The sequence below is a fragment of the Tenacibaculum sp. TC6 genome (genome assembly GCF_050606265.1).
GTDB lineage: Bacteria > Bacteroidota > Bacteroidia > Flavobacteriales > Flavobacteriaceae > Polaribacter.
On the sequence record NZ_JBOCUK010000007.1, the window covers coordinates 57672 to 146747 of the forward strand.

99 protein-coding genes and 2 tRNA genes (1 of these 101 cut by a window edge) are annotated in these 89076 nt (G+C 30.8%); 75 read left to right on the top strand and 26 right to left on the bottom strand.

All coding sequences use genetic code 11. The features are described 5' to 3' along the window. Positions 1-252: the final stretch of a recombinase RecA gene (gene recA / locus ACQY1Q_RS05750; protein ID WP_431004337.1), read on the top strand. It extends 756 nt beyond the left edge of the window; only the last 252 of its 1008 coding nucleotides appear in the window; its start codon lies off the left edge, out of view; it ends in the stop codon at positions 250-252. A gap of 86 nt (positions 253-338) precedes the next feature. Then, entirely contained in the window at positions 339-878 is a 540-nt protein-coding gene (locus ACQY1Q_RS05755; RefSeq protein ID WP_431004338.1) for a GNAT family N-acetyltransferase, read from the top strand. Here the strand turns inward: ACQY1Q_RS05755 and dut are convergent. Next, on the bottom strand, positions 875-1306 hold the full coding sequence (gene dut, locus ACQY1Q_RS05760) for a dUTP diphosphatase (protein ID WP_431004339.1): 432 nt from the start codon (positions 1304-1306) through the stop codon (positions 875-877). The genes ACQY1Q_RS05755 and dut overlap by 4 nt on opposite strands. A gap of 227 nt (positions 1307-1533) precedes the next feature. Between dut and ACQY1Q_RS05765 the strand changes: the two genes are divergently transcribed. The 10 genes from ACQY1Q_RS05765 (at position 1534) to ACQY1Q_RS05810 (ending at position 10093) form a co-directional block, all read left to right on the top strand. After that, on the top strand, positions 1534-2529 hold the full coding sequence (locus ACQY1Q_RS05765) for an NAD(P)H-dependent glycerol-3-phosphate dehydrogenase (RefSeq protein WP_431004340.1): 996 nt from the start codon (positions 1534-1536) through the stop codon (positions 2527-2529). Positions 2530-2759: 230 nt separating this feature from the next. Further along, positions 2760-3419: a hypothetical protein gene (locus ACQY1Q_RS05770; protein ID WP_431004341.1), complete on the top strand. Its 660-nt coding sequence runs from the start codon at positions 2760-2762 to the stop codon at positions 3417-3419. Between the two features lie 10 nt (positions 3420-3429). Next, positions 3430-4698 (top strand): MFS transporter, encoded by a 1269-nt coding sequence (locus tag ACQY1Q_RS05775; RefSeq protein WP_431004342.1) that lies wholly within the window; start codon positions 3430-3432, stop codon positions 4696-4698. A 772-nt stretch (positions 4699-5470) separates the two neighbouring features. Beyond that, positions 5471-5821, top strand: a complete 351-nt coding sequence (locus ACQY1Q_RS05780) for a hypothetical protein (RefSeq protein ID WP_431004343.1) — start codon at positions 5471-5473, stop codon at positions 5819-5821. Positions 5822-5848: 27 nt separating this feature from the next. Beyond that, positions 5849-6295 (top strand): HlyD family secretion protein, encoded by a 447-nt coding sequence (locus tag ACQY1Q_RS05785; RefSeq protein WP_431004433.1) that lies wholly within the window; start codon positions 5849-5851, stop codon positions 6293-6295. A gap of 37 nt (positions 6296-6332) precedes the next feature. Next, positions 6333-6641, top strand: coding sequence for an HTH domain-containing protein (locus ACQY1Q_RS05790; RefSeq protein WP_431004344.1), 309 nt, complete (start codon positions 6333-6335; stop codon positions 6639-6641). A 150-nt stretch (positions 6642-6791) separates the two neighbouring features. Next, complete coding sequence (locus ACQY1Q_RS05795) at positions 6792-6944, top strand: hypothetical protein (protein ID WP_431004345.1); 153 nt, start codon at positions 6792-6794, stop codon at positions 6942-6944. 13 nt (positions 6945-6957) lie between these two features. Then, positions 6958-7116, top strand: a complete 159-nt coding sequence (locus ACQY1Q_RS05800) for a hypothetical protein (RefSeq protein ID WP_431004346.1) — start codon at positions 6958-6960, stop codon at positions 7114-7116. Positions 7117-7933: 817 nt separating this feature from the next. Continuing rightward, on the top strand, positions 7934-8389 hold the full coding sequence (locus tag ACQY1Q_RS05805; protein ID WP_431004347.1) for a cysteine peptidase family C39 domain-containing protein: 456 nt from the start codon (positions 7934-7936) through the stop codon (positions 8387-8389). Positions 8390-8431: 42 nt separating this feature from the next. Next, positions 8432-10093, top strand: coding sequence for a peptidase domain-containing ABC transporter (locus ACQY1Q_RS05810; protein WP_431004434.1), 1662 nt, complete (start codon positions 8432-8434; stop codon positions 10091-10093). On the opposite strand, the gene ACQY1Q_RS05815 is transcribed toward ACQY1Q_RS05810, so the two are convergent. Then, positions 10058-10606, bottom strand: coding sequence for an RNA methyltransferase (locus ACQY1Q_RS05815; protein ID WP_431004348.1), 549 nt, complete (start codon positions 10604-10606; stop codon positions 10058-10060). The two genes, ACQY1Q_RS05810 and ACQY1Q_RS05815, sit on opposite strands and share 36 nt — an antisense overlap. Positions 10607-10720: 114 nt before the next feature. On the opposite strand from ACQY1Q_RS05815, the gene mutS reads away from it, so the two are divergent. Beyond that, on the top strand, positions 10721-13330 hold the full coding sequence (gene mutS, locus ACQY1Q_RS05820) for a DNA mismatch repair protein MutS (protein WP_431004349.1): 2610 nt from the start codon (positions 10721-10723) through the stop codon (positions 13328-13330). A gap of 141 nt (positions 13331-13471) precedes the next feature. Here the strand turns inward: mutS and ACQY1Q_RS05825 are convergent, their stop codons facing one another. Continuing rightward, positions 13472-13924 (bottom strand): hypothetical protein, encoded by a 453-nt coding sequence (locus tag ACQY1Q_RS05825; protein WP_431004350.1) that lies wholly within the window; start codon positions 13922-13924, stop codon positions 13472-13474. Positions 13925-14004: 80 nt separating this feature from the next. Between ACQY1Q_RS05825 and ACQY1Q_RS05830 the strand changes: the two genes are divergently transcribed. The 3 genes from ACQY1Q_RS05830 to ACQY1Q_RS05840 all read left to right on the top strand — a co-directional run bounded on the left by ACQY1Q_RS05830 (position 14005) and on the right by ACQY1Q_RS05840 (position 16815). After that, positions 14005-15339 carry an MATE family efflux transporter gene (locus ACQY1Q_RS05830; RefSeq protein ID WP_431004351.1) on the top strand — a complete coding sequence of 445 codons (1335 nt, stop codon included), beginning with the start codon at positions 14005-14007 and terminating at the stop codon, positions 15337-15339. Positions 15340-15381: 42 nt separating this feature from the next. Then, positions 15382-16149, top strand: a complete 768-nt coding sequence (locus ACQY1Q_RS05835) for an enoyl-CoA hydratase/isomerase family protein (protein WP_431004352.1) — start codon at positions 15382-15384, stop codon at positions 16147-16149. A 216-nt stretch (positions 16150-16365) separates the two neighbouring features. Further along, a complete protein-coding gene (locus tag ACQY1Q_RS05840; RefSeq protein ID WP_431004353.1) occupies positions 16366-16815 on the top strand; it encodes a 6-pyruvoyl trahydropterin synthase family protein in 450 nt (149 codons plus the stop codon). A gap of 60 nt (positions 16816-16875) precedes the next feature. Here the strand turns inward: ACQY1Q_RS05840 and pth are convergent, their stop codons facing one another. The 3 genes from pth to ACQY1Q_RS05855 form a co-directional block, all read right to left on the bottom strand. Beyond that, positions 16876-17442 (bottom strand): aminoacyl-tRNA hydrolase, encoded by a 567-nt coding sequence (gene pth, locus ACQY1Q_RS05845; RefSeq protein WP_431004354.1) that lies wholly within the window; start codon positions 17440-17442, stop codon positions 16876-16878. 122 nt (positions 17443-17564) lie between these two features. Next, positions 17565-18155 carry a 50S ribosomal protein L25/general stress protein Ctc gene (locus ACQY1Q_RS05850; protein ID WP_431004355.1) on the bottom strand — a complete coding sequence of 197 codons (591 nt, stop codon included), beginning with the start codon at positions 18153-18155 and terminating at the stop codon, positions 17565-17567. A gap of 20 nt (positions 18156-18175) precedes the next feature. Further along, complete coding sequence (locus ACQY1Q_RS05855; RefSeq protein WP_431004356.1) at positions 18176-19117, bottom strand: ribose-phosphate pyrophosphokinase; 942 nt, start codon at positions 19115-19117, stop codon at positions 18176-18178. Between the two features lie 124 nt (positions 19118-19241). Here ACQY1Q_RS05855 and ACQY1Q_RS05860 point away from each other — a divergent pair. From ACQY1Q_RS05860 to ACQY1Q_RS05900, 9 genes are all read left to right on the top strand, one after another. Beyond that, a tRNA-Leu gene (locus tag ACQY1Q_RS05860) sits at positions 19242-19325 on the top strand. Positions 19326-19430: 105 nt separating this feature from the next. After that, entirely contained in the window at positions 19431-19820 is a 390-nt protein-coding gene (locus ACQY1Q_RS05865; RefSeq protein WP_431004357.1) for a hypothetical protein, read from the top strand. A 137-nt stretch (positions 19821-19957) separates the two neighbouring features. Next, complete coding sequence (locus ACQY1Q_RS05870) at positions 19958-21034, top strand: efflux RND transporter periplasmic adaptor subunit (protein ID WP_431004358.1); 1077 nt, start codon at positions 19958-19960, stop codon at positions 21032-21034. Positions 21035-21058: 24 nt separating this feature from the next. Next, the gene (locus tag ACQY1Q_RS05875; protein WP_431004359.1) at positions 21059-24301 is read left to right on the top strand and encodes an efflux RND transporter permease subunit; all 3243 of its coding nucleotides are present in this window, start codon (positions 21059-21061) and stop codon (positions 24299-24301) included. 9 nt (positions 24302-24310) lie between these two features. After that, positions 24311-25741, top strand: a complete 1431-nt coding sequence (locus ACQY1Q_RS05880; protein WP_431004360.1) for a TolC family protein — start codon at positions 24311-24313, stop codon at positions 25739-25741. 34 nt (positions 25742-25775) lie between these two features. After that, on the top strand, positions 25776-26213 hold the full coding sequence (locus ACQY1Q_RS05885) for a TerB family tellurite resistance protein (protein WP_431004361.1): 438 nt from the start codon (positions 25776-25778) through the stop codon (positions 26211-26213). 265 nt (positions 26214-26478) lie between these two features. Further along, positions 26479-28761, top strand: coding sequence for a catalase/peroxidase HPI (gene katG / locus ACQY1Q_RS05890; protein ID WP_431004362.1), 2283 nt, complete (start codon positions 26479-26481; stop codon positions 28759-28761). A 142-nt stretch (positions 28762-28903) separates the two neighbouring features. Next, positions 28904-28977 (top strand) — tRNA-Ala (locus tag ACQY1Q_RS05895). A 116-nt stretch (positions 28978-29093) separates the two neighbouring features. Then, a complete protein-coding gene (locus ACQY1Q_RS05900; protein WP_431004363.1) occupies positions 29094-30308 on the top strand; it encodes a phage integrase SAM-like domain-containing protein in 1215 nt (404 codons plus the stop codon). Between the two features lie 46 nt (positions 30309-30354). Here the strand turns inward: ACQY1Q_RS05900 and ACQY1Q_RS05905 are convergent, their stop codons facing one another. Beyond that, positions 30355-30645: a hypothetical protein gene (locus tag ACQY1Q_RS05905; protein ID WP_431004364.1), complete on the bottom strand. Its 291-nt coding sequence runs from the start codon at positions 30643-30645 to the stop codon at positions 30355-30357. Between the two features lie 72 nt (positions 30646-30717). Further along, complete coding sequence (locus ACQY1Q_RS05910) at positions 30718-31605, bottom strand: hypothetical protein (RefSeq protein WP_431004365.1); 888 nt, start codon at positions 31603-31605, stop codon at positions 30718-30720. A gap of 341 nt (positions 31606-31946) precedes the next feature. Between ACQY1Q_RS05910 and ACQY1Q_RS05915 the strand changes: the two genes are divergently transcribed. The 4 genes from ACQY1Q_RS05915 (at position 31947) to ACQY1Q_RS05930 (ending at position 33921) form a co-directional block, all read left to right on the top strand. Next, the gene (locus tag ACQY1Q_RS05915; protein ID WP_431004366.1) at positions 31947-32699 is read left to right on the top strand and encodes a hypothetical protein; all 753 of its coding nucleotides are present in this window, start codon (positions 31947-31949) and stop codon (positions 32697-32699) included. A gap of 140 nt (positions 32700-32839) precedes the next feature. Beyond that, complete coding sequence (locus ACQY1Q_RS05920; RefSeq protein ID WP_431004367.1) at positions 32840-33019, top strand: hypothetical protein; 180 nt, start codon at positions 32840-32842, stop codon at positions 33017-33019. Then, positions 32934-33737 (top strand): hypothetical protein, encoded by an 804-nt coding sequence (locus ACQY1Q_RS05925; RefSeq protein ID WP_431004368.1) that lies wholly within the window; start codon positions 32934-32936, stop codon positions 33735-33737. The genes ACQY1Q_RS05920 and ACQY1Q_RS05925 overlap by 86 nt, the downstream gene beginning before the upstream one ends. Positions 33738-33762: 25 nt before the next feature. Then, the gene (locus tag ACQY1Q_RS05930; protein ID WP_431004369.1) at positions 33763-33921 is read left to right on the top strand and encodes a hypothetical protein; all 159 of its coding nucleotides are present in this window, start codon (positions 33763-33765) and stop codon (positions 33919-33921) included. A gap of 18 nt (positions 33922-33939) precedes the next feature. Here ACQY1Q_RS05930 and ACQY1Q_RS05935 read toward each other — a convergent pair whose 3' ends face one another. Continuing rightward, entirely contained in the window at positions 33940-34344 is a 405-nt protein-coding gene (locus ACQY1Q_RS05935; RefSeq protein WP_431004370.1) for a hypothetical protein, read from the bottom strand. 361 nt (positions 34345-34705) lie between these two features. Here ACQY1Q_RS05935 and ACQY1Q_RS05940 point away from each other — a divergent pair, with 361 nt between their 5' ends. After that, positions 34706-35023: a hypothetical protein gene (locus ACQY1Q_RS05940; RefSeq protein ID WP_431004371.1), complete on the top strand. Its 318-nt coding sequence runs from the start codon at positions 34706-34708 to the stop codon at positions 35021-35023. A 160-nt stretch (positions 35024-35183) separates the two neighbouring features. Here the strand turns inward: ACQY1Q_RS05940 and ACQY1Q_RS05945 are convergent, their stop codons facing one another. Then, positions 35184-35315 carry a hypothetical protein gene (locus ACQY1Q_RS05945; protein WP_431004372.1) on the bottom strand — a complete coding sequence of 44 codons (132 nt, stop codon included), beginning with the start codon at positions 35313-35315 and terminating at the stop codon, positions 35184-35186. A 726-nt stretch (positions 35316-36041) separates the two neighbouring features. Here ACQY1Q_RS05945 and ACQY1Q_RS05950 point away from each other — a divergent pair. The 32 genes from ACQY1Q_RS05950 to ACQY1Q_RS06105 all read left to right on the top strand — a co-directional run bounded on the left by ACQY1Q_RS05950 (position 36042) and on the right by ACQY1Q_RS06105 (position 56775). Beyond that, the gene (locus tag ACQY1Q_RS05950; protein WP_431004373.1) at positions 36042-36167 is read left to right on the top strand and encodes a hypothetical protein; all 126 of its coding nucleotides are present in this window, start codon (positions 36042-36044) and stop codon (positions 36165-36167) included. A gap of 348 nt (positions 36168-36515) precedes the next feature. Next, positions 36516-38108, top strand: coding sequence for a hypothetical protein (locus tag ACQY1Q_RS05955; protein ID WP_431004374.1), 1593 nt, complete (start codon positions 36516-36518; stop codon positions 38106-38108). Further along, complete coding sequence (locus tag ACQY1Q_RS05960) at positions 38108-38425, top strand: hypothetical protein (RefSeq protein ID WP_431004375.1); 318 nt, start codon at positions 38108-38110, stop codon at positions 38423-38425. The genes ACQY1Q_RS05955 and ACQY1Q_RS05960 overlap by 1 nt, the downstream gene beginning before the upstream one ends. A 2-nt stretch (positions 38426-38427) precedes the next feature. Beyond that, positions 38428-38766, top strand: coding sequence for a hypothetical protein (locus ACQY1Q_RS05965; protein WP_431004376.1), 339 nt, complete (start codon positions 38428-38430; stop codon positions 38764-38766). After that, the gene (locus ACQY1Q_RS05970; RefSeq protein WP_431004377.1) at positions 38763-39422 is read left to right on the top strand and encodes a hypothetical protein; all 660 of its coding nucleotides are present in this window, start codon (positions 38763-38765) and stop codon (positions 39420-39422) included. The genes ACQY1Q_RS05965 and ACQY1Q_RS05970 overlap by 4 nt, the downstream gene beginning before the upstream one ends. Positions 39423-39496: 74 nt before the next feature. After that, positions 39497-39847, top strand: a complete 351-nt coding sequence (locus ACQY1Q_RS05975) for a hypothetical protein (protein ID WP_431004378.1) — start codon at positions 39497-39499, stop codon at positions 39845-39847. Positions 39848-39858: 11 nt separating this feature from the next. After that, positions 39859-40629, top strand: coding sequence for a DNA adenine methylase (locus ACQY1Q_RS05980; RefSeq protein WP_431004379.1), 771 nt, complete (start codon positions 39859-39861; stop codon positions 40627-40629). A gap of 16 nt (positions 40630-40645) precedes the next feature. Continuing rightward, positions 40646-40906, top strand: coding sequence for a hypothetical protein (locus tag ACQY1Q_RS05985; RefSeq protein ID WP_431004380.1), 261 nt, complete (start codon positions 40646-40648; stop codon positions 40904-40906). A gap of 230 nt (positions 40907-41136) precedes the next feature. Then, complete coding sequence (locus ACQY1Q_RS05990; RefSeq protein WP_431004381.1) at positions 41137-41286, top strand: hypothetical protein; 150 nt, start codon at positions 41137-41139, stop codon at positions 41284-41286. A 132-nt stretch (positions 41287-41418) separates the two neighbouring features. Then, positions 41419-41718: a hypothetical protein gene (locus ACQY1Q_RS05995; protein WP_431004382.1), complete on the top strand. Its 300-nt coding sequence runs from the start codon at positions 41419-41421 to the stop codon at positions 41716-41718. 782 nt (positions 41719-42500) lie between these two features. Further along, complete coding sequence (locus ACQY1Q_RS06000) at positions 42501-42782, top strand: GIY-YIG nuclease family protein (RefSeq protein WP_431004383.1); 282 nt, start codon at positions 42501-42503, stop codon at positions 42780-42782. Between the two features lie 623 nt (positions 42783-43405). Beyond that, positions 43406-43828 (top strand): hypothetical protein, encoded by a 423-nt coding sequence (locus ACQY1Q_RS06005; RefSeq protein WP_431004384.1) that lies wholly within the window; start codon positions 43406-43408, stop codon positions 43826-43828. Next, positions 43825-44442 carry a hypothetical protein gene (locus ACQY1Q_RS06010; protein WP_431004385.1) on the top strand — a complete coding sequence of 206 codons (618 nt, stop codon included), beginning with the start codon at positions 43825-43827 and terminating at the stop codon, positions 44440-44442. The genes ACQY1Q_RS06005 and ACQY1Q_RS06010 overlap by 4 nt, the downstream gene beginning before the upstream one ends. Before the next feature lie 39 nt (positions 44443-44481). Next, on the top strand, positions 44482-44682 hold the full coding sequence (locus tag ACQY1Q_RS06015) for a hypothetical protein (protein ID WP_431004386.1): 201 nt from the start codon (positions 44482-44484) through the stop codon (positions 44680-44682). Between the two features lie 107 nt (positions 44683-44789). Further along, positions 44790-46343: a hypothetical protein gene (locus tag ACQY1Q_RS06020; protein ID WP_431004387.1), complete on the top strand. Its 1554-nt coding sequence runs from the start codon at positions 44790-44792 to the stop codon at positions 46341-46343. A 2-nt stretch (positions 46344-46345) separates the two neighbouring features. Next, complete coding sequence (locus ACQY1Q_RS06025; protein ID WP_431004388.1) at positions 46346-47023, top strand: LPXTG cell wall anchor domain-containing protein; 678 nt, start codon at positions 46346-46348, stop codon at positions 47021-47023. Positions 47024-47033: 10 nt separating this feature from the next. After that, positions 47034-47447 carry a hypothetical protein gene (locus tag ACQY1Q_RS06030; RefSeq protein ID WP_431004389.1) on the top strand — a complete coding sequence of 138 codons (414 nt, stop codon included), beginning with the start codon at positions 47034-47036 and terminating at the stop codon, positions 47445-47447. A 7-nt stretch (positions 47448-47454) separates the two neighbouring features. Beyond that, on the top strand, positions 47455-47820 hold the full coding sequence (locus tag ACQY1Q_RS06035; protein WP_431004390.1) for a hypothetical protein: 366 nt from the start codon (positions 47455-47457) through the stop codon (positions 47818-47820). An 18-nt stretch (positions 47821-47838) separates the two neighbouring features. Further along, complete coding sequence (locus tag ACQY1Q_RS06040; RefSeq protein ID WP_431004391.1) at positions 47839-48420, top strand: hypothetical protein; 582 nt, start codon at positions 47839-47841, stop codon at positions 48418-48420. A gap of 66 nt (positions 48421-48486) precedes the next feature. Beyond that, on the top strand, positions 48487-48927 hold the full coding sequence (locus ACQY1Q_RS06045) for a hypothetical protein (protein WP_431004392.1): 441 nt from the start codon (positions 48487-48489) through the stop codon (positions 48925-48927). Positions 48928-48941: 14 nt separating this feature from the next. Beyond that, positions 48942-49232, top strand: coding sequence for a hypothetical protein (locus ACQY1Q_RS06050; RefSeq protein ID WP_431004393.1), 291 nt, complete (start codon positions 48942-48944; stop codon positions 49230-49232). After that, complete coding sequence (locus ACQY1Q_RS06055) at positions 49225-50055, top strand: hypothetical protein (protein WP_431004394.1); 831 nt, start codon at positions 49225-49227, stop codon at positions 50053-50055. The genes ACQY1Q_RS06050 and ACQY1Q_RS06055 overlap by 8 nt, the downstream gene beginning before the upstream one ends. 2 nt (positions 50056-50057) lie before the next feature. Continuing rightward, entirely contained in the window at positions 50058-50213 is a 156-nt protein-coding gene (locus ACQY1Q_RS06060; protein WP_431004395.1) for a hypothetical protein, read from the top strand. 8 nt (positions 50214-50221) lie between these two features. Next, positions 50222-50818, top strand: a complete 597-nt coding sequence (locus ACQY1Q_RS06065) for a hypothetical protein (RefSeq protein ID WP_431004396.1) — start codon at positions 50222-50224, stop codon at positions 50816-50818. Positions 50819-50838: 20 nt separating this feature from the next. Further along, positions 50839-51318, top strand: coding sequence for a carboxypeptidase-like regulatory domain-containing protein (locus ACQY1Q_RS06070; RefSeq protein ID WP_431004397.1), 480 nt, complete (start codon positions 50839-50841; stop codon positions 51316-51318). Further along, the gene (locus ACQY1Q_RS06075; RefSeq protein ID WP_431004398.1) at positions 51318-51653 is read left to right on the top strand and encodes a hypothetical protein; all 336 of its coding nucleotides are present in this window, start codon (positions 51318-51320) and stop codon (positions 51651-51653) included. The genes ACQY1Q_RS06070 and ACQY1Q_RS06075 overlap by 1 nt, the downstream gene beginning before the upstream one ends. Positions 51654-51717: 64 nt before the next feature. Beyond that, on the top strand, positions 51718-52137 hold the full coding sequence (locus tag ACQY1Q_RS06080; RefSeq protein ID WP_431004399.1) for a hypothetical protein: 420 nt from the start codon (positions 51718-51720) through the stop codon (positions 52135-52137). A gap of 2 nt (positions 52138-52139) precedes the next feature. Beyond that, positions 52140-52628, top strand: coding sequence for a hypothetical protein (locus tag ACQY1Q_RS06085; RefSeq protein ID WP_431004400.1), 489 nt, complete (start codon positions 52140-52142; stop codon positions 52626-52628). An 11-nt stretch (positions 52629-52639) separates the two neighbouring features. Next, positions 52640-53206: a glycoside hydrolase family 108 protein gene (locus ACQY1Q_RS06090; protein WP_431004401.1), complete on the top strand. Its 567-nt coding sequence runs from the start codon at positions 52640-52642 to the stop codon at positions 53204-53206. Between the two features lie 83 nt (positions 53207-53289). Beyond that, on the top strand, positions 53290-55770 hold the full coding sequence (locus tag ACQY1Q_RS06095) for a zincin-like metallopeptidase domain-containing protein (protein ID WP_431004402.1): 2481 nt from the start codon (positions 53290-53292) through the stop codon (positions 55768-55770). Further along, positions 55770-56246, top strand: a complete 477-nt coding sequence (locus ACQY1Q_RS06100; protein WP_431004403.1) for a zincin-like metallopeptidase domain-containing protein — start codon at positions 55770-55772, stop codon at positions 56244-56246. The genes ACQY1Q_RS06095 and ACQY1Q_RS06100 overlap by 1 nt, the downstream gene beginning before the upstream one ends. Positions 56247-56262: 16 nt before the next feature. Next, positions 56263-56775, top strand: coding sequence for a hypothetical protein (locus ACQY1Q_RS06105; protein ID WP_431004404.1), 513 nt, complete (start codon positions 56263-56265; stop codon positions 56773-56775). Positions 56776-56959: 184 nt separating this feature from the next. On the opposite strand, the gene ACQY1Q_RS06110 is transcribed toward ACQY1Q_RS06105, so the two are convergent. Next, a complete protein-coding gene (locus ACQY1Q_RS06110; RefSeq protein WP_431004405.1) occupies positions 56960-57850 on the bottom strand; it encodes a TlpA family protein disulfide reductase in 891 nt (296 codons plus the stop codon). Between the two features lie 81 nt (positions 57851-57931). Beyond that, positions 57932-58138, bottom strand: coding sequence for a hypothetical protein (locus ACQY1Q_RS06115; protein WP_431004406.1), 207 nt, complete (start codon positions 58136-58138; stop codon positions 57932-57934). Positions 58139-58506: 368 nt separating this feature from the next. On the opposite strand from ACQY1Q_RS06115, the gene ACQY1Q_RS06120 reads away from it, so the two are divergent. After that, positions 58507-59616, top strand: a complete 1110-nt coding sequence (locus tag ACQY1Q_RS06120) for a helix-turn-helix domain-containing protein (protein WP_431004407.1) — start codon at positions 58507-58509, stop codon at positions 59614-59616. On the opposite strand, the gene ACQY1Q_RS06125 is transcribed toward ACQY1Q_RS06120, so the two are convergent. The 6 genes from ACQY1Q_RS06125 to ACQY1Q_RS06150 all read right to left on the bottom strand — a co-directional run bounded on the left by ACQY1Q_RS06125 (position 59602) and on the right by ACQY1Q_RS06150 (position 65935). Continuing rightward, positions 59602-60714 carry an NTP transferase domain-containing protein gene (locus ACQY1Q_RS06125; protein WP_431004408.1) on the bottom strand — a complete coding sequence of 371 codons (1113 nt, stop codon included), beginning with the start codon at positions 60712-60714 and terminating at the stop codon, positions 59602-59604. The genes ACQY1Q_RS06120 and ACQY1Q_RS06125 overlap by 15 nt on opposite strands. After that, a complete protein-coding gene (moaC, locus tag ACQY1Q_RS06130; protein WP_431004409.1) occupies positions 60707-61180 on the bottom strand; it encodes a cyclic pyranopterin monophosphate synthase MoaC in 474 nt (157 codons plus the stop codon). Before moaC ends, ACQY1Q_RS06125 begins: the two co-directional genes overlap by 8 nt. 169 nt (positions 61181-61349) lie before the next feature. Then, positions 61350-61493 (bottom strand): hypothetical protein, encoded by a 144-nt coding sequence (locus ACQY1Q_RS06135; protein WP_431004410.1) that lies wholly within the window; start codon positions 61491-61493, stop codon positions 61350-61352. A 300-nt stretch (positions 61494-61793) separates the two neighbouring features. Then, entirely contained in the window at positions 61794-63050 is a 1257-nt protein-coding gene (locus tag ACQY1Q_RS06140; protein WP_431004411.1) for a molybdopterin molybdotransferase MoeA, read from the bottom strand. Positions 63051-63093: 43 nt separating this feature from the next. Further along, positions 63094-64083, bottom strand: coding sequence for a GTP 3',8-cyclase MoaA (moaA, locus tag ACQY1Q_RS06145; protein WP_431004412.1), 990 nt, complete (start codon positions 64081-64083; stop codon positions 63094-63096). Between the two features lie 79 nt (positions 64084-64162). Next, the gene (locus ACQY1Q_RS06150; RefSeq protein ID WP_431004413.1) at positions 64163-65935 is read right to left on the bottom strand and encodes a MutS-related protein; all 1773 of its coding nucleotides are present in this window, start codon (positions 65933-65935) and stop codon (positions 64163-64165) included. A gap of 70 nt (positions 65936-66005) precedes the next feature. Here ACQY1Q_RS06150 and uvrC point away from each other — a divergent pair, with 70 nt between their 5' ends. Then, positions 66006-67796 carry an excinuclease ABC subunit UvrC gene (gene uvrC / locus ACQY1Q_RS06155; protein WP_431004414.1) on the top strand — a complete coding sequence of 597 codons (1791 nt, stop codon included), beginning with the start codon at positions 66006-66008 and terminating at the stop codon, positions 67794-67796. Positions 67797-67799: 3 nt separating this feature from the next. Continuing rightward, entirely contained in the window at positions 67800-69998 is a 2199-nt protein-coding gene (locus ACQY1Q_RS06160) for a patatin-like phospholipase family protein (RefSeq protein ID WP_431004415.1), read from the top strand. Between the two features lie 3 nt (positions 69999-70001). On the opposite strand, the gene ACQY1Q_RS06165 is transcribed toward ACQY1Q_RS06160, so the two are convergent. Together ACQY1Q_RS06165 and ACQY1Q_RS06170 are read right to left on the bottom strand one after the other, a co-directional pair. Beyond that, complete coding sequence (locus ACQY1Q_RS06165; RefSeq protein WP_431004416.1) at positions 70002-71042, bottom strand: sensor histidine kinase; 1041 nt, start codon at positions 71040-71042, stop codon at positions 70002-70004. Between the two features lie 147 nt (positions 71043-71189). Continuing rightward, positions 71190-71888 (bottom strand): response regulator transcription factor, encoded by a 699-nt coding sequence (locus ACQY1Q_RS06170; RefSeq protein ID WP_431004417.1) that lies wholly within the window; start codon positions 71886-71888, stop codon positions 71190-71192. A 203-nt stretch (positions 71889-72091) separates the two neighbouring features. Here ACQY1Q_RS06170 and ACQY1Q_RS06175 point away from each other — a divergent pair, with 203 nt between their 5' ends. The 3 genes from ACQY1Q_RS06175 (at position 72092) to ACQY1Q_RS06185 (ending at position 76316) form a co-directional block, all read left to right on the top strand. Next, positions 72092-73774, top strand: coding sequence for a T9SS type A sorting domain-containing protein (locus ACQY1Q_RS06175; protein ID WP_431004418.1), 1683 nt, complete (start codon positions 72092-72094; stop codon positions 73772-73774). An 87-nt stretch (positions 73775-73861) separates the two neighbouring features. Further along, positions 73862-75610, top strand: a complete 1749-nt coding sequence (locus ACQY1Q_RS06180) for a DUF4153 domain-containing protein (RefSeq protein WP_431004419.1) — start codon at positions 73862-73864, stop codon at positions 75608-75610. Then, positions 75600-76316 carry a 3'-5' exonuclease gene (locus tag ACQY1Q_RS06185; protein ID WP_431004420.1) on the top strand — a complete coding sequence of 239 codons (717 nt, stop codon included), beginning with the start codon at positions 75600-75602 and terminating at the stop codon, positions 76314-76316. Before ACQY1Q_RS06180 ends, ACQY1Q_RS06185 begins: the two co-directional genes overlap by 11 nt. Before the next feature lie 24 nt (positions 76317-76340). Here ACQY1Q_RS06185 and ACQY1Q_RS06190 read toward each other — a convergent pair whose 3' ends face one another. The 6 genes from ACQY1Q_RS06190 to ACQY1Q_RS06215 are packed head-to-tail and all read right to left on the bottom strand — an operon-like array spanning position 76341 to position 80040. Continuing rightward, positions 76341-76736 (bottom strand): hypothetical protein, encoded by a 396-nt coding sequence (locus tag ACQY1Q_RS06190; RefSeq protein WP_431004421.1) that lies wholly within the window; start codon positions 76734-76736, stop codon positions 76341-76343. Between the two features lie 13 nt (positions 76737-76749). Beyond that, complete coding sequence (locus ACQY1Q_RS06195) at positions 76750-78093, bottom strand: hypothetical protein (RefSeq protein ID WP_431004422.1); 1344 nt, start codon at positions 78091-78093, stop codon at positions 76750-76752. Beyond that, entirely contained in the window at positions 78094-78633 is a 540-nt protein-coding gene (locus ACQY1Q_RS06200; protein WP_431004435.1) for an RNA polymerase sigma factor, read from the bottom strand. It abuts the gene before it with no gap. Positions 78634-78654: 21 nt separating this feature from the next. Next, a complete protein-coding gene (locus ACQY1Q_RS06205) occupies positions 78655-79356 on the bottom strand; it encodes a hypothetical protein (protein ID WP_431004423.1) in 702 nt (233 codons plus the stop codon). After that, on the bottom strand, positions 79344-79712 hold the full coding sequence (locus ACQY1Q_RS06210) for a DUF6970 domain-containing protein (protein ID WP_431004424.1): 369 nt from the start codon (positions 79710-79712) through the stop codon (positions 79344-79346). Before ACQY1Q_RS06210 ends, ACQY1Q_RS06205 begins: the two co-directional genes overlap by 13 nt. A gap of 7 nt (positions 79713-79719) precedes the next feature. Continuing rightward, entirely contained in the window at positions 79720-80040 is a 321-nt protein-coding gene (locus tag ACQY1Q_RS06215; RefSeq protein ID WP_431004425.1) for a DUF4377 domain-containing protein, read from the bottom strand. Between the two features lie 94 nt (positions 80041-80134). On the opposite strand from ACQY1Q_RS06215, the gene ACQY1Q_RS06220 reads away from it, so the two are divergent. From ACQY1Q_RS06220 to ACQY1Q_RS06250, 7 genes are all read left to right on the top strand, one after another. Next, positions 80135-81109 carry an acyl transferase gene (locus ACQY1Q_RS06220; RefSeq protein ID WP_431004426.1) on the top strand — a complete coding sequence of 325 codons (975 nt, stop codon included), beginning with the start codon at positions 80135-80137 and terminating at the stop codon, positions 81107-81109. 56 nt (positions 81110-81165) lie between these two features. Further along, positions 81166-81621 (top strand): YHS domain-containing (seleno)protein, encoded by a 456-nt coding sequence (locus ACQY1Q_RS06225; protein ID WP_431004427.1) that lies wholly within the window; start codon positions 81166-81168, stop codon positions 81619-81621. A gap of 2 nt (positions 81622-81623) precedes the next feature. Then, positions 81624-82061, top strand: a complete 438-nt coding sequence (locus tag ACQY1Q_RS06230; RefSeq protein WP_431004428.1) for a YHS domain-containing (seleno)protein — start codon at positions 81624-81626, stop codon at positions 82059-82061. Positions 82062-82175: 114 nt separating this feature from the next. After that, the gene (locus ACQY1Q_RS06235) at positions 82176-83825 is read left to right on the top strand and encodes a glycerol-3-phosphate dehydrogenase/oxidase (protein WP_431004429.1); all 1650 of its coding nucleotides are present in this window, start codon (positions 82176-82178) and stop codon (positions 83823-83825) included. Between the two features lie 9 nt (positions 83826-83834). Next, on the top strand, positions 83835-85199 hold the full coding sequence (locus ACQY1Q_RS06240) for a sensor histidine kinase (RefSeq protein ID WP_431004430.1): 1365 nt from the start codon (positions 83835-83837) through the stop codon (positions 85197-85199). 528 nt (positions 85200-85727) lie between these two features. Next, the gene (locus ACQY1Q_RS06245) at positions 85728-87554 is read left to right on the top strand and encodes a tetratricopeptide repeat-containing sensor histidine kinase (protein ID WP_431004431.1); all 1827 of its coding nucleotides are present in this window, start codon (positions 85728-85730) and stop codon (positions 87552-87554) included. Then, positions 87547-88224 (top strand): hypothetical protein, encoded by a 678-nt coding sequence (locus ACQY1Q_RS06250; protein ID WP_431004432.1) that lies wholly within the window; start codon positions 87547-87549, stop codon positions 88222-88224. Before ACQY1Q_RS06245 ends, ACQY1Q_RS06250 begins: the two co-directional genes overlap by 8 nt. Positions 88225-89076 lie beyond the last annotated feature (852 nt).

Here is an 89076-nt window from a genome sequence, read left to right on the forward strand (position 1 = left end):
AATAAAGTAGCTCCTCCGTTTCAACAAGCAGAATTTGATATTATGTATGGTGAAGGAATATCTAAAGTAGGTGAAATTATTGATATAGGTGTTGAGTACGGAATTGTAAAGAAAAGTGGTTCTTGGTTTAGTTATGGTGATACTAAACTAGGACAAGGTAGAGATGCCGTTAAAGGAGTTATTAAAGATAACCCTGAATTAATGGAAGAGCTTGAGAATAAAATTAAAGAAGCTATAGAAAATCAAGAATAAGATTATTATTTAAATTAGAAGTTTCAACTATTACTATGAAAAGCTGTTCCTAATAAGAACAGCTTTTTTTTATCAAACCAATAAGTATGATACAAATTTCAGAGTATTTACAACTACAGCAAATCACTATAAATCACGAAAAAGAATTATTCAAGTTAATGAGTGAGGTATATCCTGCGGCGTATAAACATTTTTGGAAAGATGAAGGACAATGGTATCTTCGAGCCCAATATTCAAAAACGAATATTGAAAAAGAACTTGCTCAGGAACAAGCTGACTACTATTTTATAGTATGGAAAGGAGAAAAAGTAGGAAATTTCAGAATTCTTTGGGATACTGAACTAGAAGGATTTTCAGGTTGTAAACAAGTAAAATTACACCGTATTTATTTACATTCAAAAACACAAGGTAAAGGAATAGGAAAGCAATTATTAACCTGGTTAGAAAATGAAGCAATAAAAAAACAATATGAATTGATTTGGTTAGATGCTATGGATGAACAACCACAAGCTTTTACATTTTATAAAAAAATGGGCTACCAATACCATTCACATTGTTTCTTAGATTTTGAATTATTGCATACCAAAGTACGTAAAATGAGTCAGGTATATAAAAAACTAGTTTAAACACCGGTGCTACCAAAACCGCCGGCACCTCTTTCAGTTTCATTTAAAACTTCAACCTCTTGCCATTGTACACGTTCGTGTTTAGCAATTACCAGTTGGGCTATACGCTCACCGTCATTAATAACAAAATCTTCATTAGATAAGTTTATTAAAATAACACCTATTTCACCTCTGTAATCAGCGTCTACAGTACCCGGAGCATTTAATACGGTAATTCCTTTTTTTGCAGCCAATCCGCTTCTTGGACGTACTTGAGCTTCATACCCTACAGGAAGTGCTATAAACAATCCTGTTTTTACTATCGTTCTTTCTAAAGGTTTTAAAGTAATAGGATTTTCAATATTGGCACGTATATCCATTCCTGCAGAACCTTCAGTTTCATAAGCAGGTATTGCGTGTTTAGATGTATTAATAATTTGTACGTTCATAGAATAAATATGTTTTCGGCATCAAAAATACATGAATTTTTTCATTTGAAAATCTACATAAACTAAACGAAAAATTATACATAGTAACAAAGTGATTACTAATGAGAACGTAAATTTTACCGAAAGAAAATATAAACTTTAGCTTTTACCAAAAAAATATAATAACCTTAAGTTTTAGATTGTAGTTTATAGATTTATTAATTTCGCAACATAAAACAAACTACTGAATGAAAGACACTAAAAAAATAGCCGTACTAGGAGGCGGAAGTTGGGCAACTGCTATTGTTAAAATGCTTTCTGAAAATCTTGAAACGATAGGGTGGTATATGCGCAGTGTGTATTCAATTGAGCATATAAAAAGAAACAAACACAACCCTAGTTATTTAAGTTCAGCAGAGTTACATCCGGAGCAATTAGATTTGTCTAATGACATGAATTATATAGTTGAAAATTATGAAATTTTAATTTTTGCTATTCCTTCAGCTTTTTTAAAAACAGAACTTAATAAACTAACGGTTTCACTAGAAGATAAAATAATTTTTTCTGCAATTAAAGGAATTATTCCGGAGTCAGGATTAATTGTAGGCGAGCATTTTCATAAAATTCATAACGTACCTATTGAAAATATAGGAGTAATTTCCGGGCCATGTCATGCAGAAGAAGTTGCTATGGAACGTTTATCATATTTAACATTAGCATGTCAAGATCAAAAAAAGGCAAAAGAACTAAGTAAATATATAGCCGGGCGTTATATAAAAACAAAAATTTCTGATGATATAATTGGTACCGAATATGCTGCCATGTTAAAAAATATTTACGCAATTGCTGCGGGAATTGCACATGGATTAGGATATGGTGATAACTTTCAATCGGTTTTAATGAGTAATGCCATTAGAGAAATGAAACGTTTTATTAAAAAAGTACATAGAATGAAACGTAATATTAATAACTCAGCTTACTTAGGTGATTTGTTAGTAACCGGATATTCTGTTTTTAGTAGAAACAGAATGTTTGGAAATATGATTGGTAAAGGGTACACAGTAAAATCGGCCATGTTAGAAATGAGTATGGTTGCTGAAGGATATTATGCTACTAAAAGCGCTTATAAAATAAAACAGGAAAATGGTGCTAAAACGCCTATTATTGATGCAGTTTTTAATGTTTTATATGATAAAAAAGAAGCGAAAGATGAGTTTAAAAAGTTAACAAATAGATTAGATTAGTTGTTTGCATTTGTACAAATAACTCTTCTTAAAAAATAAGAAGTCCCCATCAATCGCTTCTAATAGAATATGTTGTGTGTTGGTTTTGTATACAAGATACAATATTCTGGCAAATTTAGGCTAAAAATCTGATTTACAAATTTTTTTGTAAAATATCTTATTTTAAAAATAAAAGTATATTTTTACATTAGTACAAGTATTTATTACTTTTAGTTTAAAATTTAACAAAAATGAAAACAATTCAAGAAGCTGTTGAGATAACTATCAGAAAAACACCGTTTATAGAAGAGGCTTTGAATGAGAAGCTTATTAATGTGTCATCTTTAGCCAGAGAAATATTACCTGACGTTTCTAAGTTATTAAAAAAAGAAGTAAAAGTTGGAGCAGTTATGATGGCTATTAACAGATTATCTCCGGTAAATGAATTGAGAATCAGAAAAAATATTAAAAAACTGGCGCTAGATTTAGGTGATGTAATTGTACGCTCTGATTTATGTGATTTTACTTTTAAAAACACACCTTCATTACTTAAAGAAATTGCTAGAATTTTAAGTAAATCTGCCGATAGTAATGATTACTTTCTAACCGTTTCACAAGGAATTTTTGAAACCAATATAGTAACCAGTAAAAATTTACAGCCCTATGTAGAAGACATTTTTAAAAGTGAAATACTTATTAACAATGTAAATGATTTGGCATCTATTACTATTAAGTTACCAAAAGAAAACCTGGAGCAATCCGGTGTTTATTATTTTATTTTAAAGCAATTTGCCTGGGCAAATATTGCTGTACAGGAAGTTATTTCAACAACTCATGAAATGACCATTGTTGTAAAAGAAAAAGATGTAAACGAAACCTTTGCTATTTTAATGGATTTAAAATTGAATTAGACACTACATAATGGAAAAAAAAGACCCCTATGCCTCCTTACGAATAAGAGAATTTAATATTTTTCTTTTAGTTAGATTTTTATTAGTTTTTGCATGGTCTATGCAATTCATAATTATTGAATGGCAAGTATATTCAATAACTAAAGATCCGTGGAGTTTAGGATTAATAGGTGCTTTTGAGTTTATTCCGGCATTTTCTATGGCCTTATTTGCCGGACATATTGTTGATCAAAGAGAAAAACGAAATTTACTGGCTCTATGTATCGCCTTATTTTCATTAATTAGCTTTGGTCTTTTCTTTTTAACACAACCGGATTTTGTAAAAGAAGGGCATTCAAAAACTGTGTTATATGCAATGTATGCTCTGGTATTTTTCGGAGGCCTTTTACGTTCATTTTTTGGCCCAACCATTTTTTCGTTGGTAGCGTTAATAGTTCCCAAAAAATTATATCCAAATGCTGCAACATGGAGTAGTACTACTTGGCAAATTGCCGGAGTATTAGGTCCTGCTTTTGCCGGATATTCTATTTCACTTATTGGAGTTAGCAGTTCGTTATCTATAGTATTCGGTTTGGTAGTGTTTTCATTTTTAATGATGTTTTTTATCAAGAAAAAACCTATACTAAACACCAAAAAAGGAGAACCTATATCAAAAAGTTTGGTAGAGGGTATTTCATTTGTATTTAAAACAAAATCAATACTAGGTGCTATTACCTTAGATATGATTTCGGTACTTTTTGGAGGTGCTATAGCGTTACTACCTGTTTTTGCACAAGATATTTTAAAAGTAGGAGCAGAAGGTTTTGGCGCTTTACGAGCTGCACCGGCCATAGGAGCCTTTTTAACCATGCTAATAACTGCTTATATACCCATAAGTAAAAATGCAGGAATGAAATTGCTAATGGCAATTTTTGGCTTTGGTATTTGTATTATAGTTTTCGGACTATCAACTTCATTCATCATATCTTTAATAGCTTTATTTTTCAGCGGAGTAACCGATGGTGTTTCCATGGTTATCAGGCAAACCATTTTACAACTTAAAACTCCGGATCATATGAGAGGTAGAGTAGCAGCAGTAAATTCTATGTTTGTGGGTTCTTCTAACGAATTAGGAGCCTTAGAAAGTGGTTTAACCGCCAAATTAATGGGAACTGTAACTGCCGTTGTTTTTGGAGGTACTATGACATTAATAACAGTTATGACTACCGGAATTTTAAATCCTACATTACGAAAGTTAGATTTAACTAAGGATTTAGAAGAACATGAAAAAGCTGAGTAAAAACTTTAATTCATTTGTACACCGCACGTAAAACTTTTTAAAAACAGTGTACAGTAGGTGTACACCCAAAAAAAATAAATTTTAAAACGGTGTACAGTATCTGTACACCAAAAATATTTTTTCTATTCTTCGGTGTACAAGAATGCTTTTTATGAAGTGATAATTTAAACTTTTTTCAGTATTAAAAAGTCTTAAAAGATGGTTTGATTCTGGAATGAATCAGATGTGATATTGAAAAGTAAAGATAAATTACATTCTATATATGTTTTAGGAGGAATAGCTCATAATCTTAAACGTACTCCGATAATTAGTGTGTCAAATAGCTAAAAATTAAGTAAAATAGAGAGGAAAACGTTCAAGAAAGGAAAATAGCTCCAATAAAAATTATCAAATCCTTCAAAATTTAAAAACAGAGAATTAAAAATAAAATTTAAAAGCCTATTCTCAAAGGCCTATGAAGTTTAAAAGACATGCTATAGTATTTTTGGCTGTGTTTTCATTACACTTAAAGCTTAGTGTTATACTATTTTTCATGATGAGACATTTTTATCAAAAAACCTAGATCTTCTAAAAGGCATAGGTTTTTTGATAGTTTTGTTGTATGTTTACACCGAAAAAGATTACTAGAAAATATACCTCTTTATACTAAAAAATAACAAACACTCATAGTCAGATTTACTATGTTTGTTTATAAGTTATTCTCATTAAAATACAAAAAAATTAAGGTAAAGGGGTGTTTCTCTAAAAAAGAAAATTCCAAAACTAAAAAAATATGCTAAAACAACTATTTCCAAAAGAAATTATCGAAAACACAGTAGAAGTACACCAATTTAAACACAGCAGAAAAACGAGTATTATTTATACTATCATCTTAATGAGTCTGTTAATAGGACTTATTTCTCTTACTTTCATTAAAATCACGGTTTCTGAAACATCGCAAGGAATGCTTCGGTCTGAAAGTGATCGAATATGGGTTCAAAACTTAACGAGTAGAGAAATTATATATAAAAATTTGAATAATAACGCTCTTGTTAAAAAAGGAGATACATTGTTGGTGTTAAGTAATAAAACAAACATTCAGGAAAAGGCGAATATTGAAACACAGATTATTGAGCAAAAATAATTTATTCTAGACTTAAAACAATTAAGCATCTTAAATAGAGTACCCAAGCTTGTTAGCTTAAAATACGAACAAGAGGCTTTTGTTCCAGCGGGTACAAAACTAACGGAAATTTCTCCAAACACGGAAATTATAGCCGAATGCTACGTTTCTCCTGAAACTATTGGTTTATTAAAAAAAGAAAATAAGGTTAGTTTTCAAGTTTCTTCATTTAATTATAATCAGTGGGGATTAGCTACTGGAACTATTAAAGAAATTGGGAACGATATACAATGGATTGACAAACAACCTGTATTCCGTGTACTTTGCTCATTAGATAAGGATTACCTTAGTTTAAAAAATGGATTCAGGGGATATTTTAAAAAAGGAATGACCGTTCAGGCTCGATTTGATATAGCCAAACGCTCATTATTTGATTTATTATACGACAAAGTGGATGATTGGCTAAACCCCAATATCGCTCAAACGCCACAATAGAAAATAGGCTTATCAAAAGATAAAACATAAAATTACCATGAAAAATTTAAAAAACCTAGAACGCTTACAGCAAGTACATAACCTAATTCAACAGGAAAAAACTGGAACACCGAAAGAACTCGCTTCTCTATTAAATATCAGTGAACGTTCAGTGCATTTACTTCTGGAACAACTGAAAGATTACAATGCAAATATTTGTTATAGTCGAAGTAGAAAAACTTATCATTATTGTAACGATTTTGACTTTAAAGTATCTATTTCGGTTAGTGTGTTAACAGGAAATGAAGTTACTCAAATTTTTGGAGGAAGCTACTTTTTACCAACAAATATGAACCTTGCAAGTTAATTGCAGTGAACACGATTATGTTTGCATTATCAAATCATAAATAGGTGCACATAATTTGGACTTGATGTCGATACTGATTTTTTACAATTCTTGCATGGAATAAATAAAATCGTATCAAAAAGAAAAAGTTTAATTAAAAAATTTTTAAAAATGAAAAATTTAGAAAATTTTGGGGTTCAGGAATTAGAATCTAAAGAAATTATGAATATTGAAGGAGGTAATGGCGATGATAACTACAATCAAGTTTTGGGTGTCCTATTATGGCCTTTTTATCAGATAGGTTATGTATTAGGTAGAATTTAAAAAACAAAAAAAGATGAATTTAAAATCGTTTGGTGTAGAAGAATTATCAGAGAAAAAATCGAAAAACATAAATGGAGGTTTATTTCCTGTAATAATCGGTAGAATTACATTATCAGTCTCTTTAGACTATTCAGACGGACGAAGAGATAAAAACTCTGAATGCACTTGCTAATATAGTTAATTAAAGTTGTTAAGTTGATATTTAAATAATAACAAAAAATTTAATAATATTTTTTTCGAATTTCAGCTTAACAACTTTAAATAAATTATTAGGTTTGTAACCTAATAAAAAAACAAAAATGAAGAAAGATATATTACAAGTGTTCGCTATATTGATACTTATTTCAATTTATGTAGGTTATTCAGATGGTAGAACAGATAAGAACGATAAAAATAAAGTTAACAAAAAGTGTAATCGACACTATTGCGAAAAGGATAAAAACTCACTACATCAAAATTTAGATATAAAAGAGAGTGTAAATTGATAACACCCTTGTCCTAAATTTTTGAAATATGAAAAAAAATAATAAGTATTACTTTTTAGTAATTGGTTTGGCTATTCTACTTTTACTAATAATTATTGCCTTTGAAAAGGGAGAGGAAATTGGGAAAATTCTAGCAAGTTAAAAAAGAGTTTACTGTTTTTTTTTTAATTGTTAAAATTCTTATAATAAGCCATTACGTTTAAAGGCTTGATTAAAACTTTAAGTTGATTTCAAATCAGTTATTGTTTCTCTACGATTTATCATAATAACATTTTAACTATACTGAATCTATTTTCAGCATTACTTTCCACAATGGATTTTATATCAGATTTTAAAATAAATTCAAGGTAATACCATCAAAATATAATTTGTAATAATCAAATAGCACAAGTTTTAAAAAAACGAGGTCTCAATACACTCCTAACATTTAGTTTATTTTTCTGTTCGTTGCAAAAGAATTGCAGTCTACATCAATTAATTTGCAAAAAACATTTAGAAAAAGGAATGGCTAAAATTACCATAAAACAACACGATATTACTGACTGTGGCGCTGCATGTTTGGCTTCTATAGCTGCTCATTATAAATTACAATTACCCATTGCTCGTATTCGACAATATGCAAGCACAGACAAAAAAGGAACTAACGTACTTGGTCTTATCGAAGCTGCCGAAAAATTAGGATTTCAAGCGAAGGGAGTTCGAGGGGAACAAGATAGTTTATTTAAAATTCCAAAACCTGCTATAGCTCATATAATTGTCAAAGAAAAACTACAACACTATGTTGTTATTTATGAAGTTACCAAGGAATATATAAAAATTATGGATCCAGGTGATGGTAAATTTCACAAGAAAACACATGACGAGTTTTTAAAGGAGTGGACTGGTGTTTTGGTTTTATTATTGCCACAAGAAGATTTTGCTCCGCGAAACGAAAAAGTATCCGTTCTAAAGCGTTTTTAGTTCTTATTAAAGCCACATAAATCGGTTATTCTTCAAGCTTTTATTGGAGCTATTATTTACACACTTTTAGGTTTTTCCACTTCCATTTATATTCAAAAAATTACGGATTACGTACTAGTTGGAGCTAATACTAAACTATTAAATTTACTAAGTGTTATTATGCTAGTGCTAATAGCCTTACAGATTATCATTGGTGTCTTTAAAGATATTTTTTTAATCAAAACAGGACAACAAATTGATGCTCGCCTAATTTTAGGTTATTATAAGCATTTATTAAAACTCCCACAACAATTTTTTGACACTATGCGTGTTGGAGAAATTATTTCCAGAATTAATGATGCTGTTAAAATCAGAACTTTTATAAATGAAGTTTCGTTGACATTAACCGTAAACGTTTTAATTCTATTTTTCTCTTTTGGATTAATGTTTATGTATTATTGGAAGCTAGCTTTTATTATGCTTACTGTAGTTCCTTTTTACTTTTTAGTATACTTTGCTATCAATAAACTAAACAAAAAAACAGAGCGAAAAATCATGGAATCTTCTGCTGACCTTGAAAGTCAGTTAGTCGAATCTCTAAATTCCGTAGGAACCATAAAACGTTTCGGCTTAGAAGACTTTGCCAACATTAAAACAGAAACTCGTTTTATTAATCTATTACAAATAGGATATAAATCGGCTTTGAATTCCATTTTCTCCGGAACTTCAACTAAGTTAATTGCCCAAGTTTTTACGGTGGTTTTACTATGGAGTGGTTCTTATTTCGTAATCGACAGACAAATTACAGCAGGTGAATTAATGTCTTTTTATGCAATTATCGGGTATTTTACTAATCCGGTGGCAAGTTTAATTGGTGCTAATAAACAGATTCAAAATGCTCTAATAGCCGCAGACAGACTGTTCGAAATCATGGATTTGGAAAGAGAAGAGAATGAGCGAAAAATGAAGTTGACCAAAGATAAAATTGGAGATATTAAGTTAGAAAATGTTGCATTTCGTTATGGAAGTCGAGTACAAGTTTTTAACGATTTTAATTTAACCTTGAAAAAAGGACAAATAACAGCCATTGTAGGTGAAAGCGGCTCTGGAAAATCTACTTTAATATCATTACTACAAAATTTATATCCAATCCAAAAAGGACAAATAAAAATTGGAAAGATTGATGTTAAATATATTCAAAACGAAAGCTTAAGAAGTATGGTAAGTGTGGTACCACAGCAAATTGATTTATTTTCAGGAAATGTTATCGACAACATTGCAGTGGGTGATTTTAATCCCGATATGGATTTAATCATTGAAATATGCAACTCCATTGGAATCTTACAATTCATAGAAGAACTCCCTAATGGCTTCAATACCTATTTAGGAGAAAACGGAGCTTCTCTTTCAGGTGGGCAAAAACAGCGGATTGCAATTGCCAGAGCCTTGTATAAAAAACCGGAGGTTTTGGTTCTAGATGAAGCTACTTCTTCTTTAGACTCTGCTTCAGAAAATTATATTCAAAAAGCTGTTGAAAGATTGCGTAAAGAGAATAAGACTATTGTTATTATTGCCCACCGATTAAGTACAGTTATAAATGCTGATGAAATAGTAGTTTTACAAAGAGGAAAGGTTTTAGAGAAAGGAAACCACAAGGAATTATATAATTCTAAAGGAAATTACTATGATTTATGGCAACAACAAATGCCTAAAATTGATTTTTGAAAACAAATCCCATAAAACCACACCACAACTTACAGAAATATTTAACGAATGTTTGGTTCCTAATTGAGGAATTTCAATACACAAATCTGAAGCTGAAACCACAGCTTGCTGAACACCTTTTACTTCATTCCCAAAAATTATGGCATATTTTTGTCCGTTTTTAGGCGTAAAATCATTCAACATGGTACTATTTTCAGCCTGTTCAATGCTAGCTACAATAGTTCCTTCATTTTTTAATTGTTCAACCAGTTGAAGAGTATTTTCAGCATACTCCCAGTCAACCGATTCAGTTGAACCCAAAGCAGTTTTATGAATTTCTTTGTTAGGAGGCGTTGCCGTAATACCGCACAAATAAATTTTTTCAATCAAAAAAGCATCAGAAGTTCTAAAAACAGAACCAATATTATTTAAACTTCTAATATTATCTAGAATAACAATTATTGGAGTTTTTGAAGTTTGCTTAAATTCTTCTACACTTAACCTACCTAACTCACTATTTTTAAGTTTCCTCATTTACTTCTTTTTTTGATTAAAAAGAGTTGGTTTTAACATAAAAGCAGTTCCTAAAAACCAACAACTAGTCACTTTTTTCTATCTTCGCAAAACTAACTGAAAAAATCCATAAACTTGGCAAAAACAAAGGCAAAAAAGGTAACACCATTAATGCAACAGTATAACGGTATTAAAGCTAAATACCCGGATGCCATGTTATTATTCAGGGTAGGTGATTTTTATGAAACTTTTGGTAATGATGCTATAAAAGCTTCAGAAATATTAGGAATTATTTTAACCAAAAGAGGTAACGGAAGTGAGAGTGAAACCGCTTTGGCAGGTTTTCCGCATCACTCATTAAACACCTATTTACCTAAATTGGTAAAAGCCGGATTACGAGTGGCTATTTGTGATCAGTTAGAAGATCCGAAAATGACTAAAACAATAGTGAAACGTGGAGTAACTGAGCTGGTTACACCGGGAGTAGCTTTGAATGATGATATTTTACAATCTAAATCCAATAACTTTTTAGCGGCAGTTCATTTTGGAAAAAAACAAGTAGGAATTTCATTTTTAGACGTTTCTACCGGAGAGTTTTTAATAGCTCAAGGAAATGAAGAGTATATAGATAAACTGCTACAAAATTTTTCACCTAGTGAAGTATTGGTTCAAAAACAATTTAAGCAACGTTTTTTAGAATTATTCACAAACCAATTTCATACTTTTTACCTAGAAGATTGGGTATTTCAGAAAGATTATGGTTTTGAAACACTTATTAATCATTTTAAGGTAGCTAACTTAAAAGGCTTTGGGGTTGAAGAATTAGAACAAGGTATTGTTGCCGGTGGTGCGGCTATGTATTACCTGTCCGAAACTCAACATAATAAAATAGAGCACATACAATCTATTAGCAGAATAGCTGAAGATAACTATGTTTGGATGGATCGATTTACCATTCGTAACTTGGAATTGTACGGAGGAAATTCTGTCAATTCAGTTTCTCTATTAAATGTTATCGATAAAACAATTTCTCCTATGGGAGGTAGATTGTTAAAACGTTGGTTAGCATTACCACTTAAAGATTTAGACGCCATAAAACAACGTCATGAGTTAGTAAAATTTTTAATAGATAATGATGATTTTTTAGCTACAGTAACCTATCAGCTAAAACAAATTTCAGATATTGAACGCTTAATATCAAAAGTAGCTACCGGAAAAGTATCGCCTCGTGAAGTAGTATTACTTAAAAACTCATTAAAAGCTATTTTACCAATTAAAGAAGCCTCTTTAACTAGTAAAAATGCCTCTGTAAAATTAATAGGAAATCGATTAAACGATTGTAAAGAACTTATTGAAAAGATTACAACAACGGTTTATGAAGATGCCCCGGTAAATATTAACAAAGGAAATGCAATTGCTAACGGAGTTTCTGAAGAACTGGATGAGTTACGAAACATTGCAAACTCAGGAAAAGAATACTTAGATAATATAGTAGCCAGGGAAAGTGAACGAACCGGAATACCTAGTTTAAAAATTGCTTTTAACAATGTTTTTGGTTATTACATTGAAGTTAGAAATACTCATAAAAATAAAGTACCTGAAAATTGGATTAGAAAACAAACGCTGGTTAATGCTGAACGTTATATTACGGAAGAGCTTAAAGAGTATGAAACCAAAATTTTAGGAGCTGAAGATAAAATACAGCAAATAGAAACAGAAATTTTTGCTGAGTTAGTCAACTATATTATACAGTATGTACAACCAGTACAACAAAATGCACAGCTAATTGCACAGCTCGATTGTTTACTTTCATTTGCCACGTTAGCTGTTGAAAATAATTATGTACGACCAGTTGTTGATAAATCAACAGATATAGAAATAAAAAACGGTCGACACCCGGTGATTGAAAAACAACTGCCAATTAGTGAAGAATACATTGCTAATGACGTAGTTTTAAACAGAGAACAACAACAAATTATTATGATTACCGGTCCTAATATGTCCGGTAAATCAGCCATATTACGTCAAACAGCTTTAATTGTGCTGTTAGCTCAAATAGGAAGTTACGTACCAGCACAAAATGCCAGAATTGGTATGGTAGATAAAATATTTACCAGAGTAGGTGCCAGTGATAATATTTCTATGGGAGAATCTACCTTTATGGTAGAAATGAATGAAACGGCTTCTATTTTAAATAATATATCAGAAAGAAGCTTAGTATTATTAGATGAAATAGGAAGAGGAACCTCTACTTATGATGGTATTTCAATAGCATGGGCCATAGCAGAATATTTGCATGAACACCCAACCAAAGCAAAAACATTATTTGCTACACATTACCATGAATTGAATGAAATGACTACTACTTTTGAACGTATTAAAAACTTTAATGTATCTATTAAAGAATTAGAAGATAGTATTATATTTTTAAGAAAATTAGTCTCAGGAGGAAGTAATCACAGTTTTGGAATACATGTAGCCAAGCTTGCCGGAATGCCCGGTATGGTTATTAACAGGGCAAACAAAATTCTAAAACAGTTAGAAGAAAATCATTCACACAAAGAAGTAAAAGATACACTTAAAAATGTACAAAATGAAGAAATGCAATTAAGCTTTTTTCAATTAGATGACCCGTTATTAGAAGATTTAAGAGAAGAAATATTAGATACCAATATAGATACCCTAACACCTATTGAAGCCTTAATGAAATTGAATGAAATTAAGCGAATGCTAATGAAAAAATAATTCTATTTTAGGATTAAATATAAATATGTAAACTTTTTTAGGACGAGACATCCTGATCACGTCAGCACGGTTTCGGGTCTCGACTGCGCTCGACGTGACACCATTAGTAATACTAAGAAAATTTTTGTCATGTGCTAAATTCTATTTTACATCATCTTTAGTGTGTAAAACACCATCTTTACCCAAAGAAATCAATAAAAAACGATCATTATTAATCTTTTTGTAATAAAAAGGAGCACCCCAATTATTGGTGGTTAAGTTTTTATATAAAGGATTATTTCTGATAATTCCCTCCAATTTTTCCGGATATTGACCGGAAACAGATTTTTCTTTTTCCAGTAAAGTTGAAATTAACTTTATTTTTTCTGAATCCTTATTTTTTGAGGTTGATTTGTGTATAAAATGAAAAGCAAAACTCATAAATAAAACACTACTTACAGCTAGTATAATTACCCTTGTATAAGGAGAAATCATTCTTTTTTTAGGCAGGTTATGCTCTTTTTCATAAGCACGTATTTTTCTTTTTTTATTAAGAAATGAACGTTGCTGAACTTCTAAAATAAGCTCAGAAATACACCCAATTAAATCTATCATATCCTATTATTTAGGTATCAAAAATCATTATCATCAAAACTACAAAAACAACAGTGATAATTACTACTTTTGATTATAGTATGAATCAAGATATCAGCTTTAAACGAATCAATAAATTAGCCATTCCGGCGTTAATAGCAGGAGTAGCAGAGCCGTTACTATCTACTACAGATTTAGCCATAGTAGGTAATATAAATACCAATGCTACAGAAAGTATTGCAGCCATAGGAGTAGTAGGTGCTTTTTTATCCATGCTTATTTGGGTATTTGGGCAAACACGAAGTGCTATTTCTTCCATAGTATCTCAATATTTAGGAGCTGATAAATTAGATGAAATTAAAGAATTACCGGCACAGGCTATAGCCTTGGTGTTAGCACTTAGTTTTTTAATCTTAGGAATTAGCTATCCGTTTGCTAAAGAAATTTTTCAATTTTACAATGCCTCAGGAACCATTTTAGATTTTTCCATTGAATATTATAAAATCAGAGTATTTGGTTTTCCTTTAACCTTATTGGTAATTGCTGTTTTTGGTGTTTTTAGAGGGTTACAAAACACATTTTATCCAATGGTGATAGCCATAGCCGGTACTCTTATCAATATTGTTTTAGATATTATTTTAGTATATGGGGTAGAAGGATTTATTGCTCCTATGAATATTCAGGGTGCAGCTTATGCCAGTGTTATCGCTCAATTAGTAATGGCTATTATGGCCGTATATTTACTATTAACAAAAACACCGGTTAAACTACAATTTACGTTACCCTTTCATAAAGAAATAGCCAAATTTATGGCTATGGTTGTAAACCTTTTTATTAGAACTATTGCACTTAATATAGCTCTGTATTTTGGTACCTCGTATGCTACAGCCTACGGAAAAGAATACATAGCCGCTTATACCATTGGTTTAAACCTATGGTTAATGGGAGCTTTTATGATTGATGGCTACTCAAGTGCAGGAAATATTTTATCCGGTAAACTTTTAGGAGCCAAAGCCTACAAAACACTATTAGAATTAGGAAGAAAGCTAATTATTTACGGGCTAATTTTTGGTGCTGCTTTATCTTTAATAGGTTTTGTATTTTATGACTTTATAGGACGAATATTTACACAAGAAAGAGAGGTTTTAGAGCCATTTTATCAAAGTTTTTGGATTATTTTATTGATGCAACCCATTTGCTCCGTTGCATTTATTTATGACGGCATGTTTAAAGGTTTGGGAGCAACCCATTACTTGCGAAACATTCTACTCTTAGCAACCACTTTTGTATTTATTCCTATCCTGTTGATTTTTGACTATTTTGATTATAAACTGTATGCTATATGGATAGCATTTTATGGTTGGATAATAGCACGTAGTATTCCTCTTATTTTTATTTTCAGAAATAAATTTATACCCCTTTCTAAGGAAAACTAAAACCGTTTAAAATCCGTATTTTTGATAAAAATTTTATAAGAAATGGGAACAACACGACCTAACGGAAGCCTATATACTAAGATTGAAAATAAAATAGCAACTATTGAATTCGGACATCCGGCAAGTAATTCTTTTCCAAGTGAATTATTAGAAAGATTAGCTAACGAATTTCATATCTTGTCAACTAATGATGAGGTAGCAATTATTGTGTTAAAATCTGAAAAAGAAAAAGCATTTTGTGCAGGAGCATCTTTTGATGAGTTAATAGCTATTGATGCTTTTGAAGAAGGAAAAAAATTCTTTTCAGGTTTTGCCAATGTAATTAATGCAATGCGTAAATGTTCTAAATTAATTATAGGACGAGTACAAGGTAAAACCGTAGGCGGTGGAGTAGGTTTAGCAGCAGCATGTGATTATGTATTAGCAACAGAACAAGCAGCTATAAAATTGTCGGAATTTACAATTGGTATTGGTCCGTTTGTAATTGCTCCGGCTGTTAAACGTAAGGTTGGAGTTAGTGGTTTGGCAGAACTAACATTAGATGCCACCAGTTGGAAAAGTGCTTACTGGGCTAAAGAAAAGGGCTTATATGCCAGAGTTTTTGAAAACATAGAAGAACTAGATAAAGAAATAGAAATATTTACTGAAAAATTGGCATCGTATAACCCGGAAGCTTTATATGAAATGAAAAAAGCATTGTGGTTAGGTACCGAGCATTGGGACGCCCTTTTAATTGAAAGAGCTGAAACTTCCGGAAAACTGGTACTTTCTGATTTTACAAAAAAAGCACTGGCTAAATTTAAAAAGTAAAATAAAAGAAAGGCAAAACAAATTCGTACATTCGTTGTATAAAAAACACGTATAATACCATGGGAGGAAATCATTTCTTTTTAATACTTGCCTTAGCAGTAGCAGCTGTATATTTTTTTAATAAATACAGAGCAAACAAGAAATTTAGAAGAAAATAAGGCCGTAAGTAAAGTAATCTTTTAAAAGATGGCTTTTTCTTTAAACAGATAAGATTTTATGAGCAAGATTAGAATTACTAAGCAGTTTAGTTTTGAAACAGGTCATGCACTGTATGGCTATGACGGAAAATGTAAAAATGTACACGGGCATAGTTACAAGCTTTCGGTTACCGTAATAGGAAAACCAATTACAGATACATCGAATGTTAAGTACGGAATGGTTATTGACTTTGGGGATCTTAAAAAAATTGTAAAACAAGAAATTGTTGATGTATTTGATCATGCCACTGTATTTAACAAAAATACACCTCATATAGAGTTAGCAAAAGAACTGAAAGATAGAGGGCATCATGTTATTTTGGTTGAGTATCAACCAACCAGTGAAATGATGATTATCGATTTTGCCCATAAAATTATGAAACATTTACCCGATAATATAAAGCTACATTCGTTAAGACTTCAGGAAACAGAAACAAGTTTTGCTGAATGGTATGCTTCGGATAATTAATTTACATGAAGTATGATATTAAAAACCATTAATGAACCGATAGGCTTTATTAATGGTTTTTTATTTTCCATTAAACTCATTCATAGTATTGGCTAATCCGGCAGTGATGAAGGAAGTAACAGCGTTAACACTAAACGGAATACGTTCAATCATAGCGCTTTCTTCTTCTTGGGTCCATTCACCTAATACATAATCTACTTGACGCCCTTTTGAAAACTCAGCACCTACACCGAAACGAAAACGAGGATAAGCTCCTGAATTAAATTTATCTTGAATATCTTTTAATCCGTTATGACCTCCGGAACTTCCTTTACCTTTAATACGAACCTTTCCAAAATCAATGTTTAAATCGTCTGTAATAACCAGTAAGTTCTCTACGGTTATATTTTCTTTTTTCATCCAGTAAACAACAGCTTTTCCACTTAAATTCATATACGTATTAGGTTTTAGAACAAAAACTGATTTACCTTTTATTTTTAAGGAAGCAACATCACCTAACTTTTCAGTTTCAAAGCTGCCATTATGTTCTTTTACAAAGGCATCAACAATTCTGAAACCGATATTATGACGTGTATTGTGATATTTTTCACCGATGTTTCCAAGTCCAACAATTAAAAATTTTTTCATGGAAGTTGTTTCTATTGTATTATTAGTACTAAAAAGTTTTTTAAAAAATGTAAAAACACACATGGTTTAAAACTAAAAAAGCGCTACCAAAAGTAGCGCTTCTTGTGAAAAATAAAAATTTATTATTTTTTCTTTTTACCGTCTTCTTTAGCTGCTGCTGCTTTAGCTGCGTTACGAGACATACGAACTTGTGCAATTACTGTGTTGTCTGGGTGTAAGAAAGTATAACTATCATTAGTTAATTTGGTAATGTATAATTTGTTACCAATTTCTAACTCAGTAATATCAGCTTCAATAAAATCAGGTAAGTCAGCTGGTAAAGCTTTTACTTTTAATTTACGTACGTTGTGACGTAAAGCACCACCAATCATTACCCCTTTAGAATTACCCACTAATTTTACAGGAATTTCCATAGTTACTGGTTTATCTTCAAATAACTGATAGAAATCGATGTGTAAAATTTTATCACTTACCGGGTGAAACTGAATGTCTTGTAATACAGCATTGTAAGTTTGACCGTCAAGTTCAATCATTGCAGTATATACATTAGGAGTGTACACTAACGATTTAAACGCTTTTTCATCTGCTGAAAAATGTACAGGCTTGTCTCCTCCGTATAATACGCAAGGCACCTTTCCAGCATTACGTAAGGCTTTCGTTGCCGATTTACCCACGCTTTCTCTTTGAGATCCTTTGATTGTAATTGATTTCATTACTTTATATTAATTAAAATTTACATTAAAAATTCATCGCTAATAGACGTGTTGTCTTGCACTTTGTGCATTACGTCTGCGAATAAAGTGGCGCAAGATACAACTTTTATTTTAGATATCTGCTTTTTTAAAGGAATTGTGTCTGAAACAATTAACTCAGTTAATTTTGAGTTTTCAATTCGCTCATAAGCATCGCCGGAAAGTATAGGATGTGTACAAATAGCTCTAACACTTAAAGCCCCTCTTTCCATCATTAAATCAGCAGCTTTAGTTAATGTACCTCCGGTATCAATCATATCGTCAACCAAAATTACATTTTTACCACTAACATCGCCAATTAATTCCATGTGTGATATCACATTGGCTTTTTTACGTTGCTTATAACATATTACTACATCACTTTCTAAGTACTTAGAATACGCATATGCTCTTTTAGATCCTCCCATGTCTGGAGAAGCCATTGTTAGGTTGTCTAATTTTAAAGCTTCTATGTAAGGTAAAAAGATAGATGAAGCAAATAAATGATCAACAGGTTTTTCAAAGAATCCTTGAATTTGATCAGCATGTAAATCCATGGTCATAATTCTGGTAGCTCCTGCTTCTTCTAATAATTTAGCAACTAATTTTGCTCCAATAGCTACTCTTGGTTTATCTTTTCTATCTTGTCTGGCCCACCCAAAGTATGGCATTACAGCTGTAATGTGTCTTGCAGATGCACGTTTAGCTGCATCTAACATTAATAACATTTCCATTAAATTATCAGCATTAGGAAATGTTGAACCGACGATAAAAATACGTCTTCCTCTTACTGATTCTTCAAAAGCGGGTTGAAATTCTCCGTCACTAAAACGTAATATTTTTACGTTACCTAGCTCAGTTCCAAATTTTTTAGCAATTTCTTCTGCTAATTCTGTACTTTGTGAACAAGCAAAAACCTTAGGACTTAATTGATTTGCAAGCATTTACTGAAGTATATTTTTTAGTTAGTGTTGTTATATAAGGGCAAAAATAAAACTATTTTGAGAGATTAAAACTATTTTAGCGAATTAACTAAAATATTTTATAGATTTGCAGTCTCAATTAAAAGCCAAAGTGGTGGAATTGGTAGACACGTCGGATTCAAAATCCGATGCTAGCAATAGTGTGTGGGTTCGAGTCCCACCTTTGGTACGAATAAAAACATAGCTTTTAAGTTTAGATAACTGTTGTATTTTTAACAAAAATTTATACTTCAATCTTTGTTTTTAAAAATGAGGTAAAGCTAACTTTGCATGTATGTTTAGAAGAGGCAGAAATACTGTATTACTAACAATATCCCTATTATTTTTCGGATTTCTTTTTTTAGGAAATACGCCTGCCGTACATACAACTTCAACAGCAAGCATTCAAGCCAATGTAGAAAGTACATTAACGGCTTTATCAAAACAAATACATTATAAACATATAACAACTCAGATTAGTGATGATCAGGAGTTGTCTTTTGAAGTTAATGAAGAAGAAGTTTTAGAATCTGATAAGCACAGAAAACTTCTAATATCTACATTACAAGAATACTACTTTTTTTTACTACCACTTGAGTATACAAATAATTACGCTTCAGTAGACGTAAATATTTATGTGTCTCCCGTTCCTATCTACCTTAAAAACGAGGTTTTTAGATTATGATTGTTTTAAAAGCAGCCATCATTTTATAAGCTGCTTTATCTTACTTTAAAAAATATCAAGTACTCAGTTACTTTGATACGTTATTTCCTGTGTTTTTATTACACATAATTTTAATAATAATATTAAAAACAATCATAATGAAACAATGTATGTTGTTCATGGTTGCTTGCTTAATTTTAACTAGCTGTAACCACCATAAAAAAGAAACTAAAGAAACTATAAAACACCTTGTAACCAGCCCGGTAAAAAAAGATACAATTATTACTAAAGATTACGTATGTCAAATTCATTCAATACGACATATTGAACTTAGAGCTTTAGAAAAAGGGTATTTACAACAAGTATCCGTAGATGAAGGTCAACATGTACAAAAAGGTCAACCTATGTTTAAAATAATGCCTAATGTATATGAAGCAGAAGTAAATAAAGCTAAAGCAGAAGCTGAAATAGCATCTATAGAATACAAAAACACCAAATTATTAGCGGATAGTGAGGTTGTCTCTCCTAACGAGTTGGCTATGTCAAAAGCAAAATATGATAAAGCTGAGGCTGAAGTATCTATAGCAAATACTCATTTAAGATTTACCAAAATTAATGCACCGTTTTCAGGAGTAATGAACCGCTTACTTGTTAGAGAAGGAAGTTTGTTAGATGAAGGAGAATTATTAACAACACTATCTGATAACAGTAAAATGTGGGTGTATTTTAATGTACCGGAAGCTGAATATTTAGACTACATATCTAACATCAACAAAAAAGAAAAACAAGAAGTACAGCTTTTAATGGCCAATAACAGAGCATTCAAGCATAACGGTATAGTTGAAACCATTGAAGGTGAATTTAACAATGAAACAGGAAATATAGCTTTTAGAGCAACATTTCCAAACCCGGAAGGTGTTTTAAGACATGGTGAAACAGGTAGTATTTTAATGAAAATACCTTTAAAAGATGCCCTTATTATACCACAAAAAGCCACATTTGAAGTACTTGATAAAAGATACGTATTTGTGGTTGATGATAATAATGTTGTACATCAAAAAGAAATTAGTGTAGGAGCAGAGTTACCTCACTTATTTGTAGTTGATAAAGGACTATCAAAAACCGATAAAATTTTACTGGAAGGAATTAGGAAAGTAAAGGACGGAGAAGAAATAGCCTACGATTTTTTAGAATCTGAAAAAGCTATTTCAAACTTAGAATTATACGCTGAATAGTGTTAACCTTTTAATCCTTGAATTATGTTTAGTAAATTTATAAAACGTCCGGTTTTAGCTATAGTTATATCGGTTGTTATTGTGTTTATTGGGTTACTTTCTATTAACAAATTATCCATTTCACAATTTCCGCAAATAGCGCCAACTACAGTTAATATTTTTATAGCTTATCCCGGAGCCAGTGCAGATGTACTGGTAAAATCAACTCTAATTCCTTTAGAAACCTCAATTAACGGTGTACAAGGAATGCGTTATATAGCATCAGATGCAACAAGTGCCGGTGAAGGAACTTTACGTATTGTATTTGAACCCGGAACAGATCCTAACCAGGCCGTAGTACGTGTTAAAACACGTGTAGATCAGGTAATGCCTTTACTACCTCCTTTAGTGCAAAGAGAAGGGGTTATTATAACACCTGTGCAGCCAAGTATGTTAATGTATGTAAACTTATACAGTAACACGAAAGACAACGATGAAAAATTCTTGTATAATTATGCATATACCAAAGTAATTCCTGAATTACAAAGAATAAAAGGTATTGCAAGAGCCCAAATATTAGGAAGTAGAAAATATGCAATGAGAGTTTGGTTAAAACCAGACAGAATGCGAGCTTACAATGTTTCTGCAGAAGAAGTGTTAGAAGCAATGCAAGATCAGAGTATTATTGCCAGACCGGGTAGATTAGGTAGAAGTTCAGGAAAAGAAGCCCAATCGTTAGAATATGTATTAACCTATGAAGGTAGGTACAATGAAGCAGATCAGTATAAAAATATCATTATTAAAGCAAATCAAGAAGGAGAAATTTTAAAGCTTCAAGATATTGCTGATGTAGAGTTAGGAAGTGAATTTTTTGATATTTATTCTAATCTTGATGGTAAGCCATCTGCCTCTATTGTTTTAAAACAAACTTTTGGAAGTAATGCAAGTGAAGTAATTGATCTGGTAAAAGATAAATTAAAAGAACTAGAAGAAGATCTTCCTCCGGGAATTGACTATAAAATAAGTTATGATGTTTCTAACTTTTTAGATGCTTCTATAGAACAAGTAATTCATACATTACGTGATGCATTTGTTTTAGTAGCTATTGTAGTATTCTTGTTTTTAGGAGATTTAAGATCTACTTTAATTCCAATTATTGCGGTTCCTGTATCTTTAATCGGAGCCTTTTTTATCATGCAGTTGTTTGGATTGTCTATCAACTTAATAACGCTGTTTGCCTTAGTATTGGCTATTGGTATTGTGGTTGATGATGCCATTGTGGTGGTAGAAGCAGTTCATGCTAAAATGGAAGAAGAACACCTCAATCCGTACCAAGCAGTTAAAAAAGTAATTGGCGAAATTGGAGGAGCTATTATAGCCATTACGTTAGTTATGGTATCAGTATTTATCCCTATTTCTTTTATGACAGGACCAGTTGGGGTATTTTACAGACAGTTCTCTATTACCATGGCAGGTTCTATTATGATTTCTGCAGTAGTAGCTTTAACGCTTACACCAGTATTATGTGCCATGATATTAAAAAATAATCATGGTGAAAAAAGAAAGAAGTCTCCCGTTAATCGTTTTATTGATTGGTTTAATAGTAAGTTTGAAAAGCTTACAGGAAGGTATATCAATCTCTTAAAATTGATAGTACACAGAAGAGTGGTTACTTTTGGAATTTTAATAGCATTCTGTGTAGGAATCTTTTTTACAAACCAATCACTACCGGCAGGATTTATTCCTAGTGAAGATCAAGGAACTATCTATGCCATTATTCAAACACCTCCCGGTGCTACCTTAGAGCGTACCAATGAAGTTGCAAGAAACCTGCAAAAAATTTGTGAGGAAATGGAGGGTGTAGAATCTGTATCATCTTTAGCTGGTTATGAAATCATGACTGAAGGACGTGGTTCTAACGCAGGTACTTGCTTAATAAACCTTAAACCATGGTCACAAAGAGAAATGTCGGTTCACGAAATCATGGAAAAACTGGAAGAAGAAACCAAAGATTTAGGAGCCGTTATCGAGTATTTTGAGCCCCCCGCAGTTCCTGGTTTTGGATCATCGGGAGGATTTTCAATGCGTTTGTTAGATAAAACAAATGGTACTGATTATCATGATTTTGAAAAAATTAATAACAAGTTTATGGATGCATTGCGTGAAAGAAAAGAACTTACAGGTTTATTTACTTTCTATGCAGCTAATTATCCGCAATATGAGCTGGTTATTAATAACAAAGCAGCCATGCAAAAAGGAGTTTCTATAGGAAAAGCTATGGAAAACCTAAACATATTAATAGGTAGTACATATGAACAAGGATTTATCAGATTTGGAAGATTTTTTAAAGTATATACACAGGCTGCTCCGGAATATAGAAGATTACCTTCAGATTTAGAAAAGCTTTTTGTAAAGAATGATCGTGATGAAATGGTTCCGTATTCAGCTTTTATGAAATTGGAAAAACGATTAGGACCTAACGAGATTACACGTTATAACTTATATAACTCAGCTGCAATCAGAGGGCTTCCTGCACCCGGATACACCAGTGGTGATGCTATCAAAGCTATTCAAGAAGTAGCTAAACAAACACTACCTCGTGGTTATGATGTTGCTTGGGAGGGTCTTTCATACGATGAAGCCAGTAGAGGAAATGAATCGCTTTACATTTTTGCTGTAGTATTAATATTTGTGTATTTAGTTTTAGCTGCACAATACGAAAGTTTCTGGTTACCTATGGCTGTAATATTATCATTACCTGTAGGAATTTTCGGTTCTTTCTTATTACTTAAAATGATGGGACTGGCAAACGATGTATATGCTCAAATCGGATTAATTATGCTGGTAGGACTCTTGGGTAAAAACGCGGTATTAATCGTAGAGTTTGCTGTGCAAAGACGAAGGGAAGGTGTTTCAATTTTAGAAGCTGCCATTGAAGGAGCTAAAATGAGATTCCGCCCTATTTTAATGACGTCATTTGCTTTTATTGCCGGGTTAATACCTTTAGTAATAGCTACAGGAGCCGGAGCAGTTGGAAACAAAACTATTGGTGGATCTGCATTAGGAGGAATGCTAATAGGTACATTTATGGGAGTTCTAATAATTCCGGGCTTATATTTCATTTTTGGAAAAATGGCAGATGGTAAAGGATTGATTAAAGACCAAACCAGAGAACCGGTTTCAGAAGAATTCATGAGATCTTCAGAAGAAATGAGCAAGACAAAAATGCAATTAAAAATGCTAAAAGAAGCCCTTGCCAAATTTATATCTAGAAATAAGAAAGATTAATACAAAGACATGTTTACAATTAAAAAAATACGCATATCAATCTCCTTATTACTATTAGTTACCTATTACTCTTGTGTACCCACTTTAAAAGTAAGAGAGGCTGATAAAAACGTTCCGGAGAGTTATAATAGTGCAGTTACAGATACAATTAACAGCGCAAAAGTAAAATGGAAACAGTTTTTTTCTGATGAAAAATTAAATAGTTTAATTCAAGAAGCATTAGCAAATAACCAAGAGTTAAATATTACACTTCAACAAATAGCTATAGCTAAAAATGAAATAAAAGCAAGGAAAGGAGAATACCTTCCGTTTGTTAATTTTCAAGCTGGTGCAGATGTTGAAAAAGTAGGTAAATACACTCGAAATGGTTCTGTTGAAGAGCAATTATCTATTGATGAAAATAAGTTTCCTGATCCTTTGTCAAATTACTCAGTAGGTGTTTCAGCTTCATGGGAGTTAGACGTTTGGAAAAAGTTGCGAAATTCTAAAAAAGCAGCGGTAATGGAGTATTTAGCTTCTGTAGAAGGTAGAAATTTTATGGTTACCAATTTAGTTACAGAAATAGCAGATACGTATTATGAGCTGATTGCTTTAGATAATAAGTTAACTATTATTAAGCAGAACTTGAAAATTCAAAATTCAGCTTTAGAAATTGTTAAACTTCAAAAGCAAGCGGCAAGAGCAACTAATTTAGCGGTTAAAAGATTTGAAGCAGAGGTGTTAAAAAACCGAAGCGAAAAATATGAAATAAAACAGCAAATTGTTGAAGCTGAAAATAAATTGAATTTTTTATTGGGTAGACAACCTAAACAAATCGTTAGAAATTCAGAGGACTTTTTAGATAAAAAAGTAGATACAGTGATGACTGGAATTCCTTCTCAATTATTATCAAATCGTCCAGACATTAGACAGGTAGAGTTTGAGTTAGAAGCTTCAAAATTAAATGTAAAAGTAGCCAGAGCTAATTTTTATCCGTCATTTGGTATTAAAGCAGGTGCCGGTTTTGAATCATTTAAACCTCAATTTTTAACGTCGGCTCCCGAGTCTGTTTTTTACAGATTAGCAGGAGATGTTGTTGGTCCGTTAATCAATAGAAATGCTATTAAAGCAGCTTATAGCAGTGCTAATGCAAAACAGCTTCAAACAGTTTTTGAATATGAAAAAACTATCTTGAAAGCTTATATTGAAGTGGTAAACGGATTATCAAAACTTCAAAATCTTAAAAATAACTACGAACTTAAAAATAAGCAAGTAGAGGCCTTAACACAATCAATAGAAATTTCTAATAAACTTTTTCAATCAGCCAGAGCAGATTATATGGAAGTGTTGCTAACACAACGTGATGCATTGGAATCTAAAATTAAGTTAATAGAAATTAAAAAAGAACAAATGATTGCCAGAGTTGAGTTATACCGTGCTTTAGGTGGCGGTTGGAACTAAGATAAGATGTATAAATAATGAACATATAATAAAAATGTCATTTTCAGATTTATTTAAATCAGGTGGTCAAACACGAAATATGCTCCACTTTGCAGTTTTAGCTAAAATAGCTCATGTAGATGGAGAAATTAATGAAACTGAACAAGAAATATTAAACAAGTTTGCTAAAAAGTTAAGCATAGGAAAAGAGCAAGCAGAAGAGGTATTAGCGCATTTAGATCAGTACCCGCTTCCTAGTGTAGCTTTTAAGCAAGAAAGACTTGAATATTTATTTGAATTGTTTCAAGTAATATACGCAGACCACGAAATAGATGAGTTAGAAGAACAATCTATTTATAAATACGCAATCGCTTTGGGTTTTAATGAGGAAGAAGCTAAAAGGGTAATAGAAATCTCTATTAAAATTTTCGGGGGAAAAATTTCTTTAGAAGATTACCTGCTTTTTCATGAATTTTTAGCTCAAAAGAAATAGTAAATTTTTTCATTTTTGGTAATTAGCTGTGCGAGAGGATTACAAGTATTTTTACTTTGTAATCCTCTCCTTTTTTATACCTGAAACTGTGTATTTAATTGATAGTTAAATACTTGTTTACGTTCTTGCTTTAGATGTAATTTTAAATATAAATGTTTGTAGAATAGATTTGCATGAGTTTAATATAAATTATATCTATCATTTTAAAATATAACATAATTGTTTTGTATATAGTTTTGCTCAAAATCAATTAATAGTTTAAAAAATGAAAAAAATAATTCTAGGTATCGTAACAGCCTCTTTATTTTTCTCTTGCAGTGGTAAACAAAATCACGGAGAAGAAAAAGAAAAAGGAGGATGTCCTTTTGGCTTTGATAAAGGGCATAAAAAAGAACAAATAACAGAAACTAAATCAAACAAAGATTGGTGGCCTAATAAGCTGAATTTAGACGTGCTTGCACAAAATTCAGAATTAACCAATCCAATGGGAGAAAAATTTAATTACGCTGAAGAGTTTAATAAGTTAGATTATAAAGCATTAAAAGCTGATCTTACAAAATTAATGACAGATTCTCAAGATTGGTGGCCTGCAGATTATGGACATTACGGTCCTTTATTTATTCGTATGGCATGGCATAGTGCCGGAACCTACCGTACAGGTGATGGTAGAGGAGGTACACGTATGGGAATTCAACGTTTTGCTCCACAAAACAGTTGGCCGGACAATGCGAATTTAGATAAAGCAAGAAGATTATTATGGCCAATTAAACAGAAATACGGAAAACAAATTTCTTGGGCAGATTTAATGATTTTAACAGGTACAGTAGCTATTGAATCTATGGGGTTACAAACTATTGGTTTTGCCGGAGGTAGAGAAGATGTTTGGGTACCACAAGAAGATGTGTATTGGGGGTCAGAATCTGGTTGGTTAGAAAGCAGAAGGTTAAACGAGAAAGGAGAACTGGATTTAGAAGTTGAAAACCCTCTAGCAGCAGTACAAATGGGATTAATTTATGTAAACCCGGAAGGACCTAATGGAAATCCTGATCCGTTAGCATCAGCTAAAAACATACGTATCTCATTTGGTAGAATGGGAATGAACGATGAAGAAACGGTTGCATTAATTGCAGGCGGACATACTTTTGGAAAAACTCACGGAGCAGGTCCGGCAGATAAAGTAGGTCCTTCACCGGAAGCAGCAGGTATTGAAGAGCAAGGATTAGGATGGAAAAGCAGCTATAAATCGGGTAAAGGTAAAGATGCTATTACTTCTGGTTTAGAAGTTATTTGGACACCTACCCCTACGCGTTGGAGTCACGCTTTTTTAAATACCTTGTTTGACAATGAATGGGAATTAACTAAAAGTCCTGCAGGAGCTCATCAATGGGTAGCAAAAGATGTTGGAGAAGTTTTTCCGGATGCTTTTGATAAAAATAAAAGACACAGACCAACTATGTTAACTTCAGATTTAGCCTTAAAATTTGACCCAAATTACAAGAAAGTTTGCGAGAAGTTTTTAGAAGAACCATTAGCGTTTGATAAAGCTTTTGCTAAAGCTTGGTTTAAGTTAACGCATAGAGATATGGGACCAAAAACTACGTATTTAGGATCAGATATTCCACAAGAAGATTTTATTTGGCAAGACCCGATTCCTGTACGTACTGATAAGTTAATTACGCAAGCAGATATCAATTCACTTAAAAAAGAAATCTTAACTTCTGGGGTTCCGCATAACCAGTTAATTGAAACAGCTTGGGCATCAGCGTCGTCTTACAGAGGCTCGGATAGAAGAGGAGGAGCCAACGGGGCACGTATTCGTTTAGAGCCACAGATTAACTGGGAAAGTAACAATCCGGAGCAATTGAAAAAAGTATTAGCTGTTTATGAAACTATTCAATCTAAATTTAACAATGCTTCTAATGATAGAAAGGTTTCTATGGCAGATTTAATTGTTTTAGGAGGTTCAGCGGCTGTTGAAGAAGCAGCTAAAAAAGCAGGATATACAATGGCTGTTCCGTTTAATCCGGGAAGAATGGACGCTTTACAAGAACAAACGGATGCAAGTTCTTTTGCCGTATTAGAACCGATGGCTGATGGTTTTAGAAATTATCAACAAAAGAAATATACGCTTAAGCCTGAGGAATTATTAGTTGATAAAGCACAACTGTTAACCTTAACTGCTCCTGAAATGACCGTATTAGTAGGAGGTATGCGTGCTTTAAATGCAAACTACGATAACTCAAAAAACGGCGTATTAACAAGTAATCCGGGAGTATTAACAAATGATTTCTTTGTACACCTTTTAGACATGAATACGTATTGGACTGCTACTTCTGAGAATCAGTTAGAGTTTGAAGGTAAAGACAGAGCTACTAATGAGGTAAAATGGACTGCAACCAGAGCTGATTTAATTTTTGGTTCTAATTCAGAACTAAGAGCTTTAGCTGAGGTATATGCTAGTAATGATGCTAAAGAAAAGTTTGTAAAAGATTTTATTGCTGCTTGGGTTAAAGTAATGAATTTAGACAGATTTGATTTAAAATCGTAACCCTTTTACAGCTAAAAGAATTTTTATAAAAATCTATCTATCCTAACGGAATAAACTTTTATTCCGTTAGGATAAAATAAACAGTATTTGTTTCAAATATTATTGTATTTTTACCCGAGCCAAAAATGGTGTTCTTTAAAATGGGGATGTAGCTCAGTTGGCTAGAGTGTTTGACTGGCAGTCAAAAGGTCGCGGGTTCGAGCCCCGCCTTCTCCACGCTTAAAGCCCCTAGTTTTCTAGGGGTTTTTTATTTAGTTTCTTTTTTTATCTTTGTTGAAATATGTTGAAATATGTTGTTTTTTGCTGAAAAATAGAGAAAAAAAGGAGAAATTATGAAGGGTAAAATAGTGCTTGATGTAAGAAAAAATCAACTAAGAAAATCCGGGTTCCCAGTAGTTGTAAAACTAGCAAATAAAGGTAGTAAAAAATTATTTTCTTTAGGTATTTGTTTTTTAGAGAAGGAATGGGATTCTGAAAAACAAGAACCAAAAAACGATAAACGCAAAATTCTTTTTATACGTAAAAAAAAGCTAGCTCTTGAAGAGCTATTATTTGATGCGTTAGATAATCCGAGAATAGATTTTGAACATATCAAATCTAAATTACTAGGAAGTGAACAAAATATAACAAGTGGTTGCTTTTATGAATTTGCAGAGTTTTATGTGGGTGAGCTTAAGAAAAAAGTTGATGATAAAGGATTTGCAAAAATAGGAAATGCCCTTACCTATGAAGCAGCTCTGGCCCAAATGAAAGTTTTTAGAAGTCAATTATTGTTAAGTGATATTGATTATACGTTACTTTCTAATTTTAAAAACTGGCAATATAGTAAAGGCAATAAAAAAAACACGATAGCTGCTTATATGAAGTCATATCGTGCATTGTATAAAGAAGCTGTAAGAAGAGGGTTAGTTGATGATAAGAAACCATTTGACGGGATTTTTAAAGGAATAACAGTAAAAAAGAATCGAACACAAAAAAAGCATATAAATAAAGAAACTATTAAACTCCTGGAAGGAATAAATAATTTACCTGAAGGAAGGCAAACAGTTTTAGACTTATGGTTGTTGCAGTTTTATTTTGGAGGCTTAGATTTTAAAGATTTATATTATCTTGAAAATTACCAAATATCTAAAGGGAGGGTTTTTTTTACAAGAGGAAAGCTTGATGATAATGGTTATCAGTTCGATTTAAAAATTTTTCCAAAAGCACAAAAAATATTAGATAAGTATAGGGTAAAAGATGGTCGTTTTGTTTTTCCTTGGCGTAAGGATTATACAGGGTATAAAACCTTTTATAGTAGAGTGTTGAAAAACTTAAAACGCATTCAGGATGATTTTAACATCAATATTGAACCTTTAGGAGGAAACTTTGCTACTAAAGTATCAAGACACACATTTGCAACTATTGGTTCTCGATTATTTATTGAACCGGATTTACTTAGAACATTGATGGGCCATGAACGTGATGATATAGATACAGTATATAAAGATGTTTACCCACAAGAGGTTAGGGATGAATATCATTTTAAAATAATTGATACTAATTAGCAAAATAATAAAAAAAGAGTTTCTTAAAAAGAAACTCTTTTACCATTTATACTAAATACAGTTCTTTATATTTTTGAATATAATCTGTTAGTTTTAAAAATTGGCTTTTTGAACCTTTAAATTTCACTATTTCTTTAAATCTTATTATTCCATATGTATCTAAAAATTTCCCAATAGATGTATTAAGGAACGAAGATGACATTGGTAAATCAGAATCAATATGTAAAATTACTGGCTCATCATTGTTTTGTGCTTGTTGGAGAGCATCAAACAGTATGAAACCTTGCTCATTTGTACTTGAGTTCGTAACAAGCAACCTAAGTACTATTGTATTCATGATTAATTACTTTTTTTAAAAAAAATTAAACAAAAAGTGTGCAAATATATATATAAAAATAAGAAAAAAATGTTAAAAATCAAAAAGATACTCTTCTGTTTCTTTCTCTTCAAATGTTGATAAATCAACTCTTAATTTTATTAATGTTCCTTCAAAATTTACTGGAAGATTAACCAGAGATTCCCTTCCTCCTATAAACTTTCTATAAAGTCCTTTATTAGATGCTATGGTTAAAAAACCATTAGATGTATTTGCTAGGTCTGAAATATAGTGAAGTCCCATCCCTTTATTTTTTGGATTAGATTTAACTGAAAATCCTGCTTTTAAAGATTTTAAAATTAAATCGCTATCTCTTTCTGATTCTTCTATTTTAAATAGTTTAGACTCTCTTATACAGTTTGCAATACCAATCCCAAAATCACATATTGAAAATTCTAGTTTATTAATGTTAGGTAAGTACTGAGTCATTATATAACCATTATTCCAATCAGGTGATCTTGAATGATCAAAGATATTATTAAAAACTTCATCCATATTACTGGCTATACTTAATAAGTCTTTATTGTTAGTAAAACTTTCATAGAACTTTTGAGCATAAATGGAATAATAAAATGACATTTGCGGATGAATTTTCCATAGACATAAAGTAGAAGAGTTTTTCGATTCAGTATAATCACTTCTATTAAAACCATCGGTCCAGTATTCTTTTAATCTAATATTGTTTAAATGTGAAATTAATTTATAACTTCCTCCTTCAAAATTAATTTCACAGTCATTATGATAAAATACTTCTATAAATGAAGCTAAAAGAACTAATTCATCTGTTCCTAAAAACTCTGTAATTCCAAAATCGATAGTTAAGCTATTATATTCTTTATATAGGTGTATATTTTTTGATACAAATTTTAACCACATAATTAAATTATCATGAGGAGGTATTTTCAAATTAAGTTTTCTCATTTTGTTCTAAAACACTTTTAATTAATTAAAGATTTTAATTAAATAAGTATATGTTTTTATTAATATCTAAACTGTTCAAAACTACATTTTTATTAATTGCTTTACAATAAGGGAAAACCCTTAAACACATCCTCAAAAACCCTATATAAAAAATAGTAGTTTTACTTATTTCAACCCGTTTTATAAAATTATAAGTTTGGCTTTCATTTAATTAGGGGTGTTCATACAAGCATAAAAAGCAAAATTACAAACAGTTAATAACCTATCGTTACGGATATCCGTAAATAAAAATGATTAATTTTTGCTTTATTAGCTCACTAAATTTTAAGAAACAAATTTATATGAAAAACAACTACTTTATTCTAAATTGCTTTATTCTATTAATAACTATTAATAGTTTTTGCCAAGAAAAAATTGAAATTGCTGAAAAAGGTGGTTTGAAAATTTCTTACCAACTTATTAAGGAAGAAGAAGGTAAAAAAAAGGATTCATATATAATAATATTAAGCGCTGAAAACACTAATGATAATAATCTATTTTACGCTGTACAATTAATGAAAGATGCAGCTAATAAATGGAATATACCAAATGGTGATGAAAAATTTTATTCTAAATTAAAAGTTAGAAATTCTACTGGGTGGTTTGGTAATGGTATTGGGATATCAGGAGAAAAAACACAATTAATAACCACGGATAACAAGTTGATTTTTGAAATTAAAAAGAATGAAGTATATACAAAGGAAACCTCATTTAAAGTTAAAAAAGGAGTTAAACCATTAATAACAAACACTTTTCTTAAGACTTTTTCAAAGTTAGATGATTTTGATTTAAAAATTAGCTCTAACATGATTGATGGAAAATATCTTTCGAGTTGTGGTAATCTGACGATAGACATTAGTTCTCAGACATCTAATGAACGAGGTGATTTCTTGATTCAAACTACAAATGGAAAACAATTTATTTGGCTTAGAAAGTCTGAAACAACTTTTATAAGAGAAGAGAACCAGGGTTTTACTTTAATATTTGACAAGGTAAAGCAATCTTTTATTTATTCAACTTCAGATGGGGTTGTTTGTAACTGGGTTAGACCGTAATTATTATGAATAAACCATTTTAAATAAAGAGGAAATAAAATAATTTAATTATGTTTGTTTGTCCTCAAAAAAACTAGCTAAAAACATAATTATTAATTAATAACGTACTTTTACTCTTATTAATTTTAAAAAAGAGTAGAATGAAAAAATTAGTTTTAATTTTAGGTTTAGTAATAGGTGCTTTTGCTTTAAACAGCTGTACAGACAACTCATTAGAAGAAATTGAAAAAAGAAATGACAAACAAGAAATCAAATTTGTTGACCCAAAAGACGACGGAACCATTAAAGACACCGACCCTGACGATGATGGGGAAGGGTAAAAAAATTTTTTTTAATATTTTAGCTGTTATTGCGGTGACCTCTGCAGTAACAGCTTCTTTTATACATAGGTTTTTCCCTGGTTCATATGAAAACGAAAAAATAATTAAATTAAATGAAGAAAGAAATGATCTGAAAAAAAGCTGGAATGAAAAAGAACTTAATTTAGATGAGCAGTTTTTGGGAGATAAATATACTAAGGAAGAGTATATTAAAATTAAAAGAAATAATGAGAAAAAAAGAATTGCTGATTTTAAAGTAATTGCTGATAAGAGAAAGGTTTATGCTCATGATTTTTCTTTTAATGGTCGTGCTTCTTTAAGTTATTGGTTGTTTTTATTTGGTTTAGTTTTTACATTTTTTATTGTTTGCTGTTATCTGGCAATAAAAGATCATAAATTAAAGAAAAACAATCTATTAAAATGGTATGAACCACATGTGTCAGTTGCTTTTATGTTTGTTGCGCTTTTTTGGATGTATCATTTGATTTTTGCTGAAACATATGATTTTTCTATTGGATTTTATACTTTATTTTTAGTTATAGTATTAATTCCTACTTCATATTTTATTTATCATGTTTTAAGAAGAGCTTTTACAATTGAAGAAAAATTATTAGAAAATATAAGAATTATGGTTTCCCATATTTTAAAAAATACAAAAGAAGAAAAAGAGGATGAAAAATGGGAAGTATTAGATAAGGTTAGTAAAAATGGACTCTAAATAATATCCCCCAAAATGTATAATTATGAAAATTATAAAAGAAGATATAATTGAAAGACTTAAAAACTCTGGTCAAATACCGTTAGAGGATTCTGATAGAGAAGAAAAGATCATTAAGGAACAAAATAAAGTTATACAAAACTATAAATCAATTTCATATAAATTATATATAGAGAATAGCTAGAAGAAAGCCGAATAAGATTTATTCAGGCTTTAAATATTCAAGGAGGGTTTCTTTTGAAGCAGTTATTTCTGATATTCTTTTTGCTACTCTTACTTCAATTATATTCTTAAAGATTTGATGTTTCATACATTCATGTTCATTTTCAGCTACCATTAAAACTAATTCTCTGATTGTTATTTCTTTCTTTCCTTCTAAATCAATAGAATATTCTGTTGTTTCATTGATCGGGTAATTATCGTCATTAAATAAATAATAATATATTTCATCTACAGTTAAGTCTCTAGGATTTTTACTGGATTTGTTTAGTATTTTACCTACTCCTGCTTCAGTTAGTTTAGTATTTTTTGCTATTTCATAAGCAGAAATGTTATTTTTTTGAGTAAAATCTAGTATTTTATTTATTTTTTCCTCTTTGCTAATCATTTGATAATTAATTGTTTATGTTGTTTTTAACATATTTTATATTAATTAATACTAAAAAAGTATTGTAATACTAAACAAGTTGTGTATATTTGGACCTATACAAAACAAATATAGTTAAAAAAGAATACAAAAGGGTGTTAAATAAGGTCAACATAAGCACAATATATATTAGTAGACAGATGACTAGTAGAAAAGCAATTTCATGGCGCACCCGACCTTTAGCCATGGATTGCTTTTTGTTTTTATAAAAAGAACATAGGTAGTTTTTAAATAGTTGAACAGTTAAAAGGTTTCCTTAAGATGTTAGAAGGGGACTTGTCAAGAGGAGGCCTTTTCAACTGTAAAAAATTAAGTAAATAAAATGGGAGCAGTTATTACCATAGAAGAATCACAAAAATTTGTTGCAGCACTAAACAATTTAGGTTTAGTTGTTATTGACAAACAGGTTCTTGATAATTTACTAATTGAGGTTAATTTAAAAACACGTGTAGATAAAAGAAATAGTTATTTAACCAAAAAAGAAGTGTTACAAAAGTATAACGTAACCCGGTATTGGTTAGAGGAACGATTGAAGGACCCCGAAACCTTAATTAAATATGATCCTGGAAAAGGAAAAACCTCTACAGGGCGCTATAATGAGCAATCTATTATTAAGGAACTAGACAGATTAGCAATGTAAACGCAAATCACAATTGCGTTTTTATAAAATACCATAAGGGATAAGTTAATTCTTATTCACAAAGCATCCCGGAGACATAAACAAAGGGATGCTTTTAAAAAGTTCATAAACATATTGGCAGGAAAGAAAAAACCACCTGAAGATACAGGCGGTTAAAATTTTAGGTTAATGATTTAGCTATCACTAAACCTACTGCAACCCCAAACAATACAGGTAAAACAATATTGTTTCCTTGAATTGAAATTGAGTTGCACCCTTTTTCCGTACAGCTATTATACATAATAGTGTTCATAAGCATTTTTGGTACGGATTTTATTCAAATGGAATAGGCTCCATTTGAAGCCCATACCTAAAACAAAAATAGCATTTCTTTCCTGCTTTAAAGTCTAAAAAAGCAAAACGCAATTGCGTTTTTATAAAATACCATAAGGGATAAGTTATTCTTATTCACAAAGCATCCCGGAGACATAAACAAAGGGATGCTTTTAAAAAGTTCATAAACATATTGGCAGGGAAGAAAGTTATTTTAAGAGTTAAAATCCATCCGCATAGCGCAGATGGATTTAGGATCATTAGTTAAACGATTTTGAAATCGCTAAACCTACTGCGACACCAAACAATACAGGTAATAGTAAGTTATTACCTTGAATTGTAAAAGTTTGACAGCTTGAACCTTTACAGTTACGATATGTAACTGTACTTTGATTAACGTTCTTAATCATCATGCAATTTACTTTCAGGATTTTAAGCGTAATAAATTTGAGTTCTTCGCCTGTCTGAAAGTAACACAAAAATAGCATTTCTTTCCTGCTTTACAGTATAAAAACGCAAAACGCAATTGCGTAAAAATACCATAAGGGATAAGTTAGTTCTTATTCATAAAGCATCCCGGAGACATAAACAAAGGGATGCTTTTAAAAGTTCATTAATTTAAAATTAAAGTTTGGTTAGTTTTTATTTGAAAGGGGCTACGATGTATTAAGTAGTCTCTTTCTTTTTAAACATAAAAAGTATAAAAATGAAAAAAAATCTCAAACCAAAAGATATCAATGAAATTGAAGTAATTGATGCGGAAGAAATTAGTCCTAAAAACAAAAAAGTGGCAAGAATTGAGCCTCAAACCACTTTTTACCATAAGGAATAAATGATTTTGTAAAACCACCTATCTATGAACAAAAATAATCAAAAAAACGCAAATATTGCGCAAAAAAACGCAATTATTTTCTCTGAAATTGGAGTTTACAACCAAAAAGTAAAAGAGAATCTGAAAAAGGTTACATTAACCCCCATCTTACAGCATACTATCAAAAACTTTCAAGATAGCGCACAGCGAAGAAAACTAACACCTAAACAGTATAACAAAGAGGTTGAAATATTTAACAATTCTCATGGTTTTTATCTTTTAAAAAAAGGTGTAGAAAATGAAAACTCTCAAAAATACTACAGCTATATAAATTATCCGTATTTAGACCGCTCAGCAGTTAAAAATACGATGGATAATTACCGTCAGTATGTGGTAAAATACAATAGTAAAGTAGAAAAAGAGAATGAAGAAATAAGAAAATACAACAATGTTGTTGTATTAAAAAATTTCGAACTTTCTGAAGCGCAAAAAAAGCGCAAAGCTAATTTTCAAAAAGCAAACAACTATCTATTTTCTAGGGAATATAATATTCTGGTAGAAAAAGAGAATGAGAATATACCGTTATACCCAAAGAAAACTATACAAAAAATTAAATTTCAAACCGAAATTATTTTTAATGTATTAGTAGGTTTTTACGTTTCTCAGCTCAAGAGCCGTAATGCCTATTTAATGAACATAAATAGACCAACTAGTGTATTAAAAAATTCTCTTCCAAAATTAAAAATAGATCATCGCAAACTAGCAAATCATAAGATTTCAGAGATACCAAGACTTGATATTTGTAAAAAAACTGCGCAAAACCATGTTAAAAGACTTCGTGAGGCAGGCATACTTGTTAAGTATGTTCAAATCAACCAAAATAAGCCAATTCAGGTAAATTTTAACTCTTCTATTCTTGAGGTTTTAGACGGAAATGTACCAAAATCTCAAACCCTTGAAAATCATAACTTTTTTAATGGTTTAGAGAAAGTTTTGCATAATAATAATGATACTACTAGAACCTTTTTATTAAAAGAAAAAGAAATAAAAGACTGTGCTAATAGCACAGATCTAAATAAATGTTGCTCGATACCGGAAGAAAACGCAAGCAACACTCAATCTCCTGCGGAGGGCTACAAGAACACCAAAGGGATAGCTAAAAAAAATAAACAGGCGGGCGGCGAAATTTTTAAAATTTTGCCAGATTTTTTGAAAGCCGAAAAACATCCTGAAACGTCCAATACTCAAAAAATACAAGCGCATAATTTTTTAGCTCGTTTAGAAGATGATCAAGAAATGGCTGAAAAACTGGCTACCGGGTATTACGATGATTACAAGGGGTTAAGAAAGGAGTATTTGTTAAAAATAGAAGCTAACCCTTTGATTGATAGAGAAGAGTTTAGAGCAGTTTTAATTCAGGATTTTATTAAATCAGCTGCTAAAATTTGGAAATGCTCTAAGGTCCATACAGGAAACTGGAAAAAAGCAATTAATCAGCTGAATGAAAGTAGCCTGTTTAATCAAAAATCCTCAAATAATACTGTTGTTACTTTCCATAAATCAACACAAATAGAGTATTTAAAAAAATATAGATGGCTTTTAAATTTTGCTCGTAAATGGTTTTTTAAAACAAAAGTTACTCCCCTTTTTCCTTTCGCTTATTTTGATACTACTAGAACAAAATCTAATGAAATAGGATTCTTTGGCCTTAGTTCAGTTTGGAAAAGCCACCAAAAGTATCAAGCTAAAAGAATTGCGGAACAAAAAGTGCAGCAAGCAGAGGCATCAAAAAGAAAAAATAGATTAAGCAACAATGAAAAGCTAACCAAAGCTATACAGAGGTATGAATTGGGAAGAATAAACCACCAACAACTTTACAATTACGTACAAGATAATTTACCTCATGAATATTTGGTTCAATTATCAAATCTAATTAATAAAAACAATCAAAACTTTGCCTAATGGAAGAAAACGCAAGCAACATTTCAAAAAAATGCAATTGTGGAGCAAACAATAAAATAACATGCCCCAATTGTTCAGAAATTAAAATGGTAATCCTTTTAAAAAACGGATATAGTCATTTAAAATTAACTGGAAATAAAGGAAGAAAAGTTAATCCGGTGTGGTATAATCATTTAAGCAAAAACAGAAAAAACGCAAATACATTGGTTAATGCAATGTATAGACGTTTTAAAGATTCAGCTTATTCTGGAAAGGCTAATAAGGTAAACTTTTATAGCAATACCACCGGAGAATTAATAACCTCTATAAGTTTATAGTTATGCAAGTAAAATTAAAATTTACCATTGAGCAGGTTTTTTCTATAAACAAGCTACTCAATGAGGTTTACAAAACCTCATTCAATATGTTTTCTCCAGAAGAAAAAGTACAGATATCTATTGGGGCAACACTTTCTGATATGTTTGAAAAACGTAAAAGGAAGCTCTACAAAGAGTTGGATTTATTAAATAGCACAAAAAAAATTTCTTTAACATTTAAGTACCATGAGGCATGGGCTTTAAAAGAAATTTTACTAAACAAAATAAGCCTGTTAGATACAGATTTTCACAGGTTGAATGCTCAGACATCTATTAACCTTTTAGATCAAAAAGTAAGATGAAAAAGAAACCGATACACGAACGTTTAACGTCAATGGATTCATTGTCGTATTCTATTATTAGTTACGGTGTGTTTTACGGGATAAAACAAGCTGCATTTTTTTATGTGCTTTTTACCTATCTGATTCCCATAAATTATTTACGAGTTATTCCGGCTATGTTCTTTGGTTATTTTATATCAAGGGCTATGCTTAATACTTCAGTAAATATATCCGAAAAAAAGGAATGGGTAATTACCTCTATTGCGTTTTTTGATTTTCTTGTTTTGTGCGTTATCACAGATGTGTTAAAACAAACTAATTGGATAGATGTTACAAACCTTTTAATATTTAATGCGTTTGTAACCTATTTAGGATTTTGGTTAAATCAAGTGTTTGTGAAAAAAGTAAAAACAAAGCAACAAGAAGCACAAACCAACCAAGCAAAAGCAACTTTAGAGCATACTCTAGCAATACTAGAGCAAAACATTGCAGCAAGTAAGGAAAACTTAGCAATACTAGAGCAAAATACAGCATCTAAGTTACAAGAAATTCAAAAGCTAAAGCAGGAAATTGAGGACAAATCTTGTCCGTATTGCTCAACTCCTTTTTCAAGTAAAAAAGCAAGAGATGCACACAAAGGAAGATGCCCGGAGAATCCTAAAAACATAGAATTTTAAAACAAAGTACATAAAAAGATATCAAATTATAAAAAAGTAAAACAGGGTTATTTTGGTATAAAAAAACGCAAAGAATGAAATTAAAAGGAAATACTTATAAAAAAAGAGTTAAGCACCAATTAATAGAGTGGGTAAAAGGTAATTCAATACACAATGAAAAGGATAATGAATGTTGTCCTGATTTTAGTTGTTGTAAACCGAATTTATTACAACCGGAAGAGATTAGAAAGACGTTCTATACATTATCAGAACTGGGAGATAAAGAAATGAAAGAATGGGAAAAGGATAATAGTATTGAAACTCCCAATTATGACAAAGCACATAGTATGTTAGGAGGTTTTCTTTGCTCTGGTCTTGATGAAATTGATCCTAATAAGTCTATTCATGTTGTGGGTTCATCTTTTAATAAATCAAAACTAAATTAACAGTAGATAACGTGGTATTAACGAGATTAGGAAATAAAAGAAAAATAAGTGATTTACTATATAATCACTTCCCATCACATAAAATGCGCATTGAATTGTTTTTTGGTGCCGGAGGAAGCTTCTTTTATTTACCGATACCTAAGTATTCAATTCTTAATGATTTTGATTCTGATGTAAGTAATTTATACAGGGTTATACTTGATCAAAAAGAAGAATTAAAAGAAGCTATTAAGTTAATGCCGGTTTCTGAAGGAATGATTAACCACTGGAAGGAAAATCAAGAAACTGATCCTTTGCGTAAATCGTTGCGTTTTTTGCTTCTTTCAAACTTTACCTATTTAGGAAAAGGAGATACACTGAGGTTAGGAATTGATAATACAAAAAGAAATTTACTTAAGAGAATAGATCCAGTATTTGAAATGCTGTCTAACTCTAAAATTACTAATTCTGATTTTAGAGAAGTATTACCTAAAATTTCTTTTAATAAAGACGTAACACCTAAAGAAGATTGTTTTGTTTATCTCGATCCGGTTTACCTTGATTCTACACATTATTATAAAGTTCCTAAATGGTCTGTATCTGATACAGAAGATTGTTTTAAAATAATGGACGAATGCGGAATCAAATGCGCTATGTCAGAATTTGATCATGAAGCAGTTTTAGACTTTGCTGCTGATTATAAAATGAATGTGATTTACTTGAAAGAAAGGCAAAACATTAAGAATAAGAAAAACGAAATATTAATCACGAACTACGATAACAACCAGTTATCAATGTTCTAAAATAATTGTAGAAATCATGACAACAGATGCGGCAAAAGCATATTTAATAGAGAATACGAATTTGAGTGATTCTGATTTTGAAAAAGCTTCAAAAGAAGATGTCGCTTGTGGATTAGCTAAGGAAGGAGAGTGGGTACACAATTTTTATTCTCCATATCCAACCAATGAATGGGAAATAAGAACGGCAATTGAAATGGCTGAGGAGCATCAATTTCATAACGATCAAGATCAGATAGATTCCTATGTGGATTTTATGATGGGTACAATAAATTTTTAAACAGTAGGAAATATGATAAAAGCCTGTTTAGATCCACATTGCGAAGCTGTATACCATAATTGCGATACATCTGATAAAAGATGTCTTGATTGTGGCGGACGAATTATAACGATAAATAAAAAAACTTACTTGTCAAAATGTTCTAATAACTGGTTTCAATACGATCGTAGAACAGGACAATACTTTAGACCAATACAAGATCAACAATTAATACTAAATCTGTAGAAATAATGAATAGAGAACAGGAAATACAAGACGAAATTAAAGAACAGAATATTTTTTTAGACAGGTACCTAAATAATATTAAATCTCTTTTAGGAGAGGAAGGAGCTAAAAAAGTAAAAAAATCAATGATTAATCATTTAGTAAATAATCTGTAGAAATTAGAATTGATTTCCTCCATTGGAATTAGGAAAGAAAACAAGTAATAGGCATTTGAGGTTGTAAATAAATAATCTGTAAAGTCTGCTTTTCTTTTTCATAAGAGTAAAAATAGTATAAACAATAAGAAAATGGAACACATATTACAAGAAATTAGAGAAGAGCGCTCACGTCAAAATGAAAAATGGGGCGAGCAGAATCACAATTTAGTAGAATGGATGGCGATACTCACAGAAGAGCATGGCGAAGTTGGAAAAGAAGCTGTAGAGTTGCATTTTGGAGCTCAACAGTTTAATCCAAGTTTAGAGGAAAACAAGGAAGCTTTTAAAGAGAGATTAGAGGCTTATAGAACCGAACTAATACAAGTTGCTGCTGTTGCTGTTTCTATGATAGAAAGTGTTGAGAGGAATGAGTTTAAATGGGTTAATTAACTAATTATTAAATCAAGAAAATACATTAATAAAATTCCATAGAACAAAAAATAAAACACCACTAAAATAAACTATGGTCTGCCATCTAAATGATTGAATCATTCTATTGCTTCTTTTTGAATTTGAGTATAAGTGTTCTATTTTTTTGAGTTCTTCCTCAAGTTGAATTCTAGTTAAATCTTTAGGTATGTTTTTTTTTTTAACGTAATAAGTAGTTCTGTAAAAATCAACTGAAAGGTTTAATCTAATATATAAAAGGCCTAAAAATATACTAAATAACCAACATAAAACAGATATTATGAGAAGTAAAGAAATTAAATCGAAATCTAATTTTTTGTCTTTAGTTAAGTTTACGATATAACCGATTGAAGCAACAGCTAAACCTAATAAATAGTAACAGTATTTGATTATGGAATTAACATATCTATTATAATATTCTTTTATTTTTTCTTGGTCTGTCATGAAGATAAAGATAAAAAATAAGTACAAATGAAACTTTAAAACTTTATATAAAACAAAAACAGTAGAAATTATGATCGTACTGGCGCACACAAAAACTTATGACGATTGCCCAAATGGTCACAAAGGCATTTCTTATTTGCATGATGACCAAGAACACAGGACAGGTATCGAATACCGATGTGTATGGAATAGAATAACTAACCAAATAGTAAAAAATCAGTAGGTTCTCCAGTACCTTAAAAACGGAAAAGTTCTTTGACATTGCAGTAAGTTTAAATTTTAAGTATTCATTATCTTTAACTAGTTGAACATATGAGAAAATGAAAATAATTTATAAGATAACTTATCCTAATGGAAAAATATACATAGGAAAAGATTTAACTGATAGTATTAATTACTTTGGGAGTGCTGATAGTAAGATAATAGCTAAAGATTTTAGTAGAGAGGAAAGAAGAGATTTCACTATTAGAAAGCAGATACTTTGGGAATCAGAAACAGCCTCGGTAAAAGAGGTTAACTCAAAAGAAATAGAATTAATTAGAAAGTTTGATTCTAATAACCCAGATGTTGGCTACAATAGGTGGCCAAAGTATATGGGTTAGGTTTAGTTCAGGATATATACTTACTGCAGGAACTTCAATTTGAAGCTCTTTTTTATTTTCAAAGATTTTGTATAACCGGCACCGCATGGCGTCAAATTAATTGTAGGTTGAATTATGTTTTATAAAGTCATTCATTCAACCTACCGATTTTATACTAGTCAAACAATGATATTAAATCAACTATTAATTCTAAAAGTTTAACTAATGATTTTACCCTTTTGAACCATTTCAACCTTGTTGATTTTGGTTCTTTACATCTTTTTTTCATGAAGTATGTATTCAGGGAGTTGGGGATTTTGAGGGGGTTAAACGTTAAATTTTTGTTAAAAAAATAAATCAATGAATAACAATACATTACACCTAAATCTAAAAAAGAAGTGGTTTGATATGATTGCTTCAGGAATAAAAAAAGAGGAGTACAGGACTATACTACGCAAAAATTAACGCAAAAACGCAAAACCATGAAAAACAAATTAATAATACCAAGACTATAGCAATTAAAATTGATTTCCTCCTTGGGAATTAGGAAAGAAAACAAGTAATAGGCATTTGAGGTTGTAAATTAATAATCTGTAAAGTCTGCTTTTCTTTTTCATAATATAAAGGTAAAAAAAACGAAGAATATGAGTGCTTCAATAGATAAATTTAAGGAAACTAAAAGCGCAATAAATACGCAATATGTATCGCAAGGATATAATACAAAACTTTGCGGACAAACAGTTCTTTCAATGATAATAGGTAAACCTACTGAGCAAATTTGTAAAGAATTGCAAAAAGATGGAACAACAAATATTATAAAAGACCTTAAACCATATTTAGAAAAAAATGGTTTTGATACAGAATATAAAAAAGTTAGAACCTTTAAAGATATACCTAATAATTCCATTGTATTATTAGAGTTTCCGGATGAGAGTCAAAGTGGGCATTATACATTAAAAATAAATAATGTTTACTATGATCCGGCAGTAGGTATTCTTAAAAATTATAATGAGGAGACAAGACTGCCTCATTCATTTTTAAAATTTAAAAAAACAGAAAAGAAATGAATATAATAACGCAAAATCAAGAAAACGGAAATATTGTAATTTCCGATCAGGGAGGAATTAAATTAATTACTTCTAGTATAAATGTACACCAACACCCACGCAATAAAGATTGGTTATTAATTAATGATTCTCTAATCCCTTTAGAAGAAAAAGGACTGTCTATACCAATTTCTAACCTAACTATTAATGGGGTTAAAGACTTTAATAACATAGAAGAAGTTAAAAATACTTTTTACAGTTCCATTTCCCTTAATAAAGGAGGTTCAAACAGACCAATAGACCCTAAAGAAAATGATCCTTACTGGAAAGTGTATCAGGACCAAAATACGTATGAAAAATTGCTTCTATTTGCTGAAATGAACGTTATGGGAAGTCCTACAATCAACAATGATAGGGATGGGAAATTAGTTACAAAAGAGTATTATTGTCAATTTACAAGCTTTTTTATCAGAATAACCTTAAACTATTATTATTTAATAAACGACCCTACCAAAATATCACACATATTAATGTCCGGGCATACGTCTTATGTAACATTACCTTTGAAAGCGTATCATTATGATGTTAATGGAGATATAACATATAGTTACGAGATATTTAGTTGGCAACGATAAAAATAGTTTAGTAATAACCTTCCCCCTTTATTGTAAAAAATGAAAATACAATGTAAAAAAAGATTATTTGGTAAATTTCCTTTTATCCCATTACCTGAAGCTAGAGCAGTGATTAATGAAATAATAGCTAAACAGCGAAATTTACCTATTGAAATAGCTCGTTATAAAAAGTATCTAAGACCTTCTGAGGTTGAAGAATATTTAAAAAACTATGATATAGAAATAAAGGAGGAAGTTTAACAAAACTTCACAAAGGTAAACAAACCTCCACAAAACTTCACAAAGGTAAACAAACCTCCAACATTAGTTAAAAGCCTCTCTATTATTGCATTGTATTTACAATAAAAATGAATAATAGAGAGGCAATTAATACATTACTTTATAGAGAAATCAAATCCGGATCAGAGTACAACGCTTTGATGCCTTTTAGTGATTGTAGTAGTGTAAACCTTGCTTCTGGTGATACCAAAGTTGCCATAGATAACATGGCGCTTTGGTCTCATAAATATACACATCATACAAAAGCCTTAACCGATCGTTTTTTTACAGGCTTATCCTTATCTAAATTATGCAAGGAGCTGCACAGTTTTCTTTTTCATCATCTACAATATAAGATAGATGATTACACACAAAAGCTTAAAAGCCCTGCATGCTCATGGTCGAGTAGACAAAAAGGGTTGGACTGTAAAAGTTACTCTATATTCGCAAGTACTGTACTACTTAATAGGGGGATAATACATTATTTACGTAGAGTAATTATAAACGAAGGGGAGGGCTTTTCTCATGTGTATGTTATTGTACCTAAAAATCAACAAACTGCTGATTTAAAAAGCGGTTATTATGTTATTGATGGCACAATTAATACACTTGAAGAACAGCGTATATTCAAATCGGATGATGTAAAAATGATCCCTAGAAAACAGGGGCAGTTAGGTTTTGTACAAAATGGTTTAAGCCAAGGTTTTTCAAAGCTTATAATGGCAGGAGTAGATTCGTTTATAGAGCATCTTAACTCGTGCATAGATTCACGTTTTGATAAAGGTGTGGTATCTCTTAGAATTAGGAGAGATTTACAAACTGTATTGCAAAACAAAATAGCTTTATTAGATGAAGCTATTGAAATAAGTAATGATACACGCATTGAAAATCTTTTTAACGAGCTTTTAAAAGAAGTAGATCTAGGTATTGAGCATTTACGCTCAGAAACCGCACACAGTACCTATGACGATTGCGCACTCGAAGTATTAATGCAATCGTTAACCTTCGCAGAACAATTAAAGCAATATATTGATACTTACCTAAACAACTTTATTAAAACGCAACAACGTTTTAAGGTTTCTGTAACTACCAAAAATGCCATGACTTCAGAGCGTACCTACTATTTTGTAGTAGGACAGGCTTCTAACCCAATATTAGCAGAATACAGGCAAATAACCATAAAGAAGGAGGCTAACAAATACGGTGTAGATGCCGTAGTGCCTTACGGTGTTAGTGTAGATCATTGGTTACTAAAAAACAAAAATCATTTTGCAAAAATATACAACACCACCATTGCTAAAGAATACGAAAAAGAGGTCCTTCCAGTAGTACAACATATAAAAGAACTTCGTAAAAAAGTGCATTTGGACGGCGAAACTCTTTACTACTACGAAAAGCCTTTTCATAGAGATTTGTTGAGCATTTTTTTTAAGCACGACACTAACTATGCTTCCTTAATAAAGGAAGAGCAAAAGAACTTAGCAATTGCTAACAAAAAGAGTTTAGAAGAATATGAGAAAAAACTAACCGAAACCCTTGAAGAAGATAAAAAAGCAAAAAAACGCAAGCTTTTAAAAAAGCAAATAGGTTACGGTGTTGTTGCGTTGACAGCATTGTATTTAATATTTAAAAAAAATAAATAGCTATGATTCATCAATTTGATAGCCCGCCATCCCTTGCAGGTTGGTTTGACGGCTTTTGTCCGTCGAATGGAATTGCGGACGACTTAGAAAGAAAAGCCAGAGATATTAATGCTCAAAAAGCAGAATGGGATAAAAAGTACAAAGCCTTAGAAACCGGAGCAAGAGCTGCCGAATGGGCAGAACTGAAAAAAGACATAATAGAGTTAGAAGATAAAGTTGAGAAACTAACACTTGAACTTCAAAAAGAACAGGGAATTATTGATGCTCTTGGTATTGGTTTAGGTGCTTGGTGTAATGGCGCAGTTACAAGACGCAGAAATGCGGAAAACGCCCTTAGACAAGCTGAGCAAGCACTAGGACAAATTAAAGGAGCGTATTTAACCCTTGAAAAGCAGCAAAATGAAGGGATAAAAATCGGGGGCGAAAATATTGTAAAGCTTAAAGAAACTATTAAAGAGTTAGAAAATAAAATTTTAGCTGCACAACAAAAAATTGCTGCTTACAAAGCCAACCGAGATAACAAAACAGTTAGTGAAGATCAAGCCGACAAAAACTCAGCTATTAAAGGGCAACTAAAAGAAAATGCACCTCTAATTATTGGAGGTATTGCCTTGTTAGGTTTAGCTTTTTACGTGGTAAAAAATAAAAAAAAGACTACTGCTACAAGAGTAGTAGCATAAATAAATAGCAATGAGAAAAAGTTTAATACAACAACAAATAGCTTGGGGAAAAACAAGTTTGGTAGCATCACCTAAACGTAGCAATGCGTTAAATGGCTTTTTTGATGGGTTAAATCTTAAAGATTTAATATCTACAGCCGGAACAACTTGGGCGCAAATAGAGCAGGCCCGCAACGGACAGCCTGTATATGTGAATACCCCGGGAGGACAACAACAGGACATAGCCCCTCTGTTAGTTTCAAAATTGGAGCAGCAAGCCCAACAGCAACAAAAGTCAGTTGACGACATGATGAAAATGTTGCAAATGCAAATGATGAACAATAACAAGCCTCCACAAAAAGACAATACTATGCTTTATATCGGTTTAGGGATAGGGGCTATAGTATTACTAGGAGGTGTATATATGATAACTAAAAAAAAGTAAAAAAATCATGACAAAAGAAGGAATTGAAAACTCAATAGTAAGTGTAGCTAGCATGACAGCAGGAGCTATCGGTTCACGCATTATTGCAGACAAATTACCAATTAAAAATAACAAGTTAAAAAGAGGCTTGTTGATTGCCGGAAGTATTATAGCAGCTGCCAGCTTAGATAGAAAAACAACCGGAAGAAAAGTAGGACAAGACATGGCTGTCTCAATGGCTACAACACAGACAGGTTATTTATTAAAAGAAATGTTTGAAGAGAAGCTACAAGAGGATAGCCTTTTCAAAACAGGGCTTGGAAATCCGGTATATATAGACTATTCATCTTTTGAACAGCCTGTATTTGAACAAACAGCAGAATTTATCAGTTAATTAAAAATAAAAAAAGATATGAATTTATTATCAAACCAAGAACAATATCTAAAAGTAGTTACTTACCTAGGTGAAAAGAACCAAAAACATGGTTATGAATGGAACACTAGCCTTTTAAAGCCAATGCCCGGAGACCTTTTTATTAACAAAAAGATAGGTACTTCAGGAAATATTAACTTGTTGGATGGAGAGTCTAACAACGTAAGAGGGGTTACCAATTTTGACAAAAACACCCTAAACGAAGGACGTATTTTCGTTATGGACGGTGTTTCGTTTGCGTATTCGTTTGAAGACCCAACTACACATGTTGCTTCAGTAAATTACGGAACATCAAATTTACCGGCAGAGTTGCGTTTTGCGAATCTAGTAGTAAAACAAAACAATGAAGTATTAGTAAAACTTCCTATTAATTCAATCGTAAACTCATACGAAAATGGCGTAAAGTACAAAGATTTAGGGGCATTTGCATTAGTGTTGCCTAAGCACGCAATTGAAGTTGATATTGAATTTCCTTCAGGTGTTGGTGTAAAACCTCCGGCAGATAAAGAACTTTTTGTATCTGTGTTCTTCAGAGGCTTCGAAACCTACCAAAAAAGATAAAATACTTCAATTAAATAAAAAATTTGCGTAAAATTTTTTTACGCAAATTTTCTTTAATCAAAGAATATGAAAAGAGTTTATAAACGTATAATAGTAAACAAAGGATTACTTAAAGAAACTGGTACCGATTTTACTTCGTACTTAAATAATGAAGTAAATGGTCAGTTGCCTAAAGGAGAAGTTAAAGGTGTAAAGTTTGTTTCTTACATTGATGAAATGGCATTATTGCCACCTGATAGCGGAAGTGGGCCAGTATCATATAATGCCTTGCCTTTTGGTATTACACATACTGATGTATTTATAACCGACACTAGAAGTAATCTTTTAACAGAACCAACAGATATTAGAGATTATCAGAATAAAGGAGGCGGTTATTTGGAAAACTTTAAACAAATAGACGAAACCTCAGAAAACGATGAAATAACCATTCGTTGGGAAACGTATGGAGATATGCCTATTTGCGGTGAGTTTATTTTTGAGATACACCAATCAGACTGCGAATGTTAATTAAATAATTTGTTATGAGTGCTATTTACGGAACAAAAACATACAAAGAAGATTTTGAAATTGATATAAAAAAACTTAATGACTGTAAAGGTATTTACAAGCTAGAAGTATTTGTATCAAAAGAAAGTATGCCGTTGTTGGTAAAAGACGGCTCAAACCAAATTATAAAAGAAAATTACAACCCCTTTATAGTGTCTTCTCCTGTACCCATTACAAAAGGGGTACTTCGCTTTGAATTTAAGGAGATAGAAGGTGAAAGTAAAGGATTTAAAAGTGCAACGGTAAGATATCTGTATCATGAATAATCTAATCAATACGTTACAAGAGCATTTAAGTAGCAGTGAAAACCATGTGGTAAAGATAAAAAATGCTACCGGTGTTAAATTATCTAAAGATACACCTATACATAAATATGCTTTTGATCTTCATTACATTGAAAGTAAGTATAACTCATTGCAACACTTTTTAAGCCTATTGCCAGGAAAAGGATTTAAAAAAGATGTGGTGTTTACCTTACAAAAAATGTATGGTACTCCTGAAAAAACCACCTATCATTTAGTAAAAGAGTTTAAAGAAGATTTAGAAAAAGAATCCATGAATACACCGATACAAACATCAGCACAAACATATATACCTCCTACGCCTTCACAAGATATGTTTAGTAGTTTTTTAGGAGCTCCGGGATTGATGAATAAGTTTGTTGATGCCGAACGTTCCAATGACTATAAACAACAAGTAGAGGAATTAAAGGAAGAAATAAGGGAGTTAAAATCAGAAAACCGTATTCTACGTGAAAAAAACAGCTCGTTAGAAATAAAGTTACAAACGGCTAATGATCGACAAGATTTAGCTATTGAAAAGGCAAAAATGGAAAGTAAAGGTTTTTTTGAAAGCCCAGCATTTGAATCCCTTGCGGGCGCACTTCCTGATGTAGCTAAGGCAATTATGGGGGGACAAAATGTAAACTCCGGTGCATTAGGTTCTCCGGTAACTCAAATACAAAAAAGCCTCTTCAATAAAATTCAATCCGAAAACACTGAAGAACAAAAAATAGCTTTTCTAATCTATTTATTAGAAAATTGGAAAGAGGGTATTGATGAGGAAATCGTAGAAATTTTAGAAAAATAAACATGAAAATAAACAACAAAGACGAAGCTCTAACCCAATTAAACACTTTAGAAGAAAAAGTGTTATGCCGGTTAGCAGAATTATCAACCAATCCTAAAGCTTTAGAATACTTTTCCAACCCTATTAAGTTCGCAACAGTAAAAGCTTTTTTAAACTAAAATAAGCTATGAAAAAGATATCGCAAAAAGTAGGGAAAATTGCTTCCAAAGAAAATAAAGAAAAAGCAAAAAAAGCAGTAAAAGAAGCAGGTGGGTTTATTGCTAAGAATAAAAAAGAGGTAGCATATTTTGCTGTTGGGTTAGTTGGTTTTTATGTAGTTTATAAATTGTATAAAGGAATAAACAAAGCTTCAGATGCGGTTGGAGATATTTTAGAATCCCCCGAAGTTGATACAATAAAAACGGACTTACAAATAAATCCTAAAAATCTAACAGTTTCAGCAGCTCACGCTGAGTTATTGGCTAAATCCCTTTTAGATGCCTTTAATAAAACAATATTATTCGGTCAACCTTCCTCAGATACTGAAAAAATATCACAAGTTTTTGATGAAATAAAAACGGGTGATGATTTAAGATTAGTACACAAAAAATTTGGGCTTAGAAAAAGAGCTATGGGAGGTACACCAACAACATATATGGCTAAGAAATTAGCAGATAGCTATGATTTAACCTACTGGCTAAAAGAAGAAGTTTCAAGCTTCTTTGATCCAACCTTGTATAAAAAAATAGAGAGCCGTTTTAAAATGGCTCAAATCCCTTTTTAAAAAAGAAAAAGATAAACAACATGGAAACAAGTTTACCAATTCAAGGGCTAGCATGCCCTAATGTCGAATTTGACACGGGAATTTCAAATAACGAAAAAAAATGCGGTTGTACTATGAAAACAAGAATAACAGGAAAAGTAATTGACTCACTAACTAAACAACCTTTTGAAGAACCAGTTAATATTAAGAATTTAAACACATCCTTTGGTGTTACTACTAGAGTTGATGGATCATTTGTAATAGAAGCTTCACCTAACGATATTCTACGATTTTCTTTTGTTGAATATCAAGTATTAGATATAAAAGCTTCAGAACTTCCTTCGGTAATAGTTTTAAAGCCGGATGATATGTTGAATGAAGTAGTAATAACTGTAGGAACAAAGAAAGAGGCAAAAAAGTACAACTATTTAGGTTTCGCACTTATAGGTGGTTTATTAATCTATGCCGTTGCTAAAGACAAAAAGAAAAAGAGTAAAAAAGAAGCTAATGCATCAACATAATGGAGGAAATAATACAATATCTACCGGATAGCTTCCGCCCGTTTGTGCTTCTTTTTCTCATAGCTGTTTCATTTTTTTTCGGTTTAAGACTTCGTTTATTGGAAGTAAAAAGTGCCTCCAATAAAGCCGATCAACTAAAAATGGAAAATTTCAAAAGAGGCTTTGAAATTAATTCCGAATTAATAGAAGCTATTAAGGAGGATTTTAACGACAGAATAACAAGCCTTAAAGATCACATTTCGCAATTAGAAGAAATGAATACAAAGCTACATAATCTATTAATAAAAGAGCGTGAAACGCTTGATAAATACGTGCAAAAATATGGCAATCTTTAAAAAAACTGTTTTCATAATAATTAGTTTTTTGATTTTCTCCGCTTGTAGCACACAAAAAAAGCAAGTGGAGATTTTTAAAAATCAAAAAGATTTTTTGGTAAGAGCTAAGGAAGTTAAAGAAGTAAAGGTGATTAATCAACCTATTGACGATGTTGTTTTTTTGTCTTTACCAAACACAGAAAATAAAGAAGTTGATAGTATAATTAATACTTTATTCAACAACTTTAAAACCTATAAACATAGCGGTACCAGTTCTTACGGAATAAGTTATAACCAAAAACAAAAAGGCTTCGATATAAAGGCTCAAATAGGCAAAACACAAACCCAAATTATACAAAAAACAGACACTATTGTTACGTTTAAAGAACGGGTTGTTTTCCAAAATAAAGAAGTGATAAAATACCGGATTCCTTTTAAATTTTGGTTGTTTTGGGTCATAAGTATAGTTGTTATTTATTTTCTAGTCCGGTTTAAAATTATCTAGCAATGAAAAAAACGCTATTATTTGTAGGTGGTGGTATTGCGCTTATTGCGCTCACTTCATATATAGGTAAAAAAAGAGAAGCAATAGAGCATATTATTGATAATCTACAATTCAAAATCAAAAGTATCCGAAATTTTAATATATCACTTCAACAGCTGACTCTTGATTTAGATATTGTAGCTGTAAATCCTACTAAAGAGGATTTATACGTAAATACCGGATTTATTAGAGCTAATGTATTAAGGGTGTTTGAAAAAAAAACCGGAAAACTATTAGCATTTTCTAAGCTTGATACTAATGCTATTAATATTCCTAGTGGTGGGTTTATGCAATTGCCTCCAGCTCATGTAGAAATACCTTTATTAACTGGAGGGCAAATGCTTTTAAAACATTTTTTAGGTACTAATGAAGCAGTAAAAGATTTCAGTAAGCAACTGGCTTATGAATTAGAATTAGAGGCTCTAGGGCAAACAAAAACAATTCAATTTTAAAAGGAAAAGAAATGGCAAGTTATACATTATTTAAACCTTCGTTAGAGTTAGCAGAAGGTGGTTTTCAGCTATTGAAAAACGACAAAGGTAACTACAACTCTAGAGGGGAATTAGTAGGTACAAATCACGGAGTTTCAGCAAAGTTTTACGAACGTGTTATTGGCAGACCGCCAAGCATTGAAGATATGAAAAGCCTTAGTAAGGTAGAAGCGCATGTTTTGTTTAAAAATGAATTTTGGGATAAGGTTAGAGCTGATGAAATTCAAAGTCAAGGTGTAGCGGAAATTATTGCAGATCATGCCATTAATGCCAATCCAATGGTTACTGCAAAGATAGTTCAACGTACATTAAATAAGTATTTCGGTAAAAATTTGGTTGTTGATGGTGCTATAGGAAATCAAACTTTAGCGGCAATTAATTCAGTAGATGATAAAAAGCTTTTTGAAAAAATTGCCCAGGAACGTTTAAGTTATTACCAAAGGCTTACCGATTTTCAATATTTCGGCAAAAGCTGGACCTCTCGTGTTTATGCACTGGGGCGCAAGTTTGGTGTTGAAATTAAAAAAAAAAGAATGTAGCCATTGCGCTAGGTGTATTAACGGTAGCAATTGTAGGGTATCTCGCTTATAAAAATAAAAAAAAGAAAATAGTTAAAAAATAAATGACAACAACACAAAAGTTTGAAAACCTTAACGGAAAGGAAATTAATAGAGAAGTATTAGAAAATTTGGTAGCAGAAGCCAAGGAGGAAAACAATATTGAAATTGTTTACAGGCTGTCGCAAATACTATTAAACCACCCCAAGGCGCAAACTTTTGAAATAGAAGTTAAAAAATACAAGCAACCTACAACCGCTTTAAATGCGCCAAGACACCAAGGTAATTATAAAGAAGCTTTAACCGAAAAAGGGGAGTTAAAAAAAGGTTGGAAATTTCAAAACGGAAAGATTGTAAAAGTTACCAAAACCACAAAAACAAGCGTTACAAAAATCACCATTGATGCCGATATATTGGCAGGTTTAGAATATATTCAAGAAGATGACAGCGAGTTACAAAACGGTTTAGGAAAGGCGGTAAGTCCGCAACAAATCTACCAAATGGTAACGGATAAAATTATCGACAGACTAAAAACCACCAAAGCCGAAGATTGGGAAAACGTTTGGGAAAATGGTGATAAACAAGGCTATCTTTTTGCCTATAACTTTATGAGCAAAAAGCCCTATAAATCCATTAATCAGCTTACTTTGTGCGGTAGCTTAGCCATGAAAAAACTCTTAAAAAATCCGTATTTCCTTACTTTTAAACAAGTAGAAAAATTAAAAGGACGAGTTTTAGAAGGAGCAAAAGCTCAACAAATCACCTATTATTCCACTCTGTACAGCTTCGAGCAGGCAAAACCCAAACTAAAATTTGCCACTTATGACGAAAAGAAGTTTATCAATTGGGTAAAGCAAAACAAAAGCAAAATAAATGCCTTGAACAAATCGTACACTGACATAAATAGTAATAAAAAAAAGGATGATATTGAAAACATCGTTTATAATGCCAAAGTACCCATTTTAAAATATTACAACGTTTACAACGGTGCAGATATCACAGATATTGACTTTGATTTAGATAATTTTAAAGGCGTTGGCTTTATCGAAGCAAAAGGAAATACCAATGAACCCATTGCCGCTTGTGAGGCAATTATAGAGAACTATCCAAAACCCGCCCCTGCCTTTGTACTTGGTGGAAATGTAGCATCCTATCATCCAAAGAAAGATTCGGTAAATATGCCCGAACGAAAGTTTTTCAAATACTCCCAAGCCTATTATACTACGTTATTTCACGAGTACATTCATTCCACAGGATCTCCCAACCGTTTAAACCGTATCAAAGGAAAAATGTTTGGTGACAAAGACTATTCTTTCGAGGAATTGATTGCAGAAATAGGAGCTAGTTTTTTATGTGCTAATAGTGGTATTTTACACTACACCTTAAGAAATGGAGCTGCTTATATCAAAAGCTGGCATAATCGATTGATAGAACTATTAGAAAAAGACAATAAGTTTATTTTTAAAGCAGCTGCCAAAGCTCAAAAAGCAGCCGAATTTATTTTACAACCAGACGAAAACGGAGAACCTAAGTTTTTAAAAACAATCGTTACCAAAGAAAAACAAGAAAAGCCTTGTAAATGTGCGGAAACCCCAAAACGCAAAAAGCGCAAAACTAAGACAACCCAAAAAAAGAGACCCAAACAACTACAACTCGCATTGAATGGAGCGATACCGATACCTAAAAACCAAAGCTTTGATGCCGTACAAATTACTCCACCAATAGAAGTAGAATATCACATACCGGAGCCAAGAGAAAACAAAATAATAACTACTCCTGTATTTGAAAGTCTTCCCCAAAAAAAAGAAATAAAACAACCTGAAGTAAAAAATGTAAGAAGATCATCACTTGCACAAAGAAGACAGCAAAGAGCCAACATAGTACAAGAATATTACACCATAAATGATGCAGAAATTTCTAAGTTTTTAGGGAAGTTGGAAAAAAAACAAAAAGAAAGTTTAGTGATTACTTTAACAGGGGGACAAGGTTCAGGGAAAACACGTTGTGCTTTTCGTTTTATGAATGAATTTGCACAAAATTACAAGGTAGGACACGCTAGTATTGAAGAACACCCAGATAGTACGTTGTATTGGGATAAAGTAGATCAATACATTAATGATATAGCTCATAATAATATTGATAATCCGGAAATCAACACACAGCAGGATTTAGATAAACTTATCAAAGAAAACGACATTATTGTCATTGACTCCTTTGCTAAAATGCAAGAACTAAGCAAAGGCTTTGAAGTAGATAAGGATTTACGTAAAAAATACGATGGCAAATTATTCCTAGTTATTTTTCAACAAACCGCAGACGGAAAAATGAGAGGTGGTACTAAGAGCCAATTTGATGCAGATATTGTACTGTTTACTGAGAAGTTTAAGGATTACAAAGAAAACTTTGTATATGCAGACAAAAACCGCTATCAAAATCAATCTTTAGATGAATTAAAGTACTCAATCTATACAGGCAAGCTTATCAAGGATAAAGAGGAAAGTCCGCAAGAAACTACCGAGGAAGTTCCGCACGAAATTGTAATGTAATGCCGATATCATTAGAAACGCTTATTCCTGAGATACGGCAAAAAGACAATTTTTTGCGTCCAGATAGTATTTTAAAGAACTTTTCAAATGCCCCGGCTTTAAAAGTTGGGGCATTTGCTCAATATGATACTAAAACTGATACGATTTTTTTACCTAAAGGAATCCACAAGCCATACTATTATTATTTATTATATCATGAGTTAGCACATTCCCTAGTTCACCCAACACGATTAAATTTAAACTGTTCCGGGAAGTTTAAAAGTTATCCTTATGTTTTAGAGGAACTCACAGCGGAGTTAACCGCAACTATTATTTGCGCAAAAACGGGTTTATTCCATCAAACCTCACAATTACATACGACCTATATAAATGCTTGGTATAAAGTGCTTTTTAAGTATCGTAAAAGGTCTGCTAAAAACGATTTAAAAAATTGCATTAAGAAAGCCTATGAAAGAACGGAAATTATATTAAAATAAAAACCCACTCAAAAGATTGAGCGGGAAAATTGCTATGAAAAAGAAAGTCCTAAGACGTCTCAAAGGACAAATCAAATTTATATTTTTTTTGTTTAAGGCCAATAAAAATAACAGAAGTTTTAAAATGTTGAAAAATAAATATTTATTATTGAGCTTTATAGGTTTTTCCCTGTATTGTTTAGATAAAAGATTAAAAAAACAAGTTAAGGTTTATTATGTTGATAGTATGCCTTTTGGATTTAATGGTTTGGCGATCCCTCCATTTGGAATTTTTATAGATAAAAAGCATAAAGGAAATAAAAATTTATTGTTACATGAGATAGTTCATTGGAAACAATTTCAAGAAAACGGATTACTTTTATTTTTAATTAAATTTTTCTTTTATCAGATAAAATATGGGTATGATAAAAATCCAATGGAAATAGAAGCTAGATTTAATGAATCAGATTTTTGTAAATGTAATTATACATTTTGTGTGAAAAATGGAATTGCTAAAACGGTGTCTAACCCTAATTTTAGAAAATTATAATATTTAGTTTGGTTAATGTAAAATCTATTTTGTTATAAATAGTTAAAAAAGAAGAAAAAAAAGAGAAATTTTATTTTTATTACATATATAATTTATTGTTTATTAGTTATTTAAAGCTCTTTTTTATTTTTACTGGCAGTCAAAAGGTCGCGGGTTCGAGCCCCGCCTTCTCCACTTTTAAACTTTAATATTTATTTTTTTCTAAAAAGTATTCTATTTGGGAAGGAGTTGCATCAAAAATTAGAAGTTTACCATTCTCGTCAAAAAGATATCCAAAAGGAAGTCTATCAAATCCTAAATAATCATTTATTTTTTTTGTTGAAACCCCTACTACAGAATGTAAATTAAATTTATCTACATATTGCATTACATCATCTTTATTGAATTTTTTATCTGAACAAAGTGTTAGTAATCTGATTTTTTGAGAGTATTTTTTATTTAATGTAGTAATCTTTTCTAAATTAGATATGCAAGGTGAACACCAAGGAGACCAGAATTCAATGTAAATAAATTTATTTGAGTTCTTTAATTTTTTAAGGTTTTGAGTCTCTCCATTAGGTAAATTGTATGAAATTTCAGGTAACTTATCAAGCATTCTGTTTTCAAAAGGAATATTTTTTATAGGCTCATTATCTAACCATTTTATATCACATTTATACTTATTCATTGGTTTTGAATAAACAAATGATGTAATCTCAAATATTTTTTCATTAAATAAAAATAAATTTCTTCTTTTTTCTAAATTACTTTCAAAAGTAGTAATAATTGGTTTTTCTGTATAATATGGGTTTATTAATATAATATCAGAGCTGTCATTAAATATTCCGTTTTTATTTCTATCTATTAAAAAAAGCTTGAATTTACCTTGGTCGTTGACATCTGCTACTACAGATTCGTATTCAACAATCTCTATGTTTTGGTCAAGACTATGCTTAATGCTACTAAAATCAATAAATTCAAATTTTTTTACCTCATTAAAAATAACACTAACTTTTTCATTCTTTTTACAAGAAAAAGAACTAAGAAATATGATAAATATTATAAGTTTAATGATTTTAGAAAAAAAATTATACATGTAAAAGATAGATAAGCAATAACAAACCTTTTAGTAAAAAACTACTAAAAGGCTTGTTATTTGTAACGTAAAATATTCAATTTAATTGCAATAAATTCTATTTCCTATTAAATCATAATATTCATAACCGGAATCAGTAGATTTAACTAAATACATTCCATAATAATCTCCTACCCATCCTATTTCTCTAAAGTAATAATCTCTTACAATTCCTTGTTCTCCGCCATTTATTAAATCCATTTCATTTGTTTCTAACTGTAATTTTTTAAAGTTTTCTAATTTTTTCATAAAATCCAATATTTTTATTATTTCTTAGATTTTAAATGTATTAAATAAACAATCTTATTGTTTTCCTATAAAAGCTATTCAAAATTAATCAGCATTTTTATTAACCTTTATTATTCATGTTTAGTTTTTTATGAAATAAAAAAGCTACCATGTTTCCATAGTAGCTTTAATATAGCTTAAAGGAGTTTTGTATTTAAGGGAAAATTGACTTTAAGCATTATATATAAATAAAGGGGGGAACAATTTTATGACACAATAATAGTGGTTAATATGCATACAAATGTTCAGTATTATAAAATGAGACCTGTTTTTTTAAAATAAAAATATCTAAATTTATAATGTTAGATTTTTACTAATCAATGTTATATATGAATTATATTACAAGTATCTTTCCTAAAGTAAGTTTTTTACTAGGAATTTTTTTAACTGTTTTTATTTTTCTTACAAAAAACAACTTAGGTAAAAATAAATGTGTTAGATACTCTTTAGGGGCTACAACATTTATTTATTCTTTACTGTCATTAGATACTTTTACTACGGCAAACAAGTTTAAACTACCCATTATAATTTGGTACACATCTTATATTCTATTTCCTTTTATTGGTTTTTTATTTTATAAGTTTTCTACTTGTTTAACACTAAAATCAATTAAAGGAAAAAAGTATTTACTTATGCTGATTTCCTATTCAATAATTAAATCAGCATTTTTCTTTTATGCTATAGGAAAGGTTGACAGGGTAGAAGGATTTACAAATCCTATATACCTTAATTTTTTTGGTTTTGAGTTTATACTGGCCAGTAGTATAAATATTATATTTCTGTACAAATCATATGTTATTTTTAAAGAAACACATTTGGTGATTGATTTAGATAGAAGAAAAAACATTTATTTTAAATGGATAGATTTACTTTTAAAAGCCAATATGTTGTTAATCATTGCTGTTTTGGTAGAAGTTGTACTTGCGTTGTTTGATTATGATTTAATACCGGAATTATTTAAAATAGAACCGGTTTTATATACACTCTTCTTTTTTGTTTTAGCATATTCTTTAATGTATTATCCGGTATTTGCTTTAACAGGTGATTATGAAGATTTACCGTCAGAAGAAAAGTATAAACATTCTAATTTAAGTGATTCATCAGAATTGTTTAATAAAATTGATACCATTGTTAAAACAGAAAAATTGTATTTATCTCCAAAATTAAAACTAAATACCATTGCTAAAAAGCTAAATTGTCCGGTACCTTATGTGTCTCAAGCAATTAATGAAAATCAAAAGATGAGTTTTACTGATTATATTAATACGTTTCGTATTGAAGAAGCTAAAAAAAAGCTATTGGTTAAAAACCCGGATACTATTTTTGCTATTGCTATAGACGTTGGTTTTAATAGCAAAGCAGCTTTTTATTATGCTTTTAAAAAGTTAACCAATATGACTCCTACAGAGTTTAGAAAGAAAAACTTAGAGTCTGTTTAATAGTTTTTTAGCATCGGTATATTCTTCAGGAGTATTTATATTTCTTATAAAATCGTCCTCAACTTCAACAATATTAACATCAGAATTAATTAACATTTTACGCGGACATGAGTATCCTTGAGCTAAATATTGCAACAATTTTCCGTAGGCTTTAGGTTCGTAGATAGTAATTAAAGGCTCCGGAAATTCTTTATTCTTCCCTTTAACAGTAGTGGCTACTTTACTTGGATCTCTATTTTCTAAAAGTAGTTGAATAATTTCTTTAGTTACAAAAGGAACATCAGTGGCTAGCACTAACCAAGCGGTATTCGGTTTTTTTTGAAAAGCAGAGCAAATTCCGCCAAAAGGACCTAAGTTTAGAAAGGTATCATGGATTTCATCTTCTTTTGCTGAAGGTTTTTGAACAGAGAAAAATGTTTCTAAAGAACAATTCTCTAATACTTCTTTAATATGTTGTTTTTGAGGTTTATCAAAATATTGCAATTCAGATTTATCGGTTCCCATTCGTGTACTATTTCCACCAATTAAAACTAATCCTTTAACCGGAGCAATATGCTGCTCAATTAGTGTTTGAACATGACGTGTAATTTTATCAATTTCATTAATAGTATAACAGGTACTATTTTTTATATACGGAAAGCGTTCTAATAAACAATCGAAATAGGTTGAGTTTTCATGTAGTTTAATAACAAACTGAATGCTGGTTAGCTGATCTAACCTCTTTTTTATAGAAGCTTCTTTTTCTTCATCTAAAATCAGTATTTGTTTAGCTCCTTGGTAATGGTTTCCGTTAATAAATACTAAATCGTGATTGTAAAACTGTAAACGTTGTTCGTATTTGTTTACAGAAGAAGTAGTTGTTATTTGCAAATTACCTTCACGATGAAAAGTATATTCAGACAACGTATTTTGTTGGACATCAGTAGCATGAGAAGCATCAAAATATCCTAAATTGAATTGAGATAATTTTTTAGAAATTTCTTGTACAAGATTGGCAATAGTGCCACATTTTGTTCCCAGTATAGCCAATTCATTAGGAGCAAAACTATCGTTATACTTTTTTTCCAGATTTGTATGTTTAGTATGTTCTTTACCCATTTTTAATATCTGATTTACCTCCTGTTTTTTCCACTAATTTTACTTCTTTAATTACCATTTTTTGACTGATTGCTTTACACATATCATAAATGGTTAAACAAGTTGCCGAAGCCCCGGTAAGCGCTTCCATTTCTACGCCGGTTTTACCTTCAATAGTTACTTTACAAAAAACCGCTACATGTTCCTCGTCTATTATATGAATATCAATATCCACTCCGCTAATTAGTAACGGATGACACATAGGAATAATATCAGATGTTTTTTTCACAGCTTGAATTCCGGCAATGATAGCTGTTTGAAAAACGGGTCCTTTTTTAGTGATGAGTTCATTGTTGGTAAAATGACTCACAATTTCTGATCCTAAAAACATGGTTGCTTTTGCTATTGCTGTACGTTTCGTAATTTTTTTATCGGAAACATTCACCATTTTAGGTTGGTTTTGTTCATTAATGTGTGAAAAACTCATATAGTATTGTATTAAGTATCAGGTTAAAATCTAAGGCTATCAGGGATAAGTTTAAAAGATTTAAAATTACTCTTTTAAAAAACCGGTTAGATCTTGATCTGATTTCAGGTATAAAAATACGCAGATTCCTTGAGAAATTAAGGCGTGTTTTTGAGTATTCTGAAAGCTTTTATTGCTTGTAAGACGTTCCTAGTGCTTTGTTAAGCGTTCCTATGTGCTTGTGGGGCGTTCCTAGTGCTTTGTTAAGCGCTCCTATGTACTTGTAAGACGTTCCTAGTGCCTTGTTAAGCGTTCCTGTGTGCTTGTGAGGCATTCCTAGTGTCTTGTTAAGCGTTCCTATATATTTGTGTATTGAAAAATACTTTCATAGACATGGTTATGTAAGAGGTGTACGACAAATTTCCTTTTGAGTTATTACGAAGGAGTTTGTAACGACTAAAGTAATCTCTCTATTTAAAGAGACTGCCACAGTAAAAGTATTTACTTCGCAGTGACGGTGTTATACCAAATGAGTTTTAAAAAAGGAAATTTGTTGTACACCTGTTTCCTGATAATTGTTTCTTAGAGACTATTCAACGTAGTGATTTTATAGCTAAACGAATAGATACAACTACTACCATGTTTTCCATGTAATTACCGGAAAAACACTTCCTTTTTTAAATACTATTTCTTCCGTTTTTGGGAGTTCAATAAAACCGTCAGTTTCAACTAAACTTGCTAAATCGCCTGAACCATTTCCTTGTATTGGTGTTGCGTAAAGTTGTCCGTTTTTTATAGTTAATTTTACTTGTAAAAAGTAGGTTAAATTGGGTTTAAAAGTGATGTCTTCAGCTAAAATTACGGTTTTTTCTTCAGAAATAATTTCAGTAGATTTTTTATACCAAGGATAAAAATAAACTAAACAATTTACAAATGTAGAAACCGGATTTCCGGGAAAAGCAAATACCGTTGTGTTCTTTTGATATTTATTCTCAGAAGGTTTTTCAGTACTCACAGCATTATTAATGTTTAAAGCCTCTGCAATGCCAAACCAAAAAGGTTTTCCCGGTCTTTGTGAAACACTGTGGAATAACTTTTTAACGCCCAACTCATTTAAAACCTCAGGTAAAAAATCAAATTTTCCTTTACTTACAGCACCGCTAAATAACAGCACATCATATTTTTGTAAAAAAGTCGCTATTTTTTCTTTTAAAACTGATTTTTCATCAGCTATATGAGAAGTTTCAGCAGGAATTTTTAAGTTATTCAGTAAAGAAACTAAGGTATATACATTACTTCTTCGAATTTGGTGGTCTAACGGATTTTCGTTTACATCAACCAATTCATCACCCGTAGAAACAATCATTACTTTAGGAAGCCTGGCAACTTTAACCATCGCTTTTCCTACAGTAGCTAGAACCCCTATTTCAGCAGCAGAAATAAGCGTATTCTTTTTAATAAGAATTTCCTCTTTGGTTTTATCAGAACCTTGTACATGAATATTTTGACCTTCGGTAATTTTATCAATAGTAACAGTTGCCATTAAGGTATTAATAGCTACATCTTCATAACGAATTACAGTATCAGTATTATCAGGCAAGCAAGCGCCTGTCATTACCTCATAACAATGCGCTGCATTTTCCATACTTTGTTGTGGTGCGCCGGCAGGTTGAATACCTTCTATTTTAAAATCACGAATACCATACTCAAAAAAACGATAATTAATAGCAATACCATCCATAGCTACTCGGTTGAATGGAGGAAAATCTCTATCGGCAACAATATCTTCTTTCAATACTCTTCCGACAGCTTCTAAAAACGGAATTTCCTCAACACCAAAATCTTGTGTGTTTTCTAAAATTATATGTTTGGCTTGTTCTACTGTAATCATTTGTAAAAATTTGATTGATAAATTATTACATTACTATATTGATTTACCCTCCAATGGTACTCATACTTTCAGACACGTTTCCTTTTCTATTAGCCTCTGCTATAAAACCATTTTTAGGTTTTTCTTTTACTAATTTTAAAAATAATAGTTTTAAATCTTCATTACTGGCTCCGTTTCGTAAGAAATCACGAATACTAAACACACCATCATCAAACAAACAGTTTTTTAACATGCCTGTTGAGGTAATTCGTATTCGATCACAATCATTACAAATGGTTCTTGTAAAAGCCGGAATAATTCCTATAGTTCCAACATAGTTTTTAACTTGATAGTTTTTAGAAGTAGATGATTTTTTAGAAGGCACTTCAGTAATTTCATATTCAGAAGTAATTTCTTGCAGAATTCTATTAAAGTTCCAAGTTTCTTGTAAGTTTCGTTGTCCGTTACCATTAAACGGCATTTCTTCAATAAATCGAACAGCAATGTCTTTATCTTGGGTAAGCTGAACAAAATCGTTAATTTCATCAGTATTAAACCCTGATTGCACTACCACATTGAGTTTTAAATGTAAACTACTTTTTTCTAAAAGTTCAAAGGTTTTATATACCTCAGGAAAAACATCACGACGGGTTATTTTATGAAACTTATCTGCTTGTAAACTATCCATACTTAAATTGATGTTTTTTATCTTTTTAAGGTTTTCAAGTGTTTGGATATGTTTAGAAATCAAGGCACCGTTGGTAGTAATATTAATGGTATCTAATAAATCGTTATAAGAAAGCATTTCCAGAAACCCTATAAGATCTTTACGAACAAAAGGCTCACCACCGGTTAAACGAACTTTTGAAACTCCTAATTCTGTAAGAACTCGTATAATTCGGTACATTTCTTTGTAGGTAAGTAACTCTTTTCTAGGAACAATATCAATGCCTTGTGCCGGCATACAATATTGGCAACGCAAGTTACAACGATCAGTAATTGCTAACCGTACATACTTAATTTGACGACCAAAACTATCGGTAAGTTTGTGCATATAACAAAGGTACGGATTAATGTATCAATTATAAACTGTCATTTATCATAGTTTTATTGAAAAACTATTTGCTATTACTTTATACAATTTCCATCTTCTTTAAGAGAAAAGAAGCATTCATATTTTTACAAATTCCGGTTTTTAAGGTATAATCAAAAAAGAGCTCATCATTTACAATTTCAGCATCAAAATAATAATTGAGTATTTGCAAATGTTTTTCAGCCAATTCGCATAAACTGATATCATGAGTAGCAATAATTCCGGTAGATTTAGAAAGAGTAAGTTTCTCAACAAATTGTTTAGAGCCTACTGCTTTATCTTTACTATTGGTTCCTTTTAAAATTTCATCCAGAATAATAAAGTAGGTATCGGTTTTAATAGCATCCACAATAAATTTTAATCTTTTTAATTCAGAATAAAAATAAGACTCGTCGTCAGAAAGAGAGTCTGACGTGCGCATACTGGTGATTAATTTTATAGGTGTGTAAGAGTAACTCTCAGCGCAAACCGGGAGTCCGCAATTGGCCATAATAATCGATAGAGAAACGGTACGTAAAAAAGTACTTTTCCCAGCCATATTAGCTCCGGTAATAATAAAAAATTGGTCTTTATCTATGAAGAAATTGTTATCAATTCGCTTAGTACTATTTAAAAGCGGATGCCCTAAATTTTTAGCATTTATTCCATTTTCATTTTTCTGAATAACAGGAAAAGCATAATCAGGGTGGTTAAACACAAAGTTACCTAAAGAGGTATTGGCATCAAAAAAGGCAACCACATCAAACCATTGTTGTACGACTTGTTTATAGTTGCTTATCCATTTTTCTGCTTTGTTAGCATTTACAATATCCCATAAAAACAAGGCATTTCCTATCACAGCAATTACAATATTGTTGCGTTGGTCAAAAGCATCTAATATTCGTGAGAATTTTTTAAAAATACTGGAAGCTTTTTCGTTTTTAATAGCAATATTTTGCTGTTTTTCTAATAGTATTTCAGATTCAAATTTTTCATTTTCAATATGCTCCAGTAACAGATAGTATTGTTTAAAAATTGCTTTGGCATTACCGGCGGAAGTGTATATAGAACTAGTTTTTTTTAAATAAATACCGGTAATGATAAGTCCGATAAAAAACCATAAAGTAAAAACAACAAAAGGGATTATTTTAAGAATCAATAAAGCAATAATTCCAATAGATATTACCGAAAATAAAGGGGTAAAATAGGTTAAAAACGGCGGAATTTTGTTTGTATATCCGGTTATCCAAGAAATAATCTGAGTAGTTTGCGTATTAGTATTTGCAACAGAATTTGCTAAAGCACTAAAATGTTGTCTCCAAAGTACTTTTTTAGACAGTTCTTGTAAAGCATGTTGTTTTTTTTCAACTTGAGTAATGGTATTACTACAAAGTATGTTGACTAAGGTTGCTTTTCCATGATGGGTTACCGTTCTGTTTAGGTATTGAAAAAACGAACCTTTTCCAAAAAGATCAATATCCTGACTGTAAAAATGTAAAGGATCTGCAAATTCACTACCATCAGGAAGGTTTGTGAAACGACCATTTATCACATTAATTTCAAGGTTATTCGTGCTTATTTTAGAAAGTAAAATACCACGGTTTTCCTTTAAAGTTTGATGTTTTACTATTAAGAAAACAAAGACTAACAAGCCCAATAATATGATAAAAAAAGGAGGTTTTTTTTGATGAAAAGTAACGTATATAAGTAACGCTGTTGAGGTAAAGACAAGTAGTCTTAAAATTCTAACCCATAAAATAGTTCTATTGATTGTAGATAATTCTTGAGTTAATTGGTCTATCTGCTTTTTATAAAAATTTAAAGTCTCCTGCATTTTTTACGATAAAGGTATAAATGTACTGTATTACGGTAAATATATTTTGATAAAATTGTATTTTCGTTGTATGCCAACATCTTTAGAATTACACATAAAAACCTTACCTAATTCACCCGGAGTTTATCAATATTTTGATAAAGATGATACTATTATTTATGTTGGGAAAGCTAAGAACTTAAAAAAAAGGGTTACCTCTTATTTTACTAAAAACCATGAAAATGGAAAAACCAGGGTACTGGTAAAAAAAATTGTACGCATAGAGCATATTGTAGTTGATACGGAAACAGATGCTCTATTACTAGAAAACAATCTGATAAAAAAATACCAACCCAGATATAATGTTTTATTAAAAGATGATAAATCATACCCATGGATTTGTATTAAAAATGAACGATTTCCTCGTATTTTTTCTACCAGAAGAGTTATAAAAGACGGATCTGAATATTTTGGACCGTATACCAATGTGCGCACAGTAAGCGCGTTGTTAGATTTAATTAAAGAATTATACACACTGCGTACCTGTAATTATGATTTGCATGAAACCAAAGTAAATTCAGATAAATACAAAGTATGTTTAGAATACCATATAGGAAATTGTAAAGGACCTTGTGAAGGTTTACAATCGGAAGAAAACTATTTGGAAGATGTAAAGGCTATTAGAAATATTGTTAAAGGTAATTTTAAAGAAAGCATAGAGCAATTTCATACGCTTATGTTAGAGCTTGCTGCTGATATGAAGTTTGAAGAAGCTCAAAAAATTAAAGAAAAATTAGAAGCATTACAAAATTATCAAGCGAAATCAACCATTGTAAATCCATCTATAAATAACGTAGATGTATTTTCAATTATTTCTGATGAAACTCATGGATATGCCAATTTTTTTAAGGTAATGAATGGTGCTATTGTACAATCCTATACAACTGAAATTAAGAAAAAACTGGAAGAAAGTGATAAGGATTTATTAGAACTATTTATTATTGAAACACGTAATCGTTTTAACTCGTTATCTCGTGAAATTTACGTGCCTTTTAAGGTAGATGTAGGAGCGGATATAAAAGTAACCGTTCCTAAATTAGGCGACAAAAAACGAATTGTTGAGTTATCAGAAAGAAATGCTAAATACTACCGTCAAGAACAATTTAAGCAGATAAAAATTATAGATCCTGATCGACATGTAAAACGAATCATGGCTCAAATGCAAAAAGATTTGCGTTTACGTGTTGAACCAAGACATATAGAGTGTTTTGATAACTCAAACATTCAAGGAACAAATCCGGTAGCTGCTTGTGTTGTTTTTAAGGATGGAAAACCCAGTAAGAAAGACTATCGTCATTTCAATATAAAAACAGTTGAAGGACCCGACGATTTTGCCTCTATGGAAGAAGTCGTATACCGTAGGTATAAACGATTATTAGAAGAAGAAAAACCGTTGCCACAACTAATTGTTATTGATGGTGGTAAAGGACAATTATCTTCCGCTTTAAAAAGTTTAGATGCGTTGGATTTAAGAGGAAAAATTGCCATTATCGGTATTGCTAAACGATTAGAAGAAATTTATTATCCGGGAGATAGTGTACCTCTGTACTTAGATAAAAAATCAGAAACACTTAAAATTATTCAGTATCTACGTAATGAAGCACACCGTTTTGGAATTACGTTTCATAGAAATAAACGAAGCAAAAGTGCCATACATTCTGAATTGGAACAAATACCGGATGTAGGTAAACAAACCATAACTAATTTATTACGTAAATTTAAATCGGCTAAGCGAGTAAAAAGTGCTAGTTTAGAAGAATTAAAAGAAGCAGTTGGCTTAGCAAGAGCACAAAAAATTTACGAATACTATCATAAACAGTAATCTATGAAAAAGCTATTATTCTTACTTATAATCCCTACAATGTTAATGGCTCAGCAACAGCCAAGAATCGGTTTGGTTTTAAGTGGAGGTGGAGCCAAAGGTTTTGCCCATGTTGGTGTGTTAAAAGAGCTAGAAAAAGCCGGGGTACAAATTGACTATATTGGAGGTACCAGTATGGGGGCTATTGTGGGCGGACTTTATGCTGCCGGGTATTCAGCAGATCAAATAGAAAAAATTATAGAAGAAGCAGATTTTATGTCACTTCTTCAAGATGAAGTAAGTAGAAAGGCGAAACCTTTTTTTATGAAGCAGCATGGAGAAAAATACGCCATTACGCTACCGGTAAAAAAAGGAAAAGTAGGATTACCCTTAGGATTGTCTAAAGGACAAAATGTGCTAAACTTTTTAACAGAATTGCTAGCTCCGGTTGATGAAATTACTGATTTTACCAAATTACCCACGCCTTTTTATTGTATCGCTACCGATATTGAAACAGGAGAAGAAGTAATTCTGGAAAACGGATCTTTACCTTTGGCACTTAGAGCAAGCGGGGCATTTCCGTCGTTACTAAATCCGGTAGATATTGATGGTAAACTTTTGGTTGATGGCGGAGTTGTAAATAATTTTCCGGTAGATGTTATGAGAACTAAAAAGGTAGATCTCGTAATTGGAGTTAATGTACAAGGTCAGTTATTAAAAAGAGATGAATTATCTTCTGTAGCATCATTATTACTACAAATAATTAACTTTCAGATGTATAAAAAATCAGATGAACAGGTTAATCTTTTAGATATTTCATTAAAACCGGACATTTTAGAATATAGCGTTATTTCATTTGATAAGAAAAAAGACATTTTAGAAGAAGGAATAAGAGTTGCTAAACCCTACAAAGTGGTTTTTGATAGCATAGCTAAACTTCAAAATACCAAAAAAATAAGACCTCAATTAACGCTTAAGCCTAAAAAGTTTTTGGTTGATAGAATTATTATTAAAGGAAATAAAAATTATACAGACAATTATGTGCTAGGAAAATTGCAGCTTGAAGAAGGAGATAGTGTTTCTTACAAAGACATTTCTAAAAAAATAAGCTCTTTAACAGCTACCAATAATTTTGATAGAATTGATTATCATTTCGACACTTCTTTTACCGGTAAAAGATTGGAAATAAAAGTAAAAGAAGATGAAATTCAATCGTATTTACGTTTCGGAATTCATTATGATTTGTTGTATAAATCTGCAGTTTTGATTGGGTATAATCATAAAAAGTTATTTATGCTTAATGATGAACTTAATTTTGATGTGGGTATAGGAGATAGAATACGATATGAATTTAACTATTTTATTGATAACGGATTAATTCCCAGCTATGGTTTTTCATCTCGTTATAATTCTTTTAAAGGGCCTTTTTTATTTGACGAAAATTCTATTAATAAAATTAATATCAGGTATTTAGATTTTTCTAATGCGCTTTTTATTCAAACTACGGTTGATAAAAAGTTTGCTTTTGGAATAGGGGTAGAAAACAAAAAAATAAAAGTAACTTCAGATACATTCTTAACCAACGGAGAAGAAACTATTTTTGATGATAGTAATTACATAAATGCGTTCACTTTTCTGAAATTAGATACTTATGATAAAAAAACATATCCTACAGATGGTTATTTTGCCAGCATAGGTTTTAAATGGTTTATGTGGTCTGACAGAAATGAAAACCTACATAAATTTATACCCAATAGTGATCGATATAACCAATTTTCACAAGTATCAGGAGCACTAGGATTTGCTAAAACTTTTTATGATAGACTAACATTTCAGTATACTGCTGAAGCGGGGTATACGCTTGGAAATTTATCATCGGAAATTTTTGATTTCAGACTGGGAGGCTATAACAAAAATTACATTAATAATTTTGTTTCTTTCTATGGGTATGATACAGGAACCTTAAACAATCAATCGTTTTTAAAATCAGAATTTAACCTTCGATATAGAGTTTACAATAATCAATATGCAACATTTATAGCTAATTACGCTCGTGTTGAAAGCGATGTATTTAAAAAAGGTCAATTATTTAGTAATACCAAATCAGGGTATGCTGTAGGGTACGGAATAGATACCTTTATTGGTCCGATAGAGTTTAAATACACTTGGTCACCGGACCATAAAGAAAATTATTGGTTATTTAATCTAGGATTTTGGTTTTAATACTTAAACCGCTTTTTCTAAAGTAAAAGAAAATTCAGAGCCTTCACCATACTTACTTTTTAAAAGTATAGTTTCGCCATGTGCTTCAATAATATGTTTAACAATAGATAATCCTAAACCGGAACCTCCTTGTTCTCTGGAGCGGCTTTGATCTACTCTATAAAAACGTTCAAATAAACGAGATAAATGTTCTTGTTTAATACCCTCACCGTTGTCATTAACCTTAATAATGAATTTTTTAGAATTGTAGTTTTCTACACTAACAGTTGTTACGCCACCTACTTTACCGTATTTAATAGAATTAACAATTAAGTTAATAAGTACCTGTTCTATTCTTTCAATATCACCTTTCACAAAAAAAGGAAACTCATATACTCTGTCTAACCTAAGTTTAATGCTCCTTTTTTTGGCTTTCATTTCAAATAAATCAAATACATTTTGAATTAACTCTAAAATATTAAAGGTTTCAATATTCATTTTCATTCCCTCTGTTTCCAGTTTAGCAATCATATCTAAATCTTTTACAATAGAGGTTAATCGTTCCACACCTTTATTAGCTCTTTCTAAATATTTTGTTCTGATTTCTTTATCTTCTGCAGCACCTTCTATAAGGGTTAAAATATATCCTTGAACTGTAAAAAGAGGTGTTTTTAACTCATGAGCAACATTTCCTAAAAAGTCTCTTCTAAAAGAATCTCTTTGTGTTAAATCTGCAATTTCTTCACTTTTACCTTCAACATATTCTTGTACTGTTTTGGTTAAGGCCTCTACATCAGTTGTAATTTTTTTTCTTTTTAAATCATTAACATCTAAGAAAGAAATATCTTCATATAGTTTTTTTATTCGTTGATATATAAAGTGTTCTGCTCTGAATTGAATAATAAAAAAAGAAATAATAAATAAAAGAACACCAAAAATAACATAGGTTACAAGCCCTAAATATTTAAAAAGAAGCAGGTAAGTAAGTACCGAAAGAATAGCAGAAAGTACGGTTAAGTATAATGCTGACCAAAGAGCATATTTATACGTCTTTTTTAGTTTCACAATTCGTGTTTTTTAATAGTAAATGTTATATAAAAACGGTTAAGTTACAATATAACTTTTTATAAAGATTAATTATTGGTATAAACAAAAGTAGATTGCTATGAGGCAATCTACAACTTGTATTTAACTATTTTAGAGGTGTAACGATTATTTGTCAAATCCTTCCAAGACAAATTTATATCCTACACCTTTTACGGTTTTAAAATATTCGTCACCAATTTTTTCTCTGAGTTTTCTAATATGAACGTCAATAGTTCTTCCGCCAACAACTACCTCATTACCCCAAACATTATCTAAAATAACCTCTCTTTTAAAGACTTTTCCGGGTTTTGACGTTAATAAAGAAAATAATTCAAATTCTTTTCTAGGTAAAGAAATTTTTTCATCTCCTTTAAATACAACATACTCATCTCTATTAATAATAATATCACCAATTTTAGTAGTTGTATCTGTTTTTTCCTCTGATTTTAGTCTACGTAATAAAGATTTAACTTTACTAACTAATACTTTAGGTTTTACAGGTTTAGTAATATAATCATCAGCACCGGCATCAAAACCAGCTACTTGAGAATAATCTTCACCTCTGGCAGTTAAGAAAGAAATAATAACATCTTCAAGAGATTTAATACCTCTAATTTTTTCACAAGCTTCAATACCATCCATTTCAGGCATCATAATGTCTAGTAAAATAAGATGAGGTTGTACTTTTTTAGCTGTTTTAACTGCTTCAGCTCCGTTGTTAGCTGTAAAAACTTGATATCCTTCAGATTTAAGGTTGTAGCTTACAATTTCCAATATATCTGGCTCATCATCAACCAATAAAATCTTAATATCGTTGGTATTCATACATTAATATTTAGTAGTAACACCCAAAAGTAACGATAAAATAATAAATTAACTGCATAGAGTCTTAACTTAACGTTCATTTAATGTTTTATAAACTTAAAAAATTATTATATATTAATTATCAATAACTTAACTTTTATTTAATTTGAGATGCGCTTTTGTTTTTACTAATTTTGTTAGATAAAAATCTAATCATAGAACAAATGAAAAAAAACTACATTTTTATTTTATTTTTTTATATAGCTCAAATTGCTTTTGGGCAAGAACTTTTAACTAATGGTGATTTTGAAAGTTGGGATGATGATGTAACTCCTACAAGTTGGACTAAAGTTGAAAATATAGAAAAAGAAAGTACAGAAAAACATGGAGGTGCTTTTTCTGCAAAGCATACAGGAGGAACTAAAGATTTAGGACAAACAATTTCAGGAATTATTCCGGGAAAAACCTATAAAATATCTATATGGTATAAGGTTGTGGAAAATGACGGTACAGATGCCAGAATATGGTCGTATTGGCAGGATGCTTCAAGTAGTGATGTAACTGATGCGAGTACTGATAATATTTTAAGAGGAGGGTTTTTCGATAATAACGGCGGACAATGGACAGAATATACAGCTAATGTTATGGCTCCTACAGGTGTTGAAAAATTATATTTTGAGTTAAGAACTTATTCAGGAGCGGTAACGTATTGGGATGACTTATCTGTTACGTGTACAGATTGTAATTCTACTGAGCCTTCTTTAGCAATTACGTCTCCTGCTGATAATACAAATTATAATCCGACAATAACTGAAGTAAATGTATCTCTATCTATACAAAACTTTAATGTTGCTAATGGTACAGGAGACGGACACATTCATTATTCATTAGATAACGGAACGGCAGTTATGAAATATGATACAAATGATATTGTGTTATCAGGTTTAGCATCAGGTAATCACACAGTAAAAGTATGGTTGGTAGATAATGCACACAATCCGTTAGCTCCCTCAGTGGAAAAAATAATAAACTTTACAATTGCTGCTTATAATGAAGTTAGCAGTTTAGCAGCTTTAAGACAAGGAACAGAAGGAGAATACTACCATGTAACAGGAGAAGTTATTTTAACCTATAATGCTGAAAATACAAGAAACCAAAAATATTTGTTAGATAAAGACGGGGCGGGAGCTATTTTAATTGATGATAATGATGGCGTAATAACAACTAACTACAATATTGCAGACGGAATTACAGGTTTAAAAGGAAAGTTAAGCTCGTATAGTGGTGTATTACAAATAATACCTACTGAAAATACCGGAGTAACAACGTCAACCAATAATACAATAACGTATGAACTGATAACCCTTTTAGAGTTAAAAAATAACCCTAATACGTATGAATCTAAACCTGTAAAACTAGAAAATGTAACGTTTGTTGAGGCTGATGGTACAAAAACATTTGATACAGCAACAACTAAAAACTATACGGTTTCAAATGCCGGAGAAACAATGACCTTCAGAGTTCAGTTTTCAAATGTAGATTTTATTGATGCCGTTATTCCTTCAGGAGATCAAAGAGTTTTTGGAATAGCATCAGAATTTAATAGTGAAGGTCAGCTATACGGAACAAAAATAGAAACAATGACAACTGCTTCAATAAAAGAAAATAATATTGAAGGATTTAGTATGTTCCCAAATCCGGTATATAGTGATTCTTTTGTAACAACAACAACCAGTATTGATGAAAAAGAGGTTATAATTTATAACGTACTAGGTAAAAAAATACTTACTGAAGTATTTACAGGAAATTCAAAAAGAATACAAGCTTCTACCTTAAAAACAGGAATCTATTTATTAAAAGTAGTTGAAGGAGGAAAAACAGTAACTAAAAAACTAATTGTTAAATAAATAGTTGGTTTTTAATAATATAAAAGAGGGCTTTATTTTTTAAAGCCCTCTTTTGCTATTTTTTGTACCTTTATAAAAATTGATTTTATGAAAGAAAAAACTTTTTTGAGTGCATTTACTATAAAATTTGAAGAAGCACCAAAACGCTTTCCAATTACCATTATTTGGTCAATTTTGGGTACCATTATAACTCTGTTTGCTATTGAAAGTAAGAATTTCAACACTCACTTTTGGAGTAAAATTATTATAACGTTTATTTTAGGAGTAAGTTGGTTAATTGCTACCAAACTAATAAAAGAGCAATTAAAGAGGAATACTTACTGGATATACTTATTACCATTGCTTGTTCTTACTTTCTTTTATATAAGTATTCCTGAAAAAGAAAAAAATATAGATGAAGAAAGTAGCATTCGTTTTTTTCTTTACTTTTTATCAGGACACCTGCTGGTGGTATTGGCTCCTTTTCTTTTTTATTGGAATAAAGAAGCATTTTTTAATTATCTTAAAAATACATTTTTAGCAATAGCAAAAAGTTTATTTTTTTCTCTTGTTTTATGTTTAGGAATTTTTTTAGCTCTATCAGCTATAGAACATTTATTTGATATTAATTTTAAAGAAAACCGATTCTTTCAAGTATTTGTAGCTTGTCTGGGAATTATAAATACATGGATATATGTAGCTGATGTACCTAAAGGCATACATGAAGCACAAACAGTAGATTACACTAAAGGATTAGAGATTTTAGTAAAATATATATTATTACCGTTAACGGTAATATACCTTGTTATTTTATATGCTTACGGGCTTAAAATAGTTATCAATTGGAATTTACCTAAAGGATGGGTTTCCTATTTAGTAGTTATACTCTCGTTATTAGGTTTTACTATTCAACTACTTATAAACCCGATTCAAAAAAGTACAAAATCAGTTCTGATTAAAAATTTTTATCCATGGTTTTACTATCTAATGTTACCGTTAGTCCTGCTTTTGTTTACCGCTATAACGAGAAGGATTTCTGATTACGGAGTTACTGAAAAAAGATATTTTGTATTAGTCTTAGCTATTTGGATTTTAGCGATGATACTATATATGTTGTTTAGTAACACCAAAAAGGTTAAAATATTTATAACATCATTACTTGTAATTTGTATGATGATTTCTTTTGGTTTTTGGGGCGTTTTTTCTGTAGCAACAAATAGCCAGATTAGACAGTTTGAAAAAGTATATACAAAAATTAAAGAAGAAAATTTTACCGTTTCACAAAGTAGAAAAAATCAATTAACATCAATTATTTATTATCTAGATAAAAAAGACCAATTAAATAAGCTAGAGTCAATCTTACAATATAATCCGGAAACAACTTTTAAGGAAACAGAATCATGGAAAATTCCTCAAAAAATCATTGATAGTTTACATCTTAAGGTAATAGATGAAGAGTCTTACAAATACCGATATTTCAATATAAATGAAACTCATCTGCTATTTGATGTAAAAGACTATGATGCCTTAAAAATTATGTTTTTCAATGGTTTTAATTCAGAAGAAAATAAAATTAATAACTATTATTTTCAATTAGATGAAACAAAGAATCAACTGGTAATTGACAATAAAAAAGGAATCAAATATGAAATTGATTTGAAAGAAAAAGCTATGCAGCTTTTAAAATTATCTAGTGATTATAATGTTGATTTATCGTATGTTACCATTGTAGAAGAGTTTGAAAAATTAAAAATTAAAATTGTATTTGAGAATATAAATATTCAACAAGAAGGAAAAACATTTAAAATAACCAATGCTAAGGGTTATGTATTAATAAAAGAAAAAAATGCTATATAAATTAAACCTACAAAATATCTTGTTTTTAGATATTGAAACAGTTCCCTTATATGAACAATGGAATAGTGTTTCAGAAGAAGAAAAAGAATTATATGAATTAAAAACAAAATACCAAAGAAAAGAAGAGTTCACAGCAGAGGAGTTTTATGAAAGATCAGGAATCTGGGCCGAATTTGGAAAGATTATCTGCATTTCCGTTGGCTATTTCATTGAAAAAGAAAATGAAACTCAATTCAGAGTAACATCTTTTTATGGAGATGATGAAAAGAAAATATTAAACGAGTTTAAACAACTGGTAGAAAAGTACTTTAATCATAAAAAACACCTTTTATGTGCTCATAACGGAAAAGAATTTGACTTTCCTTACATTGCCAGAAGAATGATTGTACATCAAATAGAATTACCCAATAAACTTAATTTATTTGGAAAAAAACCATGGGAGGTAGAACACTTAGATACCTTGGATTTATGGAAATTTGGTGATTACAAACACTACACATCTTTAAAATTGTTAACTCATGTTTTAGGAATTCCCTCTCCAAAAGAAGATATAGATGGAAGTGAAGTCGCTAATGTATATTATAAAGAAAAAGATATACATCGAATTGTTGCTTATTGTGAAAGAGATACCGTTGCAGTAGCGCAAATTATTTTACGTTTGTTAAACAAACCATTATTAGAAGAACAATCAATAATTAAGGTATAAAAAAAGAGGCTTAATGCCTCTTTTCTAATTAACAGGTACTACTTTTATTTCATATTCATCTTTCCCGGTTGCATCTTTTCCTTTCCAGAATTTAAAAACATAATCTTCCCTTTGTCTAACCTGAATAGGCACTTCTATTTCTCTTTGTATTACCTGTTGGGTACAATTGGCATTTAAATCTTCCAATGCTCTTACGGCTACAATTCTGGTTGTATCTTTATACTGATAATATAAACCGTAATATGAATGACAAGTATTTGGAAGAGAGTATTTAACTTTTATAGTATCAACAGTGTTAAATGTAAAACTTTGTGGGGTTTCAGACTCATCTATTGGCAATATTTTTACTGCTAAACGATTACCCTCTAAAGAACAGGATAAGAAACCAAAAATTAAGGTACATAATAATAATTTTTTCATAAGATAAAATTTTTTAAAATTGATAAATAATTCCGGAATAAACCCCAATAGTATAAGGTTTAAATCCATTTGAGTTTTTTGAAAAAGTATTTAATTGAATTTTAAACATTGGATTAACGGCAAACTTTAATTTTTTAGTTATTGAATACTGTAAATCAACACCAAGGTTACCACTAAAATTTACAGTGTTTAGGTTGTTCGCTTTCCCTAGAGTAGAGGTTTGGGTTTCTGAAGAAATTAAAACTTCATTTTGATTTAAAAATAGAGAGCTAAAACCGGTAACTAATTTAGAGCTAAACTTTTTACTTTCTAGTACTGTATATTTTATTTCAACCGGTACTTCAATATAACTATAGTTTTGTTGTAAAGAAGCTTCTTTAGTTTCAATATTAGCAAAGGATATTGAATTGACATTTGAAGGAGCGTTTGAAGTACTTACTAAAAAAGCAGGTTCCGTAGTATAGTCAACATTTTGTAAACCTGCACTTCTTACATTAGATAGCACAGATAAATGAGGATTTGTATATCCTATTTTTTGTACAAAAACTCCGGATTGTATGTCCCATTTTTTATCAATCTGATAGGCTACTTTAACACCATAAGAAAATGTGTTATTGCCATCAGTATTTGCTGAGGTTAAACTTTTATCTAAAGAAGACGTTTGGGTAAATGAGTTTGTATGCGTTAAGGCAAAAACAGGAGATAAAGACCATTTAGAACCCTGTTCTTTAGGTATGGCAATACTATCATTTTTGTTGATTTCGGCAATAAAATCTTTTTTAGGAAAAGCAGCTTTAGAAACCGAATCTTTTTGTTGTACTGAATCCGTTTTATAGCCTTGGTTTTTACTATCAGGAAAAATCTTTTTCATAGCTTTTTTAAATTCCGGTAAAAACCCTTCTTCTAATATTTTACCGGAATTGTTTTTTTCATAGGCAATTAATTGTTGTTTTTTAACTGTCGCCTGATCAGTCTTTTCTTTTTGATTTTTATGTACTTCTCTGTTTTCAATTCTTTTTATGGCCACAGTGGTTTCCATACTTTCTTGAGGTTGTTCAGAAAACACTTTAACTTTGGTTACTTTGTTCTTTTTTACAGAACTACTGTTAGGGGAAGTAACTACTGGTTCTGTATGTTTAACAGGAATTGGAATATCAGTTGTAAAAAAAGGATATGCAATAAATCCTAATACAAGTATAGAAGCAACACCGCTATACCACCACCACATAGGCAAAACTCTTCGTTTTTTCTTGGTTAGTTTTGCTTCAATAGCATTCCAAACTTCAGGATTCGGAGTTGCCTCAAAACCTTCAAGTTTTTCCTGAAATAATCTATCTATATTCTCTTTATTATTCATTTAAGCTTCTTTTTGTACTTTTTGATGAGCTTCTATTTTTTGTTTTAATAATAATCGCGCTCTTGATAAATTTGATTTAGAAGTTCCTTCAGAAATTTCAAGCATTCCAGCTATTTCTTTATGAGAAAACTTATCTAAAACATAGAGGTTAAAAACCAGTCTATATCTGTCGGGTAATTGCTGAATAGACTCAAGTAAAAAATCAACACTAATTTCAGAGTCGTCGTAATGTACCTCTTCCACATCTTCTATAACCTCTTCTTTTACCAGTTGTAATGGCGATTTTTGCCGGTATTTTTGTAGAGCGGTATTAATTGTTATTCGCTTCATCCACCCTTCAAAAGATCCTTTATGATTGTATTGTTTAATTTTTTTAAAAATGGTTAAAAAACTATCTTGCAATGTATCTTGAGCCTCTTCATAATTTCTTGAATACTTAAGACATAAAGCAAATAGTTTATTAGCGTACAGTTGATAAACTTTTGCCTGTGCCTTATTATTTTGTTGGCAACATTGTTGTATGATGGTTTTTAGATTAATAAGCCAAGTGTTTTAAAAATATTAATACTTTAATACGGCTATTCCGTTACTGCATGTAACACCTGTTGGCTTTTGAGGAGTATCACAGGTAGAAACAATACTCCATTTTTTGTTATAATCATCTTCTGCCTTTGTATACAGTTCTATTTTTTCTAAAAAAGAGGTAACATCTATTTTATTAGAATAGGCTATGTACCCTTGAGGACCTCCACAGGCTTTACTACCATACGCTACATACAACCAATCATTAGTATTATTACAAGATACACTAGAGGCTATATCAGAAATTTCATTATACAAATCCATAAGTTTTCTATGATCTGATTCTTGCTCAGTTAATTCAACCTTTACTACCAGTTTTTCTTTAGTTAAAGAAATAATTCGCCAATCAAAATTGTAAAAACCACCATTAATGGTAACATGAATTAATGAGTTGTCATTTTTATAAATTCCTTCTTCGTTGTAAAAACCTAATGGAGGAGTACCACACCATCCGGAAGTTTTTTGTGTAAAAAGATGATTATTTTTAAAAGAAACACCATACGCATTATTAGGTAATTCAGAAACACGATTAAAGGTTATGGTTTCATTTTCATATACAGCTTCAGACCAATTTCCTTTTAATAAATTTTCAGCATCAAGTTCTATCTCCTCATTTTTTTGACAAGAAGTAAGGGCAAGCACAGTAAGTAAAATCAGTTGTAAAAATTTTAGTTTTCCCATAGTAGTATTTTATTAGTTTTTGTACTGTTAAAATCAGAACAAGTATCTCTACCATCTATACCGCCAAACTCACAAATTTTTTCACCGGAGCAGTTATAAATAACCACTAAATTATCAGCACAATCTTTACAAGAATTAACCAGAAAAACAGTTTGTTCATGATAGGTATACTGAACAATTTCTTGTTTGCTGGGGAGCATTGTTTTTTCTAGCTTTAGTTTAAGTTCACGCAACCAACTTAACTCCTCTATTGGATTTGTAACTCCGCAGTAATTTTTTTCTGTATTATTTTTAATATGAGAACATGATACAAACAATATAACTATACCAATAAAAACATATATATTTTTCATCATAAAAAACTTAATTAGGTAAATTATAAGATTCTTTTTTTGTTTTTGTTAAAACTCTCACCAAAGAAAAACAAGAATCCGCACTATTTTCCTGAGAGCTATGATAAGAAACAAGAATTTCATATTCATATCCGTCTTCATACATAAACCCTTTTATATCTTTATAAAAATACGTCCATTTTTCATTGGTTCGTTCTTTAATTAATAACCCCTTGTTAATAATTCTTTTAGAAGCAACAAAAAGTAATTTTTGTCTTTGGGTAGTTTTAGAGTTCGATAATCTCATTGTTTTAAACAACGAATCTATTTTAGCATGAAGTAGGTTTTTCATTTGTTGTATAATTTGTATAATTCAAATGATTTTTATTAGTAGATGAAGAAAAATTAAAAAGGTTGCGTTGATTCCTCTTATTTTTGTAAAAATTATGCAAGACAAGGTTTTTAACATACAAACAGAAGAAGATTTTAAAGAAACGGCATTAACGGTTTTTAAACATCAATTTACTTATAACAGGGTATATCGTTCTTTTTGTGATTTACTATACATACATCCGTCTGATATTACTTCAGTTGAAGAAATTCCTTTTTTACCCATTCAGTTTTTTAAAACAAAACAACTTCTTTCATCAACACAAGAAGTTCAGGAAATTTTTACCAGTTCCGGAACTACAGGAAGTGTAACCAGTAAACATTTAGTTACAGATGTTTCTTGGTATGAAAAAAGTTATTTAAAAGGATTTGAACATTTTTACGGGCCAATAGAAGAGTATGTTATTTTAGCTTTGTTACCTAATTATTTAGAGCGAAAAGGATCCTCGTTAATATACATGGTTAATGATTTAATAAATAGATCAGAGCAACCGGAAAGCGGATTTTACTTACACAACCTTTCCGAGTTAGCAGAAACACTTATAGATTTAGATGGTAAAGGAAAAAAAGTGCTTCTCATTGGTGTTTCTTTTGCGTTGTTAGATTTAATAGAAAAGTATCAATTTAACCTTTCTAACACTGTAGTTATGGAAACCGGAGGAATGAAAGGTAAACGAAAAGAATTGATTAGAGCAGAGCTACATGAATTATTAAAAAAAGGATTTGGAGTTCCGGTGATTCATTCAGAGTATGGAATGACCGAACTCTTAAGCCAAGGATATTCCAAAGGAAACGGAATTTTTCAATGTCCTCCGTGGATGCGTGTACTAACCAGAGATACAGAAGACGCCTTAACACTTTTACCGAAAGAAAAATCAGGAGGTATGAATATAATTGATTTAGCTAATTATAATTCATGCGCTTTTATAGCTACACAAGATTTAGGAAAGGTTTATAACGATTTAAGCTTTGAAATCATTGGTCGTTTTGATAATTCAGATATAAGAGGTTGTAATTTAATGGTGTTATAATAAGTTTTTGTAAGGGTTGTGTAATAGAGTCGACTACTACCGAAACTTTTATTTTTATGAAAAACACAGTCACTCTTCTATTGTTAATAATCTCTGCCGTAGCCTTTGCTCAAAAAACAGATTATAATACTAAAAAAGGCTTTGTAGCGGAAGGTTATGATGTAGTATCTTATTTTGTAGATAAAAAACCTCAAGAAGGTAAAGGAAAATATCAAACAACGTATGACGGAGCAAAATTCAAATTTTCCTCAGAAAAAAATCTAAACCTGTTTAAAGAAAACCCAACTAAATACATTCCTCAATACGGAGGGTATTGTGCTTATGCAGTAGCAGCTAAAAAAACAAAAATGTATGTTGATGCTGAAGCGTATGAAATAAGAGACGGAAAACTGTACTTGTTTTATAATTCTTGGTTATCTAATAAACTAGAAGATTGGCAAAAAGGAGATACTAAAAAGCTACAGGCACAAGGAGATAAAAACTGGGAAGAATTAAAACAGGTAAAAAAATAACCATGAAAAAATTAATACTATTATTCGTTTTTATCACTTCTTTTGCACAAGCACAATCTGATTATAATTTAAAAAAAGGAGCAATTGCCAACGGATATGATGTTGTTGCTTATTTTAATAACAAAGCAGAAAAAGGAAGTAAAAAATATACAACTACGTATGAAGGAGCGTTGTTTAAATTTTCCTCAGAAAAAAATTTAGAAACATTTAAAAAAGCACCGCAAAAATACATTCCGCAATATGGAGGTTACTGTGCCTATGCTATAGGAAAAACAGGAGAAAAAGTAGATATTAACCCTAAAACGTTTGAAATTAGAAATGGTAAATTATACTTGTTTTATAATTCTTGGGGAACCAATACATTAACATTATGGTTGCAAGAAAATCCTGATGAACTTCAAAAACAAGCAGATAAAAATTGGAGGAAGCTTAATCAATAGAAATTTGATTTAGATAAATCCGGGGGATGATGAAAAGAGCTGAAATATTTCAGCTCTTTTTTAGTATAAACCACTCATTTTTATTTTATTTTTGTTCGAAAACACCTTTCTACTATGAACAGCTTTTCATTTTTCAACAGAAAAAATAGTAAACAAGAATTACAATCAACCGAATTTGATATGCTTATTATTGGCGGAGGAATTACAGGAGCCGGTATTGCATTGGATGCAGCCTCAAGAGGAATGAAAGTAGCATTGGTAGAAAAAAATGATTTTGCTTCCGGAACCAGTAGTAAATCCACTAAACTTATACACGGAGGATTACGATATTTAAAACAGTTTGATTTTTGGTTGGTAAAAGAAGTAGGAACTGAACGAGCAATCGTACACAAATTAGCTCCACATTTAGTAATTCCGGAAAAAATGATTTTACCGTTAATAGAAGGAGGAACGTATGGCTCATGGCTTACTTCTATCGGTTTAAAAGTATACGATATTTTAGCATCTGTAGAAGGAGATGATAAAAGAAAAATGCTGGATAAAGAAGAAGCACTAAAAAAAGAACCGTTATTACCTAACGATATTTTAAACGGAGCCGGATTTTATGCAGAATATAGAACAGACGATGCCCGTTTAACCATAGAAATTTTAAAAACAGCGAGTCAATACGATGCACAAATTATAAATTACGTACAAGCAAACGAGTTTATTTATGAAAATAAAAGAGTTGTAGGCGCTAAGGTTACAGATGTTCTTACAGAAGAGCATTTTGATATCAGAGCAAAGTACGTAGTAAATGCGGCTGGACCATGGGTAGATGAGTTACGACAAGTGAACAATTCTAAAATAGGAAAACGATTGCATTTAACAAAAGGAGTACATTTAGTAGTGCCTCACGAAAAATTACCAGTAAAACAATCAGTGTACTTTGACATACCGGATGGTCGTATGATGTTTGCTATTCCCAGAGGAAAAATTACCTATTTCGGAACTACAGACACGAATTATCAGCAAGATAAAGATCAGGTAGAAACCAGTGTGGTAGATGCATTGTATTTAATTGAAGCAGTTAATAATATGTTTCCGGATATTACATTGACACTGGAAGATATTGAATCATCATGGGCAGGTTTACGTCCGTTAATTCATGAAGAAGGAAAATCGGCTTCTGAATTATCAAGAAAAGATGAAATATTTGTATCAGACACCAAGCTGATTTCAATAGCAGGAGGAAAACTTACCGGCTACCGTAAAATGGCAGAACGTATTGTAGATTTAGTAGCCAAGAAAATGAAACGTAGGTTTGAAATAGATTTTGACCCTATTCAAACAGAAGAAATTGTACTATCCGGAGGGCCTTTTCAAAACTACAAATCTGTAAAACTATACAGTAAACAAGTGTATAAAAGAATACAAACCTTTGGATTTACGGAGAAAGATGCAAATTACTTAGTGTACAATTACGGAAAACAAACCAATACCATTTTAGACAAGTTTGACGAACTGACTACTGAAGAAAACACCGAAAAACGGTTATTAAAAGCTGAGGTGTGGTTTACCATACAACATGAAATGACTTGTACACCTACCGATTTTTTTATGAGACGTACCGGACGCCTGTTTTTTGATAAACCAAGTGTAGATACTTACAAAGATTTTGTAGCCAAAGAATTTGCTGCGTATTTTAATTGGGAGGAACATACATTAAAAAAACACCAAGAAGAGCTAGAGGATAAATGTAACCTAGCGGTGAATTTTAAGTAAAAACTATAGATGAAAAAGAAAATATTACTTGTTTTTTTTAGTGTGGTATTTTTTTTTCAACAATCATTATCTCAACAATTTGTTCATCCTGAAGAAAAGAGGGATAATATTTTAGAGAAAAATACAGATTCTTTTTTACGTTCTATAATTAATGATCAGAAAAGAGGAAATCATAAGAATGCAATAAGCATTTTGAAATATTTACTGTCCAATAAAGACATAAAGCTTAAGTTTCCTTTAAGTTATTCGAAATTAAAGGAAAGACTTGTTGTTAGTTTAATTGCTTTAAATAGAGATAAAGAGGTAATAGAGACTTTTAAAGAGGTTAAAAGATTAAAAAGTGAGTTAGGAGATTTAGAAGGACTTTGTTTTATTCATAAAGAAATGAGTAAGTATTTCTTAGCTAAAAAGAACCATTCAAAATCAAAGTTTCATGCTCTAGAAGCTTGTAATTTTGCAATGAAAACAAGAGATGACGAACTTCAAATAAAAGCAATAGAATTTTTACTGAAACATTTTATTAATAAAGACCTTAAGCTATATGTGATAAAATATTTTGAATTAAAAGAGAAATTAAATGAAAAAAATATTCAAACACAAAAAAAGGCTGATAGAGCGAACTATTTGAATTTTAAAAAAGAAAAAATAAATGAAGCTTTAAAAAAAGAAAAAGATTTAGTTAGTCTAGAACTTGAATTACAGAAAAAACAGAAAAAAATAGGTTGGTTACTGGCTGCTATTAGCTTATTGGTGGCATTGTTAGTTCTATTAATATATGTATTTAAACGTAAAAAAATAAGATATCAAGCGCAATTACAAAAACACAAAGCTCAGTATGAAGAAAGAGACCGTATAGCAAAAGAGCTGCATGACGGAATTTTAGGAAAACTATTCGGAGTTCGTGTGGGTCTAGGTTTTTTAAATCATACAAATAAAGAAATACAAGAAAAACAAACCTACTTTTTAAATGAACTTCAACATATAGAAAAAGAAATAAGAGAGGTTTCTCATGAGTTAACTTACTCAGCCAATGCTAACACAGAAACCTATAGAGAATCAATAGAAAAATTAATACAAGAAAAAAGTAGCCAAGGAAATTTTCAATATACACTAGAGATTTCTCCCAAAATAAAATGGGCGGAAATTAGTGATCAAATAAAAATTAACAGTTATCGTATTCTTCAAGAATTATTGCATAATATTGTAAAGCATGCCAAGGCAAAAAATATACAAGTTCAAGTAAAAACAACACAAACAGAATTAATACTTAAAATAGAAGATGACGGGGAAGGATTTGATTGTAAAAAGAAGCAAAAAGGAATAGGAATATACAATATACAATCTAGAGTAAATAAACTAAAAAGGAGCCTGTAAATTTGAGTCTATCATAAAAAAAGGCACCAAAGTATTGATAAAAATACCGTTGAATTTAGATAAATAATCCTCATATTTTATTATTTGTAGTAAAAATAAGGAAAAAAAAGTTAAAATCTTTTATGATGTTTGATAAAACCTTATTTTTAATAAAACTTTAGTAGAAATTAAAAACAAATAAGATGAAAAACAGTTACACTTTTAAACTACAGACTTTAAAATTAGGAGGAGGAGAAGAAACCATAGGTGGAGGAGATACCACTGGGGGTGGTAGTGGAGGAGATGATGGAAATACCTAGTTGAGTTAAAGACGATGTCTTTACAGAAAAGGAGAGCGGTATTAAAATTATGGAGACAAAAGTTTATATAATTTTTATACTGTTCTCTTTTAACTTATTAAAATTTTTATCACCTTAATATTAGCTAAAATCTCAAAAATGAAATACTTTTTACGTGAAGTATAGTGCTAAACAATTATTTTTAACCCCAGATATGGGTAATATGCGAATTTTTTTTTACTTTTTATTTTTGAGTGTTTTTTCATTTGCACAAATACAAAAAACCGATTTTCGAGTAAGAATACACCAAATTACTGAAAAGGGAAGGCAAGCTTATTTAGAAAAAAATAAAGACACCTTAAAAAAAATAGCGCAAGAACTTTTTCAAATTTATGCTGTAAACAAAGATTCCTCTGTTTTGGCAAATCATTACTTTCAAAAAGCGATGTATTACCATGTAAGTTACAAAAGTGATAGTGCTTTTTATTATTACAATGAGTCCAAAAATATTTACAGAGTTTTAAACGATTCCTTAGCTGTTGGTCGTCGTTTATTAACCATGGCAGTATTACAAAAGCAAGCGAAAGATTATTTGGGAGGAGAAATCAGTTTAATAGATGCCTTACGATATTTAGAACCGATAGAATCCTATACATTCCTCAAAAGTGTATATAATCATTTGGGAGATATTTCTGACGAATTAAATCAAAGAGTTGAAGCTATACAATACTACCAAAAAGCTATAGAGGTAAATCAAAAAGTGAATGAGGATAGTAAAAGAGAACGAGGGTATTTATTTATTCAGAATAATTTAGGGTTACTATATCAAAGAAATAATGAGCATAAAAAGGCTATAAATTATTTCAATAAAGGTTTAAACTATAAGAGCATTAATGTTAAAGAGAAGTATCCTCTTATATATGCCTTACTGTTAGAAAATTTGGCTGCAAGCAATTTCTTATTGGGTAATAAAGAAGAGGTTTTGAGTCAGTATCTTGAAGTTCTTAAAATCAGAGAAAAAAATAAAGAGTTTAAAGATATTTGTATGACTTATATAAATATTGCCGATTACTATAAAGATAGAAAAGAATTCAGAAAGTCTAGAGCTTTTTTAGATAAAGCCTTACAATATTCAAAGCAAACACATAATAATAAGTATTGGTTAACGGCATTAAAAGATCTTTCTGAGTTAAGCTCAGGAGAGGAGTCTAAAAAATATTTTCAAGAATACATTCAACTAAGTGATAGCTTACTTCAAAAAGAACGAAGTTTAAAAAATCAATTTGCTAAAATCCGTTATGAAACGGATAAAAAGGAACAAGAAAATCAGGTTTTAAAAACAGAAAACGATAAAAAACAAGAAGAAATTACTCGTCAAAAACAACAAAAAATAATAGGTTGGTTATTAGCGGTTGTTTCTTTTTTAGGTTTAGGTTTTACGGTAACATTATTTGTATTCAGACGCAGAAAATTACTTTACCAAGCACAACTACAAAAAGCACAGGCCAGAGAGCAGGAGCGAAAACAAATTGCTAAAGCCTTACATGATGAGGTAGCCGGAGATTTACGTTTATTACATCAAAAACTGGAAAAATCTCAGTTATTTGATGAAGCCTCAAAGCTAGATGCCGTTAAAGAAAATGTACGTAATTTATCACACCAATTAAGTAGTGTAAGTTTTAAAAAGGTAACATTTAAAGATCAAATTATTAATTTAGTTACTGATTATTTTGAGCCCGATTTTAAAATTATCGTTAAAGGACTTAATGAGCATGATTGGTCTATGGTAAACAGTGCAGTAAAAAGATTACTCTATATATGTATAAGAGAGAGTATTCAAAATAGTAAACGACATGCACAAGCTACAAAGGTGACAGTTACTTTTTCAATACACAAAAAAAATGTACTTTTGAATATTACTGACAATGGGGTTGGTTTTGACACCACTGTTCGTAAAAAAGGAATAGGTTTACATAACTTGCAAGAAAGAGTTGAAGAGCTTCAAGGCACTTTTTCAATTCAAAGTACTGTGGGTGCCGGAACCGAAACCCATATTCAAATACCTTTAAATGTCTGATAAAATAAAAATATTATTTGTAGATGACCATCAGCTAATTATCGAAGGAATTCTTTCCTACTTAAAAGATATTGATGGTTTAGATATTACAAGTACAAACTCTTGTGACGAAGCTTATAGCTTAGTAAAATCTCATATGAATACGGATCCGTATCATATATTATTTACGGATTTGAGTTTTGACAATGCCGATAGAAATATGACTATTGATTGTGGTGAAAACTTAATAAAAGTATTGAAAAAAGATAGTATTCCTATTAAAATAGGAGTGATTACCGGGCATTCTGAAACTAACAGAGTGTATAATGTTATTCACAATTTACAACCCCTAGCCTATATTTTAAAAGGACAATGTAATACTACTGAACTGAATTTTGCTATTCAAAAAATGATGAATGATCAGGTGTATTACACGCATGAAATTCATGAAAAGATAATGAAAAGGGCTTTAATTGAAATTCAAATGGATGAAATAGCCATTCAAATTTTAAAAGAATTACCAAAACACTCCAAAATATCTAATATGGAAGGAATCATTACTAAAAGTGATGGTACTTTAATTAAAATTAGAGCAATTGAAAGTAAATTGGCAAAATTAAGAACAGACTTAAACGCAAATAATAATACTGACTTAGTGCTCAAAGCCAAAGAGTTAGGGATACTTGATTAAAAATAACGCGGAAATACACGCAGTTTTGTGCGGAAATCCCCTTTTGTAATCGTTAGTTAGAAAATATCTTTGCCTCAGAATTACTTAAAAAGGGAGAAATTCTAACACGAAAGAAAAGGAAAGATTATGAAAAACCTTCCAAACTGAATTCAGTTTAGGAGGTTTTTCCTTTTAACTACTTTGTTGCTTATGAATACTTTATAAGTATGTAATTGCGGAAAAATACATATTAAAATGCGGAAATTCCCTTTTTAGAAAGAGAAGATTAATTGTATATTTGTAAAGTCACTCATCATACAGTTGAGCGGATAATTTAAGGGGAAAATAAAAACCTTCTAGTTTAGTACTTATCTAGAAGGTTTTTTTATGGGTATAAGTTAAGTGAAAACCAAGCTGCGGAAAAATACATTTTAAAGTGCGGAAATTCCCTTTCAAAAAAAGAGTATCTAAAATATATTTGCTGAGTCACTCAATACAATGAGCGGATAATTTAAGGGGAAAACAAACCTTCTAGAACTATATGTCTGGAAGGTTTTTTTATTTTAAATGCGTTCCCCGTCCTAAAAAACCGTTACAGTTTATTTAGGATTAAAAATCAAACAATTAACTTTTATTAATGTCACATCGAGTAATTTTTCTGACCATAAGAAAGAAAAACTGTATCGAGCTATTATTTAATGGCTCCCAATACCCTACCTAAAGATTGTTACTGGATATGACAATCAAATAGATAGTAATCTTTTACATCGGTAATAATGGAGTTAAGGGATGAAGTTTGAAAATTGAAGGTATTTATATCTTATTAGATATAATAAAAGTATTACGGAAAAATACAATTTAAAACACGGAAAA

What these genes read in the sequence shown, in the direction of transcription:
- ACQY1Q_RS05900 (WP_431004363.1), top strand. Translation starts at nt 29,094, where the DNA reads ATGAAGGGTAAAATAGTGCTTGATGTAAGAAAAAATCAACTAAGAAAA.
- ACQY1Q_RS05905 (WP_431004364.1), bottom strand. Translation starts at nt 30,645, where the DNA reads ATGAATACAATAGTACTTAGGTTGCTTGTTACGAACTCAAGTACAAAT.
- ACQY1Q_RS05955 (WP_431004374.1), top strand. Translation starts at nt 36,516, where the DNA reads ATGGATAATTACCGTCAGTATGTGGTAAAATACAATAGTAAAGTAGAA.
- ACQY1Q_RS06000 (WP_431004383.1), top strand. Translation starts at nt 42,501, where the DNA reads ATGAAAATAATTTATAAGATAACTTATCCTAATGGAAAAATATACATA.
- ACQY1Q_RS06025 (WP_431004388.1), top strand. Translation starts at nt 46,346, where the DNA reads ATGATTCATCAATTTGATAGCCCGCCATCCCTTGCAGGTTGGTTTGAC.
- uvrC (WP_431004414.1), top strand. Translation starts at nt 66,006, where the DNA reads ATGCCAACATCTTTAGAATTACACATAAAAACCTTACCTAATTCACCC.
- ACQY1Q_RS05850 (WP_431004355.1), bottom strand. Translation starts at nt 18,155, where the DNA reads ATGAAATCAATTACAATCAAAGGATCTCAAAGAGAAAGCGTGGGTAAA.
- ACQY1Q_RS06010 (WP_431004385.1), top strand. Translation starts at nt 43,825, where the DNA reads ATGAATATAATAACGCAAAATCAAGAAAACGGAAATATTGTAATTTCC.
- ACQY1Q_RS05910 (WP_431004365.1), bottom strand. Translation starts at nt 31,605, where the DNA reads ATGAGAAAACTTAATTTGAAAATACCTCCTCATGATAATTTAATTATG.
- ACQY1Q_RS06175 (WP_431004418.1), top strand. Translation starts at nt 72,092, where the DNA reads ATGAAAAAAAACTACATTTTTATTTTATTTTTTTATATAGCTCAAATT.
- ACQY1Q_RS06215 (WP_431004425.1), bottom strand. Translation starts at nt 80,040, where the DNA reads ATGAAAAACCTACTTCATGCTAAAATAGATTCGTTGTTTAAAACAATG.
- ACQY1Q_RS06120 (WP_431004407.1), top strand. Translation starts at nt 58,507, where the DNA reads ATGAATTATATTACAAGTATCTTTCCTAAAGTAAGTTTTTTACTAGGA.
- ACQY1Q_RS05800 (WP_431004346.1), top strand. Translation starts at nt 6,958, where the DNA reads ATGAATTTAAAATCGTTTGGTGTAGAAGAATTATCAGAGAAAAAATCG.
- ACQY1Q_RS05880 (WP_431004360.1), top strand. Translation starts at nt 24,311, where the DNA reads ATGTTTACAATTAAAAAAATACGCATATCAATCTCCTTATTACTATTA.
- ACQY1Q_RS06180 (WP_431004419.1), top strand. Translation starts at nt 73,862, where the DNA reads ATGAAAGAAAAAACTTTTTTGAGTGCATTTACTATAAAATTTGAAGAA.
- ACQY1Q_RS06110 (WP_431004405.1), bottom strand. Translation starts at nt 57,850, where the DNA reads ATGTATAATTTTTTTTCTAAAATCATTAAACTTATAATATTTATCATA.
- ACQY1Q_RS05915 (WP_431004366.1), top strand. Translation starts at nt 31,947, where the DNA reads ATGAAAAACAACTACTTTATTCTAAATTGCTTTATTCTATTAATAACT.
- ACQY1Q_RS06030 (WP_431004389.1), top strand. Translation starts at nt 47,034, where the DNA reads ATGAGAAAAAGTTTAATACAACAACAAATAGCTTGGGGAAAAACAAGT.
- dut (WP_431004339.1), bottom strand. Translation starts at nt 1,306, where the DNA reads ATGAACGTACAAATTATTAATACATCTAAACACGCAATACCTGCTTAT.
- ACQY1Q_RS05985 (WP_431004380.1), top strand. Translation starts at nt 40,646, where the DNA reads ATGACAACAGATGCGGCAAAAGCATATTTAATAGAGAATACGAATTTG.
- ACQY1Q_RS05865 (WP_431004357.1), top strand. Translation starts at nt 19,431, where the DNA reads ATGTTTAGAAGAGGCAGAAATACTGTATTACTAACAATATCCCTATTA.
- ACQY1Q_RS06140 (WP_431004411.1), bottom strand. Translation starts at nt 63,050, where the DNA reads ATGATTACAGTAGAACAAGCCAAACATATAATTTTAGAAAACACACAA.
- ACQY1Q_RS05790 (WP_431004344.1), top strand. Translation starts at nt 6,333, where the DNA reads ATGAAAAATTTAAAAAACCTAGAACGCTTACAGCAAGTACATAACCTA.
- ACQY1Q_RS06125 (WP_431004408.1), bottom strand. Translation starts at nt 60,714, where the DNA reads ATGGGTAAAGAACATACTAAACATACAAATCTGGAAAAAAAGTATAAC.
- ACQY1Q_RS06040 (WP_431004391.1), top strand. Translation starts at nt 47,839, where the DNA reads ATGAATTTATTATCAAACCAAGAACAATATCTAAAAGTAGTTACTTAC.
- ACQY1Q_RS06235 (WP_431004429.1), top strand. Translation starts at nt 82,176, where the DNA reads ATGAACAGCTTTTCATTTTTCAACAGAAAAAATAGTAAACAAGAATTA.
- ACQY1Q_RS05990 (WP_431004381.1), top strand. Translation starts at nt 41,137, where the DNA reads ATGAATAGAGAACAGGAAATACAAGACGAAATTAAAGAACAGAATATT.
- ACQY1Q_RS05795 (WP_431004345.1), top strand. Translation starts at nt 6,792, where the DNA reads ATGAAAAATTTAGAAAATTTTGGGGTTCAGGAATTAGAATCTAAAGAA.
- pth (WP_431004354.1), bottom strand. Translation starts at nt 17,442, where the DNA reads ATGAAAAAATTTTTAATTGTTGGACTTGGAAACATCGGTGAAAAATAT.
- ACQY1Q_RS06195 (WP_431004422.1), bottom strand. Translation starts at nt 78,093, where the DNA reads ATGAATAATAAAGAGAATATAGATAGATTATTTCAGGAAAAACTTGAA.
- ACQY1Q_RS05935 (WP_431004370.1), bottom strand. Translation starts at nt 34,344, where the DNA reads ATGATTAGCAAAGAGGAAAAAATAAATAAAATACTAGATTTTACTCAA.
- ACQY1Q_RS06070 (WP_431004397.1), top strand. Translation starts at nt 50,839, where the DNA reads ATGGAAACAAGTTTACCAATTCAAGGGCTAGCATGCCCTAATGTCGAA.
- ACQY1Q_RS06190 (WP_431004421.1), bottom strand. Translation starts at nt 76,736, where the DNA reads ATGAAAAAATTATTATTATGTACCTTAATTTTTGGTTTCTTATCCTGT.
- ACQY1Q_RS05975 (WP_431004378.1), top strand. Translation starts at nt 39,497, where the DNA reads ATGAAATTAAAAGGAAATACTTATAAAAAAAGAGTTAAGCACCAATTA.
- ACQY1Q_RS05775 (WP_431004342.1), top strand. Translation starts at nt 3,430, where the DNA reads ATGGAAAAAAAAGACCCCTATGCCTCCTTACGAATAAGAGAATTTAAT.
- ACQY1Q_RS05770 (WP_431004341.1), top strand. Translation starts at nt 2,760, where the DNA reads ATGAAAACAATTCAAGAAGCTGTTGAGATAACTATCAGAAAAACACCG.
- ACQY1Q_RS05780 (WP_431004343.1), top strand. Translation starts at nt 5,471, where the DNA reads ATGCTAAAACAACTATTTCCAAAAGAAATTATCGAAAACACAGTAGAA.
- ACQY1Q_RS06045 (WP_431004392.1), top strand. Translation starts at nt 48,487, where the DNA reads ATGAAAAGAGTTTATAAACGTATAATAGTAAACAAAGGATTACTTAAA.
- ACQY1Q_RS06240 (WP_431004430.1), top strand. Translation starts at nt 83,835, where the DNA reads ATGAAAAAGAAAATATTACTTGTTTTTTTTAGTGTGGTATTTTTTTTT.
- ACQY1Q_RS06065 (WP_431004396.1), top strand. Translation starts at nt 50,222, where the DNA reads ATGAAAAAGATATCGCAAAAAGTAGGGAAAATTGCTTCCAAAGAAAAT.
- ACQY1Q_RS05835 (WP_431004352.1), top strand. Translation starts at nt 15,382, where the DNA reads ATGGGAACAACACGACCTAACGGAAGCCTATATACTAAGATTGAAAAT.
- ACQY1Q_RS05765 (WP_431004340.1), top strand. Translation starts at nt 1,534, where the DNA reads ATGAAAGACACTAAAAAAATAGCCGTACTAGGAGGCGGAAGTTGGGCA.
- ACQY1Q_RS05885 (WP_431004361.1), top strand. Translation starts at nt 25,776, where the DNA reads ATGTCATTTTCAGATTTATTTAAATCAGGTGGTCAAACACGAAATATG.
- ACQY1Q_RS06050 (WP_431004393.1), top strand. Translation starts at nt 48,942, where the DNA reads ATGAGTGCTATTTACGGAACAAAAACATACAAAGAAGATTTTGAAATT.
- ACQY1Q_RS06095 (WP_431004402.1), top strand. Translation starts at nt 53,290, where the DNA reads ATGACAACAACACAAAAGTTTGAAAACCTTAACGGAAAGGAAATTAAT.
- ACQY1Q_RS06075 (WP_431004398.1), top strand. Translation starts at nt 51,318, where the DNA reads ATGGAGGAAATAATACAATATCTACCGGATAGCTTCCGCCCGTTTGTG.
- ACQY1Q_RS06035 (WP_431004390.1), top strand. Translation starts at nt 47,455, where the DNA reads ATGACAAAAGAAGGAATTGAAAACTCAATAGTAAGTGTAGCTAGCATG.
- ACQY1Q_RS06020 (WP_431004387.1), top strand. Translation starts at nt 44,790, where the DNA reads ATGAATAATAGAGAGGCAATTAATACATTACTTTATAGAGAAATCAAA.
- ACQY1Q_RS05855 (WP_431004356.1), bottom strand. Translation starts at nt 19,117, where the DNA reads ATGCTTGCAAATCAATTAAGTCCTAAGGTTTTTGCTTGTTCACAAAGT.
- ACQY1Q_RS05960 (WP_431004375.1), top strand. Translation starts at nt 38,108, where the DNA reads ATGGAAGAAAACGCAAGCAACATTTCAAAAAAATGCAATTGTGGAGCA.
- ACQY1Q_RS06230 (WP_431004428.1), top strand. Translation starts at nt 81,624, where the DNA reads ATGAAAAAATTAATACTATTATTCGTTTTTATCACTTCTTTTGCACAA.
- ACQY1Q_RS06005 (WP_431004384.1), top strand. Translation starts at nt 43,406, where the DNA reads ATGAGTGCTTCAATAGATAAATTTAAGGAAACTAAAAGCGCAATAAAT.
- ACQY1Q_RS06205 (WP_431004423.1), bottom strand. Translation starts at nt 79,356, where the DNA reads ATGGGAAAACTAAAATTTTTACAACTGATTTTACTTACTGTGCTTGCC.
- katG (WP_431004362.1), top strand. Translation starts at nt 26,479, where the DNA reads ATGAAAAAAATAATTCTAGGTATCGTAACAGCCTCTTTATTTTTCTCT.
- ACQY1Q_RS06055 (WP_431004394.1), top strand. Translation starts at nt 49,225, where the DNA reads ATGAATAATCTAATCAATACGTTACAAGAGCATTTAAGTAGCAGTGAA.
- ACQY1Q_RS05930 (WP_431004369.1), top strand. Translation starts at nt 33,763, where the DNA reads ATGAAAATTATAAAAGAAGATATAATTGAAAGACTTAAAAACTCTGGT.
- ACQY1Q_RS06090 (WP_431004401.1), top strand. Translation starts at nt 52,640, where the DNA reads ATGGCAAGTTATACATTATTTAAACCTTCGTTAGAGTTAGCAGAAGGT.
- ACQY1Q_RS05950 (WP_431004373.1), top strand. Translation starts at nt 36,042, where the DNA reads ATGAAAAAAAATCTCAAACCAAAAGATATCAATGAAATTGAAGTAATT.
- ACQY1Q_RS06220 (WP_431004426.1), top strand. Translation starts at nt 80,135, where the DNA reads ATGCAAGACAAGGTTTTTAACATACAAACAGAAGAAGATTTTAAAGAA.
- ACQY1Q_RS05925 (WP_431004368.1), top strand. Translation starts at nt 32,934, where the DNA reads ATGACAAACAAGAAATCAAATTTGTTGACCCAAAAGACGACGGAACCA.
- ACQY1Q_RS05830 (WP_431004351.1), top strand. Translation starts at nt 14,005, where the DNA reads ATGAATCAAGATATCAGCTTTAAACGAATCAATAAATTAGCCATTCCG.
- ACQY1Q_RS05970 (WP_431004377.1), top strand. Translation starts at nt 38,763, where the DNA reads ATGAAAAAGAAACCGATACACGAACGTTTAACGTCAATGGATTCATTG.
- ACQY1Q_RS05825 (WP_431004350.1), bottom strand. Translation starts at nt 13,924, where the DNA reads ATGATAGATTTAATTGGGTGTATTTCTGAGCTTATTTTAGAAGTTCAG.
- ACQY1Q_RS06015 (WP_431004386.1), top strand. Translation starts at nt 44,482, where the DNA reads ATGAAAATACAATGTAAAAAAAGATTATTTGGTAAATTTCCTTTTATC.
- ACQY1Q_RS05995 (WP_431004382.1), top strand. Translation starts at nt 41,419, where the DNA reads ATGGAACACATATTACAAGAAATTAGAGAAGAGCGCTCACGTCAAAAT.
- ACQY1Q_RS05940 (WP_431004371.1), top strand. Translation starts at nt 34,706, where the DNA reads ATGGGAGCAGTTATTACCATAGAAGAATCACAAAAATTTGTTGCAGCA.
- ACQY1Q_RS05965 (WP_431004376.1), top strand. Translation starts at nt 38,428, where the DNA reads ATGCAAGTAAAATTAAAATTTACCATTGAGCAGGTTTTTTCTATAAAC.
- ACQY1Q_RS05755 (WP_431004338.1), top strand. Translation starts at nt 339, where the DNA reads ATGATACAAATTTCAGAGTATTTACAACTACAGCAAATCACTATAAAT.
- ACQY1Q_RS05875 (WP_431004359.1), top strand. Translation starts at nt 21,059, where the DNA reads ATGTTTAGTAAATTTATAAAACGTCCGGTTTTAGCTATAGTTATATCG.
- ACQY1Q_RS06250 (WP_431004432.1), top strand. Translation starts at nt 87,547, where the DNA reads ATGTCTGATAAAATAAAAATATTATTTGTAGATGACCATCAGCTAATT.
- ACQY1Q_RS06115 (WP_431004406.1), bottom strand. Translation starts at nt 58,138, where the DNA reads ATGAAAAAATTAGAAAACTTTAAAAAATTACAGTTAGAAACAAATGAA.
- ACQY1Q_RS06085 (WP_431004400.1), top strand. Translation starts at nt 52,140, where the DNA reads ATGAAAAAAACGCTATTATTTGTAGGTGGTGGTATTGCGCTTATTGCG.
- ACQY1Q_RS05815 (WP_431004348.1), bottom strand. Translation starts at nt 10,606, where the DNA reads ATGAGGAAACTTAAAAATAGTGAGTTAGGTAGGTTAAGTGTAGAAGAA.
- ACQY1Q_RS06170 (WP_431004417.1), bottom strand. Translation starts at nt 71,888, where the DNA reads ATGAATACCAACGATATTAAGATTTTATTGGTTGATGATGAGCCAGAT.
- ACQY1Q_RS05840 (WP_431004353.1), top strand. Translation starts at nt 16,366, where the DNA reads ATGAGCAAGATTAGAATTACTAAGCAGTTTAGTTTTGAAACAGGTCAT.
- moaA (WP_431004412.1), bottom strand. Translation starts at nt 64,083, where the DNA reads ATGCACAAACTTACCGATAGTTTTGGTCGTCAAATTAAGTATGTACGG.
- ACQY1Q_RS05870 (WP_431004358.1), top strand. Translation starts at nt 19,958, where the DNA reads ATGAAACAATGTATGTTGTTCATGGTTGCTTGCTTAATTTTAACTAGC.
- ACQY1Q_RS06060 (WP_431004395.1), top strand. Translation starts at nt 50,058, where the DNA reads ATGAAAATAAACAACAAAGACGAAGCTCTAACCCAATTAAACACTTTA.
- ACQY1Q_RS06160 (WP_431004415.1), top strand. Translation starts at nt 67,800, where the DNA reads ATGAAAAAGCTATTATTCTTACTTATAATCCCTACAATGTTAATGGCT.
- ACQY1Q_RS06135 (WP_431004410.1), bottom strand. Translation starts at nt 61,493, where the DNA reads ATGCCTCACAAGCACACAGGAACGCTTAACAAGGCACTAGGAACGTCT.
- ACQY1Q_RS05945 (WP_431004372.1), bottom strand. Translation starts at nt 35,315, where the DNA reads ATGAACACTATTATGTATAATAGCTGTACGGAAAAAGGGTGCAACTCA.
- ACQY1Q_RS05805 (WP_431004347.1), top strand. Translation starts at nt 7,934, where the DNA reads ATGGCTAAAATTACCATAAAACAACACGATATTACTGACTGTGGCGCT.
- ACQY1Q_RS06225 (WP_431004427.1), top strand. Translation starts at nt 81,166, where the DNA reads ATGAAAAACACAGTCACTCTTCTATTGTTAATAATCTCTGCCGTAGCC.
- ACQY1Q_RS06100 (WP_431004403.1), top strand. Translation starts at nt 55,770, where the DNA reads ATGCCGATATCATTAGAAACGCTTATTCCTGAGATACGGCAAAAAGAC.
- ACQY1Q_RS06150 (WP_431004413.1), bottom strand. Translation starts at nt 65,935, where the DNA reads ATGCAGGAGACTTTAAATTTTTATAAAAAGCAGATAGACCAATTAACT.
- ACQY1Q_RS06185 (WP_431004420.1), top strand. Translation starts at nt 75,600, where the DNA reads ATGCTATATAAATTAAACCTACAAAATATCTTGTTTTTAGATATTGAA.
- ACQY1Q_RS06210 (WP_431004424.1), bottom strand. Translation starts at nt 79,712, where the DNA reads ATGATGAAAAATATATATGTTTTTATTGGTATAGTTATATTGTTTGTA.
- ACQY1Q_RS05920 (WP_431004367.1), top strand. Translation starts at nt 32,840, where the DNA reads ATGAAAAAATTAGTTTTAATTTTAGGTTTAGTAATAGGTGCTTTTGCT.
- moaC (WP_431004409.1), bottom strand. Translation starts at nt 61,180, where the DNA reads ATGAGTTTTTCACACATTAATGAACAAAACCAACCTAAAATGGTGAAT.